Here is a 114522-nt window from a genome sequence, read left to right as displayed (position 1 = left end):
ATTCCCGGCAGCCGGATCTTGAGCACATGCGCATGGTTCCCACGGTTTCCAAGATTACCCGCCTTTGGCAGCGGGCGCGCTCAGACTCGCTCAAGCCGGTCACCTGCCGGCATTCGCGGGACGGCACCGACGGATGAAACAATAGTGTCAACTAAGGAGTACGTTCTTGGAAATCTTCCTCATCATCGCCGCGGTCGTCGTGGTGTGGGCCTTGGCCGTCCTGGTCATCATCAGATTCATGATGGGTGCCCAAAGGAACCGACGGGCCCAGCGGATGGCCGAAGCAGCGCATGAGAGGCGGCGTGCGGCGAAACGCGGCAGGAACGAAGATGCCGCCTAGTGATGCCGGCCAACGACGACGCTGGCCAATGACGCTGGCCACTGACGATGAACGGTTCCGGCCGGTCGATTAATCCCACACCGGAGGCCTAGAGTCGTTATATGCAGTTCAAGTCCAATGACGGCTTCACCATCAACCTTGAGACGTCCTCTGCCGGCGGACCGCAACGACGGGTGCGTGCCTTCCACACACGTCACAGGAACCGCCATGACCGGGGACTACGCGGCGAATTGCTGCTCCCGGCACTGCCGGGCTCGCTCACCCGGGCGGAAAAATTCACCGAGCTTCTGATGGACTCAGCCGAACGGCTCAGCGAACTTTGGGGTGCGGCCCTGGGCTCGGTAGAATTTGCCGTCGAGGACATTCCAGTCTCCCTTGAGCGCCTGGCCGGCACCGGAGAACGCGTGCCGATGGCACTGTTCCGGGGGGCCAGTGCCGAAGCTCCCGCAGTGATCACGCTCTATCGGCGCCCGATTGAACAGCTGGCCGATACTCCCGATGAGCTGGGGGAAATCATTCATGAGGTGGTGATCGAGCAGGTAGCCGGCTTGCTCAACCTGTCCCCGGACGCCGTCGATCCGGCCTACCGTAGGTTTCGCCGGTACTGACGGGATCAGGCCCCGCTGTCAGCACCGTCGGCCAGTAGCCGCCGATCAGTCGTAGCTGTCAGGATTGGCTGTCAGTACCCCAGAATTACCTTGAGGTCCTGCGGACCTGCAACGCCCCGGGGGACGCCAAGGACGGACACAGCCGCTTTGTCCTTGATACCCAGGATCTGTGCGCCGTACACCGCGTCCCCGGTGGCGGAGACAACAAACCCTGCCACGGCCGCACCGGCCAACTGTGCCGAGTCGACCGTCTGCGTGGTTCCGCCGGCGACGTCGACAGTCTTCACGGGCAGGAACCCGCCGCTGAGCGAAACCGGCGTCAGCGACACTTTGGCCCGGCCCGCCGGGACGCCAAAGGCGAGCGTCGAGAGGACCCCCTGCGGTACGGTAATCAGCTGTCCATCCCCCAGTTTGCCCCCGGCCCCGGCCGAACCGAAGTCGATGGGTTCACCGGTCTTGAGCGCGCTTGCTACCCTGGCCGTTGCCGTGAACGCAACGTCCGAGCCGACATCAAGGGTATAAGTTCCCGCTGGCAACCCGGTGAGCGACAGTTCGCTGACGCCACCGGCCTTCGCGGTAAAAACGCCTCCTCCCGGCAACTGCTGCTGGCCGCTGGGACCGTAGACCTTGACCTGGACAAGGGCGTCCGCGCTGCCCGGAACCGTGACCTGCAGTGCGGCGCCAGCGTCGGCGTAGCCCGGTTGTCCTGCCACCGCCGCAGCCAGAGCCGGCTGCTGGATGGCCACACCGGTGATCACCTGCCGAGCGGCCGGCGCGCTGACCGGAGAAATAACTTCCACTCCACCGGGAGTTAGTCCGCGCAAAACCGACTGTTGGATGGTTGCAGCAACCGGACCCCCGGTGCTCTTTAGCCGCATCGAGAGATTTGACTGACCGGCGGCGAGCCCTGCCAGCACCACGGATCTGCTCGTTCCCGGCGGCACCAACAAACCCTTCGCTCCGGGGGCCGGGACTGGTCCCTTGTCCCCGAAGAGGTCAAGATTCACCGTAGCGGCCGTCTGCGACGAGTTCGAAAGCTGCAAAATGGCCGTGCGGCCAACTGTGGTGCTGGCACCAGCCAGCCATAAGTCATTGGCCGGCGGCTGGCACTCGCCCGCAGCCAGACCGGCAAGGTCGCCATCAGGCGCAGCATAGGCCATCACTGCGCCAAGGGAGGCGCGCTTGTCGCCGAGCGAATCCGCCCGCAGCACCGACGCCCCGGCGACAGCCTGGCTTTTGAGTACCGCTGCCTTGCGGTGGTCGGCAATACCAGCCGAGCCGGCGGTGGCTCCCGCCGTGCCGACCGCGCTGGGGCTGACAGATCCGCTTGCAGAGGCTTTGGCCACCAGCGCCAGTGGCTCCCCCGCTCCCAACGGGCTCAGAGCGCTGCCGGGTACCGTGCCGTCAGGGGCGCTGAGTACCAAGGCGGTCACGGTGGAGCTGGAACTGCTGGAGGTGGCGGAAAACTGCGGATCCGTTCCGGCCGCCGAGCCGTCCAGCAGTCGCGCGGGCCCAGGGCAGGCGGCCGTACTCTGCCCGGCGGGCAGCGCCACCGCTGGCGGATCCACCACTGCGGCAGCGGTGAACCCGGGCACGATCGAACCTATGGTCACCACCGCGACGGCGGCCACCGCAACGGAGCCGGCCAATATCGACTCGGCTGCGGCCCGGCGCCGCCGAACAGTCCGATGTCCTTTGCCCGGCAACCCAGACTGCTCAGGCCCCTGCGCCGAGCTCGTCAACCGCCGCTTCGATTCCTTCGATTCCTTCGATGACTCAACCACGGTTACCCACCTTGCCTAACGTGCCCTCATAGTCATCTGCTGCGTTGGTCGAAGCGTCACGCGCTGCCGAGGCAGGCGCAGCGGCTCCGACGGACACTTTCCCATCAGCGGCCGGGCCGCTGGATGGGGAACCCTCCACCGGCGTGCCGGGGTAACCGGCACCAAACCGCCGACGTCGTGCCGGCATTGGAATTGCCATCAGCAGGGTCAGGCTTAGGACAACAATCTGCACAATGCTCCACAGCCCCGCCCATGGGTTTTCGTAGCGGACCTCAAGATGGCCGCCGGATGCCGGAAGCGCGAAGGCCTGGGCCCAGTCCGAGGTCGTGGACGTAAGTTGCCTGCCGTCCAGCCAGGCTGCCCACCCCGCATCGGCCCGTTCCGCCAGCACTACCAGCCGGTCGGCTGACCCCGGTTCAATCTGCGTGTCCACGTTCAGCACGTCGGAAGGCAGGTAGGAAACCGTCACTCCGGACCGGTCCGTAATGCGCACCCGCGAACCGACCTCGGGCGTCTGCCCGGAGACAGCGGCCGGCGTCACCCGCCAGAGCCACCCGACGTCGGTGGGCCCGACGGTGGCCAGTCCTGGGACGGCTTCGATCTGACTGGCCATCAACTCCGCGGCCGTGTCGCCATTGTGCAGCACCACGAAGCCGATCCCAAGCTCTGTCAGCTGCGGTCGGGGGTCAACCCCGGTGCCGGACATGATCGTTGCCACGGCCTTTCGGATGGAGACGACGGCGGGATCGTCCCCCTGCAGGGATTCCGCACCGGGGGATCCGGTTATTTCTCGCGCGGAGGCAATAGTGGACAGTGAATCCATGGTGGTCCCGGCGCCGCGCATCAGGGCGGCGCTGACGCTGGCGTCGGAATTGATGCTCAGGACCAGGGTCCTGGCACGTTCTGGACCGTTGCCACGGTCTGTCGCCGTGGCTGGCAGGGTTCGGGCGGAACCCGGGCGGACCAGGGTGCTGACACCGTATTGTCCATCCGCAGCGCCGTCATTCACACCCAGGTTAGTTATGTCACTTTGCGAGCCCGCATCCTGACCAAGCGGCGCTCGAGCCGGATCAGCCGCCGTCGTTCTCTGACCGGCTCCGGATGCGAGGTTTTGCGCCACCCATAGGCCGAGGCTGGCTGCGGGAGAAATCGCCAGAAGCACCGAAACCAGTACCGCTGCACCACGGTAAGCGCCAGAACTCCGGGCAACGGCAGGAGCTCCCGCGCTGCGGCGGACCCGTTGCAGCCGCGCATCGACCCCGAGCAGCGCGTCAACCCCGAGCAGCGCGGCCGCGAGGAGTGCAAAGGCCGCCAGGGAGACGCTGGGACCGCTAAACGGCGTGACCAGGGCTGTACCACCCAGGGCAACCGCGATGCTTCCGCTGAAGAAACCGCTGAGCAGCGCCAGCACGGCGACCGCCCACAGCGTCCGCACCATACCGGATCGCCGGGTCCTGATCAGCAGGGCGCAGACGGCCAAGAACAGTACCGGCGCACCTACCACGATCATCGCGGCCAGCGCCCACGGAAAGGTTCCGCCCGCGAACCACGTCAAGGAGTTGATACCCGCTCCGGCGCCGATTCTGAGCGGTTGCCCGAGTATTTGCTGCCACAGCGGTGCGTTTGTGTAGGCCAGCGGCACGCCCGGATCGGCGAAGACGGCCCGCGGCTGGTTAAGCGTGGAAATAACGAACGGAACAAACAGCGCAATGCTGGGCAGCAATGCCCAGAACATAGTGCGCCCCCGCCTGCGCAGAAAGATCATCGCCAAGCCAATACCGACGACGGCGCCAGGCAACAATGACGGCGCGGAGGCCGTGATGATGGCCAGTCCCAGACCAGCGGCGGCTGCTGCCGTCCATGAGGGCACGTGGCCGGAACCGGGCCGACCCGCGCCGACGAGGGCGGTTCCCGAAGGATGGGCTGCTGATCGTCGGACCGCCGGCTGTACCGTGGCACCGCGCCGCAGGACGGACCCGCCCGCCGCGCGGATCAAACCCAGCAGGACCCAAGGAATCAGAAGGTGCGCCAGCAGAGCACCAAGACGGCCCTGACCAATTGCTATCTGTAGCGCCGGGGCGGAGGCCCAGATCACAGCAGCGGCAAAACGTGCCCGGCGATGTCTCGTGAGCGCCCCTGCGGCGAACCAGGCCCCGAGTCCAGCCAACGGAAGAGCCAGAATCAACAGCCAGGCAACCGCCGCGGATCCATTTCCCACCCCGGCCAGCGCGAGCAGCCACAGAACGTATCCAAACGGATCACCGTGCCCGGGCAGTCCTGCGCCGATCGCAATCCACCAGGTCGACGCGTTATGCCAGATCTGTCCGAGCCCGGCGGACAGCGGGAGGAGGCCACCACCGGCCACTGCCCCGGCACCGACCAGGCGGTTAAGGCTGATAAGGCCGACGGCGAGCAACAGCGCCACCGCGGCAACGGCTCCCGTCCCTGCCGGCAGCCGATTGGTGGCGTGAAGGGCGGCGAAGTCATCGGCAGCGTCTCCGCTGGGAACGAGCTGGACGGATCCGTCATCCGCGGGGTCGTCCGCATCGGCGGCAGAAAAGGAGTCCAACAACGAACGCCGGTGCGAACGGATTTCACGGTCGCCCGCCTGCAGTCCGCCCATCACCGAACGCGGCAGCACCCGCGTCCGTGCGGCGGCGGCACGACTGCGCCGCAGGGTCAGCGGCCGTGCCAAAGCGGCACAGGTGCCGGCCAACTGGCGAGCGCCGTAGCCGGGCTCCTTGAGCACTATTCCGGCAAGGAGACGGAACACGCCGCCCAACAAGGCACCGACGGCAAGAAAAGGCACCTGCCACCAGGGTGCATGTTTTAGGCGTAAGTGGACTTCGGCCTTGCGGGCCGATTTGGGCGAGGCCGCACTATGTTGCCGGCGGGAGACGTGGCGCATTCTGGCCCCCGGCACCACGACGACCCGGTGTCCGGCGAGCCTGTTCCGCCAGCAGAAATCAATATCATCCCCAATGCCGGGTACCGCCGGGTCAAAGCCGTCTAGTTTTTCCCAAATGTCCCGACGCACCAGCATTCCGGCCGAGTTGACGGCAAAGACATCGCTGCGGCCGTCATGCTGGCCCTGATCGTGTTCATCACGGTCGATCAAAGTGATGCGCTCGGCCCAGCGGCTCGCGGACAGACCGACGTCGATCAGTTTCCGAGGTTCGTCCCAATCGAGCTGCTTACAGCCGGCCACCGTCACCGACGGTGCGCGCTCGAGAGCCAGCAGCAGTTCCGCGAGGGCATCATGGGCGGGTGCCGAATCGTCGTGCACCAGCCAGAGCCATTCGTCGTCCCCGTCCGCTCCCGCCGGAGCAGGCAACCGACCGACTACATCCGCAACGGCGGAACCGAAGCCGCCGCGGGATGACGAGTGAGTGATCACCTTGCCGTTGCCCAGGGCGTCCTCCAACAGCTTCAGGGAGCCATCGCTTGAGCCGGTGTCGGCGCCGAAAACAGCGTCAGCAGGGCGAGTCTGCGCGGAAATGGCCGCGAGTGTCCTGGGAAGGTACCGGCCGCCGTCGTGCGCTATGACGATGGCGGTGACTTTAACTGCAGCAGGAATTAGACCGCTCGCTTCCGAAGCCGGCGACGTTCCCGCTCGGACAGGCCGCCCCAGATGCCAAAGCGCTCGTCATTGGCCAGCGCATACTCCAGGCACTGGGCCTGCACGTTGCAGGAGCCGCAGACCTTTTTCGCGTCCCGTGTGGAACCGCCCTTTTCCGGGAAAAAGGCTTCCGGGTCCGTCTGTGCGCACAGAGCATCGGTCTGCCATCCCAGCTCGCCGTCATCGCTAAAGTCAGTGTCGCCGAACCCGGTCCCGCGGGAGGGAAGCCCAATCCACACCGGCTGGGTTGCGGTTCCGACAGGCTCGACGACGAGCTGGAGCGGGCTGACGGCGGGGTTGGTTGAGGAGCCAGGGCCCGTTTCCTGCGCCTCATGATCGGCCAGGAACGCCGTCGCCTTCTCTTCCAGTGACTCCCATGCACCGCGCTCATAGCGGTCCCCGGCCTGCGGATCCGCCGGATCTAAGTACCAGTCGCTGGGCACACCAAGGGAACGGTACTGCAATGCCGACTGTCCCTGCACAGCTGGCCGGCCATTCGGGTCTGCCGTCCTCACAGAGCCGGCAGCCGAGCGTTGTGCCGGTGAAGGCGCACTGCGTTCCGCTTGTCCCATGGTCGTCCTCCTGTTGCCGTTGCGGCCAATGTCATGCCAGATTAAGGTCCGGTGAGTTTGCCGCCGAACGACGCAGCTGACGCCGCGTTTTTGCCCTGGCAATGATGTCCCGTGGGTCTAATTACATCGTTGTAATACGGCCTCCGTCAAGCCGGCAGGTGATCCTATCCACAACTGCCGTGAAGAGCGCCGCGCCACGCCCGGCAAAGCAGTGAAGAAATCCGGGCGTGGCTCTTTTGACGATGATCACTGCGCGGTCCGCACGCCGGAATCGTTGGAATCCCGGATCAGGAACGAGCGGGACGGAGCGGGCAAACGTGCTGAACATCACAGGTCGGGATGCGCCCGGGTCTCCCCTCGGGAGTGGAGAGAGTCTGACGGGAGGCGGCAGCGCCCTAACCGCGGCCAGTACTGGCAGGATGAAGGCATGCCGTCAAACATTTCCACCGTGCCAGCACTCCTTGCGACCTTGCGCACCGTTCAGGCCACCTCGCCGCGCCTGACCTGGTACGGGCCGGACGGCGAACGGGTGGAACTGTCGGGGAAAGTGCTGGACAACTGGGTGGCTAAGACGGCGAACTATGTGGTCGACGAATTAGACGCCGGTCCCGGCAGCGTCATTGACATCGATATGCCTGCGCACTGGCGTTCGCTGTGCTGGGTACTGGCCGCGTGGCAGGCCGGGACGGCAGTCAGTTACGGTCCCGGCACCGCCATGAACCACGACGTCACGGTGACAACGACACCCCTAACGGCAGCACCGGCAACGGAAGTGCCAGGAACGGAAGTGCCGGCGGCCCGCGGATCCCGGACGCTCACGGTAGCTGTGGCACTAGGAGCGCTGGAGATGAGGTGGGCCGGCGACCTCCCGGCAGGCGTACTGGACTATGCCGCCGAGGTTCGCGCCCAGGGTGATGTCTTCGTGCCGTTTGACCAACCCTCCGGAAGCGACGTCGCCGTCGTCGGCTCTAGAACGGCGGACTCCGCTGCTGCCCTTGAATCTGTTGCCTTCGGATCGCTGTTCTCCGGCTACGCGCACCTGATGGAGCGATCCGAGCGCGTCCTCCTGATGGTTGAGGATGGACTGGAGACAGCCGTCCGTAACGCGCTGGGAATCTTCAGTGCCGGCGGTTCTGTGGTGCTGGTACACCCGTCCGTGGCGGTCACCGACGTGCTGCTTTCGGCGGAACGGATCACGGAACAGCGCTGCACAGGAGGGATCCGCTGAGCGCTACTTGCCGGGACTGTCAGTCCACGGCAGGGCGGGGTTTTCCCGGCTCCACGAGCTCGTGGTCCGTGGCAAATCTGGGGTCCGCATCCAGCTCCTCGGTGAAGACCCAGAAACGGTAGGCGAAGAAGCGGAATACCGTTCCCAGCACAAGGCCGACCACACTGCCGGAGATGAAGTCTGCGAACGGAGTGGTAAAGCCAAGTACCCAGTGCGAGACGTAAACGCAGGCCGCGGCGATGGCAATGCCAACGCCGTTCATGACCGCGAAAAGCACTACCTCGCGCAAAATGTTGGCCCGGCGTCGGTGCCGGAAGGTCCAATACCTGTTCGCTACCCAGGAAAAGATGGTTGCGACTATGGCAGAGATAATTTTGGCCCGCGTAGGGTGGGCGGACAGCGAGCCGTGCAACAGCCACAGATAAATGCCCGTGTCGATAACGAAAGCGATGCCCCCGACGGCGCCAAACTTCGCAACTTCGCGCCAGAATAGCCCAAAAAGACCCCGAACGCGTGTTGCTACTGATTCAAACATGTTCCTCCGCCGTCGCTGCCGCCAAACGAGCGGTCAGTTAAAGGATCTTACGGGAAAAGCCTTGAAGTACGCTTCCAATTTCCCCGACAAACACCCTACCCCGCACGTCGACCCCGGAAATATGGCGGCCGTTCGGTAGTCTGTGGACTGTGACTTTTCCTGTAGTTGGTGTTGTTGGCGGCGGCCAGTTGGCCCGAATGATGGCTCCTGCCGCCGTTGCCCTTGGTTTCGAGCTGCACGTTCTCGCCGAAACGCCGGACGTATGCGCGGTGCCCGTGGTGGCGCACGCGCCGGTCGGCGATTACCGTGATCTGGAGGTTCTACGGCGTTTCGCCGCGGGTGTGGACGTCCTGACCTTTGATCACGAGCATGTGCCCGCCGAACACCTGCGCGCGCTGATGGCCGACGGCGTCAACGTCCAGCCGTGCCCCGACGCCCTGCTGCATGCCCAGGACAAGCTGGTCATGCGTGCCGCCATCGAGCGGCTCGGGCTGCCGAACCCGCGCTGGAGCGCCGCAGCTTCCGTAGCGGACGTCGTTGCGTTCGGAGGCCAGCACGGCTGGCCAGTGGTTCTAAAGATGCCCCGCGGCGGGTACGACGGCAAGGGCGTCAGGGTGCTCGACGACGCCAGTGCTGCCGCGGCTGCGGCGGACTGGTTCACTGCCATGAACCCCCTGCTGGTAGAGGCCAAAGTCGACTTCAGCCGGGAACTTTCCGCTCTGGTGGCCAGGACGCCCAATGGTGAGTCAAGGGCATGGCCGGTGGTCCAGTCCATTCAGGTGGACAGTGTTTGCGATGAAGTGATTGCTCCCGCGCCGTCGTTGCCGGCGGAGGTGGCGGCCGCTGCCGAGGCCGCTGCACTGCAGATCGCCGCGGACCTTGGCGTCACTGGTGTGATGGCAGTGGAGTTATTTGAAACGCCCGGCATCGGACGCGGTTTCTTGGTCAATGAACTCGCCATGCGGCCGCACAATTCAGGCCACTGGACCATGGATGGATGCGTAACCGGCCAGTTTGAGCAGCACTTGCGTGCCGTATTAAACCTTCCGCTCGGGGCCACTGCGGCACTGGCGGACATAGTGGTGATGAAGAACATTCTTGGCGGCGCCAACCCGGACCTGTTCAGCGCTTATCCGCTCGCCTTGTCCGCCCAGCCCCAAGCCAAGGTCCATGTCTACGGGAAGGGCGTGCGGCCAGGACGCAAGGTGGGGCATGTGAATGTGCTCTCAACGCCGACCGATGACGTTAGTACCGTCCGCGGCCGCGCCACCGAGGTCGCCGCACTTATCCGCGATGGAATGGTTTCCGGGGCAGACTCATTCCAAGCAGACGCATTCCAAGCAGACAAGGAGCAGCTCCGATGAGCCAACCAGCAGACAATGTTTCACAGGACAGCTCTTCTCACCCGCTGCCCGCCACGGAAACAGCCCCGGCTCCGGCGGCCAAACCGGCGCTCGTGGGCATTGTTATGGGCTCCGACTCGGATTGGCCTGTCATGGAGGCAGCGGCTGAGGTAATGGTCGAGTTCGACATCCCGTTTGAGGTCGATGTGGTATCAGCCCACAGGATGCCCACCGAAATGATCGCTTATGGTCAGTCTGCCCGGGACCGTGGTCTGCGCATTATCATCGCCGGTGCCGGCGGTGCCGCGCACCTGCCAGGGATGCTCGCTTCCGTCACAACTCTGCCCGTCGTCGGCGTACCGGTGCCGTTGAAAACCCTTGATGGCATGGACTCACTGCTGTCGATCGTCCAGATGCCGGCGGGGGTCCCCGTAGCAACCGTCTCGATCGGGGGCGCCCGCAATGCCGGGCTTCTAGCCATTCGAATGCTGGCCTGCGGGACCGACGGCACTGCGGCGCGGCTGCACGGCGAGTTGGCCGGGTTCGCTAACGATCTTAATCGAACCGCCGCCCTTAAGGGCGATTCTTTGCGTCAAAAAGCCGCACAGGTCTTCCCCGGCCTGGCGCGCTAAGAAGGATTTATGAGCATCAGCAGCCCGAAAGTCAGCCTGGCCTCGCAGAAGCCTCCGGTTATCACCAACCCCGTGCGGTACCCAGAGTCAGCTCCGGCCCACGTGCGCACCAAGCGTGCGTTTGTGCTGCTGCTGCTGACGCTGGTGCTCCCCGGCAGCGCCCAGATCGTTGCCGGCAACCGAAAACTGGGCCGGCTCGCGCTTCGCGTCACGTTCGGTGTGTGGCTCGTCGTCGTACTGGCCTTAGTGGTGTCGGCGCTGAACCGTGCACTGCTTTTCAGCACCTTCACGAATCCCTTCAGTTCCCTGCTGCTGATCGCGGTGCTGGCTCTGCTGGCGTTGGGCTGGGCGTATATGTTCCTGAATACTCTGCGCATTATCCGGCCCGCGCTGCTGGCTCCAGGGATCCGCGGTACCGTCAGCGTGGTCCTGGTCCTGCTCATGGTGCTGACTTCGGGCTCCGTGGGTTACGCCGCGTACCTGATCAATACGGGCCGCAATGCCATTAACAGCATTTTTTCCGCTGGTCCAGACATGGCCCCGGTGGACGGCCGGTACAACTTTCTGGTGATGGGCGGGGACGCCGGTGCGGACCGAGTGGGACGCCGTCCGGACAGCATCATTGTTGTCAGCGTCGACGCCTCCAGTGGACAGGCCGTCACGATCAGCATTCCGCGAAATCTGCAGAACGCCCAGTTCCCGGCCGACTCACCCATGCACAGCGTCTATCCGGACGGCTACAACTGCGGGGATAACTGCATCATCAATTTCCTCTACACCGAGGTCACCGAGAAATACGCCAATCTATATCCGGGCCGGCAGGATCCGGGCGCCGCGGCAATGATGGACGCTGCCAGCGGGACACTGGGACTGAAGATTCAGGGTTACCTGCTCATCGACATGGCCGGCTTTTCCCAGCTGATCGACGCCCTGGGCGGAGTCAAGATCAACGCCGGCGGCTGGGTCCCGATCAGCGGCGCCAGCCTGGATGACAGCGGCTACAGCCATGCTCCGCCGGAGGGCTGGATTGCCCCGGGTGAGCAGACACTCAATGGCCAGCAGGCGCTCTGGTACGCCAGATCACGGCAATGGGTCCTGGAATATGCACGCAGCGAGCGGCAGCAGTGCATCCAGCAGGCCCTGCTCAAGCAAATGGATCCTGCCACCGTGCTTTCGAAGTTCGAGTCGATTCTCCATGCCGGAACGCAGGTGATGGAATCGGATATTCCGGCTGCGCAGCTGGGCAGTTTTGTTGATCTGGCCTTGAAATCTAAAAAGCATCCCCTGAACCGGCTGACTATCGGACCGCCGGACTTTGACATTAACTTCTCCACCTCCCCGGATTTCGCTGTCATTCACGCCCGGGTAAAGGAGCTGATTGCGGGAAACAGCTCCGCTCCCGCCAGCGCACCGGCCCCAGCTGGAGCCGCGCCCGCGCCAGCTGCTTCGGATGCCGGCACGGCCGCGCCAGCTGCACCGGCACCTGCCCCTGCAGCTCCGGCTCCGGCTCCGAAGGTCAGCCAGGCGTACCTCCAGCAGCTGGCAGAACAGGGCGACGACGCCATGCTCGAATCGCTGCTCGCCAACAACGGCAGCTGTACGGCAGGATAGCCACGAGCTCTAGGAGAGACGATGTTCAACCTGACCAACGTGCTGCGCCCCTATGCGTGGGGCTCGCCCACCGCAATTTCGACGCTGCTGGGCCGGACACCCTCCGGTGGCCCGGAAGCCGAACTATGGCTTGGCGCCCACCCCGACTCCCCCTCCTTAGCCACGGCGCCGGACGGCAGCACCAAGTCCTTGGACGCGCTCATTGCCGATGACCCGGACGGTATGCTTGGAGCCGATGCGCGGACGGAATTCGGCGACCGGCTGCCCTTCCTGGCAAAAATCCTAGCCGCCTCGCAGCCGCTGTCATTGCAGGTCCACCCGACCCTGGCCCAGGCGAAGGACGCATTTGCCAGGGAAGAAGCGGCAGGTATTCCCCGTGCCGCCGCAGACCGGAACTATAAGGACGATAACCACAAACCCGAGCTGATCCTGGCGCTGACAAATTTTGACGCGCTGTGCGGTTTCCGCCCGGCCACCCAGTCACGGGCGGTCTTTAAACACCTGTCGGACCTTTTCGAGCAGGTCGAGGAAGCCTTCCCGCAGCTTTTGCGGGACGTCATCTCGGATCTGTCCGCAGCGGAAGGCTCAGAAGCCGACGAGTCTGCAGCGATCCGGGCCGCCTTCCAGCGCCTCATCACCGGCGGCAACGAGGTCACCGATGCCGTGAGCGCCGTCGTCACCGCCCTCAATGCCAGCCGGGCTGCCCAGCCCACGCACACCGCCTACCTGCGCGAACTGTCCACCGTGATCAGCCTGAACGGCATCTATCCGGGGGACCCCGGCGTGCTGTTGTCGCTGCTGCTCAACCGGGTCTCGCTCAAGCCCGGGGAAGCGATCTATCTTCCCGCCGGAAACATCCACGCGTATCTGCAGGGTCTGGGAGTTGAGGTGATGGCGTCCTCGGATAATGTGCTCCGCGGGGGGCTTACGCCCAAGCACGTGGACGTCCCTGAGCTGATGAAGACCGTTGAGTTCCGTGCCCTTCCGGTGCCGCGGATCACCGCGGGCAGCACCGAGTTGGGCCAGGAAATCTGGCAACCGCCGTTCCGGGAATTTCAGCTGCAGCGCGCCATCTTGGAACCTGACCGGCCACCGATCCCGCTGGCCCAGAACGGCCCGCTCCTTGTCCTCGCGGTGACCGGTTCGGTCATCCTGGATTCGCCACGCGGTGACCTGGTCCTCGCGCACGGCGACAGCGCCTTCGTCCCCGCGCGGGAAAGCCCCGTCAACGCCCACCCGGTGAGTGGCGCATCCGGAGCCGCCGTCGTGTACGCCGTCACGGTTCCGGCCCCGGCCCCTAACTAAGTAGCGGCAGCTGCACACATTTCGTGTTTTGCGTGCACCTGCTGCTACTTAGGTGGGGCGGCGCCCACCCTTTTGCGAAGCCCCGCAAGCACAGCCGGCACCCGGGAAACGAGCTTCCCCGACTTCTTCACGGCCTTGCGGGCCAGCGGCAGGGCCCTGGCGTAGACCGGGTAGAGCGGCGAGAGCGGCTTGTCCCAGGTCCCCGCCAACAGATTTTCATGGTCCGCAAACCCGATTTTGAATTTCGAAACGCCGTCGTTCAGGAGCCCGTTGAAGTCATAGCGGGAGACCCCGCGCTGCTTCATCGCCATAATGGCCGTCCACTTGAGTGTGAAGTTGGCCCGCAGATTCTGCCCGACGTCGTTCATCCCGCCGTAGAGCTCGAAGGCGGTCGTCCCGCTGGCGGCGAGCCACAGGAAGGCCACTACTGCGTCGCCGTCGAAGGCAGCAAATACCGCAGACCCCTCCCCCAGATTGTCGAATATATCCAGATAATAGGCATCGGAGTGGATGCCGAATCCGGCGCGATCGGCCGTAAGCCGGTAGACGGCGAGGCACTGCGGCACTTCCTCGCGGCTGACCTGGCGGTAGTGCAGCGCCTCCCTGCCGGATTTACGGATGTACTGCCGGGTTTTCTTCGTCATCCCGGCGAGCAGTTCATCCTCGGAGCGGTGCAGATCCAAGATCAATGTGCGCCCCATCAGAATGGTGCTCTCCGTCCGCCGCCAGCCGCCCGCCAACAGCGCCACAGCACCGGGCGAGTCCAGATCCCAGTCAGGTTCAATGCTTAACACCACTGAACCATGCGTCAGCGCCACATAATCGGCGACGGCGTTCAGTACCTCGGTGCTTGAACCCTCCGTCGACTGCGGGCCGCGCGGGATGTAGGCAAGGGAGCGAAAGGGAAACGGCAGGCGCCGGAACAGCAGCTGGGCGGAGCCGACAAGAGTGCCCCCTTCGTCGTGGACCAGCACCCGGTCAACGGACCAGTTGTGCGCCGCCTTCGTCTGGCCCCAGCCCCACAGCTGCATTGGGTGGCCCCGCCCGGCATTCACCGCGGCATCCCACTCGGTCCTGTCGGTGCACTGTTCAACGCTTAAAGTCATAGCAGCAAGCCTATCCGGCGTGCACGGCCCCACGGAAAACCACCCGAATCCCCGCCGTCCCGCGCCCGCCCGCAAACTGCTACCAACCCCCGCCCTCTCCTGACCCTGGCCCGTTAGGCCATTCTGGCGTAGGACTCCCATTTGTGTGACTGGTGCTCACCGTCAACGAAGCGGATGGTACCGGACTTCGAGCGCATCACGATCGACTGGGTGAGTACCTTGTTCTTGTCGTAGCGCACCCCGCGGAGCAGGTCACCATCGGTGATTCCCGTCGCGGCGAAGTAGCAGTTGTCGCTGCGGACCAAATCATGGGTCGACAGAACGCGATCCAGGTCATGCCCGGCGTCCAGCGCTTTCTGCTTCTCCTCGTCGCTGGTGGGCCACAACCGTCCCTGAATCACGCCGCCCAGGGTCTTGATCGCGCAGGCGGAAACGATGCCTTCGGGGGTGCCGCCGATCCCCATCAGGGCATCCACACCGGTCCCGGTGCGGGCCGCGGCGATGGCGCCGGCGACGTCGCCGTCCATGATCATCTTGGTGCGCGCGCCCGAATCGCGGATTTCCTGCACCAGCGGACGGTGCCTGTCGCGGTCAAGCACCATGACGGTCAGCGCATTGACCTTCACACCCTTGGCCTTGGCGATCAGACGAAGGTTTTCCTTGACCGGCAGCCGAAGGTCGACGACGTCGGCGGCTTCCGGTCCGGTGACCAGCTTCTCCATGTAGAACACGGCAGAAGGATCGAACATGGTGCCTCGCTCGGCCACGGCCAGCACCGCAAGAGCGTTGTTGATGCCCAGTGCGCACAGCCGGGTGCCATCGATGGGGTCGACGGCCACGTCGCACTCGGGGCCGGAGCCGTCCCCGACTTGCTCGCCGTTGAAGAGCATGGGCGCTTCATCCTTCTCGCCCTCCCCGATCACCACAATCCCGTTGAAGTGAACCGTCGACAGCAGCGAGCGCATCGCATCGACGGCGGCGCCGTCGGCCTTGTTCTTGTCTCCGAAACCGACCCAGTGGCCGCCGGCTATTGCGGCGGCTTCCGTGACCCGGACCAGTTCGAGCGCAAGGTTGCGGTCTGGCTCGTCATCTCCCACGGCCAGGGCGGGGGAAAGGGTGGAATACTGAGCATCGTCGTTGTTCTCGGACACGAATGACCTCATCTTTGAGTTGTGCTGACTGTTATGAATGGGCACCGGACTCCGCACTTTTGCGGGGACCGGTCAGTCTTCATCATAGTTGGCCGCCGGGCCCGAGGTGCCAGCCCGCCGCCGGTGAAGATGTGAACCGGCCCCGAATGGTGGATTATGGAACTGTGACGCCTATACAAGACAATGGTTCGCCAGCGGACGTTCTCCCCGCCCAGGAACCGGAAAAACCTGCCCTCGAGGTCAGGCCGGTTATTGGAGCGTCGGCCGCCAAACGTGCCAATGCTTCGATCATGGGCATGGTTCTGGCGCTGTTGGTGACACTCGCCGTCGTGCTTCCCGTCATTTTACTTAACGCGCACCAGAATGCGTCCGTCTACCGCCCCGACGTTGATGTCCCTGTCATAGCCGCCCAAGCCAGGGACGCGGCCGGTTTTGCCCCCGCATCGGCGGCGCTGCCGCAAGGCTGGAGCGTCAACTACGCACGCTGGAAATCAGCCGGAGCGGACGGGGTGGCCTTCTGGGAGGTCGGCTATGTCTCGCCGTCCGGGCAGTTCATCTCGCTCAAGCAAAGCGCGCACGCTAATCCCAGCTGGTTGGCGCAGAACGCCAACAATGCCCCGATCACCGGAGAACGGCAAATCGGAGCGCACAGCTGGGAGCTCCGCGACAAACCCGGATCAGATAAATCGCTGATCCTCCCCTACCGAGGTACAACAATGATCCTGACCGGAAGCGCACCCCTGACAGACTTCGACGTGCTCGGTGCCGCGGCGATTGCCTCCACCGATATACAGCTCGATGCCCCTGCCACCGGCACTCCCACCGGCACGGCCACCGGCACGGCTTTGCCCACTGCGGGGAGCGCCAAGTGAGCGGCCCGGAAGACAGCGGTGAGCGTGCACCGTCCGCTGACCTGCTGACCCCTGCCGAGGCCTGGAAAAAGCTCAGTGACGGTAATCTGCGGTTCGTGAACGGCACGTCCTCGCATCCGAACCAGGATGCCTCGCACCGTGCCACGCTGGTGAACTCGCAGAATCCTTTCGCCGTAATTTTTGGCTGTTCGGATTCCCGGCTGGCAGCGGAAATCATCTTCGATCTGGGTCTGGGCGATGCCTTCGTGGTCCGCACCGCGGGCCATGTGATTGATAACACGGTGCTCGGCTCGCTGGAATACAGCATCGCCTACCTGCGGGTTCCACTGATCGTCATCTTGGGTCATGACAGCTGCGGGGCGGTCACGGCCACCAAGGGTGCGGTGGAGACCGGAGACATGCCGGCCGGGTTTATTCGCGATTTGGTGGAACGAATCACCCCTTCGGTACTGACGTCCCTGCGCCGGGACCAGCACGACGTCAACGACATGGTGGTGGAGCACGTCCGGCAGACGGCCCAGCGGCTGGTGGAGAACTCCCCGATCATTGCCTCCGCCGTCGCAGAGCACCGGACCGCCGTCGTCGGCCTTGCCTACCGGCTGCAGGAGGGGCGAGCGGACCTGGTCTCCAATTTCGGTACCCTCTGACGCGGGCCGCTGCGGCCGCCCGACGTCGCACATCTCACTTCAGCAGCCGCGACAGCCCTCGGTCCGCCAACGGCTTCCCACCGGTCTGGCAGGTGGGGCAGTACTGCAGAGCCGAGTCAGCGAAGATCACTTGGCGAACGGTATCGCCGCATACGGGGCACCTCTGACCTGTTCGGCCGTGCACCTGCATCCCGGATTTCTTTTCCCGCTTGAGCTCGGAGGCGGCAAGCCCCGTTGAGCGCGAGATTGCGGTCAGCAGCGTCGCCTGCATCGCGTCGAACAGCAGCGAACCTTCCTCCGCGCTCATCGAGGCCGGCCGAAAGGGCGACATTTTGGCGGCGTGCAGAATCTCATCGGAGTAGGCGTTGCCAATGCCGGCGATGATCCCCTGGTTGCGCAACACACCCTTAATCTGCGACCGCCCCGCCGCAGTGAGAATGCCAAGGAACGTCCCCTTGGTGAATTCCGCGCTCAGGGGGTCGGGTCCCAACCTGGCGATGCCCGGCACATCTGCGGGTTCACCGACCACGAAGATGGCGAGACTCTTTTTGGTGCCCTCCTCGGTGATGTCGATGCCTGACCCGTCGTCGAGCACCAGTCGGGCGGCAAGCGGGCCCCTGCCCGGGCGAACCGAGGGTACAGGACTCCCCTCGCGCCATCGGATCCAGCCTGCCCGCGCGAGATGCAGCACCAGATGTATCTCACCGATGCTGATGTCCAGATATTTGCCGCGGCGCGTCACAGCGCGCACCACCTGACCGGCCAGTGCCGAGATGGGCGGATCGTAGGTCTTCAGCGCGGCGACCGCCAGGATGTCCAGCCGATTAACGGTGCGCCCGGCGAGATGGGCGTCCAGCTCCGCGGCGAGGGCATGGATCTCGGGGAGCTCGGGCACGTTCCCAGTCTCCATCAGCTTGCAGCATCCGTCGAGGGCCTCGGCGCCGAAGCGGTATTCTTGACGTCATGACTGAGACTTCCGCACTGGCCACCGCATCCGCTGATCAGCAGTTCCGCATCGAACACGACACGATGGGTGAGGTCCGTGTCCCGGTCTACGCCCTGTACGGCGCACAGACGCAGCGGGCGGTGGAGAACTTTCCGATTTCCGGGACCACTCTGGAGCGCGCGCACATCGAGGCGCTGGCCCGCGTGAAGAAGGCTGCCGCCACGGCAAACGCGGAATTGGGAGTGCTTGACGGCGAACTGGCCAGTGCCATTGAATCCGCCGCCGAGGAGGTCATCGCCGGAAGGTACGACGGCGATTTCCCGATCGACATTTTCCAGACCGGTTCCGGCACCTCGTCCAACATGAACGCCAATGAGGTCCTCGCCTCGCTGGCCAACCGGGCACTCAAGGCGGCAGGCAGCGAAAAGTCCGTTCACCCGAACGACCACGTCAATGCATCGCAGTCCTCCAATGACGTCTTCCCGACCTCAGTCCATGTGGCCACGGCGTCCGCCCTGACGAAGGACCTTATTCCGGCATTGGAACACCTGGCAGCGTCGTTGAAGCGCAAGTCGAACGAGTTTGCGACCGTGGTCAAATCCGGCCGTACGCACCTGATGGACGCCACCCCGGTGACGCTGGGACAGGAGTTCGGAGGATATGCCGCCCAGGTGCGCTACGGCGTCGAGCGCATTAACGCCTCCCTCCCCCGGGTCGCCGAGGTCCCGCTGGGCGGCACTGCAGTGGGCACCGGCATCAATACTCCCAAGGGCTTCTCCGAGCGGGTTATTGAACTTTTGGCCCAGGACACCGGCCTGCCGCTGACCGAGGCGCGCGACCATTTCGAGGCACAGGCGAACCGTGACGGCCTGGTGGAAATGTCCGGGCAGCTGCGCACCATCGCCGTGTCGCTGAGCAAGATCAGCAATGACCTGCGCTGGCTTGGATCCGGTCCCAACACGGGCCTGGGCGAGATATCGCTGCCCGATCTGCAGCCCGGGTCCTCGATCATGCCCGGCAAGGTCAACCCGGTGATTTGCGAGGCGGTTTTGCAGGTCTGTGCCCAGGTGGTCGGCAACGATGCCACCGTCGCCTGGTCCGGCACCAACGGAGCCTTTGAGCTCAATGTCGGCATTCCCGTGATCGCGGCCAATCTGCTCGAATCCATCCGCCTGCTGGCCAACTCCACCCGGGTGATGGCGGATAAGATGATCGACGGCATCGAGGCCAATGTGGAGCGGGCGCGTTTCCTGGCTGAAGCCTCACCGTCCATTGTCACCCCGCTAAATAAGTACATCGGCTACGAAAACGCCGCTAAAATTGCCAAGCACGCCATCAAGGAAGGGCAGACCATCCGTGAGGCGGTTGTGGCCCTGGGTTTCGTGGAGCGCGGGGAGCTGACCGAGGAACAGTTGGATATTTCCCTGGACGTACTGTCCATGACACGGCCGCCGCAGTAGCCGTCCCAAATCGGCCGTACCCGTCAGCAGCCGTACCCGTCAGCAGCCGTACCCGTCAGCGCAGGAAGCGTGTCTGCCCTGAGAAGTCCAGGGCCCACTGCAGCCGCTGCAGATGCGTCGCGCGCAACGGGGGCAGTTCGTCGAGTCCAAACCATCCTACGGCCACGGATTCGTCGTCGTTCACCCGGGCCACCCCGGAGACCGAGTGCGCCTTAAAAATCAGGTTCATGAACTGGCACCGGTCTCCGTTGGGAAAGGTGATCGGCTCTTGGCTGTGAACGGCCACTAGTCCTTCCATCCGGGCCACCACGCCGGTTTCCTCCAGCACTTCGCGGGCGGCCCCCACGGCCGGTTCTTCGCCCGGATCAAGCATGCCGGTGATCAGCGTCCAGTCCCCCGTGTCGGCGCGCTGCCCCAGCAGCACCTTACCGGCGTCGTCGAACACCACCGCCGTCACGCCCGGGAGCCACAACAGGTCATGGCCGATTTTCTGGCGCAGGGCCAGAACAAAGCCGGGAGTAGGCATGTTCCAGCCTAACCGCCGGCGGCCAGCATGACAGCCAAGGCGCCGGCCAGCATGAACGGACCAAACGGGATCTGCGTGTTACCGCTGCCACGGTGTGTAACGATCAGCCCCAGGCCGAACAGACCGCCCAAAACGAATCCGGCCATAATGCCGAACAGCACCTGTGACCACCCCAGATACCCCAGATACAGACCGAGCAGCGCGGCAAGTTTGACGTCCCCGCGCCCCATGCCGGCCGGGTAGATCAGCCGCAGCAGCAGATAAAAGCCGCCGAGCACCATCGAACCCAGCACGGTCCGCAGCGCCGACCGCGGGTCCTCCCCGAGCAGACTGCCGGCCAGCAGGAGCACCAAAGCGGCCCCGAAGGATGGAAATATGATCCTATCTGGCAGCCGATGCGTACGAATGTCGACCACGCTCAGACGCACCGCGGACACCAGCAGGTATACGCAGGCCAAAAGCACCAGCCAGCCAGCCAGTGGGTGGTTCGCCCAAAGCCCCGCCAGCCGTGTGATCATAACGCGATAGTACGCGACCGCCCTTACCCTTCGGTGGCGCTGGCGTAAACTGTGGACATGACTGCGGGCGCGGAGCACTTCAGGGATCTGTGCAGATCATCGCCGTGGAAATGGCAGAGCCTTCGCTTCGAATTACGCTTTCGCCGGCCCCCGGAGTCTGTCGGGGCGTTGGACCAACCCCCCAGTCAGGCGGCCCTGGCCGACCCGCCGGACCCAGGGGTCGCTGCCGACGCTGACCCGCGGGATGTAGCCGCCGCCGCGCAGGCCGACCCGCCGGTTAACTGCTGGGTGCGCCGGCCACAGGCCCTCCGAGTGGAAGCACCGGAGGGAACCCTGCTCTACAGCACCACCGGGATTAACGATTCCAAGGACGGCCTGTTCATCAGCGGACGGCGCAAGCCTTGGCTGCTGCCCGCGCATTTAGTCACGCCGGTATACGACGACGACGGCCTGGTCCGCCGCCGACCCGAGGCGGCCTATGGTGAGCCCCGCTTTGGCGATGGCCGGTTCCCGGCGCTGCTGGACCCGGTGGAACTTGCCGGCGACAGACCGGTTCCCCTCGACTACCCCTTCGCCAATGTGGCCGAACCGGGTCCGATTGAACACGTCGAACATGAGGGGCGTCCGGCGCTTGAGAGCATCCTGACGCCCAATCACACGTATCTCCCGACCATCCCGGGCCATCCGCTGCTGTATCCGGGACGCACTGCCATACGCATCGATGCCGGCACCGGGGTCTGTGTGGCCAGCCAGTCGCTGGACGGGCCAACGGCCGGAGCCGGTCACTGGCTGAAGGTCCTCGGAGTCGACGAATACATGCTGGACGATCTGTTCGTGGAGGTCAGCATGGGCTTGACCGACGTCCGCAGCCACATCAGCTGGGACGTCGGCCCCGCCACATAGCTCTCCGCCTCTGTTGGTGGCGCGTCAAGACAGTGCTTGCGTCAAGACCGTGCGTGCGTCAGGACAGTGCGTGCGTCAGGACTCGATGCCCTCGAGCAACTCGGTGACGAGCGCGGCAATTGGTGACCGCTCGGAGCGGGTGAGCGTAATGTGCCCGAACAGCGGATGACCCTTAAGGATCTCGACGACGGCGGCAATCCCGTCGTACCGGCCGACCCTCAGATTATCTCGCTGGGCCACGTCATGGGTCAGCACGATCTTGGAGTTTTGCCCGATCCGGCTCATGACGGTCAGTAGTACATTTTTTTCCAACGACTGCGCCTCATCAACGATCACGAACGAATCGTGCAGGGACCTGCCGCGGATATGGGTCAGCGGCAAAACCTCCAGCATGCCGCGGCCCATGACCTCCTCGACCACTTCCTGCGATACCAAAGCCCCCAGCGTATCGAAGACCGCCTGGGCCCATGGATTCATTTTTTCGCTCTCCGAACCCGGTAGGTAGCCGAGCTCCTGGCCGCCAACGGCGTACAGCGGACGGAATACCACCACTTTTCGGTGTTCCCGCCGCTCCAATACGGCTTCCAGCCCCGCGCACAGCGCCAGCGCGGACTTCCCCGTTCCTGCCCGGCCTCCCAGGGACACGATCCCCACCTCAGGGTCCATCAGCAGATCGATCGCCAGCCGCTGCTCAGCCGAACGCCCGTGCAGCCCGAAGATATCCCGGTCCCCCTTGACCAGCCTTACCTGCTTGTCCGCCCCAACCCGGCCGAGCGCCGATCCGCGATTCGACAGCAGGACCAGACCGGTATTCGTTGGCATTTCCGCTGCTGCGGGGATGAATGCCGGCTCATGGCGGTACAGCGTGCCGATCTCGTCGTCGAGTACATCCAGCTCAACAACGCCCGTCCAGCCCGAATCCTTGACCAGCTCATTGCGGTACTCGTCCGCCTGCAGCCCCATGGCCGAAGCCTTCACACGCATCGGCAAGTCTTTGGATACCACCGTCACGTTGCGGCCTTCGTTGGCCAGGTTTTTGGCCACCGCCAGGATCCTGCTGTCATTGTCGCCGCTGCGGAAGCCGGCAGGGAGCACGTCGGAGGAAACGTGATTCAGTTCCACCCGCAGGGTTCCGCCCTCTTCCCCGAGGGAGATCGCTTTATCCAGACCACCGTGCTTTACGCGCAATTCATCAAGCAATCTAAGGGCTTTTCGGGCAAAGTATCCCAACTCCGGATCATGGCGTTTTCCCTCCAACTCGCTGATCACCACAATTGGAACGATGACCTCGTGTTCGGCGAAACGGAGAACCGCGTGTGGATCGGACAGCAGCACCGAGGTGTCCACTACGAAGCTGTGCTCCGCCGTCGTCCGTTCAATCCGTGCCCGCTCAGAAATTGCCACATCGACTCCAGTCCCGGGCGCACGCACCCGGATTTACTAGGGGTGAGGCGGGCGGGCCGGTAGGCCGCGCACGGCCCCGCGATGTAGTCGGCGCAGATTCGCGCTTCATAGCCGGCCTCCCGATCGAAGGACAGGGAGCCCTCCGATAGCAACTAAGCTACGCCAAAATCCGGCTTTTGGCCGCTCCTGCCGCCGCGGTGTGTCGGTAAATTCCCGGTGAACAGACCGCACTGGCTTTTACTGGCGGAACAGTCCGCTATCCCGGCACCGGAAGGCGCCGGGATATGACGGCCGCCGCGAGAATTCCGGCAGCCGCAAACCACAGCGCGTCCAGGCTCAGGGCATGATAGGTCAGACCGCCCACAACCGAGCCGCAGGTCAGCGCAAACCACAACAGGAAGTACCGCAGCCAGCCAAGCTTCTCACCACCAGCCAGCGCCGACGCAACCCGCTGTCCCATCTTCACGAGCGTGCCGGTCATATAGGTAAGTCCAATGCTGACTTCCCCGTCGCGTTCAAAGACTACGTTCTCGGCACCCATGGCGAACGCCATCATCGGCGGAACCAGTGCAACCCAGAACCCGGCGTCGAACAATACGGCCGCAGCCGCCAGCACCACCGCAATTGACAAAAGGATGACGACACGCTTGTGAACGGGCACCGCACCACGCAGCAGCGAACCGGAAATAACCCCGGCCAGGAATGCCGCCACGAGGCCCCCTGCCAGCAACACGCCGAACCAGGATCCGTCTGCCAGCAGCGCGCCAGCGCGCGTGGAATTCCCGCTCATAAAGGAAACGAAGTAGCCGCCCAAATGGATAAAGCCGATGGCGTCAACAAAGCCGGCGACAGCGGACAGCCCGGCAGCCAGCATGATTTCCGTCCGGTGGTGCCGGTGCATCGTATTCCTCCGGTCCGGTCAGGCGCCGAAGCGGCGATGTCTGCCCGCATAGTCCCGCAATGCCCGCAGAAAATCGATCTTCCGAAAGGCCGGCCAGAGCGCCTCACAAAAATAGAACTCGCTGTAGGCGCTTTGCCACATCAGGAAGCCTGAAAGCCGTTGCTCCCCCGAGGTGCGGATGACCAGATCAGGATCCGGCTGGCCGCGGGTGTACAGATATTTGGAGATGTCCTCCACCGCAAGTTCATCCGCGAGCTCGCCGATGTCGCGGCCCTCGGAAACGGCGTCATGGAGTAGTTCCCGCACCGCATCGACAATTTCACGCCTGCCACCGTAGCCAATCGCCACATTGACGTGAATGCATTCCAGTTCCGGCCGCCGGGCCGCGAGTGTGGAAAGCCTGTCCGAGAGGTAGTCCGGCAGGAGCTCCGGGGCACCCATCGCATGGACGCTGATGTTGGCGTCCGCGTCCAGCAGGTCCAGGGTATTCGCAATGATCCCCATCAGCTCGTCGAGCTCGTCAGCGGAACGCCCCATGTTATCTGTGGAGAGCATGTACAGGGTGACTACTTTGACGCCCAGTTCCTGGCACCAGCCCAGGAATTCCAGAATCTTGTCTGCACCAGCCTGGTGACCGTGCCGAGTAGGTGCATTGAACTGCTTGGCCCAACGCCGGTTTCCATCCACCATCACACCAATATGATTGGGGATTCTGTCCATCTTCAGCGACCGGGCCAGCTGGCGTTCATAGAAGTCATAAACCAGTGCGGGCAGCCTCCGTGGCCACAAGTACGGCTGCAACAATCGTCACCTGGCTTCCAACTTCTGGGGCCTAGCGGCCGCGCTGATGTGCTTCCCCTACGTTACCCCTGCCAGTGCGCTTCGAAGCTCACCGGAGAATCCTGGCCCAGAAGAACCGTTGCCTAGGTCCCGGTGATGATGGTCCGGGCGAAGTTTTGGGCGTCTTTGAGGTCGTCGTGGTAGGTGTTGCGGATCCAGGGATTCTCGGTGTACCCGGCCGCCGGCCCTCCGTCTGGGGTGGTGCCTGTCCTCGTGTTGAGACCGGTGCCGGTGGTGCGGTTGTAGCAGTGCAGGCCCGGGCGTTGACGGGCGTTGGGTCCGTACCGGAGGTAGGGGATCTGGTTGATCATGGTGACTTCCAGGATCCCGGCGTGGACCAGGGAATGACATCCCGGGCACAAAGCACACATGTTGGAGACGGCGGTGGGTCCGCCGCGGGAGTACCAGATGACGTGGTGGATATCGCACCAGGACGCAGGCCGGTTACAACCGGGCCGGACGCACCCGCCGTCCCGGACAGACACGGCCCTGCGCTGCGCGGGGGTCGCGAGCCTGACCGCGGTGCCCAGATCCAGGAGGGCACCGTTGCTCCCCAGGACGGCCCGCTCGAATGCCGCGTCACACACCATTCGGGCCAGGGTGCCGGGGCTGATGCTGCCCAAACCATCACACCAGGACGGCATCGGATCCAACGGCGTCAACCCACCGGCACCGACCAAACCGCTTTCTGGGAGTACCTCCGGCTCCGGCTCCCAGGACCATGAGGACCCGGACCCGGGGCTGGAGGAATCGTTGGTGCTGCCCTCAGTGGTGTCGGTGTCCCAGCCGAAGCTCCGGGTGTCCGGGCCGATCCCTCCCGGCCACCCATCACCGTCCGGTGGTGCGGCTGGGTCTGCCGGCGTTCCTGGCCCCGGCAGAGCCGGTCCGGCTGTCAGGGTCGGTCCGGCTGCCAAAGCCAACGGTGCCGCTGATCCCCGTGATGGCGGTGATCCTGGTGGCGTTGATGGTGCTGGTGATACTGCTGGTAGTAGAGGTGGTGGTGGTTGGATTTCCTGGGCTTGGCGGAGGATCGCGGCTTCCCTGTCCGGGAAGCTGCGGAGCTGATCAAAGGTAGTCGTGATCGTCATACGGGCCGGCCGCCTCCCCGGCCGAAGCCTGCCGGCCCTGCTCGGACCACAACGACTCCCCGACGCACCCGTCCCCGGACCCCTCGTACGCTTCGTCCCCCGGCCAGAATCTGTTCCCCCTTCATTTCCCGTTCCAGCACCCTCTCCAGCGCCGGTTCCAGCGCCCGTTCCGGCTCCGGCACCCTTACCAGCGCCCGTTCCGCCTCCGGCACCGGTTCCAGCGCCAGTTCCAGCGCCCGTTCCGCCTCCGGTGCCGGTGGGGGTGGTGTCGGTGGGGGTGGTGTCGTTGGCGGGAGTGAGGGAGAACAGGTCCTCGGCCTGGGCCGCGGCTGCTTCAGCCCGGGCCCGCGCATCCACCTCCGGATGCACCCACCCACCACTGCAACCACTGCCGCCAGCAAAACCGCCGTCACCGCACTCATCAGCGCTGCTGCCCTCCATAGGACCGGTGCTGCCGCCCTCCTCCGCCCCACCGCTGCCAGTAGCCCCATCGCTGCTGCTGTCACCAGCCTTGTCCCTGTGATCCTGGTCGCTGTGATCCTTATCGTGGGGGCTCTCGTTACGTGGTGGGTGGGTGAGGTTGAGGTAAGCGCCTGCCGCACGGGCCATTTCGGTGAGCGCGTCCGCCCGCCGCTGATCCGCGGTCCGCTGATCAACGGCGACCAGGTCCCCGTCGGGGGTCCGCTGATCCGGGTGCGGAGCCGACAACGGATCCAGGATCGCCATCAACTCCGCCCCCGCCACCGGGTCCAGCTGATACGAACCATGCACCATCCCCGTCACATCCACCCCCATCGTGAACTTACGACGCATCACCGACTCCGGATCATAATGATCCCCCGTATCGGCCTGGCAAAGCCGGATGACCTGCTCAGCGAACCGACGGAAATCATCACTACGCAGCGTCGGAGCCTGCCGGGCCAAATACTCCCCGATCCGCTCCGACGTCTCCTCGGTAATGATCCGGGCCGGGACCTTCTCCAACACCCGCACCCCCGTCCTCACATGCCCGGCCGTCACCTCCCCGGCCGCCAACCGGGCACCCAGCAACGCCAACGGCCCGACCCCCAACTCCACCTCACGCACCAAAAAACCGGGACCATTCCTGCTGCCGGGCCCGGTATGGAGGGCGCGGGCCGCTTCGACCTCGGCCTTCGCCCGCCCCGGCTCCACCCCTACCCCATGAACCAGGAACTGGCACATATTCTTCGTCCCGATCCCCGACAACGCCGCGGCCCCGCACTGATCCGCTGCCGCGATACTGCGCAAATACACCGCATCCAATCGACGCCGGGTCCCCTCAGACCTGCCAATCACCGACAACCACGCCTCCGGCGTCACCGCCTGCGGATCCGTCCCCAACACCTCCGCCAATAACGAATCAATCAATTCCAACCGGGCCACCATCCCCGCCGACGTACCACCAACAGGAAAACCATCAACAGAACAAACGGGACACGCAGGAACAGCAGAACCCGCAGTACCAGATGAGCCGTCAACGGCATCATAGGGAACCTTGGGCGCGGCCGGATTTACAGGATCGGCAGGAGCAGCAGGAGCGGCCGGGTTCGCTGAGCCTGCGCCATCGGGTTGAGCGGTCCCGCACCCGGCAGTACTGCCGTTGTCGCCGAGGCCTGCGCGCTGGACCCGGCGCGGATACTTCGCCGTGATCGCGGCCAGCACCTGAGCCAGATTCTCCCGATCAATCTCCACCGTCACCCACCACCCCTCAACCCATAAACCCGACAACCCATATCCGGCAACCTGCACCGGCAAAAACCGGGAAATCCCGCTGATCTCCAACTACTACAAGGCTACGAGCAGGCACTGACATCATCAGGACAAAAAGACCCCAAAACCGGCCCCTGGGGAAAAAACTTCGAAAAAACTTTTTTGGCCATTCAGCGCGAGCCACAAGCATCACGGATCGGACGCCCACCCCCTTGAAGCGGCCTGATTTTCGTTACAATTTGATCGTGAAAGCAATGGCATCACCTTCTTCCCCCGACGCCGCTGAGCCTGGAATCGGCCGCGATCAGTCGGCATCGGCAACGCGACCCTATGCAGAGCCGGAGCAGCACCCCTTGCGGGCAGCGGCGGACACCATTGCCGAAGCCTTGAACATCAAGCCGAGCTGGCGTGGCTGGATCCACGCTGGAGCCACGCCGTTGGCCGTGATCGCCGGGATCGTCCTGATCTGCGTGGCAGTATCCCCGCTGGCAAGAGTGACCTCCGCGGTGTACGCAGTCACCGGTGTACTGCTTTTTGGCACAAGTGCGCTGTATCACCGCGGGGAGTGGAAACCGAAGACGAAAGCTGTGTTAAAACGGTGGGATCACGCTAATATCATGCTGGTGATCGCCGGCTCCTACACGCCATTGTCGGCGCTGCTCTTGCCTTCTGCGGAGGCGACGCTGCTGCTTTGGGTGATCTGGGTGGGAGCGCTGGCCGGAGTATTATTCCGCGTGCTATGGGTCGGTGCACCGCGGTGGCTTTACGTGCCTATCTACGTTGCACTGGGGATGGCCGCAGTCTTTTTTATGCCGGACTTCTTCTCGGCCAGCGTCCCGGCTGGTGTACTGATTTACCTTGGTGGTGCGTTCTACATTGCCGGAGCGCTGGTTTACGGTATCAAAAAACCTAACTTCAGCGACCGTCATTTCGGCTTCCACGAGCTATTCCACGCCTTGACCGTGGTGGGATTCGCCGCTCACTTCACGGCTATTCTGCTCGCCGTCAGCAGTGCCTGACGTCAGCTATTTCCCAAGTGCATTGCGCAGCTCTTTGGCCGTTGCCGCAGGAAGCCGGCACACCATCTTTCGGCAGACGTATGCTTGAGCCGAATCTCCGCCGTCGCGCCCGGCCAACAGCGGCACGGCGCTGTCCGCGGTGCCGACGGCGATAAGCAGGCCCGGTGATGGGTCCAGGGCCGCGATGCGCACCAGCTCCGCACGCTCTGGCGTGTCGGGACCGCTAACGGCGACTTCGAGCGGACCGGCCAGTAAGGCCTCTACCGTGGCCAGCGCCCAGCCCGCGGCGCGAGGGGCCCTGACGGCAATGTCCGGCAGCCAGCCCAGCAGGCTCTGCGCCAGATTTCGGGGCGCTGCCGAGCCGCTGTAGCCGGCGTAGCTGACCAGAGCTGCGGCGAATGCGGATGTCCCGCTGGCAGTAGCGTTATCGAATGGATCCGCAGAGAGCCGGCGCCCGGCGGCGTTGAAGACCTGCTCGGATTCGGGCGTGGTGTCCGCGACTTTGCCGTCATGGACAAAGCGCTCAGTTGCTGCCACTACCAGCTTCTCCGCCAGCAGGTACCAACGCTCGTTCCCGCTTGCGGCGTACAAGGCGAGCAACCCGTCGGCGCAGAAGGCATAGTCTTCCAGCAGGCCGCCGATCCCCCGGGCGGTTCCGGCGTGGGAGACCCGCCGTAACATCCCGCCGTCCCAATGCACCGTTTCCAGGTAATCCGCAGCTAAGCCGGCTGCCCGGAGGTACGCGGGATCATCCAGTACCAAACCAGCGTCGGCCAGAGCTGCTATGGCCATCCCATTCCAGCCTGCCACCACCTTCTCGTCGCGTCCGGGCTGCGGCCGGGCCAGCCGGCGTTTGAGCAGTTCGGGGGCCACCAACTCCCAAAGTCGGCGGTCCTCATCTAAGAGGCGGCCGCCGGGGTGCAGCGCGGAGCCGTTGGACGCAGCTTCGCCGCCGGTCGGGTCCGCGGAGGCAACGTGCATCATCCGCCCGAGGTGGCCGCCCGTCCCGGGATGTCCCGCGGCCAAGGCAGCGGCCTCCAGCTCTCCCGCCGTCCACAGATACGTCGCGCCCTCCCGATGGACGCCGTCGACTACGGTATCTGCATCCAATGACGACGCAAAGGGACCGCCCTTAAGCCGCAACGCGTCCAGCAACCAATCGGCCGTCATCCGGACCACTCGCTCGGCATCTGCGTGCGGAAAGTCCGGCCCGTCGGAGAGCCGGAGCCAGTGCGTGCAAACCCGCAACAGCGCCGCGTTGTCGTAGAGCATTTTCTCGAAATGCGGCAGCGACCAGTCCGCCGTCACCGAATACCGCGAAAAGCCGCCGGCAAGTTGGTCGAAAAGGGCCGAACCGGTCATGGCTGTCAGCGTCCGGGCCGCCATCGCGCGGGCGTGGCCGGCGGTGGGACTTGTGCCGGCAGCGTGCCGGAGCAGAAATTCCAGGACGGACGACGGCGGAAACTTAGGTGCGCTGCCGAACCCGCCTGCCTCCTGGTCTTCCGAAGTGCCCAGGGCTTCGACTGCCGCCGAAAGGAGCCCGGTGGTCAGCAAACCCGGTCCCCGCAGTTCCTCAGTTGGCGCTACTTCGATTATCTGGTCCGTGGAATTTTGCGCAAGACCGGCGGCAAGCTTCGCCGCGTTGTTCTCAACAGCTCCGCGCCGCTGCTGCCAGGCCTCCGTCACAGCCTCGAGGACCTGCCGGAAGGACGGTCGTCCGATGGTGGGACTCGGTCCAAAGTAGGTTCCGGCATGGAAGGCCAGCCCATCCTGGGTGAGGAAAACGCTCATCGGCCAGCCGCCCTCGCCGCTGATGGCCTGTGTTGCGCTCATGTAGACGGCGTCCACATCTGGGCGCTCTTCACGGTCCACTTTTACCGCAATAAAGTGCGCATTCAGGTACGCCGCCGTGGCAGCGTCCTCGAAGGATTCGTGGGCCATGACGTGACACCAATGGCAGGCCGCGTAGCCGATGGACAGGAATACCGGGACATCCCTGGTGCGGGATTGCGCGAAGGCAGCATCCCCGAACGGCTGCCAGTGCACCGGGTTATCGGCGTGCTGGCGGAGGTAGGCCGACGGTTCGCCGGCCAGCGCATTGGACCCGCCTGAGGAGGGCGTGCGCTCAGCTCCCGTTTGCGGGTCCATCGTCCTGGCTTTTGGACTCAAGGAAGTCCGCGTCGGGGCCGTGTTTGCCGCCGGCACCTCCGTGGTACGTCCGGCGGCCGGTTACCGGGCCGTCGTCGTCGGCTTCGCCGTCCTGTTCGCCGTTCGCTGCCTCGCGGCCCAAGAGTGCGTCTTCCGCGACCTGGGCCCGGTAGCGGACCCGGCGGATTCGCTTGACCATGTCGCGGATCAGGAAGAACATAATGACGACGACGCCGAAGGTAAAGAGGAAACCCAAAAACCCCGGGCTGACCTGATCCGGGTCCAGGCCGGGACGGATGGTCGGGGAATCGCTGGGCGGAGTGGTGGCCAGCACCAAAATCAAATTATGCAAAGTTTGTCTTTCTGTGTTCCCCGCGGCGCTCTACCCGGGGGCCGGCATTTCACCGCTGTCCCCTATCTATCGTAGGCCAGCAAACAAGTCGTTTTCCGGCAGCGGGGTGTAGACCCGGGATTCGATCAGTGAGTAGTCCTCCCACGGCCAGATTTTGCGCTGCATATCCGCCGAAACAGCGAAGAAGAAGCCTTCGGGATCCACTTGCGTAGCGTGGGCGCGAAGGGCGGCTTCGCGGGCCTCGAAGAAGTCCCCGCAGTCAACCTGCGTCGTGGCCGGGTGCCTGCCCATGGGTGACTGGTGCCCTTCCGTGTCTGCCTCCATCCAGGCTGCGATCCGCTCCGCATAGGGCGACTGGATGCCGGCCTCTTCGAGCGCGAAATGCAACGCCTTGAAACGCGCGGGATTGAAGGCCAGATCATAATAAAGCTTCGCAGGTTCCCAAGGATCACCGGTTCCCGGGTAGCGGTCCGGATCCCCCGCGGCATGGAAAGCCTCCACCGTCACCTTGTGCGCCATGATGTGATCCGGGTGCGGGTAACCGCCGTTTTCGTCATAGCTGACCACCACATGCGGACGGAAGCGCCGGACCAGCCGCACCAACGGTGCCGCTGCGCGTTGCAGCGGTTGGCGGGCAAAACAACCGAGCGGCAGTTCCGGTAACGGTTTCCCTTCCGGCAGACCAGAATCAACAAACCCGAGCCACTCGTGACTGATCCCCAGCGCCGCCACTGCCGCCGCCATTTCGAGACGGCGGGCACCGGCCATGTCGCGGGTTGAATGGGGATCCCCCACCATCGCGGGGTTCTGGACGCCGCCCCGCTCGCCGCCGGTGCAGGTGGCGACCATGATGTCGACGCCTTCGGCCACATAGCTTGCCATCATGGCAGCACCCTTACTGGCCTCATCGTCGGGATGGGCGTGGACCGCCAGCAGGCGCAGCCCTTGACCGGAGTTGTCCGTTTCGGCAGCAAACCGCGGGGCCTTGGCAGGTGCAGCGGCTGCACGGCTGGCCCCCGGATGATCGGAACTCATATTAAGCCTTTCCTATGTTATGCGCCGCGTCTGGAAACAACTGGCCTGATCCCCTTTGGCCCTGACAGCATCGGCCGGACGGAATCCGGGCGACGTTGTGCGAACGTGTGCATCAACGTCCGCCCGAAGAACGATAAACTGGACCTCGTGAGCGTTTCTGAAACATCGGCAGCTACCAGCGTAGCCACTCGCTACGGTGCGCCCAAGCGCAGGTGGACGCGGCGGACGAAAGTCATCTTGAGCGCCGTCGTCGCAGTCCTCACGCTGGTCTTTGTCGCGTGGCTGGCCCTGGGCCGGGGTGAGCCCTCCGTCGCCAGCAAAGACGTGGGCTTCTCGGTCCGGGACAGCACACTGACCGAGGTCGATTTTCAGGTCGTCAAGGACCCCGGCGCAACGGCGCAATGCGCCGTCAAGGCCTTGGCTTCGAGCTTCGCCATCGTCGGTTGGGACGTCGTTACGATAGGTCCTAACGGCACCGACTCCGGCATCGATCAGGGGCGGACGACGGCGCAGCGAGCCGCAGTGCGGACCGAGTCGCTGGCCGTTTCCGGCGTCGTCGACAGCTGCTGGATCGTTCCCGCGCCGTAACTGCACGATCCCATCCTGCGGCCACCGGCAGTGTCGGCATCTTGGGTTTATCGGTCTTGTTGCCTACACTGGAGCAATACCCTGCCCCGCTTGAACGGCTACTTCATGTGCTAGTGCACTACGGTGGCAACCTTCGGCGGGGTATTTGCTTGTCAGTGCGAACTCAGTCGCCCTACCCGCCTTACTTGTCAGCCCAAGGAGAAACCCTGTGTCTACCCCTAACAGCGCACCCGCAGCCTGGCTCACCCAGGAAGCCTTCAGCCGCCTTCAGGCTGAGCTCACGGAACTGTCCGGCCCCGGACGGGTTGAAGTGGTCAAAAAGATCGAGCAGGCCCGCTCGGAGGGTGACCTGAAGGAAAACGGCGGATACCACGCAGCCAAGGAAGAGCAAGGCAAGATCGAAGCGCGGATCCGCCAGCTCACCGAACTGCTGCGGGACGCCCATGTTGGCGAGTCCCCCGCCGATGATGGCATTGTGGAGCCGGGAATGCTGGTGGTTGCGAAAATTGCCGGCGACGAGACAACGTTCCTCTTGGGAAGCCGCGAGGTCGGCGGCGGCACGGATCTGGATGTCTTCAGCGAAAAATCGCCTCTTGGCGCCGCAATCCATGGGCACAAGGCGGGCGACTCGCTGAGCTACATCGCACCGAACGGCAGGGAAATTGCCGTCGAAGTCATCTCCGCCACGCCGTTCACCGGTTAAGTCACATGTCGAGTGTGGACATCTGCCCCGCTGCGAGGCGTTCCAATGGGCAGATGTCCACACTCGACATGTTGGTGCACGCGTTTTGAGTGCACTGGCCGTTAGTGCACCACTATGGGTTGGAATCCCTCGGTCCGCAGTGCCGTGAGGACGTGTTCGCAGTGCTCGTGGCCCTTCGTCTCCAGATTCACCGTGATGGAGACATCGCCCATGCTGATGGATCCGCCCACCCTGGTGTGATCGACGCCGGTGACGTTCGCGTCGTTCTCCGCGATGATCCGGGAAATCGTGGCCAGCGAACCCGGGCGGTCATCGAGCATCATCCGCACGGTCATAAAGCGGCCGGCGGCTGCGAGGCCGCGCTGGATCACCTTCAGCATCAGCATCGGATCGATGTTTCCCCCGGTGAGAATCACGGCAGTGGTGCCGGGATTCTCGATTTTGCCCTCCATCAGCGCGGCTACCCCCACAGCTCCAGCCGGCTCCACCACCATCTTTGCGCGTTCCAGCAGGAAAATCAGTGCTCTGGCCAGCGCATCCTCGCTGACCGTGACGACGTCATCCACGAGCTCCCGGATGATCGAGAACGGCAGCTGTCCAGGCCTGCCGACGGCTATACCGTCGGCCATCGTGGAGACTCTCTTCAACGGCACTAGTGCGTCCGCGGCAAGAGAGGGCGGGTAGGCCGCCGCGTTTTCGGCCTGGACGCCGATGATTCTGATTTCCCTGCCTAACTGCTCCGCCCTGGATTTAATCGCGACGGCGACACCGGCCAGCAGGCCGCCCCCGCCGACCCCCATGATCACCGTGTCGACGTTGGGGAGCTGGTCCAGAATTTCCAGGCCAATGGTCCCCTGCCCCGCAACGACGTCAACGTTGTCGAATGGATGAACGAACACAGCCCCGGTTTCTTCTGCAAAACGTTCCGCCTCGGCGAGGGATTCATCCACATTGTGTCCATGCAGTACCACCTCGGCGCCGTGGCCGCGGGTGGCGGCCAGCTTTGGCAACGCCACGCCCAGCGGCATATAGATCCGGGCCTTGATGCCCAGTGCTTTGGCAGCCACAGCCACGCCCTGGGCATGGTTTCCGGCGGAGGCCGCCACGACGCCGCGGGCCTTTTCTTCCGCCGTCAGTTTTGCCATCCGGACATAGGCGCCGCGGACCTTAAAGGACCCTGCCCGCTGGAGATTCTCGCATTTGAAGAACACCTCGGAACCGGTTTGCCGGCCCAGCGCCCGGGAACTTTCAATGGGGGTAAGGGCGATGATGTCCGCCACTAACCGCCGCGCGTCCTCTATATCGGTCAGCGTGACGGGCAGGTCGCTAAGTGCATTCACTGATTGTTCTCTCTGCTGGTTGGCGTTTGGGTGGTGGTGACCGCCGCTAGCTGTGGCGGCTGCTGCGTTCCGCCGCCGGACGAGCCTCCCGGTCCGCCGCCGTCGACCGCTGTTCCCTGGTGCTCCCAGCCACGCGCGGCGATGTAGCGGATCGCGGAATTGAGGACCGCCAGCAGCGGCACCGCGAAGAGCGCCCCGGGTATACCGGCAAGGCCGGCACCGGCAGCTACCGTGAGAATCACCGCGACCGGGTGCAGTGAAACGGCCTTGCCCATCACCAGAGGCTGCAGCAGGTGGCTTTCCGCCTGCTGGACCAGCAACACAATTCCCAGCATGATTAAGGCGTTGACCCAGCCATTGGCCACTAGCGCAAGCAGCACGGCTACGATGCCGGTCACCAGGGCTCCGATCACCGGGATAAAGGATCCGAAGAGGACCAAAACGCCCAACGGTAGCGCCAGCGGTACGCCGATGATGGCCGCTCCCCCGCCAATTCCGATCGCGTCAATCACCGCAACCAACACCTGGATCCGGACGTAGCTGACCATGGATCCCCAGCCGCGCCGGCCCGCCCCGTTGGCAGCAGCCCGCGCCCGCTTGGGCATCAACTTTACTATGAACAACCAGATCTGCTCACCTTCGAGCAGGAAAAATACCAGGATGAAAAGCGTCAGCAGCAGGCCAGCCGCGAAGTGCCCGGCCGAGCTGCCCACCGATAACGCCCCGCTGAGGATGCTGCTGCTGTTATTCTGCAGCGCATTAAGCCCCTCACCGACATATTTGTCCATATCTGCTGCCGAAACCTGCAGGGGGCCGGTGGCAAACCACATCTGGACCTGCCGGATGCCCTCGACAGCCTGACCGCGCAGAGCCGAAAACCCCTCGACCATCTGCCGGCCCACCAGCGTCAGAGCGCCAACAATTACGACCGCCCCGCCGACCATGGTGGCGGCGACGGCCAGCCCCTTGGGCAGCCGGTGGCGGTGCAGGAACCGGACAATCGGACTGAGCAGTGCCGACAGCAATGCCGCCACCATCAGCGGGATGACGAGTAGGGTAACAAAGCTCAGCAACCAGAGAATTGCCCCGCCGACCAAAAGGATGATCCCCACCCGCCAGGCCCACGCCGCGGAGAGCCGCACACCATAGGGAACCCCCGCGGCAAGATCGTTCAGGGTCCCGTCGCCGGTCTGTCCAGGAAGCTTCATAGCTTAATAGTTCCCCACCAGAGATGAATACTGAAACCGTGTCCAGCTGCCAGCGAGCCGACCGCTGGCATTGCGAGGGAGGTGATGTTATATTTTGTTTGAAAGTATTTGAATTTGGTATCAACGCACGCTAAGGAGGTCCGAATGCTCGCACCTCAGCGGCAGTCCCGGATCCTTAAAGAGCTGCAGCTTAATGAGGCCGTCCGCGTCACCGACCTGGCCGAGGCGTTGTCCGTCAGCGAAATGACCGTGCGCCGGGATATCGAGGCGCTTGACGTCAAGGGACTGCTGAGAAAAATCCACGGCGGGGCCACCCGCCTGGCCAGGTTCAGCGCCGTCGAACCGGGTTTCGCAAACAATTCGGATCTGCAGCCGGCAGCCAAGGCAGCCATCGCAGCGGCGGCGTTCGGTCTGGTCGAGCCCGGCATGACCTTGGCCTTGACTGGTGGCACCACGACCCACTGGCTGGCAACGATGCTCAATCGGGTGGAAGGCCTTACCGTCATCACGAACTCGCTGAAGGCTGCGGAGGCGTTATACCAGCTCCAGCCAGCTAACGGGACCAAGGTCATTATTACCGGCGGCGAGCGCACTCCCTCGGAGGCATTGGTGGGGCCTGTGGCCGACGCCGCCATCGCCCGGCTCAACTGCGATATCTGTTTCATGGGCATCCACGGCATTGATGCACGGCGCGGTCTGACCAGCCCCAATGTGGTCGAAGCGCAGACGAATATTGCCTTTAGCGCATCCGCGGAACGCCTGGTGGTGCTTGCCGACCATACGAAATTCAACGTCCGCGCGTTGGCGTCCGTGGTCGCGTTGCGCGAGGTCGACACGCTGATTACCGACGACGGCATAGCACCGGCGACGGCAGCGGAATTCAGGCCGCTGATTCAGACCCTGCGGATCGCAGTGGTCCCACGTTCAGCACAGTCAGCACCGTCAACACAATCAGCACCGTCACTAGCCAGGAGCGAACCATGACGACAGCAACGAGCACCCGGCTGTCGGATGGGCGCGAACTGATCTATTTCGACGACGGCGACGTGGCTAAACCGCACCCGGAGGCAGATCAGCGCCCCTTACTCCCCCGCTCGGAGGCGGAGACCGGGGAGATCCGTTTTGACGCACTGACCGGCGACTGGGTGGCGATAGCCGCCCACCGGCAGACCCGTACCTACCTCCCGCCAGCCAACCAGTGCCCCCTTTGCCCTAGCCGCCAGGACGGGAATCTTTCCGAAATTCCCGCCCCGGACTATGACGTCGTTGTTTTTGAAAACCGTTTCCCTTCCTTAGGCCCCGCCCTGGGCGCTGCGCCTCAGCATCCCCGCTGGGGCACCACAGGTACCGCCTTCGGCCGCTGCGAAGTGGTGGCCTTCACACCGGTCCATAGCGGATCCTTTGCTGCCTTATCCGAGGTGCGGGCCCGCACCGTCATCGATGCCTGGGCGCAGCGGACCGCCGCGCTCAGCGCCTTGCCGGGCATTCGGCAGGTCTTTCCGTTCGAGAACCGCGGGCAGGAGATCGGCGTTACCTTGCATCATCCGCACGGCCAAATCTATGCCTATCCCTACATCACCCCTCGGGCCGCAGTGATGGCGGAGGCCGCCCGGAAATACTACGATGCCGCCGATGGCCGGGACACTCTTACCGGATCCATTCTCGGTTCCGAGCGGCAGGCCGGGGACCGGATGATCCTGGAGGGGACGCATTTGAGCGCCTATGTGCCGTTCGCCGCGAAATGGCCGCTCGAAATCCATCTCACACCGCACCGGCAGGTTCCGGACATCGCCGCACTGACCGGGGCGGAACGCGATGAGCTCACCTGGATGTACTTGGAGCTGCTGACACGTTTGGATAATCTGTACGGCACACCGACGCCCTATATTGCCGCCTGGCACCAGGCCCCGGTGGACGACTTTTTCCGGCCCGCCGGCTACCTGCACCTACAGCTGACCTCGCCGCGCCGGGCTGCGGACAAACTGAAATTCCTTGCCGGATCGGAAGCTGCCATGGGTGCCTTTATCAATGACAGCACCCCCGAGCTGACCGCTGCCGCACTCCGGGCCACGGCCGGACGCGCCGGCGGCCAGAGCAGGGTGGCGGTCCGCGGCCGACTGCTCCGAGAAGCAACTTAGAATGGCTAACGGAAAAAGGGATCAGGCGAAAGTGACGGCAGATGCAGCGGCCAGGTTCGCGGAGGTATTCCGTGCGGCACCGGACGGGGTGTGGCAGGCACCGGGACGGGTCAATCTGATCGGCGAGCATACCGATTACAACGAGGGCTTCGTCCTGCCGTTCGCCATCGGACACACGGCCCGAGTCGCCGTTCGGCTGCGCGAGGACAGCACCGCGCGGCTGATTTCCAGCTATGGCGATGAGGGGCTGGTGACGGTGGACTTGACCCGACTGGCGCCGTCGAACATGCAGGGTTGGACGGCCTATCCTTTGGGCGTGGCCTGGGTACTCGGCCAACAGGGCGTTCGCGTCCCCGGCTTCGATCTCTTTCTGGACTCTTCGGTGCCGACCGGCGCTGGCCTGTCCTCCTCCGCGGCGATCGAATGCGCCGTGGCATTGGCCCTGAACGATTTGGCTGGTGCCGCCCTGAGTCGGGAGGAGCTGGTGCTGGTTGGCCAGCGCGCCGAAAATGAAGTGGTGGGTGCTCCGACGGGAATCCTGGATCAATCGGCGTCTCTGTTGTCCACCGAAGGCCACGCCGTTTTCCTGGATTGCCGCAGCCGGCAGGCGGAGCAAGTGCCGTTCGATCTGGCCGGTTCCCAGCTGGTGGTGCTGGTAGTGGACACGCGGGTCAGCCACGCACACGCCACCGGGGACTACGCTGCCCGGCGAGCGTCCTGCGAACTGGGCGCCGAGGTCCTGGGTGTGCCGGCACTGCGGGATCTGCGCGTCGACGAACTCGCCGAGGCAGCCGGGCTTCTCGATGACGAGACCTTCCGCCGGGTGCGGCATATCGTCACCGAAAACGACCGCGTACTCTGCACTGTCGCAGCACTTGCTGAGCAAGGGCCGACGGCGGTCGGTGAGCTGCTGACCGCCAGCCATTTGTCCATGCGGGACGACTTTGAGATTTCCTGCCCCGAGTTGGATCTGGCGGTGGAGACTGCTCTGGCCAACGGTGCACTGGGCGCCCGGATGACCGGCGGAGGATTCGGCGGCTCCGCCATTGCGCTGATCCCGGCTGCCACCGAAGCCGGTACCCGGCAGGCCATCCTGACGGCATTCCGGCACGCCGGCTTCCGGGAACCGGATATTTTCGCCGTCACACCCGCCGCGGGTGCTGGCCGGATAGGGTAGCCCGCAGTGCTGAGAACGTCCGCGTGCACCGGCAACGTTGAGTGAGCTGCCGATCGCGGCCACAATGGAGCCATGAGTACAGCCAGCACCGGGACAATGCCAGAAGCCGTGATCGTCTCCATTGCCCGCAGTCCCATTGGCCGGGCCTTTAGAGGCTCGCTGAAAGACGAGCGCCCGGACGACCTGGCGGCCGCCATGCTCACCGCGGCGTTGGCCAAGGTTCCCGAGCTTGACCCAACGACCTTGGATGATCTGTATCTGGGCTGTGCCGAACCCAGCGGCGAAGCAGGCTCGAACATGGCGCGGGTGGTCAGCGTGCTGGCCGGGCTGGACACCGTTCCCGCCGCAACGATAAACCGTTTCTGCGCCTCGAGCCTGCAGAGCCTTCGGATGGCCTTCCACGCCATCCGTGCCGGCGAAGGCCACGCTTTTATAGCTGCCGGCGTCGAGTCCGTCTCGCGGTACCAGAGCTGGAAGGGCGCTGGGGAAACCGAAGGTGCCAACCACAATCCGAAGTTCGCCGAGGCAGGCGCGCGGTCCGCCGCAGTGGCCGCTGCCAATGCGCCGTGGACGGATCCCCGGCTGAACGGGGAGATGCCCAACATCTACCTTTCGATGGGGCAGACGGCGGAAAACGTCGCCACCTCCCTGGGTATCGGCCGTGATATTCAGGACCAGTGGGGTGTGCAGAGCCAGAACCGCGCCGAGGCGGCCATCGCGGCCGGCTTCTATGCCCGCGAGATTACACCCTACACCCGCCGTGACGGCATCGTGGTCGACCGCGACGACTCGCCCCGGGCGGGGGTCACGATGGACTCCGTGAGCACTCTACAGCCCGCATTCCGACCCGGTGGCACGGTGACCGCCGGCAATGCCTGCCCCTTGAACGACGGGGCAGCTGCCGCCGTCGTGATGAGCGCCACCCGCGCCCGTGAACTGGGTCTGACTCCGCTGGCACGAATCGTCTCCACGGGCGTCAGTGCCCTCTCCCCGGAGATTATGGGCCTGGGCCCGATCGAGGCCACCCGGCGCGCGCTTGCGTTGGCGTCACTAACGGTCAAGGACATCGACCTGGTCGAACTCAACGAGGCTTTTGCCGTCCAGGTCGTCGCCAGCCGCCGCGCACTGGGCATCGATCCTGCCAAGCTCAATGTCTTCGGCGGCGCCATCGCATTGGGCCACCCTTTCGGAATGACGGGCGTCCGGATGGTCACCACCTTATTGAATGGGCTGACGACGACGGACGGCAGCTTGGGTCTGGCGACCCTGTGCGTCGGTGGCGGGCAGGGCATGGCGCTGATCCTGGAAAGGTTGAACTGACGTGCTCCGCTGAGTTATGCCGGCGGCTGCGGATCGGCCGGTGGCGGCCGGTTGGACTGCGGAGGCTGCTGCTGTCGCCGAGGCGGCTGCTGGCCCGGCCATTGCTGCCCGTGCGGTTCTGCAGGATATCCCGAACCGCGTTGCCGGTGGCCCCAGCGTTCGCCATCGGACTCGCGGTAAAGCCCCCGCCCGGAGCGGGCGGTTTTTCAGGGTCAGGAGGCCCATGCGAAAGTGCCATATAAATGGAGGGATGCCGTGGAATTTCCCAGGGCATCCCTCCATATCCCCGGCAGCCGTCCGTAGGCACGGCATTCGCCAGCCGTGAATAGTCGCCTGACCTACCCGGCGGCTAGTTGTTTCGCATGATCGCCAGCAGGCGCAGGATCTCCACATAAAGCCATACCAGAGTAACGGTGAGTCCGAAGGCGGCCGTCCAGGAGTACTTGGCCGGGACCCCGTTCTGCACGCCGCCCTGGATGGACGTAAAGTCCATCACCAGGGAGAATGCCGCCAGAGCGATGGCGAGCAGGCCCAGCACCAGCCCGAACGGAATGCTGGTCCCCGGAATATGCATGCTCCGGATGCCCCAGGGACTGTCGGTAACGTTGAAGACCATGAGGCCGAAGTTCAGCAAGGAGAAGACCAGATAGCCGCCGATGCCGATCATAAAGATCTTCGTCAACTTCGGCGTCGCCCGGACCTTGCCGCTCTTGAACAGCAGCAGCGTCACGGCGAAGACGGACAACGTGCCGAGCACGGCCTGCACCACGATCCCGGGGAACATACCCTCGAGAAAACCGGAGATCCCGCCCAAGAACACTCCCTCGGCGGCCGCGTAGAGCATCATCAGCGCCGGTGACGGTTCACGCTTGAAGGAGTTGACCAGGCCAAGCACCAGGCCGATGATCATGCCGGGAATGGTCAGCGCCGGGAAGATCCAGCCCACAGCGGCCCCGACCAGCACCAGGGCAAGCATGCCCACGGTCTTGATGATGACGTCGTCGAGCGTCATTCGGCCCGTCTGCGAGGGACCTGCCGACGGCGCGTTGTACAGGTCCTGCAGCTGCTGCGGACTCAGCCCGGCATTTTTCGTCGAGGCTTCAGCGCCGTTGTAGCCCTGGTTTTGCAGCTGGCCCTGGAACGCCGGCCTGGCAGTGAAGTTCTTGTTATTGGCAAATACGGGGTTTCCGCTGACAGCCATGGTGCGGTGTCCTCCATCCGGGGCAGGTGAGAAAATCTAAGCCTACCAAGTCTGACGAACCGCCGCCGGAAATAGTTCCGCTCTGCACGCGTCCCCACTGGCGGCTGCCCGCACTGGTGCCTACACAGTGCGGCCGCAGCTTCGCAGTTTCGCCGCAAAAGTGCCCCAACTGGGACTTGAACCCAGACTGAACAGATTTTAAGTCTGCTGCCTCTGCCGATTGGGCTATTGGGGCCCGCGGTCCAGCGTACTCGATCCGGCGTGCCGGGAAAAACCGGGAAAAAACCGGGCCGACAGCAGCGCCTGCGAAATGGCTAAGTCGCCGCGCCCAAACGCGAACGGCGCCCCATCCGCAATCCGGACCGGGCGCCGTCGGGCATTAAACCCAGCGTCGTTACTTGGCCCCGACCGGGACCCCTTCGTTGGCCGGACTCGACGCAACAACCGGAGCATCGGCAGGCTTCGCCGCCGGCTTCGGCGCAGGTCCGGCCGCGGCCCGGAAGGCCGCCCGGGGGCGATCCAGATCCAGCAGCGCTGTGATGTCGCGGCCGGTAAAGAGGCTGATGAACCAGTCCGATATGACGCGCCATTTACGCTCGAACGTCGGCATCGCCAGGCCATGGTAGCCGCGGTGCGCCAGCCAGGCCGGCCAGCCCCTGAGTCCGACGCCCATGATGTTGGCAACGCCCTTCCACTCACCGAAACCGGCAACAGCGCCAAGGCTCTTGTGCTTGTAATCCGTCAGTGGCTTGTCAAAGCGTGAGGCCCACAGGTTGCTGGCCAGACGCTTTGCCTGGCGGAGCGCGTGTTGGGCGTTCGGGACGCAGAAGCCCGCTACACCGCCGCCGGTCAGATCCGGAACGGCCGCGACGTCGCCGGCCGCCCAGGCGTTCGGGATGGCGCCGAATTCGCCGGTAACCCGAAGATCGGCCCCTACCTGCACCCGGCCGCGCGGGTCGATCGGGAAGTCGGTGGACCGGACCATCGGGTTTGCCTGCACTCCGGCGGTCCAGATCAGCGTATCCGCGTCAAATTCCTGAGCGACGGTCTTCTCCGGCATATTGATCAGGCTCATGTGGTTGTCCACGGCGCTGGCCAGTGAGGTATTGAGCAAAACCTCGATGTTGCGGCTGCGCAGGTGCTCAATGACCCATTCAGACTGTGGCTGTGTGACCTCGGGCATGATCCGACCCATGGCCTCGACCAGCACGAACCGAAGTTCTGCGACGTTAAGCCGCGGGTTCTGCTTCGCCGCGGTGCGGGCCATGTCCTCAAGTTCGGTGATGGTTTCGATACCGGCAAAACCGCCGCCGACGACGACGAACGTCAAGGCGCGCTTGCGCTTGGCAGGATCCGTCTCGGTGGAGGCCGCTTCGATCCGGTCCAGGACCTGGTTGCGGACGGCAACGGCCTCTTCGATGGTTTTCATCCCGATCCCGTTTTCCGCCAGACCCTTGATTGGGAAGGTCCGGGTGATGGAACCGGCTGCCACGACGACGTCGAAGTACGGGAGCTCGAAGTGCTCTCCGCCATCTGCCGGGGCTACCACGGCGGTCCGGTTTTCATGATCGATGCTGGTGACGGAGCCCTGGATGAGCTCGGTCTGCCGCAGGTGCCTGCGGTGTGAGACCACGGCATGGCGGGCCTCGATGGTGCCGGCGGCCACTTCCGGAAGGAAAGGCTGATAGGTCATGTAGGGCAGCGGGTCAACCACGGTGACGATGCCACCGGCGTTGGCGATCTTTTTCTGCAGGCGTAGGGCCACGTAGAGGCCGACGTAGCCGCCGCCGATTACGAGAACGCGCGGACGATCCAGGAATTGGGATGTAGGAGCCATGCCTCTATGGTACAAGACTTTGTGAAAACATTCACTAATCGGTCGGCGGCTGTGCTGTGGGCTGCTTGTCTGGGCTTTGGCCCCTCCGGGCGATGAGCAAATGCACCGTTCCGCCGCCGAGGATCAGCAGGAATAAGATCGAAAATCCGACGACCACGGTGCGCGGAAGGGTACTGTCCAGTGCAGAGGGCGGCAGAGCCGCAGGAACCGTGGGGTCGGCAATGGCCGGCGTCGTAGGGGCCGCGGCCGCGCCCGGCGGCGAAGTCGAGGAGGGCGCTTCGGTGGGGCCTGCCGACGGGGCCTCGGTCCGTCGATGAATTCTGACCCAATCGGCCATGCTGCCCAGCGGGTTGGCCGCCACGAGCGGGACATCGGCGCTCACGGCACCCGCAGCGTCCAGCAGACCGAAGCCGTACAGCGCGTTCGGGACACCCTCGCCCTTCGGTTTGGCCGTGGAGATAATCCGATTGATCACCTGCGCGGCTGACATCTCCGGATATTTGGAACGGATCAGCGCCGCAACTCCGGAGACGATCGGGGCGGCACCGGACGTTCCGCTCCAGTCCGCGTAACCGCCACCTGGCAGGCCCCCGACGAGTTTCTCGGCCGGAGCCGCTACCCCGATACTGATGCCCTGCGACGACGAATCCTGGCTGGCCATGCCGTTGTAGTCCAGCCCCGCCACAGCAAGGACTCCCGGGATGGTGGCGGGCGCTCCTACCTGCACGCTCCCGTTCTTTCGGTTTCCCGCGGCCGCGACCAGTACCACGTCCTTTTGCTCGGCGTACAGGAAGGCATCGTCCCAGCTCTGCGGCCACGCCGTTGAGGTACTGCCCAAAGACATGTTGATGACCTTGGCACCGTTGTCGACCGCCCAGCGCACCGCCGCTGGGACCTGATCGTCGATGCTTTTCCCGGAAGGGTTGGCACTTCCAAGCCAGGCGGAAACGCTGAGCAACTGGGCCTCGGGGGCAACACCGATCACTCCGTCCGGTCCGGCGCCCACGCCAGGCGGCGAGGACGGATCCGAGCTGGCGGAGACGGAGGAGTGGCCACGCCCGGCCAGCAGCGTCCCCACCAAGGTGCCGTGCTCGGGCTCGGCCCCAATCCCCTTTTGACCATCGGCCTGGCCAGAACCGGAGACATCCGTCCCGCCGGCTATGGCGCCGGCCAGGTCTGGGTGGGTTCCGTCCATGCCGCTGTCAATAACGGCAACCTTCACCCCTGCGCCTTGGGAGACCTGCCAGGCCTTGGCGATGCCGTAGTTGTCCAGCCAGTATTCCCGATCGCGGATATCATCCGCGTGGGCGGGAACCGCAGTGAGGAGCCCCGCGACGCACAGGGCCGCAAAAACGGCGAGCGTCAGCAGTGCTGCGACCGCAGGCCGCAGCGTGGTCTGTAGCTGCATCGAATTCCCGTCGTCTGCTTCGGTGGCGATGATTCCCGGGCATCCATGCCGGCTGCACACTTTAGTCCTGCTGGGAGATCCCCAACGCGATGCCATCCAGAATATCGTGTTCGCTCGCAGTTACCGAGTTGAGCCTGCCGGCGGTAAGAACGACCAGGCGGGCGATCACCGTCCGCCAGATGAGTGCACCCGCACCGATCACGTCCACCCGGCCCGGGTGCATAAACGGCAGGGTTTTTCGCTGCTCCCGTGTCATCTCCAGCAGTTCGGTGCAGGCCCGAATTACCGTTTCAGCGGGCAGGACGGCCCCGTGGATCCGCCCGGAGTCATAGCGCGGCAGGCGCAGGGCCTGTGCCGTTATGGTGGTCACCGAGCCGGCAACGCCGAGCAGACTATCCGCCTCCGCCAGCGGTACGGCGCCCAGCACGGTGCTGAGCTGGTCTTCAACGGCCGCCTGCGCCTGGGCAATTTCCGCGGCGCTGGGCGGATCGCTGCGCAGGAAGCGCTCGGTGAAGCGAACGCAGCCCATATTGGTACTGATCCCGGCCTGTACTCCATCATGATTACCGGCAACAAACTCGGTGCTGCCGCCGCCAAGATCCACCACTAGCACCAGCGGGGCACCCAGACCAGGCAGTACGCTGGCAGCTCCGGCGAAGGATAACGCCGCTTCCTCATCTCCGCTGACAACCTCCGGCTCCACGCCCAGGCGTGCCCTGACCCCATCAATGAACATCTGCCGGTTCTGCGCATCGCGGGTCGCTGAGGTGGCGACAAACCGCACCCGCGCTGCACCATGGGAACGGATGAGCGTGGCGTAGTCCTCGGTGGCGCTGAAGGTACGTTCCAGCGCCTGGGCAGAGAACTTGCCGGTCGCGTCCACTCCCTGCCCCAGCCGCACCACGCGCATTTCCCGGTGCACATCAGTCAAAACGCCGCCGTCAACGTCGGCGATCAGCAAACGGATCGAATTGGTTCCACAGTCGATGGCAGCTACACGCATGGGACGGCCTTTCGGAACGGGGTTCATCTGTCAGGACTGAGGAAGCTGCTGGCTGTGCTGATGCCTGACGTGCCGGCTGAGGTCGCGGGATGGAACCGGGCTCTGTGGATCCCAGGCTCCGGCGCAGTAGCAGCGCTCCGGCGTCCACCATTGCGCAATGGCCTCGATTGCCTCGTCGCCCAGCGGGTTCACCCCCGGTCCCGCGGCCAGCGCATGTCCGACCAGCACATGCAGGCATTTCACGCGGGTGGGCATCCCACCGGCGGAAATCCCGTCGATCTCCGGGACGGCACCGGTGCCGGCACGCTCGCCGATGCCGGCCCGCGCACTCAGGTAAGCCCGATGTGCGGCCAAGTAGGCGGCGGCCAACTCGGGCTCGGCCGACAACCGCTCCGTCATCGTGTTCATCAGCCCCGCGGCCTCCAGCCGTGACACGGCGGCGGTGATCACCGGATGTGTCAGATAGAAGGTTGTCGGAAAGGGAATTCCATTGCTGAGCCGCGGCGCGGTGGCGGCCACTAATGGATTCCCGCACACGCAGCGGGCCGGAATTTCGACGACGTCACGGACGGGGCGGTTAAGCTGGCGGCTGAGGGTGTCCAGGTCCGCAGCTGTAGCTGCCCGACCTGACGCTTTGGCTGCGGAGGCTGGCGTGGTCACCGGCGTCCTTCCTGGGACTAGAAGACTGATGGAAAACCGGCATATTCCGCCCGGCCGCTGCTGCGTGCTATTCGGTCGCGGAGCGCTTGATCGATTGGATGAGTCCGTCGACCCACGGCAGCGTTGCCGTGGTCCCGGACGATGCAGGGGAGCTGCCCGACGGCTGAGAGCTGGGTCCCGAGCCGTCCGCACCATACACCCAATAGCCCGTTTCTCCGGGCATCAACATATTAACCCGGTCCCGGGCCTGCTGCTTAACATAGGCCGGATCGCTCCACCTGGCCGCCTCATTCTTCAGCTCGGTCTGCTGCTGCTGCTTGACCGAGATGTCCTGCTCCAGCGCGGAAATCTGCGCCCGCTGTTGCAGGTAGGTATGGATGGAGGGTGCCAGCAAAACCGTGATGGTCAGCAGGACGACGGCGAGAGCCAGCAGACGGCCGGAAAATGCCCGGGCCGGTACGGGCTTGGGCCCCCTTGCCGGCGTTTCAGGAGAATGCCGGTAAACCACTTTCGCTGCAGCGGCTGGTCGCCCGCCGGTTCGGGTGAGCGATTTCCCGGCGGGGCCCGCAGCTGGTCCGGACCCGGCGGCAGGATTAGAATCCGGAAAGCCGGATTTGGGCACCGCTGCCTTGTCCGCACCGGCGTTTGCTGCGCGCGGCACTTTGGGACGACGGGTACTCATGGCTCTCCTGAATCTGCTGTTGTGCGGTCCGGCCGCGGCCCGACTGGCTAAGGCCTGGAGTTAACCTTAGCCAGTCACCGGTGTTTACTTAGCCGTGAAACGCGGGAAGGCAGCAGATCCGGCGTAACGGGCGGCGTCATCGAGCTCTTCTTCGATGCGCAGCAGCTGGTTGTACTTCGCGACCCGCTCCGAGCGGGCCGGAGCACCAGTCTTAATCTGTCCGGCGTTGGTAGCCACACAGATATCGGCAATCGTCGTGTCCTCGGTTTCACCTGAACGGTGGGAGGTAATCGTCGTATAACCCGCGCGCTGGGCCAGCGAGACGGCGTCCAGCGTTTCCGTCAGGGTGCCGATCTGATTGACCTTCACGAGCAGAGAATTGGCCGTCTTCGCATCGATGCCACGCTGCAGGCGCTCCGGATTGGTGACGAAAAGGTCATCCCCGACGATCTGGACCTTCTCGCCGATGGCGTCGGTGAGCGTCTTCCAGCCTTCCCAGTCGTCCTCGTCCAGCGGGTCCTCGATAGAGACCAACGGGTAATCCTGAACCAGTTCTTCGTAGTAGGCGCTCATCTGCGCCGCTGTCTGCGACGTGCCTTCAAACTGGTAGGTGCCGTCCTTGAAGAACTCCGACGACGCGACGTCCAGGGCCAGTGCCACGTCCTTGCCGGGAGTGTAACCGGCCCGCTTGATGGCCTCCAGGATCAAATCCAGGGCGGCCCGGTTGGACGGCAGATTCGGCGCGAAGCCGCCCTCGTCTCCCAGCCCGGTGGAAAGGCCCTTTTCCTGCAGCACGGCCTTGAGATTGTGGTAAACCTCCACGCCCCAGCGCAGCCCCTCGGAAAAGGTCGAGGCCCCGAGCGGGACCACCATGAATTCCTGAATATCAACGTCGGAATCGGCGTGGGATCCGCCGTTGAGAATATTCATCAGCGGCACGGGCAAAACGTGCGCATTCGGTCCACCCAGGTAGCGGTAAAGGGGCAGATCGGAGGAATCGGCGGCGGCATGGGCCACGGCCAGTGAAACGCCCAAAATGGCGTTGGCGCCCAGATTGGATTTGTTCGGCGTGCCGTCCAGTTCCAGCATGGTCTGGTCGATCAGCCGCTGATCCGTTGCATCGAAGCCGATCAGTGCCGGGGCAATGGTGTCTATGACCGCGTCAACCGCCTGGCGGACGCCCTTGCCCTGGTAGCGGCCTTTTTCATTGTCCCGGCGTTCCGCGGCCTCGAAGGCTCCGGTGGACGCGCCGGACGGAACCGCTGCACGGCCTACCGATCCGTCGTCGAGCCCCACCTCGACCTCGACTGTCGGGTTACCCCGGGAATCCAAAATTTCGCGTGCATGAATGGCGTCAATGATGGCCATGTACGGCTCCTAGGATGTGCTGCCTTGCATCGGGGCAGCTGGCGGTTGAATGTCGACCTCGCTGTCCCACCTAGCCTAGCGCCTAAATCCCGCAGCCCGCCGGGAGCCCGGATCTACCGGCCGTGGTGCCGGAAGCAACGTGCGCTGCCGCCTCAGGAGCCACGGCAGGGGCGTCATTTGGCCGCCGGGGTCTCATTTTCGGAGTCGGCGCCGTTTTGGAACCGCCGGACGGCCGTTCGCAGCGCACGTTCGGCGTCCCATCCGTTGCTGTGGGCAGTGCGTACGACGGCGAACAGCAGCTCACCGAGCTCTTCTTCGCTCTGCGGCGGCGCGGATTCAGGCCCGCCATGGAGGGGTTCCGGACCAGGCAGCGCGGCCGTAGTTGGTAGGGCACGATCCAGCGACTTTTGCGCCAGGGCAAGAGCGGGGAGGGCTGCAGGAATGCCGTGGAAGACGGACCCGGCGCCGGCAAGCGCTCGCTCCACGTTCTTCACGCTCCGCCAGGTAGCCTCAATCTCCGCCAGGTCGCCGGGGCCTGCCGAGTTGTCAGGGCCTGCGGAGTAGTCGGGGCCTGCGGAGTTGCCGGGGCCTGTGGGGAAACCGTCCAGTAAGGATCCGTTTGGATCGAACACGTGCGGGCTGCGTCGAATCATTTTCGCGGTCAGCGCCTGCGCCACGTCGGCGATGTCGAAGGCGCCGGTTTCCTGCGCCAGGCGGGCATGCAAAACCACCTGCAGGAGGATGTCGCCGAGCTCTCCCCTGATCTCGTCGCGGGATCCCGTCTCGATAGCCTCGACTAGTTCGTACGACTCCTCGATCAGGTACTGCACCAGCGATTCATGCGTCAGCTCCGCCATCCATGGGCAGTGCTGGCGCAGCTGGGCAATAACCTCAATCAGCCGCCGCAGCTCCACAGCAGGGTCAGGGCCGGCCGGCTCCCGCACGGCAGGCACGTCTGATCCGGCCGGCCCGGCGGCCATCAGCGCGCGCCGCTATAGGCCTCGATCAGGTGATCCGCCAGCGCCTCGCGGTCCTCCAGCGGCAAAAAGGCAGCTTCGGCAGCGTTCAAGGACAGTGCCAGCAGATCATCCAGATCGTAGTCAAAGACCTCCATCAGCAGCTCGAACTCACCCGTCAGGGTGACCCCGCTCATCAAACGATTATCCGTATTGATCGTGACGCGGAATCCGGTCTGGTACAGCAGGTCCAGCGGATGGTCAGCAATACCGCCGCCGAATCCTGCGATCGCCCCGGTCTGCAGGTTTGACGACGGGCAGATTTCCAGCGCTATGCCCCGGTCCCGCACCCAAGAAGCCAATTCCCCCATCGTGACGACGCCGACAGTATCATCTGCACTCAGGCCTTCTGTGTCGAGGTCGGAGGCGCCAACCGCTGCCTCGTCTGCGTCTTGCGCCGCGATGTACTCCACCTCAATGTCTTCAGCGATCCGCACGCCGTGGCCAAGCCGCTGTGCACGTCCGTGCACCAGCGCATCCTGAATGCTCGCCAACCCGGCGGCCTCGCCGGCATGGACCGTCGTCGGGAAATTATGCTCGGCAAGGTAGGTGAAGGCATCCTTGAACCGGGACGGCAGGAAGCCTTCTTCGGCGCCGGCAATATCAAAGCCGACAGCGCCGGAGTTCCGGTGCCGCACTGCGAGCTCGGCGATCTCCTGACCGCGGTCCGCGTGGCGCATGGCCGTGATCAGCTGCCCCACCTGAATATGCCGCCCTGACTCCTCCACCGAGGCCACCCCGGCTTCCAGACCTTCCTGCACGGCGTCAACCGTTTCATCCAGAGTCAGGCCGGCCCGTAGGTGCTGCTCGGGCGCCCAGCGCACTTCGCCGTAGACGACGCCGTCGTCCGCCAGATCTTCAACAAACTCGCGGGCAACCCGGATCAGGCCGTCCCGCGTCTGCATGACCGCGATGGTGTGGTCGAAGGTTTCCAGATAGCGGACCAGCGAACCGGAATCAGCCGATTCGCGGAACCACTGGGCCAGCGCCACCGGGTCCGTGGAGGGCAGCTTGTGCCCGGCGGCGGCTGCCAGCTCAATGATAGTGGCGGGACGGAGACCCCCGTCCAAATGATCGTGCAGGGAAACTTTCGGCAGGCTCTGCAGGTCCAAAGTCTTCTCAGATGCGGTCATGGCGTCTTGCGCGGATTCAGTCACCGTTCAACTCTAGCGCCCTGATCCCTGGCGCTGTCGGTTCGCTGCCGGCCCGGTTCCCGCCGCCCGACCCGCTGCCGCGCTGGATTTGGCCCGTTTGCTGAGCCAGCTGTGGAAGAACTTCATCGCGTTATCGACAATGAATCCCATGATGATGGCAAACACGATGGCGATGCCCACGCCGAGCAGCGGGTTGTGATGCACCCATCGGCCGGCAAAACTGCCGATGCCCACCGAATATCCCGACCAGGTCAGCGCCGCGGCGAAGTCCAGCCAGAAGAATTTTTTCCAGGGGAAGCGCGTTGCGCCGGCGGTGAAGTTGACGGCGATCCGGCCCACCGGAATATACCGGGCGGTGAAAATCAGGATGGCCCCGCGCTTGTCCAGTTCCTTGCGTGCCCAGTCAAAGGCCTTTGCCGTCCGCGGTCTGCGCATCCAGCGGAATCGGCTGACCCCGAGCTTGCGCCCCAGGAAATAAGCGATGTTATCTCCCATGATGGCACCGATGGCGCCGCCGGCCAGCAGCAGCCAGATGTTCGGCTCCCCCAGCCTTGCGGAAATCGCGGCGAGGGCCACAATGGCTGTTTCGCTGGGGAGGAAAAGAAAGAATCCATCGATCAGGCAGAAGAGCATCACCAACGGCACAACCCACCATTGGTTTGCCGAGTGCTCAATCAAACGGTTCAGCTCGCCCATTAGGTGGGGTAAGGCATTCAGCAGGTCCACTGGGGACGATTCCTCTCCGGGGGTGGGGCCATCTATAGTTTCCCACGCCAGGCTCACGCAAACCATCACTCTTTAGGCCTACATTACGCCGTTCTCCTCCGCCTGGAGTATGAGTCTTCCGGTGGCGTCCCTAGTCGATGCGCGCCAGCACGAGCTGCTGCGCCGGGCGCGAGCCTTCCGGCGCTATCAGCACCGCGTCGGTCAATGCCTCGCGGGCCCGGTCGAACTTCTCCGGGGTATCGGTGAGCAGCGTCATCAGCGGCTCGCCGGCCCGCACCAGGGCACCCGGTTTAGCATGCAGCCGCACCCCGGCTCCGGCCTGCACCGCGTCTTCTTTGCGCGCCCGGCCTGCTCCCAGGCGCCACGCGGCGACGCCGACGGCCAGCGCGTCCAATTGCACCAGGACTCCGTCGGCCGGCGCGTAGATCACCTCGGCTTCCTTGGCCTGCGGCAACGCGGCGTCGGGATCACCGCCCTGGGCGGATATCATTTTCCTCCAGACGTCCATGGCCCGGCCGTCCCGCAGGGCGGCGGCCGGATCGGCATCGTGGACGCCGGCGCCGGCCAGCATTTCCTCCGCCAGCCGGAGGGTCAGTTCGACGATGTCTTCCGGGCCGCCGCCGGCAAGTACCTCCACCGATTCCTGCACCTCGATCGCGTTACCTGCCGTCAGTCCCAGCGGTGTGGCCATATTCGTCAATAAGGCAACCGTATGGACGCCGGCATCCTGGCCCAGCGCCACCATAGTTTCCGCCAGTTCCCGTGCCATGGCTTCGGTTTTCATGAACGCGCCAGAGCCAACTTTGACATCCAGCACCAGGGAACCTGTGCCCTCGGCGATTTTTTTACTCATGATGGAGGAGGCAATCAGGGGGATGGCTTCCACCGTGCCGGTGACGTCACGCAGAGCGTATAACTTCTTATCCGCCGGGGCCAAGCCGGCGCCCGCGGCGCAGATAACGGCGCCGACCTCGCTGAGCTGGCGCATCATGGCAGCATTGCTCAGCTCGGCCCGCCAGCCGGGGATGGACTCAAGCTTGTCCAATGTCCCGCCGGTGTGGCCGAGCCCGCGGCCGGAGAGCTGCGGCACAGCAACGCCGAACACGGCAACCAGCGGTGCCAGCGGCAAGGTGATTTTGTCCCCCACCCCACCGGTGGAATGCTTGTCGCTCGTGGGCTTGACGGCACCGGAGGGGCTTCGCAGGCCGGAGAAATCCATCCGTTCTCCGGAAGCGATCATGGCAGCGGTCCAGGCCGAGATTTCCTCCCGGTTCATTCCGTTGAGCAGGATCGCCATGTTCAGGGCCGCCATTTGCTCCTCGGCGATGGTCCCGCGTGTGTACGCATCGATGGTCCAGTCGATCTGCTCGCGGCTGAGCGTCCCGCGGTCCCGTTTGGTGCGGATGATGTCGACGGCGTCAAAAGTTTCGGTCATGAAAGTTCCTCCAGAGGTTGGGGGCCGAACGCATCGGGCAGCACGTCGTGCATGGTCCTGATGCCGGCAGTGGTCATCAGGACCATGCCGGGCGCCCTGAATTCATACAGCAACTGCCGGCAGCGCCCGCATGGCATTAGCAGTGCGCCGGTGGAATCAACACAGTAAAAAGCCGTCAGCCGGCCGCCGCCGGTCATTTGCAGCTGGCCCACCATGGTGCATTCGGCGCAGAGGGTGAGTCCGTAGCTGGCGTTCTCCACATTGGCCCCGCTGACAATCCTGCCGTCCTCCGTCAGCGCGGCTGCGCCCACCGGAAATCTGGAGTACGGCGCGTAGGCATGCAGCATCGCCGCATGCGCGGCGGCCGCCAGCGACTCCCAGTCAATTGCGCCGCCGTCGTCCGCGCCGCCCCTGCGATCCGCCATAGCTTAGCCTTTCAGATACGGAATGCCGCCGGCTGCAGAATGCTCTTCAGATTCCCCGCCACTGATATTTTCGCGGCGCTGCGCTGTGGATGCGGTGATGACAACACCCTATTGCGTGATGCGCTTCACGATCAGCATTTTTGTGCCCTTGACCCGCATTTCCCGAAATTGTTGGACTCCTGTTACCTGGCGCCGGCCCCTGCACCAAAAGCCATTTCCGGAACCATCACGGTCCTGGCCTGGTTGGGCGACAACAGCGGGACTACCCGTAGCCACTTCTTGGGACTGTGCATATGATGTGCAAAAAGTTGTACGAGTGGATGAAGGGACGAGTGGTTGACGGCACGAGTGATTGAAGGTAGGCACGTTTACTGATTCGTCGCGGAGTTGATGGGCAAACAGAAGTGGGACGCAATGGTTGATCTGCAGAAGTTCGAGGATGCGCACTATCTCACGGTGGCCGAGGTCGCGCTGGCCATGCGTGTGTCAAAAATGACCGTTTATCGGCTCGTTCATGCCGGCGAGCTGCCGGCCGTCCGCTTCGGCAAGTCCTACCGGGTTCCCGAACAGGCGGTGGAAGAGTACCTAAGTGCCGAGCAGCACGCGGCAGCGACACCAGACCCGCTTCCGCAGTCACCTCAACGGACGGGTCGCACTCAGTGAGTTCCCAATAGTCCACAATTACGTTTAGTCCAGCACAACCACCATCTTCCCTGTGTTGGCCCCGCGCAGCAGGTCGATGAACGCCTGCGGTGCATTTTCCAGCCCGTGAACGAAAGTCTCATCGAAACGAATAGTTCCTTCTGAGAGCCAGCTTGCCATCTGTGCCGCGAATTCGCCGGCGAGGTGCTGGTAACTGCCGACAATGAACCCTTTCAAGGTCAGTTGTTTTCCGATGGCGAGGGCAAGGTTCGCCGGCCCGGGGACGGGCGCTGTGCTGTTGTACTGCGAGATGGCACCGCACATGGCTACCCTGCCAAAGCGGTTCAGGACCGAAATTGCCGCTTCCAGGTGTTCGCCGCCCACATTGTCAAAATAAACATCGATGCCGGAACCTTCACCAAGCGCTGCCTTGAGCTGATCCTTGACGGGACCATCATGGTAATTGAAGGCTGCGTCGAAGCCCAGTTCCAGCAGCCGCGCCACTTTTTCCGCGGAGCCTGCGCTGCCAATCACTCGTGCGGCCCCAAGGTTTTTGGCGATCTGACCTACCAAGGATCCCACCGCGCCTGCGGCGCCGGAGACAAATACTGTCTCGCCCGGTTTGAAGGCGGCCACGTCCGTCAGCCCGGCATAGGCGGTGAGGCCCGTCATGCCGAGGGCTCCCAGGAAGGCCGTGGGATGCGCCAGCGCCGGATCCACGGTACGTGCCGCCCCCTCCGCGAGGACCGCATAGTCCCGCCAGCCCAGCGAATGCAGGACAACATCACCCACCCTGTGTTCGCTGCTGCGCGAGGCAATCACCTCACCGACGGCGCCGCCGTCGAGCGCCACATCCAGCGCAAAGGGCGGACTATACGACTTCACGTCGTTCATTCGGCCGCGCATGTACGGATCGACGCTCATGGCCGTGTTGCGGACCAGGATCTGTCCCGCCAGCAAATCAGGAAGCTCGGCTTCGCTGAGCCGGAAGTTTTCCGGTACCGGCGCCCCCTGCGGACGCGACGCGAGCTGCACCTCGCGGGTAGTACCGGGAAGTGCCGATTGGCCGACGGCGGGAGTGTCGTTGCTGTGCGCTTGATGGGTCATCTGAATGCCTCCATTAGGGGTGGGATTTCTCTGCTGCTGGCTGGACTAGCTGCTGGCTGGACTAGCTGTCGGCTGAACTGCCGACCATAGATTCTGTGGTCGCGCCCGTGAGCTCAAGGATGCTCAGTTCGACGCTGATATTGCCACGCGTGGCATTGGAATAGGGGCAAATCAGATGGGCTGACTCCGCCAGCTCCTGGGCGGCGGTTCGTTCCAGATGCGGCAAACCAATCTCCATCCGCACCCCGATCCCGTAGGCACCGCCAGCGACCGCGCCGAAGTCCACGCTGGCGTTCACCGTGGAGCCCGAGACATCCACCTTGTGGCGCCGCCCTGCCAGCCGCAGAGCGGAGTGGAAGCAAGCGGCATAGCCGGCAGCAAACAACTGCTCGGGATTGGTGCCGTGTCCGTCCCCGCCCAGTTCCACCGGCGCGGCCAGTGTCACCTCAAGCTGACCGTCGGAGCTTCGGGCCTGTCCGTTGCGCCCGTCGCCGGTGGCGCGGGCCTGTGCCGTGTAAAGAACTTTCATAGTCATCCTTAGTTAGGAAATCCAGGAACCCTTAAGCTGCCGTTAGAGTGCCGCAGCATGCAAGGCTGCGGTAAGCCGGGATAGCGTGCCGCGAAGCTGATCCAACTCGCCGGGCTTCAGCCCCGCGGCCGCTGCGAGCTGCTGCGGAACCGCAGCCGCCCGCTCCCGCAAGGCGTCGCCGTCGCCGGTCAGGTGAACCTGCACCCGCCGCTCATCATCGGCGCTCCGCTGACGCTGCACCAGTCCGGCAGCCTCCAGCCGCTTCAACAGCGGAGACAAGGTACCCGAATCCAGCGACAGCTCCTCACCCAGTTCCCGCACTGACGCACCGTCCCGCTCCCAGAGCAGGAGCAGCACAAGATACTGCGGATAGGTCAGCCCAAGCTCCTGGAGCATCGGCCGGTAGACCGCAGTGGCAGCGCGGGAGGCAGAGTATAGGGCGAAACAAACCTGCCGCTGGAGCAGCTGATGCTCGGAGATCCGCGGCGCGCCCTGGGTTGGGGCATCTATAGCCGCCGCCTGGCGGATCATTGAATTCCCTTTCATTCCTCTAAGATAGCGCGCAATTCAATTGTGCACAACCGAACAGGGGACATCTCCGTTCACCTCGGCTGCCCCGGCCGGCTAGGTGAGATCCCGGATGGCCCGCAGCGCCGCCGCGCCCAGCACCCTAATCCCCAGCCCCAGCGCCCGTTCGTCGACAATGTAGTCACCGCGGTGCAGGTCATACTGCTCGCCGCCTGGTACGTGGGTCCCCAGCCGCATTAGCGCACCCGGGGTGTCCTGCAGGAACCAGGCAAAATCCTCGCCGCCCATGGACTGCGGAGCCAGAACGACGGCGTTCTCGCCAAGTTCCGCTCGGGCAGCTGCCTCGATCAACGCCGTCTCATGCTCCGAATTCACCACCGGCGGGACACCGCGGGTGTGCTCCAGCCGGACGTCGACGCCATAAGGAGCGGCGACCTGCTGGACCACCTGATCCAACAGCTCCCCAGCGGAGTGCCATGCTTCACGGTCCAGGCAGCGCATGGTGCCCGCCATGAAGCCAGTGCCGGGAATGGCGTTCGGAGCAGAACCAGCCCCGATCTGTCCCCAAACCACCGACACCCCGCTGCGCACGTCGACGCGGCGGGAAAGAACAGCAGGGACATTGACTGCGATTTGCGCCAACGCAAAGACCAGATCCTCGGTCAGATGAGGCCGCGAGGTGTGGCCACCGCGGCCGGAGAGCTCAATCTTGATGGTGTCCGAGGCACTCGTAATGGAGCCAATGCGCGTCCCAATATGGCCCACCTCGATCCTCGGGTCGCAATGCAGCGCCAAAATCCGCGGCACACCCTCGAGCGCACCCTCCGCGATGCAATCCAACGAGCCTCCGGGCATGATCTCCTCGGCGGGCTGGAAAATAATTCGTATGCTCGCGCCAAGCGGACGCTGGGCATGCATGTCGGCCAACAGCAAGGCGATTCCCAGCATCGCCGTGGTGTGAATGTCGTGGCCGCAGGCGTGCGTGACGCCGTGGTTGCGCGATGCAAACGACAGCCCGGTTTCTTCCAGGACCGGCAAAGCATCAATGTCACCGCGGAGCGCGGTGGCGATCGGGCCCTCGCCCACGTCAACGAAAAGCCCGGTGCCCTTGAACGGGTGCGGATTCAGCCCGGCCTCTTTGAGCCGTTGCACCAGTTTTTCGGTGGTGCGGTATTCCTGCCGGGAAAGTTCCGGATGTGCGTGCAGATCGCGCCGGAAGGCCTGCAGCTCTGCGAGTTTCGGCTCCAGCCAAGGGGCGATCAGGGCGGTCGGTTCGATCTCTGCAGAGTAATTGCGCACACAGAAACTCTAGCGACCCCTGATCGCATCACGGGTATTGACGGCGCACCGTTACGGTCCGGCGGCTCTGGCGGGCCGCTCCAGCAGGAGTCCGGCAGCGTCCGACGGCGCCCTGTCTAGAGAACGTCCGTGTCGCCGCTGGCCTTCAGATGGTCCACCGCGCTCTTCACCTGCTGCGCGTGCGCCGTCGTCGTCACCAACAGCGCGTCCGGCGTGTCCACGATGACGACGTCCTTGATCCCAATCAGCGCGATGACACGCTTGGTGTCGGTGACGACCACGCCGGAAGCACCCTCGGTGAAAACCCGGGCACCTTCCCCGACCACGGTCACATCGTCCACTTCTTTGGCGCTGTTGAGCCGGCCAATCGCGGCGAAGTCCCCCACATCGTCCCAGCTGAACGTCCCGGGGATCACGGCAACGTCGCCGGCGTCGGCCGCGGGTTCGGCTACCGCGTAGTCAATGGCCGTCTTCGGCAGCGTCGGCCAGATCCGCGCGGTAACTTCCTGCTGCCGGTCAGTTTCCCACGCGTCGGCGATTTGGCTCAGGCCGGCAAAGAGCTCCGGCTGGTTCTGCTCCAGGTGCTTGAGCATGAGGGCCACAGGGGCAACAAACATCCCCGCGTTCCAGTTGTAATCTCCGCTGGCCAGATATTCGGCCGCCACCGACTCGCTCGGCTTTTCCACAAATTCGACGACGGCGTGGGCGCTGGGAGCACCGGCAACGTCCAGGGCGGCGCCGGTCCTGATGTAGCCGAAACCGGTGGAAGGATGCGTGGGCTTGATGCCGATCGTCACGATCTTGCCCGTCGCTGCAGTGAAAATCGCCTCCCGGACCGCAGCTTGGAATTCCACGTCGGGGCTGATCACCTGGTCCGCGGCAAAGGAACCCATGATGATGTCCGGATCCCGCCGGTACAAAATCGCGGCCGCCAGTCCGATCGCAGCCGCAGAATCCTTGGGCTCGCTCTCCAGCACAAAGTCGGCATCCTTGATCTCCGGCAGTTGACGGCAAACGGCCTCGCGGTGGGCAGTGCCGGTGACGACGACGATACGGTCGCCGGCCAGCGGCGCAAGCCTGTCATAGGTGGCACGCAGCAGCGTGCTGCCCGAATTCGTCAGATCGTGGAGGAACTTCGGCGCAGCGGCACGGGACAGTGGCCACAGCCTTGTACCCACTCCGCCTGCGGGAATGACTGCATAAAACCTGTCCAAAGGCTGCGCGGAAAGGGCCTCGGCGGATCCGGCGTCCGGGGTATATTGCATTTGCGTATTCATCACCGGCCAGTCTAATGGACTTCAGTCCGCACCCTCTGGCGGCGGTCTGTGATCAGGGCCATAGAGCAAAACGCGCCTAATTTGAATAAGCTGTATGCGAAGCCTACATTTAGGCCTGAGCTACGAGTGCTCTCGCAACGAGCGTAACCCCGCGTGGAACCACGCTAGCGCCGCTGTGATGCAGAGAGGATTATTGCGTGCCGACAAAACCAGCTGGCACTCTGTACCGCGGCCGAGAAGGCATGTGGTCCTGGGTGGGACACCGAATTACGGGTGTCGTCATTTTCTTTTTCCTGTTGGTTCACGTTCTGGACACCTCGCTGGTGCGCGTATCCCCGGAGGCGTACACCGCCGTCATCGGCGCGTATAAGAACCCGGTCATGGGCTTGGGCGAGGCCGGCCTGGTCGCCGCCATCGTTTTCCACGCGTTCAATGGTCTGCGGATCGTTGCCATCGACTTTTGGAAGAAGGGCAACAAGTACCAGGCCCGGCTACTCTGGTCCGTCCTGATCCTCTGGGTCGTCGTAATGGTGCCGTTCCTGATCCGTCACCTTTCCATCGTTTTCGGGGGGCACTAATCATGGCCACACCTACAATCGACGCCCCGCGCAGCGGCAAAATCGATGTCAAGTACAACCGCAGGAGGGGCGGCAAGGGCAACTTTGAAATGGTTGCCTGGCTCTTCATGCGCCTCTCCGGCGTCGTTCTGGTGGTATTGATCTTCGGACACCTGTTTGTGAACCTCATGGTCGGCGATGGCATCCACGCCATCGACTTCGGCTTCGTGGCCGGCAAATGGGCCAGCCCGTTCTGGCAGATCTGGGACCTGCTGATGCTCTGGCTCGCCATGCTCCATGGCACCAATGGCGTGCGGACCATCATCAACGACTACGCCGAGCGCAACGCTACGCGGATGACGCTCAAGACGGTGCTTTACATAGCAACCGTCGTCATCATCGTCCTCGGCACGCTGGTCATTTTCACGTTCGACCCGTGCCCGGCCGGCGCTGTGACGGACCTCCCGTCCTTCTGCACCGCCAAATGACAGGCATCTGAGCGACAAATCAGCGCAGGTTCGGGCCACCAACGGTAGACGCACGTGGCCATCAGGAAGCACCCACACGCTTTAAACGAAGTAAAGAGAGAAAGAGCATCCAGTATGCAGGTCCATAAGTACGACGTCGTTATCGTCGGGGCCGGTGGCGCCGGCATGCGTGCCGCCATCGAATCAGGCCAGCGCGCACGCACCGCTGTACTGACCAAGCTCTACCCCACCCGATCCCACACGGGTGCGGCCCAAGGCGGCATGTGCGCGGCACTGGCCAATGTCGAGGAAGACAATTGGGAGTGGCACACCTTTGACACGGTCAAGGGCGGGGACTACCTGGTTGACCAGGACGCCGCGGAGATCATGGCCAAAGAAGCCATTAACGCAGTCCTCGACCTGGAAAAGATGGGGCTGCCGTTCAACCGCACGCCGGAGGGCCGGATCGATCAGCGCCGCTTTGGCGGGCATACCCGCGACCACGGCAAGGCCCCTGTCCGCCGCGCCTGCTATGCCGCGGACCGTACCGGACACATGATCCTGCAGACGCTCTACCAAAACTGCGTCAAGCACAACGTTGAGTTTTACAACGAGTACTACGTTCTGGACCTGTTGATGGTGGATGAAGAAGTCACCGTCGACGGTGTCACTCGTATCCAGAAGCGCGTGGCCGGCGTGGTCTCCTATGACCTGGCCTCCGGTGAGCTCCACGTCTTCCAGGCCAAGAGCGTTATTTTCGCCACCGGCGGCGCGGGCAAGGTCTTTAAGACGACCTCCAATGCGCACACACTGACCGGCGATGGCATGGGCATTGCGTTCCGCCGCGGCATTCCGCTGGAGGACATGGAGTTCTTCCAGTTCCACCCGACCGGACTGGCCGGCCTGGGCATCCTGCTCTCCGAAGCCGCCCGCGGCGAGGGCGCGATCCTGCGCAACTCCGAGGGTGAGCGCTTCATGGAGCGTTACGCCCCGACCATTAAGGACCTTGCCCCCCGCGACATTGTGGCCCGGTCGATGGCCAACGAGGTCCGGGAGGGACGCGGCTGCGGACCCAACAAGGACTATGTGCTCCTTGATTTGACCCACCTGGAGCCGGCGCACATCGATGCGAAGCTGCCGGACATCACCGAGTTCGCCCGCACCTACCTCGGTGTTGAGCCCTACACGGAGCCGGTTCCGGTTTTCCCGACAGCGCACTACGCCATGGGCGGTGTGCCCACGAACGTCAAAGCCGAGGTTCTGCAGGACAATGACACCGTGATTCCCGGCCTGTATGCCGCCGGTGAGGTGGCATGCGTGTCCGTGCACGGTTCCAACCGGCTGGGCACCAACTCGCTGCTGGACATCAATGTCTTCGGCAAACGCGCCGGAATCGCCGCCGCCGAGTATTCCCTGACCGCAGATTTCGTGGACCTGCCAGAGGATCCGGAGGCCTACACCGTGGAGCTGCTCAACCACGTCAGGACGTCCGACGGCGGCGAAAAAGTCGCGCTGATCCGCAAGGAACTGCAGGACACCATGGACGCCAATATGCAGGTGTTCCGGACCGCCGAGTCGCTGAACAAGGTTTTGGGCGACATCGCGTCTTTCGAGGAGCGGTACCAGCGCATCACCGTTCAGGACAAGGGCAAGCGGTTCAACCTGGATCTGCTCGAGGCCGTGGAACTGGGCTTCCTGCTGGAACTGGCGAAGGTCATGACGGTTGCCGCACTGCATCGCCAGGAGTCCCGCGGCGGGCACTTCCGCGAGGACTTCCCCGAGCGCGACGATGAAAACTTCATGAAGCACTCGATGGCCTACAAGGTTGCCGAGGGAGCCAACGCCGAACACACAGCGGGCATCCGGCTGGGAACCAAACCGGTTGTCTTCACGCGCTACGAGCCGATGGTGAGGAAGTACTAATGAGCCCGATTGAAACTGCCGAAACGGCACCCGAACCGGCATCAAAGATCGAACTGCCCGCACACGTTGGAGGCGGCGGCGAGATCCCCACTTTCGACGTCACCTTGCGCGTGCGCCGGTACAACCCGGAGGTGTCCGAGGACTTCGTTTGGGAAGACTATGAACTGACCATGTATGGCACGGACCGTGTCCTGGACGCCTTGCACAAGATCAAATGGGAGCACGACGGCTCGCTCTCCTTCCGCCGCTCCTGCGCCCACGGCGTCTGCGGGTCCGACGCTATGCGCATCAACGGGCGCAACCGGCTGGCCTGCAAGACTCTGCTGAAGGACCTGGACACGAAAAAGCCCATTACCGTGGAAGCCATTAAGGGCCTGCCAGTGGAAAAGGACCTGATCGTGGACATGGAACCGTTCTTCCAGTCCTACCGCGAAATCATGCCGTTCCTGATCAACAAGGGCCATGAGCCAACCCGGGAGCGTCTGCAGTCCGCCGAGGAGCGCGCCCGCTTCGATGACACCACAAAGTGCATCCTCTGCGCCGCATGCACGTCATCGTGTCCGGTCTTCTGGACGGACGGCCAGTACTTCGGCCCCGCGGCCATCGTTAATGCGCACCGCTTCATCTTCGACTCGCGCGATGATGCCGGCGATATGCGCCTGGAGATCCTCAACGACAAGGAAGGCGTGTGGCGTTGCCGCACCACCTTCAACTGCACCGAAGCATGCCCGCGCGGCATCCAGGTCACCCAGGCGATCTCCGAGGTCAAGCAGGCCATCCTCAGCCGGCAGGTCTGACCCGCGAGCACTGGTTTTAGCAACTGAGCCGGAGCTGTCCTGGAGAACGTACCCAAGGACAGCTCCGGCTCGGTCGTTTAATCAGCACAGCCGTTCGATAGCAGGTGGTCAGGCGCGCCGCAGGGACCGCGCCCGGCCCCGCTGATCCGCCGTTACAACTGCTGCCACGACATCGGCCTGCCCGACGGCGGACCACGCAGCAGAGATCAGAAAAACCTGGCTGACGAAGTTAAACCAGATCAAAAGACCGATAATGACCGCGAACGAGGCCAGCAGCGGGTTTGCCCCGGCCCGGGCCAGCAGGAGCCCGCTGAGCAACTGGAGAACGGTGGCCCCAACTCCGGCAAGCAGGGTGGACTGCCAGAAGATACCGCGTTCCGGTTTAAGCCCCGCCGCCAGCCGGAACAAAATGGTAGCCGTGAGCCAGTTCAGTAAAACGGCGACTAACACGCCGACGCCGAAACCGGCGGGGTTCGCCACTGCCGGATCCAATCTGAGGGCCCCGGTGATAGCGTCCAGCGCGCCGCCGAAAATCACCGTGACCCCGGCGGACAGGATCAGGGCAACGCCCAGCAGCACCAGCGTCCCCGCGTCCTTTAGCTTCATGAGCAGGAAATTGGCAGTCAGTGCCGGTAGGCCTGCCACGCCCCGCATGCCGATCCGCAAGGATGAAATCCAGTTCAGCGCGACAAAGATGGTCACCAGCGCAGCGACGATGGCCGTCCAGCCGAGCCCTGCGGGATTCAACAGGGCCTGCGGATCGACAAGACCGTCGCCGCCGTCGACCTTCAGTAGTCCGGGAGCGCTCGTGGCGACGCTGGAAACCAGGGCATCCAGCAGCACCTTGTCCGATTTCAATACCAGCGCCGCGATCGAAAACCCGGTGGTCAGCAGACCGGTGATGGAAAAGAACATTGCGAAGCCGATGCCGGCGGCCATCACGGGCCCGTGCTGGAGGTTGTACTGCGCCATCACCCGCAACGGACGTACCGTATTGAGCTTGGCCAACTGAAGATTCAGCCAAGCAACGAACACCCCCACTCGCCCGGCGCCCTCCCGCTTGCTGCGCCCGAACGCGGTCTGTTTGCGGATTACCTCAAGCCGGAGCCTCGCCAACTCGGTCGGCAGTGGCTTCGCGCTCTCGGTTGCTTTGCTTCTCAGACGTCCCGCCAAAATTCAGCTCTTCCTTTAGTAGCCACACTCCAGAATCATCGTGGACATAGAGTCCCATTCCGGTCACCGGGAATGTTGCCTCAAAGTCTGCCAGAGTCCGCGCGGCCTCATCGAGCCCTGCAGTGCTAATGTCATGGGCGACCGTGAGGTGCGGATGGAAATCGAAGGCGAGAGCCCGAGCCAACGGACCACTCTGCAGCTTTTCGTGCAACTGGACGCATTCATCGAAGCCGGACTGAAGCTGCAGATAGACCACCTCGGACACCGGCCGGAAGGAGCCGGTACCGCTGACGCTGACCCGAAAAGGAAGCTGGCGGGCGGCGACGTGGCGCACATGCCGGACGGTTTCGGCCCAGTCTCCAATCGGCGTGGTGGTCACTAGGGTGATGTGCGCAGGAATCGAGGCCGCCAGGCTGTCCCCGAAGGAACGTCTATAAGCGGTGATTTCGGCGGAGAGCGGTTCCGGCAACGCCACGATGATCCCCACCCACCGGTACCCGCCCTCCGATGCCAGGGCGACCTCCGATGCAACACGGCTTCCGGTTGGCTCGGTCATGGCCTTAGCGGCCGCCCTGCAGCGGGAGAAAGCCCATCTTGTCGTAGACGCGGCCCAGCGTCACGGACGCAATTTCACGGGCCCGCCGCGCGCCGCCGGCCAGCAGCCGGTCCAGCTCGGCCGGATCAGCCAACAATTCGTTCGTGCGGTCCCGCAGCGGCGTGAGGAATTCCACCATCACGGAGGCCAAGTCGGACTTCAGATGTCCGTACATTTTGCCCGCGTAGGCATTCTCCAGCTCCGCCACCGTCGTACCCGTCAATGTCGAGTAAATGGTCAGCAGATTGGAGATGCCGGGCTTAGCCTGAAGATCAAAACGGACCTCGGTGCCATCATCCGTAACAGCTGATTTGATCCGTTTGGCGGCAATCTTTGGATCCTCCAGCAGCTGAATGGAGCCGCTGGCGGATTCGCCTGTTTTGGACATTTTGGCCGTGGGATTCTGCAGATCGTAAACCTTCGCGGATTCCTTGAGGATCTTCGCATCCGGAACAGTAAACGTTTCGCCAAAGCGGGTATTGAAGCGTTGGGCCAAATTCCGGGTCAGTTCCAAATGTTGGCGCTGGTCTTCTCCAACAGGCACCAGGTCGGTCTGGTAGAGCAGAATATCCGCAGCCATCAGCGTGGGGTACGCGAACAGCCCCAGCGTAGCCGCGTCGGTTCCGCCCTTCTGTGTCTTGTCCTTGAACTGCGTCATCCGGGCTGCCTCGCCGTAGCCGGTGATGCAGTTCAGCGCCCAGGCCAGCTCGGCATGCTCGGGCACATGGGATTGGACGAAGAAAATGGACTTTTCCGGATCGATTCCCGCAGCAATGTACTGGGCGGCAACGGTCCGGGTCCGCCTCGCCAGGTCCCCGGGGTCGAAATCGACTGTCACGGCGTGCAGATCGGGAATGAAGAAGACTGCGTCGTATTCGGCTTGCATCGAAACCCAATTGCGCACTGCACCTATGTAATTACCCAGGTGCAGCGAATCGGCGGTGGGCTTCGCGCCGGACAGAATGCGTTGACGTGCTGCGCTCATAAAATCACTGCTCTCAGAAATCTGGTGCGTTCCCTCATCCGTCGTCATCGGCGGCTAGGAGAGTACGTCAAGCTGGTAGTCGACCACGAGGGGTGCATGGTCAGAAAATCGGGTATCCCAGGAGGGCGCCCGGTCGACGACGGCGGCGGCGGCGGCCGCCGCTAGGTCCGGGGTTGCCATCTGGTAGTCAATGCGCCAGCCCGTGTCATTGTCGAACGCCTGTCCGCGCCACGACCACCAGGTATAGGGACCTTCGACGTCGCCGGCAAGGCCCCGATGGACGTCTTTCCAACCGATTTCCTCGCCAAAAAACCGGTCGAAGTAGGCACGTTCCTCGGGCAGGAAGCCGGCCCGTTTGACGTTGCCCTTCCAGTTCTTAATATCCAAGGTGGTATGGCCGACGTTGAGGTCGCCGACCACCAGCGCGTGGTCGCTTTCATCCTTCAGCTGCGGGAGGCGGGCAGCCATCACGTCCAGGAAACGGTACTTATCCGCCTGTTTGGGCGTGTCCACTGCGCCGGAATGCACGTAGGCGCTGACCACCGTGAGCTTCACCGGCTGCCCCGCGGCGTCCTGGAGCTGATAGTCCGCTTCCACCCAGCGCCCGGTGGTTGCGAAGTAGTCATCGCCAATGCCGATCCGGGTCTGCAGTGGCCGTACGCGGTCTTTGCGGGAGGCGATTGCGACCCCGGCACGTCCTTTAGCCTCGGCTTCGGCATGCAGAATATGCCAGTCGTCTCCGAGTAGTTCGTGCACTATCGCATCGGGCGCCCGGACTTCCTGCAGGCACAGGATGTCCACGTCGCGCGCTGCCAGCCACTGGGCCATTCCGCGCTTATAGGCGGCCCGGATTCCATTGACATTCACGGACGCGATCCGCAGACCGTTTTTGCCGCCCACCGGCCACACGTGGTCCTTTGGGGATTTTGGATCGAGGTCCGCCAGGGGGTCGATAAAGGTCTGCGCTGCCGCCACTGTACTCGTTGCCATGCTCACTCGGTCCACTTTACCGTTTCCGTCCGGCGCGCGGACCGCACGCGTTAGTCGACAACGACGCCGCTGACCGTTCCGCCGTCGTCGGAGACGTCCTTGCCGCGGCCCGGCACGGATCCGTCCACACCGCCGTCGGCCCGCAGCATGCCCTGGCCGTTGTGCGCCGTAATGGCGATGGTTTCCAGCGCACGGGCCATGGCGGCAGTATCGGCTTCGGAGCCATGACGCAACTGTTCCTCGAGCAGGCCCGACTGGACCGCTATGATCTTGAAGCTGTGCTCGAGTTTTCGGTCGCGGATCCCGGCGGACCCGTCGTCAATCAGCGTGGTGCCACGGGCCCGGTTACCGGCCGCGGTGGCCGAACCGCGGCCGGTCCCCGCCAGGGTACTTTGGGCCCGGCGGACCTGCTCGGCGCCGAAGCTTGCAGCCTTGTGCACCCCGATGTAGACGAACGTGGACAGGATGAGCCAGCCCAACGCGACGGCGGCAATGAACCAGCCCAGTACGTCGTTTTGGTTGGCGGCGAAGACCAGCGCCACCAAAAAAACGAGCGCGAGCACCACGGTGCCCAGGCCGGTCCATTTCCCGGGCCGCGGCCGGTTTGCGCGATTGTCGTTGCCAAGAGAATACATCAGACTAGTATCTCAAATGCCCCGCCAACAGGCGAAAAAGGGCTGCCAGGCGAATCGGGTGCCGGCTCAGTCCGCGATGATGCCCCCCTGGCGTTCGGCGGCCTCGACCACGTTAGCCAACAGCATGGCGCGCGTCATTGGCCCGACGCCGCCCGGGTTGGGCGAGAGCCAGCTCGCTACGTCGGCGACGTCAGGATCGACGTCGCCGACAATTCTGGACTTGCCCGTTTCCTCATCCACTGCACGGCTCACGCCCACGTCCAGCACGATAGCGCCTTCCTTAAGCTCGGCGGCCTTGATCATGGCAGGCATTCCGGCCGCGGCCACCACCACGTCGGCCATGGACAGCAGCTCCGGCAGATCCAGGGTCCCCGTGTGGGCCAGCAGCACCGTGGCATTGATGGACCGACGGGTCAGCAGCAGGCCCAGCGGACGCCCGACCGTGACGCCGCGGCCGATCACCAGCACCTTCTTGCCATTGAGCGGGATCTTGTGCCGCAGCAGCAGCTCCACGATCCCATGCGGCGTGCACGGCAAGGGTGCGTTAACCGGCGAACTGACGTTCAGCACCAGTCGTCCAAGGTTGGTCGGGTGCAGCCCATCGGCATCCTTCGCCGGGTCTATGCGTTCCAGGATGGCGTTGGTATCGATGTGATCCGGCAGCGGAAGCTGGACAATGTAGCCTGTGGTTCCCGGGTCAGCATTGAGCTCATCGAGCACGGCCTCCAGCTCCTGCTGGCCGATATCCGCCGGCAGATCCCGGCGCACCGAGTTGATCCCAATCTCGGCGCAGTCGCGGTGTTTTCCCCGGACGTACCATTGGCTGCCGGGATCCTCCCCCACCAAAACCGTGCCAAGGCCCGGAGTGATTCCGCGGGACTTAAGCACCTGCACGCGGACAGCCAACTCACTTTTGATGGTTGCCGCCGTCACCTTTCCGTCCAGGATCTGGGCCGCCACGGGCGTACCAAAGGGCGTTCTTGCCCGCTCGGGGCGAATGCTGTTCGTCATCCGTTCACCATTCTTCCTGGCCCGGGTACAGCGGAAAGTCTGCCGTCAGCTTCGCCACCCGTGCGCGCAGGGTCTGGACATCGGACGCCGCGCCGTTCTTCAGCGCGGTGGCAATGATATCCGCCACCTCAGTGAACTCCGCCGCACCGAAGCCACGGGTGGCCAGTGCGGGAGTACCGATGCGCAGGCCGGACGTCACCATCGGCGGGCGCGGATCGAACGGCACCGCATTGCGGTTCACCGTGATGCCCACGCCGTGCAGGAGATCCTCGGCCTGCTGGCCGTCCAGTTCCGAATGCCGCAGATCAACCAGCACCAGGTGCACGTCAGTGCCCCCGGTCAGGACCGACACGCCTGCCTGTGCAACGTCGTCGGCGTTCAACCGCTCGGCAAGGATCTTGGCGCCCTCCAGCACCCGTTCCTGGCGTTCCTTGAACTCGGCACCGCCGGCAACCTTGAAGGCTACGGCCTTGGCGGCGATCACGTGCATCAGCGGGCCGCCCTGCTGGCCGGGGAAAACGGCGGAATTGATCTTCTTGGCCCACTCCTGCTTGGCCAAAATGACGCCGGAGCGCGGGCCGGCCAGAGTTTTGTGCACCGTGGAGGTGACGACGTCGGAGTACGGGACCGGGGAAGGGTGCAGTCCGGCGGCCACCAGACCGGCGAAGTGCGCCATGTCCGTCCACAGCAGCGCGCCGACCTCATCGGCGATGGAGCGGAAGGCGGCGAAGTCCAGATGCCGCGGATAGGCTGACCAGCCGGCGATGATCACCTGCGGCTTCTCCGCGATGGCCTGCTCGCGGAGCTTGTCCATATCCACCCGGAACGTTTCCGGATCAACCTGGTAGGCCGCAACCTGGTAGAGCTTGCCGGAGAAATTCAGCTTCATGCCGTGCGTCAGGTGGCCGCCGTGCGCCAAGGACAGACCCAGGATCTTCTCTCCTGGAGTGATCATGGCCGCGAGCGCTGCAGCGTTCGCCTGAGCACCCGAGTGCGGCTGGACGTTGGCGTACTCCGCTCCGAACAACGCCTTAACGCGCTCGATCGCCAGGTTCTCGGCCACGTCGACGTATTCACAACCGCCGTAATAGCGCCGGCCCGGATATCCTTCGGCATATTTGTTCGTCAACACCGAGCCCTGGGCTTCAAGGACCGCCCGTGGGGCGAAGTTTTCCGAGGCGATCATTTCGAGGGTGTCGCGCTGGCGTCCTAGTTCATCTTTAAGGACTGCGGCGATTTCGGGATCCAGCTGGGCAAGCGGAAGATTGGTCACTGATTGGGCGGGCTGAGTAGGCACTATGACTCCTGGTGGGCGTAGAGAAACTGCTACAGGTCAGGTTACCGGTTGAGGCGCCGTTGCCGGGGGCAGCCGGGCACGTTTCAGGCGCGCTCCGAGCGGCATCCGGGTACGCTCCAAGGGCGCTTCAACAGGAAAAAACTCGACCCTGGGCCCAGGCGTACGATCCATGGTCATCCATCTTGCTGCTCCCTGGTGGTGCCCCACCTGACGCCAGTCACAACACGGGCCAGTCTAGTACAAAGGCTTGAGCGCGCTGGCGGTATTACAGGTCCGGGCACCGCACAGGTAACGTTGACCGGGTGAGCGAAACAGGAACTTCCGCAATGCGAACCGGCTTCATCCTCACCTTGTCCTGTGCAGACAAGCCCGGGATTGTGCACGCCGTCTCAGGGTCGCTGCTGGACGCCGGATGTAACATCACCGATTCCCAGCAGTATGGAAACCCAGTGACCGGCACTTTTTTCATGCGCGTCGCCGTCCAGACGGACACCGCGTTCTCTTTGCTGCACAGTCGGCTGGAGTCGGTAGCGGAAAGATTTTCGCTGACCTGGGAATTGCACCGCGCCGGCGCCCCCGTCCGGACGCTGATTCTGGCTTCCAAGGCCGCGCACTGCCTGAACGATCTGCTCTTCCTGCAGCGCTCGGGAACCCTGCCGATACAGATCCCGGCCATCGTGTCCAACCACCGTGAGCTGGCGGATCTGGCTGAATTCTACGGCATACCGTTCCACCACATTCCGGTGACCGCCGGGACAAAAGCAGACGCCGAGGACGCCCTCCGCGCGCTGATGGCCGCCCACGACGTGGAGCTCGTGGTGCTGGCCCGCTATATGCAGGTCCTTTCCGACGGGCTGTGCACGGAGCTGGCGGGGAAAGCCATCAACATCCACCATTCCTTCCTGCCGTCCTTTAAGGGCGCACGACCCTACCATCAGGCACATGCCCGGGGCGTAAAGATCATCGGCGCCACCGCCCACTACGTCACCGGCGCGTTGGATGAAGGACCCATCATCGAACAGGAAGTTATTCGCGTCGATCATGCCCACTCCACTGGCGAATTCGTGGCGATGGGACGTGATGTGGAGGCACGGACCCTGGCCAAGGCGGTCCAGTGGCATGCCGAACACCGCGTACTGCTGGACGGAACACGGACGGTCGTCTTTAACTGATTAGTTTCAACTGATAAGTCTTCAACTGACCTGCTTGAACTAGGCTCGTGGCATGAAACAACTGATTGCGTTCAACGGTGTCTCTCCAGTGGTCCACTCCTCCGCCTTCGTCGCGCCGTCGGCCACCCTGATCGGCGACCTGGAGCTGGGTGCCGACTCCAGCGCCTTCTACGGCGTGGTAGTCCGGGCCGATACGTCCGCCATCCGGATCGGCTCGGGGACCAATCTGCAGGACAACGTCGTCCTGCACTCAGACCCGGGATTTCCCACGACGGTGGGCAACGGCGTGAGCATCGGCCACGGTGCAGTGGTGCACGGGTGCACGGTGGAGGACGACTGCCTGATTGGTATGGGAGCAACTGTCCTCAATGGTGCGGTGATCGGAGCCGGATCGCTGGTGGCCGGCGGCGCCGTCGTCCTCGAGGGTACCGTGATCGCGCCGCGGTCGCTGGTGGCCGGAGTGCCGGCGAAGGTGCGACGGGAGCTCAGCGATGAAGAACTCGACGGTGTCAAGGAGAACGCGCGCCACTATGTCGAGTTGGGTCGGGCGCACAAGGAGATTCACCCCACGTAGTGTTGCGTTCAATTCTTGACTACAAGCGAGGATTGATGCAATCTACTACGTATGGCCGACGACGACCGCAGCACCGAGACGAAGAGACGCTCCCGTAACCCTGGGTCCCAGCCTGCGCTGCGCCAGCTGAACCGGCAGCGCGTTATTAACACCCTGCTGGGGTCGGGGCCCTCAACCCAGGCGGAAATCTCCCGCTCCACCGGACTCTCCACGGCCACCGTCTCCAACATTGTCAAAAGCATGGCCGCCAAGGGCCTGGTGTTCACCTCCCCCACTACCAGTTCCGGCCGCCGCGCCGTGTCCGTATCCTTTAATGGCAACGGTGCCATCGCCGTCGGCATTGATTTCGGTCGAAGCCACGTCCGGGTGGTGCTGGCAAACCTCAGTTACCAGGTCGTCGCTGAGCGCGCGGTGCCCCTGCCGCTGGGACACCAAGCCAGCGAAAGCATTAGGGCCGCGGCAGACCTCCTAACCCAACTGCTGGCCGAAGCGGACCTGCCGCGAAGCGTGATTGTGGGCGCAGGAGCAGGCATACCCGGGCCAATCGACCGCCGCACGGGCACCGTCGTGCAGGGAGCTATTTTGCCCGAGTGGGTGGGTATCCACCTGCGGGACCGGCTGGAAAAGACCTTGGAATTTCCGGTTTTTACGGATAATGATGCAAACCTCGGTGCCTTGGCGGAAATGACCTGGGGCCCCTACGGTTCCGTTAGTAATTTGATGTTCCTGAAAATCGGCAGCGGAATCGGCGCGGGCCTTATTCTCAACGGAGCCCCGTACTATGGGCATGTCGGCGTGACGGGCGAGATCGGCCACGCGACGATTAATGAACACGGGCCGATCTGCCGGTGCGGCAACCGTGGCTGCCTGGAAACTGTCGCCTCCACTGCCACCATGATCGAACTCCTGGGCCAGCGGTCCAGCCAACCATTGACCGTCGGGGATATTGTGCGCCGGGCGCTCGCAAAAGACTCGGCGACGCTGCGGGTCATTGACGATGCCGGGCTCGCGGTAGGCAGGGCGATCGGCAACGTCGCCAATCTGATAAACCCCGAAATCATTGTGCTCGGGGGGCCCCTGGCCGGGCTCGGGGCCATCCTGCTGGATCCGATCCGGCGCGGTCTCCTGCGTCATGCCGTGCCCGTTGTGGGCGAGAGCACCACCTTGGCCATGTCCTCCCTGGGCGATCGGGCGGAAGCCCTCGGAGCCGCGTCACTGGTGTTCGCGCAGCAGGGCGTCAGCCACCCCTAAAATCCATCGTTACCGAGTCGTTGGGTTAAAGGCTTGACGACAAGCCCCGTGACCGAGTTTACTTTTCTTCAGGCCGCAAGCAGCTGCCGCCGCACGACGTTCGCAAGAATATGCACGGCAAGTGCTACACAAGAGCAAGACAATGAAGTCGCTTTGGAGGCGCAGATCATCATGGTGTCCAACAGCCCGGTAATTTTGCAGATGCACTCCATTACCAAAGAGTTCCCGGGCGTCAAGGCGCTCTCCGATGTCTCCATCAGCGTGCGCGCGAATGAGATCCACGCCATCTGCGGCGAGAACGGCGCGGGGAAATCGACGCTGATGAAGGTGCTGTCCGGCGTCTATCCCTACGGCAGCTATGACGGCGACATCGTCTTCCAGGGCCAGGCCTGCGAATTCAAGGACATTCGAGCCAGCGAAGCCGCCGGAATTGTGATCATCCACCAGGAACTGGCGCTCATCCCCGAGCTTTCCATCCTGGAGAACATCTTCCTGGGTAATGAGCCGACAAAATTCGGTGCCATCGACTGGAACCAGGCCCGGCGGCGCTCGCTGGACCTGCTGGCCCGGGTTGGGCTGCGCGATGACCCGGACACCCCCGTCAAGGAGATCGGAGTGGGCAAGCAGCAGCTGGTGGAGATCGCTAAGGCGCTGAACAAATCCGTTAAACTGCTGATTCTGGATGAGCCAACCGCTGCCCTCAACGAATCCGATTCCCAGCATCTCCTGGATCTGATCCGTGGACTCAAAGGCAAGGGCATCAGCTCCATCATGATCTCGCACAAGCTCAATGAGATTGAACAGGTGGCCGATTCCATCACCATCATCCGCGACGGCAGGACCATCGAAACCCTTGATGTCAAGGACGACGGCGTGGACGAAGACCGCATCATTAAGGGCATGGTGGGGCGGACACTTGAATCGCGCTTTCCGGACCACATCCCGAAGATCGGTGAGGTTTTCTTCGAGGTCAAGAACTGGACCGTGCGGCACCCTCAGGTGCCTGACAGATTGGTCTGCAAGAACTCCAGTTTCAACGTCCGCCGCGGAGAAATTGTGGGCTTCGCAGGGCTGATGGGTGCCGGCCGCACGGAGCTGGCACGGTCCGTCTTCGGCCGCTCCTACGGAAACTATGTTTCCGGTCAGATCATCAAGGACGGTAAGGAGATCACTCTGCGCACTGTTCCGCAGGCCATCCGGCACGGCATCGGCTACGTCACCGAGGACCGGAAGACTCTGGGCCTGAATCTGCTCGATGACATCAAGGAAACAACCGTCTCGGCGGCGCTACAGAAGGTCTCCACATATTCCGTTGTGGATGAGAACCGGGAATACGCCGTTGCCGAGTCATACCGCAAACAGCTGCGCACCAAAGCTCCCAGCGTGGATGAAGGCGTCGCCAAGCTCTCCGGCGGTAACCAGCAGAAGGTGGTGTTGGCCAAGTGGATGTTCACCGACCCCGACCTGCTGATCCTGGATGAACCGACCCGTGGCATCGACGTCGGCGCCAAGTACGAGATCTACGGCATCATTCAGCAGCTCGCCAACCAGGGCAAGGGAGTAATCGTGATTTCCTCGGAACTTCCAGAGCTCTTGGGTATCTCCGACCGGATCTACACCATCTTCGAAGGCGCCATCACCGGCGTCGTCAGCAAAGAAGACGCCAGCCAGGAATCCTTGATGAAACTTATGACCGCAGCCAAGAAATCCGCCTGACCCACGGAAGAAGCAGGATCCATATCATGAATGCCATAAAACAGCTTTTCGGCGGCAATACCCGCCAGTTCGGGATGATCTTCGCTCTGTTATTCCTGATTGTCTTCTTTCAGGTATTCACCGGCGGTCTCACCCTGACACCTGACAATGTCATCAACCTCTTCAATGGCAATGCCTACATCCTCATCCTCGCCATCGGCATGGTCCTGGTGATCATCGCCGGCCACATTGACCTGTCGGTCGGTTCCATCGCCGCGTTCGTGGGCATCGTCGTCGCCATCACGATGCGTGACTGGCATCTGCCCTGGTATATGGGCATCCTGATCGGTTTGATTTTGGGTGCCATCATAGGCGCATGGCAGGGTTTCTGGGTCGCCTACGTCGGTATCCCGGCCTTCATTGTGACCTTGGCAGGAATGTTGCTTTTCCGTGGCGCCAACCAGTTCGTTGGTAAATCCAATACCGTCCCTGTGCCCAAGGACTTCCAGTACATCGGCGCCGGCTACCTCCCCGAGATCGGACCCAACACCGGGTATAACAACCTCACGGTGCTGATTGGATTGATCGCCGTCGCCGCGATCATTTGGGGCGAGATCCATACCCGGAGGAACGCCGAGTCCATTGGCGCCGAGGTATCCCCACTGTGGGTATCCATCATCAAGCTCGTGCTTCTATCGGCAGCGGTCATCTACGCCACCTATCTTTTCGCCACCGGTCGTCCCGGCACTTCGTTCCCCATCCCGGGCGTCATTCTCGGCGTCCTGGTGCTGATCTACGGGTTTATTTCGTCTCGGACCATCACCGGCCGGCACATCTATGCCGTCGGTGGTAACCGTCATGCTGCCGCGCTCTCCGGTGTGCAAAGCAAAAGAGTGGATTTCCTGGTCATGATGAATATGGCCGTCCTGGCCGGCCTGGCCGGAATGATCTTCGTCGGGCGCTCCAATGCGTCGGGTCCGTTCGACGGCGTCGGCTGGGAACTGGATGCGATCGCCGCGGTCTTCATCGGCGGCGCCGCGGTCACCGGCGGTGTGGGGACCGTCGTTGGTTCCGTCATCGGGGGTCTGGTGATGGCAGTTTTGAACAACGGTCTCCAGCTGCTGGGCGCCGGAGCGGACATCACGCAGATTATCAAGGGCCTGGTACTGCTGGCCGCCGTCGCCTTCGACGTCTACAACAAAAAGCAGGGCAAAAAATCCCTCATTGGAATGATGATGAAGAACTTCGGCAATAGGGCTCAAGCGGAGACGACCGAAACGAAAGACATCATTTCCACCACTGCTGGCGTCTAGCGAAGCACCGATAACACGAACTTTTTCTGTGTACCCTCTATCCCTTCAAAGAAAGCGAAACCCAATGTTGAAATTCAACAAATCGGCGAAGACTGTTGCGGTCCTTGCCGTCGCATCGGCACTCGCACTGACCGGCTGCGGCCGCGCGGACACCGGTTCCTCCTCCAGCGGCACGTCTGGTTCGGCCGGCTTCGCCAAGGATGCGCAGATCGGGGTCGCGCTACCGCAGAAAACCTCGGAAAACTGGGTCCAGGCCGAAGGCCTGTTTAACGATGGCCTAAAAACTGCCGGGTTCAAGGGCGATGTCCAGTTTGCCAATGGCGGCGTTTCTGAGCAGCAGAACCAGATCAGCTCCATGATCACCAAGGGGGCCAAGGTCATCATTGTCGGGGCCATCGACGGCGCCCAGTTGGGCACCCAGCTTCAGCAGGCCAAGGATTCCGGCGCCACCATCATCGCCTACGACCGCATCCTGCTGAACACAAACAACGTGGACTACTACGTGGCCTACGACAACTACAAGGTTGGCCAGCTGCAAGGCCAGGCACTGCTGGATGGCATGAAGGCCAAAAAGCCGTCGGGCCCCTACAACATTGAGCTTTTTGCCGGCTCACCCGATGACGCCAACGCAAAGGTATTCTTCGACGGCGCGATGAATGTGCTGCAGCCCAAGATTGATGACGGAACCTTGAAGGTTGTTTCGGGCCAAAAGTCATTCCCCCAGGCCGTGACGCAGGGATGGAAAGCCGAAAATGCCCAGAAGCGGATGGATACCCTCTTGGCAGGGAGCTACACCTCCACAACGCTTGATGGTGTGCTTTCGCCTAATGACACCTTGGCCCGCGCCATCCTCACGTCGGTAAAGGCCGCCGGCAAGCCGCTGCCGGTCGTCACCGGTCAGGACTCCGAGGTTGAATCCGTCAAGTCCATCATGGCCGGCGAGCAGTATTCCACCATCTACAAGGACACCACCGCGCTGGTGAACCACGCCATCGACATGGTTAAGGAGCTCCAGGCCGGCAAGACTCCCGCGTCCACCACCGAGACCGACAACGGCACTAAGAAGGTCCCCACCTTCTATCTCAAGCCCGTCATCGTCACCAAGGCCAACGCAGCCGAGGTCTACGCCAACGACAAGCTGCTGGGCCCGCTGACCAAGTAGCCGCAGCCGGCGCAGTAGGTTTGACAGATAGCTCAAAGGTCCCCGACCCGGTGTTCCGGTCCGGGGACCTTTCTGCGTTTCCCCCCAGCCCCGCCGGTGCTCTGGCATGATGGCAGCATGACCACCTCGCAGCGCCACATCGCCAGACCGGACTGGTACACCTCCGGTTCCCCGCAGCCCCTCAACGCCACCGGAGAACCGCTGCGCTGGGGCGTAGTGGCCACCGGGAGCATCGCCCACACGGTGGCCTCGGAGCTTGCGCTGCTGGAGGACGCGGTCCTACAGGCCGTCAGCTCACGGAACCAGGAGAAAGCCGCTGGCTTCGCGGCGCACTTCGGCTTTCAGCGGCACTATTACGACGGCGGTACCATCGAAGGCCCTGCCGGCGACGGCGGGAGCGCCCGCACGACGGGGCCGGGTTATCTGCAGCTGGTGCAGGACCCCGAGGTGGACGTGGTGTACGTCGCCACTCCGCACGCCCAGCATCATGCGGTGGCGAAGGCTGCCCTGGAAGCGGGGAAACACGTTCTCTGCGAAAAGGCCCTGACCATCAACGCCCGCGAGGCAGCGGAACTGATTGACCTGGCCCGGGATCGGGGTCTGTTCCTCATGGAAGCGGTGTGGGCACGGTTCGTCCCGGGCATGCAGCGGGCTTTTGAAATTGCCGGATCGGGGGAGATCGGTGACGTGCAGTGGGTTCAGGCCGACTTGGGGTTCCCCGCGGGGACGGACCGCGCTGCACGCATCTGGGCTCCCGAAGCCGGCGGCGGAGCCCTGCTGGACCTGACCGTCTACCCTCTGCTCTGGGCCTGGGGAACACTCGGCGCTCCCGCGTCGGTTACAGCATCGGGCACCCTGACTGACTGGGGCGTCGACAGCCAAAACGCCATTACACTGGCGTATTCCTCCGGCTCCCTTGCCCAACTCACCTCCTCGCTGACCGCATTCGGGCCACGCACCGCCGTCGTCGCCGGTTCCAAGGGTTTCCTGCGGAGCACCGGTTCCATTAACAACCCCACGTCGCTGGAGATTCAGATCGGATCCGACGCACCGCGGGTGGAGAGTTTCGATTTTCCCGGCAGGGGCTACACGTACCAGCTCCGCGAGGTGACGCGGTGCATCCAGCAGGGGCTCACCGAAAGTCCCACCATGCCGCTGCACGATTCGCTGGCGATCATGGCGTTGTTCGACGGAGTCCGGGGCCAACTCGGAATCACCTATCCGGCGGATGCCCTAACGCCCTGATGACAGAGCACAACCAGGTATTAACAGAATCAGCAGCGGACGGCGTCGATCTCCTTCACGCAGAACGGGGCTCCCCTTCACCGCAGCACTATCGTCCGTCCCGCGGTCCGGGCGCCGCGGCGTTGAAAGTTGCCCAGTTTCCGCCCCCAAAAATGTCCGAATGACGGCGCGCTGTCACGATGCGCCGTCATCCAGGCCGGGAAACTGGGCAAAGCCTGGCGCCGGGGCCAAAGGGCTGGTGCGAGGGCTAACCGACGCCCAGGTACGCCTCCTTGATCGCGGGGTTGGCGAGCAATTCCTTGCCCGTCCCGCTGTGCGTGATTTCACCGGTCTCAAGGACAAAGGCCCGGTGCGCCCGGGCCAAGGCCTGGTTGGCGTTCTGCTCCACCAGCAACACCGTGGTGCCCTGGCTATTAATCTCCGTGATGATCTTGAAGATCTGCCGGATGAACTGCGGCGCCAGCCCCATGGATGGCTCGTCCAGCAGCAACAGCTTGGGGTTGGACATCAGTGCCCGCCCGATGGCCAGCATCTGCTGCTCACCGCCGGACATAGTCCCGCCGAGTTGCTTCTGACGTTCCTCCAGCCTCGGGAAAAGAGCAAAAACGCGGGCAATGTCCGCGGCCATGCCGCTGCGGTCCTTGCGCCCGAAGGCCCCCATATCCAGGTTCTCCAACACGGTCATGCCGGGGAATACGCCGCGACCTTCGGGCGCCTGCGAGATCCCCTGCACCACCCGGATGTGCGCCTTCATCTTGGTGATGTCTTTCCCGGCAAACCTAATGGACCCGGCGGACGGGTTCAGTAGACCGGAAATGGTTTTCATCGTCGTCGTTTTGCCGGCCCCATTGGCGCCGATCAGCGAGACGATCTCCCCCTCCTCGACGGTGAAGGACATGTCCTTGATCGCTTGGATCCGCCCGTAGTGGACGCTTACATTGTCCAGCTCAAGCAACGTCATCTTCGGGCTCTCCTAGGTATGCGGAAATCACGCGGGGGTCTTCGCGGATCGCACGGGGCTCGCCGTCGGCAATCTTCTTGCCGAACTCCAGCACCACGATCCGGTCCGTCACCCCCATCACCAGTTTCATATCGTGCTCGATCAACAGCACGGTGTAGCCGTCATCCCGAATGGTGCGGATGAGCGTCATCAGCTCTTCCTTTTCCGCCGGGTTGAAGCCGGCGGCGGGCTCGTCCAGGCACAGGACTTTCGGGTCTGTGGCCAGCGCACGGGCAATTTCGAGCCTGCGCTGGTGCCCGTACGGCAGGTGCCGGGACAGGACATCCCAATGATCGGCAATGCCGACAAAGTCCAGCAGGGCCATGCCTCGCTCGATAGCCGACTTCTCCTCACGGATATGCGTCGGCAGGCGCAACAGCGCGCGTCCTACGCTGGTTTTGTGGCGAGCGTCAAGGCCGACGACGACGTTCTCCAGCGCCGTCATCTCCGCGAACAACCTGATGTTCTGGAAGGTCCGGGCCAGGCCCATCCGGGTGATTTTGTGCTGTTTCACCCCTCCGATGGACTGCCCTTCCAACAACACCTTGCCGCTGCTGGGCTTGTATACCCCGGTCATGGCATTGAAGCAGGTGGTCTTGCCGGCCCCATTGGGACCGATCAGGCCCAGTATCTCACCGCGCTTGATGTCAAAAGAAACATTGTCCAACGCCAGCAGGCCGCCGAACTTCACCGTCAGATTCTGCACCTGGACCAGGCTGTCCCCAACCTTGACGCCGATTTCCCGCTCCGGCGCCACCGTTTCGGCCACGTTTAGGTCAATGCCCTGTGCGGCCAGGGCCGCTTGGTCAATGCCTGCCGGTTCCGCCGCCGCTGCGGGCTCATGGCCGCTCTCTGCCGCGACATGGTGTCCCGGTTCGCCGGGGTGCCCGCCGTATTCGACCCGGTCACCGGCGTGTTGCGCAGCTGGATGGCCATCTTTGTGCTGCCCCTGGCCGTCAGTGTCGACCGGTTCACCCACCGGCCAGTCAGCCGTGTGCCGCGGCAGGTCCTCGTTGTGATCCCTGCTCATGCCTGCGCCCCCTTCTCCTGCGCCGTGCCGGCGGTTCGATTCGTGCCCGCGCCGGTGCCGCCGTCGTCCCTCTTGAGCATCCAATTGACAGCATCACGGCCATACGCCAGCAGCTTTTGCCGCGCCGGGAAGAGCCCCTGCGAGCGGAAAATCATGATGAGCACCAGAAGGATACCGAAGATCAGGTATTTGTATTCGGCAATGGCGGTGAAACGCAGCGGAATATAGCTGACCAGCGCACCGCCGACAATGGCACCCACCTTGTTGCCGGCCCCACCGAGAACGACGGCGGCGACGAACAGGATGGAGGTGTAGACGTCGAAACGCTGGTTACTGATAAAGCCAACCTGACCGGAAAAAAGTGCGCCGGAAAGCCCGCCGATGGAGGCGCCGATAGCGAAGGCCCAGACCTTGTATTTGAAGGTCGGAACGCCCATGATCTCGGCGGCGTCCTCGTCCTCGCGGATGGCCACCCAGGCCCGCCCAACGCGGCTGCGTTCCAGGTTGCCCACCAGCAGCAGCACGATAATGATGATGGTCAGGATCAGCCAATACCAGGGGACTCCATTGGAGTTGGTGAAGATCGGATTCCCGTCGGCGGCGGTGCCCGGCGGGTGACCGACCGACTGGAAGCCGACCTGTCCCTTCATTGCCGGGATGATAGTTGCCAGGATTCTGACGATTTCGCCAAATCCCAGCGTCACGATGGCAAGGTAGTCACCGCGCAATCTCAAAGTGGGTATGCCGAGCAATACGCCAAAGAACATGGTCACGGCCATCGCCACTGGGATGGTCCAAAGATAAGGAATTTTCAGGAACGCCGAATCCGGGCTGGTCAGCATGGCCGACACATACGCACCAACGGCGAAGAACGCCACGTAGCCAAGATCCAGCAGGCCCGCGTAGCCGATCACGACGTTCAGGCCAACGGCGATCAGCGCGAAGCGGGCCATATCAAAGCATGCCAGACCAAAGTTGTTGCCAGGTTCGGTAGTGAGGATGGGTGGGTTGATGACCGGGAGCAGGTACGCGAGCACCACCACGATAATCAGGAAGGACCATTGCTGCTGGCGGCTGAGCGCATTCCAGCGCTGTCCCAGCGAGCCCGGCTTTTTACCTTTCCGGCCGGCAATACTGGCGCCCGGTGCGGTGCTGAGTCCCTCCCGGTTCGCGGCAGACTGCGCCGCTTTTGCTGAGGACAAGGGTGTGGGGCCATCTGTCATACTCATGCTTTGCTCCTTCCAAGGGACGTACCCAGGATGCCCTCGGGCCGGACCAGCAGCACCAGCACCAGCACCACAAAGGCGACGACATCGGTCCACTGCGAATTACCGAGCAGTATCTGGCCGTAGTTGCCGATCAGGCCCAGCAGCAGACCGCCGAGCAGGGCACCGCGGACGTTGCCGATGCCGCCCAGCACCGCGGCGGCGAAGGCCTTGATGCCCAAGACGAACCCTCCGGTATACTGCACGCCGGAGGGAATCTTCATCACGTAGAACAGCGCTGCTGCCCCGGCAAGGATGCCGCCGATCACGAACGTGATGATGATGATGCGTTCCTTATTCACCCCCATCAGGGTGGCGGTATCCGGATCCTGGGCCACGGCGCGGATGCCGCGCCCCGTGCGTGACTTGCTGATGAATCGTTCGGTGGCGATCATCATGATGACGGCAGCGACCACGATGACCAGCTGTTGTGAATCCACGATCGTGCCGAACACGTCGAAGATCGGCGTGGGCTTGAACATGGTGACAGCCGGTTCGGCGTTGGGGCCGCGGATAAGACGAATGATGTACTGGATGGTGAAGGAAACGCCGATGGCGGTAATCAGGAAGACCAACCGCGGTGCGTTGCGCTTGCGCAGCGGCTTATAGGCGACCCGCTCCACCAGGAACGCCGTCAGTGCGGAGGCGATCATGGCGATGATCAGGGCCAGGAGCAGATTCAGCACAATCGACGCCAGCGACAGATGTGGAGCGTTGGGTCCGAACCCAAGGCCGCTGAGGGTAAAGAAGACTGCGTAGCAGCCGATGATAAAAACTTCCGAGTGGGCAAAGTTGATCAGGTTCAGCACTCCGTAGACGAGGGTGTACCCCAGGGCCACGAGCGCATAGATGGACCCGAAGGTCAGGCCGTCAAAGGTGGCGCTCCAGAAATTCTGGCCCAGGGCAACGACATCGAAACTGATCCAATCGTTATCCATCGGCATGGACGTCAGTAGTGAAGAGAGCATTGGCACATCCTGGTTGAGTCCGGCACGGGAATCGGCACTGATCCGCTCGGACGATCGGCAACTTGGGGTTTTTGGTGCGGCCAAGACAATGCTGCGGGACCCTGTCTACCGGCCCCGCAGCATCGTCCTAGTACCGCGTGTTACTCGCCGATCGCGCCAACGGGCACAATCTTGCCGTTTTCCACTTTGTACCCGTACACGGTCGGGGCCTGCAGCTCGCCCTTGTCGTTCCACTTGTAGTGCTTGCTCAGGCCGTCCTTGTCATAGGACTTGACCCAGGAGAGCAGGTCCGCCCGGGACTGCTTTCCGGCGTCAATGCCGGCCAGAAGTACCGTCGCGGCGTCATAGCCCTCAATGGAGTAGGTTCCCGGCTCGGCATTGGCCAAGGACTTGTAGGCAGTCTCGAAGGAAGGAATCAGCTCGCCCGGAATGCAGGGGCAGGTGAAGTAGGCGTTATTGGAGGAGTCTCCGGCCTGCTTGATGAACTGATCATCCTTCAGGCCATCGGGGCCAACGAAGGTTCCGGTGAAGCCCTTGCTGACCAGCTGCTGGTCGAACGGTGCGCCCTCGGCGTAGTAGCCGGAGTAGAACACCGCGTCGGCCTTGGCATTGATGATCTTGGAGATCACAGCGGAGAAGTCCTTCTGCCCGGTAGTGACCTTGTCGGTTCCGATCAGTGCACTGCCGAGGGCGTCCGATGTCGTCTTACCCAGACCGATTCCGTAATCGGAATCATCTTGGACAAGGTAGACCTTCTTGGCGCCGAGCTTGCCGGTCATGAACTTGGCCGCCGCCGGACCCTGCACGGCGTCATTGCCCAGGCCGCGGAAGAAGGTCGTCCAGCCGTTCTCCGTCAGGGTCGGATTCGTGGCCGCAGGAGTGATGTGGACCAGCTTTGCCTGCTCGAAAATGTTACCCGTTGCCTTGGACTCACCGGAGAACGGAAGGCCGACGACGCCAATAATGCTGGCCTCGGTAGTTACCTGGGTGACCGGTCCGGTTGCCTTGCTCGGATCCCCCTCGGTGTCGAACTTTTTGAACTGCACCTGGCAGCCGGCATTTGCGGCGTTGTGCTCGTTGATCGCCAGCTGAATCCCGTTAAAAATGTTGATGCCGAGCTGGGCATTCGGTCCGGTCTCCGCGCCCGCATAGGCCAGTGTCGTGGTGGCCGGGCAAGTGGCCTTCCCGTCACCCTTGGGCAGCACCGCGTCGGCCGGGGTGTCGATCTTGGTCAGTGCCGGAATGTTCACCTTGCCGCTGGCAGCACCGGTATCGGAGGATGTGGCGGTGCCTGCCTGGTTCGCGCACGACGACATGAGCATGCCGAGCGTGGCGGCAACCGCCAGGGTTGTAACGACTTTCTTGCGGTACATAGATTTGCCTTTCGAGCCGCATCCGATGCGCAGGCGACCGTAACATCTCGGGCGTCACGCTCGGTTCGAGGGTGTGTTCCCTGACACTACAACGAAATGTGGCGGACGCCACACCAGAAACAGTAAAAATCAGATAACGGGTCCACAACAAAAACTGCCCGCCCTCCCGTGCGGGAAAGCGGGCAGCCCGGGTAGCGGGAGCCGGAAGCTGCGCAACGGCAGCTAAACGCGCAAGCCGGCCAACACCTCATTGAGCTTCGCAGAAGGCCGCATAACCGCGGCAACCCTTGCTACATCGGGGCGGTAGTAGCCGGCAAGGTCCACCGGGGATCCCTGCACGGCAAGCAGCTGCGCGACAATGGTTTCCTCATTGGAGGTGAGGGCCTCGGCAACCGCGGCGAAGGCGGCTGCCAGCTCGGCGTCGTCGTCCTGCCGCGCGAGTTCCTGCGCCCAGTACTGCGCCAGATAGAAGTGGCTGCCACGATTATCCAGTTCCCCGACCCTCCGGCCCGGAGACTTATTCTCCAGCAAAAAGGTTCCGGTGGCGCGGTCCAGCGTGTCCGCCAAAATCTGGGCACGGGCATTGCCGGTGGAGGTGGCGAGGTGCTCGAAGCTGACGGCGAGTGCCAGGAATTCGCCAAGGCTGTCCCAGCGCAGATGGTTTTCCTTCAGCAGCTGCTGGACGTGCTTAGGCGCCGATCCCCCGGCGCCGGTTTCGAACAGGCCGCCGCCATTGATCAGCGGAACGATGGAAAGCATCTTGGCACTGGTGCCCAGTTCAAGAATCGGGAACAGATCGGTCAGATAGTCGCGCAGCACGTTGCCGGAGACCGAAATCGTGTCCTCGCCCCTGCGGATCCGCCCCAACGTGAAGGTAGTGGCATCCTCCGGTGTCATGATCTCGATCTGCAGGCCCTCGGTGTCATGGTCGTGCAGATACTCCGTGACCTTGGCGATCAGCTGTGCATCATGGGCCCGGCCCTCGTCCAGCCAGAAAACCGCGGGAGTCTGCGAGGCACGTGCACGGGTGACCGCCAGCTTGACCCAGTCGCGGATCGGCAGGTCCTTGGTCTGGCAGGCGCGCCAGATGTCGCCACGGGAAACCTGATGCTCGATCAGTACGGCGCCGGAGGCATCGACGATCTGCACGGTACCGGCGGCCTGGATCTCAAAGGTCTTGTCGTGACTGCCGTATTCCTCGGCCGCCTGGGCCATCAAACCGACGTTCGGGACGGTGCCCATGGTGGTCGGATCGAAGGCCCCGTGGGCACGGCAATCGTCAATAACCGCCTGGTATACGCCCGCATAGCAGCTGTCCGGGATCACGGCAAGGGTATCCGCAGCGTTGCCATCGGGTCCCCACATCTTTCCCGAGGTACGGATCATGGCGGGCATGGAGGCGTCAACAATGACATCGCTGGGCGCATGCAGATTTGTGATGCCCTTGTCCGAATCAACCATTGCCAGCGCCGGTCCGTCCGCCAATGACGACGTAATGGCTGCCTTGACACCTTCGCGCACGTCCGCCGGGAGTGCGTCAAGGCCGTTGAGGATGGAGGCCAGGCCGTTGTTGGGGCTCAGCCCGGCCGCTGCCAGCTGGTCGCCAAAGCGGGCAAACAGGGCGGGCAGGAAGGCCTTCACGACGTGCCCGAAGATGATCGGGTCGGAGACCTTCATCATGGTCGCCTTCAGATGGACCGAGAACAGCACACCCTCCTCCTGGGCACGGGCAATCTGTGCGGTGAGAAACTCCTCGAGGGCAGCCGCGCGCATCACGGTACCGTCAACTACCTCGCCGGCGAGGACGGGAAAGAAGTCCTTCAGCACGGTGGCAGTGCCATCGTCGGCAACAAACTGGATTTTGATGCTGCTCTTTGCCGGGATCACCACGGACTTCTCATTCGAGCGGAAGTCGTCCGCAGCCATGTGGGCAACGTTTGTCTTCGAATCCGCGGACCATGCCCCCATGCTGTGCGGGTGCTGGCGCGCATAGTTCTTCACCGACAGCGGCGCGCGCCGGTCGGAGTTTCCTTCACGCAGTACCGGGTTAACCGCTGAGCCCTTGATCCTGTCGTAGCGGGCCCGGACGTCCTTTTCCACATCGGTGGAGGGATCATCGGGGTAGTCCGGCAGATCATATCCTTGGCCCTGAAGCTCGGCCACCGCGGCTTTCAACTGCGGGACGGAGGCACTGATGTTGGGCAGCTTAATGATGTTCGCGTCCGGGCTCTTTGCGAGCTGGCCCAATTCGGCCAGCGCGTCGGGGGTCCGCTGATCCTCGGTGAGGTAGTCTCCGAAGACGGAGATGATACGCCCGGAGAGCGAAATATCGCGCGTCTCGATTTCCACACCGGCCGTCGCTGCATAGGCCTCGACAATCGGCAGGAACGAATAGGTGGCCAGCATCGGCGCTTCGTCGGTGTGGGTATAGATAATCTTGGCCATTTGTGCGTACGTCTCCTACGGGTAAGGTCGACAAAAGGCTTTAACTGTCGACGAAACTTGCCTTGTTTCTTAGCTCCAACTTACCCGAGGGCTAGTGGAAGAAGTGCCGGGAACCGGTCAGGTACATCGTGACACCGGCGGCCTCGGCGGCTGCGATAACTTCCTCGTCGCGCACCGAACCGCCGGGCTGGACGACGGCGCGTACGCCTGCATCAAGCAAAATCTGCAGCCCGTCGGCGAAGGGGAAAAACGCGTCCGACGCGGCCACGGCGCCGCGCGCCCGCTCAATGGCCGTTCCGTCGGCAGCAGCGGCCAGCGTGTTGGCCCGCTGCACGGCGAGCCTGCAGGAATCCACCCGGTTCACCTGGCCCATCCCCACACCCACCGAGGCGCCATCGTTGGCCAGTAGAATCCCGTTGGACTTCACTCCGCGCAGGGCCTTCCAGGCGAACGACAGGTCAGCGAGTGTTCCGGCGTCTGCTGCAGCACCCGATACCAGCGTCCAGCTCCGCGGGTCATCCCCCAGGGCATCCATTCGGTCCGTGGCCTGGATCAGCATGCCGCCGGAGACCTGGCGGAATTCCACCGCGGCGCGGGCGTATCCCTCCGGCAGGGTCAGCAGGCGGATATCAGCGCGCTTCTGCAGCCGTTCCAGCGCCTCCGGCTCGAAGGACGGCGCAATAATAACCTCCGTAAACACACCCTTCAGTCCGGCAGCCATCGCGTGCGTAATGGGCCGGTTGGAGGCAATAACGCCGCCGTAGGCCGAGCTTGGATCGCAGGCGTGGGCTTTGGCATGCGCCTGTGCCACCGGGTCCGCGGCATCGGCATCGGCCACTGCCACGCCACAGGGGTTGGCGTGCTTGACCACGGCCACCGCGGGTTCCTCGAATTCAAAGGCGGTCCGCAGCGCGGCATCCGCATCCACATAGTTGTTGTAGCTCATCGGCTTGCCGTGCAGCTGGTCCGCCTGCGCGATCCCCGGCGTCGCGGCTTTATCCACGTACAACGCCGCGGCCTGATGCGGGTTCTCCCCGTAGCGCAGCACCTCGGATCGCTCCAAAGCGACGCCGGCGTACGCGGGCCAGTGTTCGCCGTCGTCGTTAAGTTCCTTGGCTGTCCACGCGGCAACCGCATTGTCATAGGCCGCGGTATGCGCGAAGGCCAGCGAGGCGAGCCGACGGCGGCCGGCGAGATCGAAGCCACCCTGCTGCGCCGCGGCGATGACGTCGGCGTAGCTCTTCGGATCCACCACGACGGCCACCGAGGCATGGTTCTTCGCCGCGGCTCGAACCATGGACGGGCCGCCAATGTCGATCTGCTCGACGACCTCATCATTGGCCGCACCGGACGCGACAGTGTCGGCAAACGGATAAAGATTGACGACGACGAGATCGAAGGTGTCGATGTCCAGGTCCGCGAGCTGTTGAACATGGTCCGGCAGCCGGCGATCGGCGAGGATTCCGGCGTGGATCCGCGGATGGAGCGTCTTGACGCGGCCGTCGAGCATCTCCGGTGAACCGGTCACCTCTTCCACGCCCTGCACCGGGATGTCCGCAGCGGCAATCCGCGCCGCCGTTGAACCGGTGGAAACAATACGCACGCCCGCCGCATGCAAGCCGGCTGCAAGTTCCTCCAGCCCCGTCTTGTCATACACCGAAATCAGCGCCCGGCGGAGGGGTACCCGGTCAAGCTGTACAGGGTCAAGGGGGCTACTCACGGATTCTTCTCCAGTACATGGTCGATGACGCTGCGGCGCGTCCAGGAAGGGGATACCTCAAGTTTAGGCCCCCACGATCTGTAGCCTTGCAGTATGACCGAGACCACAGACCTTTCCGCCGCTGCGCCATCCGCTGACGTGGCCTCCCTTCGCCGCCTGGTCAACGGGGTAATCTGGCCCGGGTTCATCGGGACCACGGTGCCTGCCTGGCTCCGGCAGGCGCTGACCGAAGGGCTGGCAGGGGTGGTCTATTTCAGCCATAATTTCCTTCCCGGCGCCGCCGGACAGCCGGCCGGGCTTTCGGCCGCGATCCGGGCCGTCAATCCGCTGGCCGTGATCGGCTCCGACGAGGAGGGCGGTAACGTCACGCGGCTGCAGTTCCGGACCGGCTCGGACCTACCCGGCGCCGCGGTGCTCGGCCAGCTCGACGACGTTGCCCTCACCGAGGCGGCCGGCACCGCGATCGGGACACTCTGCAAGGCTGCGGGCGTCAACCTGGTGATCGGGCCGGTGGCGGACGTGAACACCAACCCGCTAAATCCGGTCATTGGGGTGCGCTCGTTTGGCGCCGACACCGATTTGGTCAGTAGGCACACCGCGGCCATGGTCCGGGGCATCCAATCCACCGGAATCGGTGCCTGCGCCAAGCATTTCCCAGGGCATGGCGACACCGTTGGCGACTCGCACACGTCGTTGCCGAGGCTGGAGATGACCCTCGACGACGTCACCCGGGTCCACCTGCCGCCGTTTATTGCCGCTGCACAGGCCGGTGCCGTGGCCATGATGAGCGCGCATATTGTGCTTGCGGAGCTTGGCGAAGCTCCCGCCACGCTGAACCCTGCGGCCGGGGACTTGTTGCGACGGCAGGGCTTTGCCGGCCTGCTGGTCACCGACGCGTTGGACATGGCCGCCATCAAAAACACCGTTGGGATGGGCCGGGGCGCCGTACTGTCCCTGCTGGCGGGAGCGGACCTGCTCTGCGTCGGCAACCCTGCCAATCCGTACAGCAGCAGCTCCGCCAACGATGCCGCCAGGGGTGTCGGCAGGGGCGCCGGAGCTGAGGGCGCAGGATTTGGGGCGGCCAGGGAAGACTATGCAGAAGTCTTCGATGCCCTCTTGGCCGCCGCGGTTGACGGCACCCTCCCCGTCCCGGTGCTGGAACGTGCGGCGGGTCGGGTTGCGGCGTTTGCGGCCCGTTCGGCAAAGGTCCAAGCAGAGCCAGTAAGCGCGGCACCTACGGCCGGGGAGTGGCTGGACGCCGCCATGCGTGCGTGCACCTGGGCCGGACCCGGCCCCGCACCCCGGCTGCCGGCAGGCACCACCGCCGTCGACGTCGTCGACCTGCGCACCGGTCACAATATGGCCGCCGGAGCCGGCGAAAACCTCTTTGCCGTGGCCCTGGCCGACGGTCTCTCTGTGCGTGCGGTTCCCGCGGACCAGCTTCGCGAGGAGACTATGCGCACCGGTCCCCCGACCGGGCCCGGTGAGCCGTGCATAGTCTTCGTGGATGCGCTGCTGGACCCCGCGCAGAGCGGCCCGCTGGCCGACCTGGCCCGGCTGGTACCGGATGCCATCTGCATCAATGCCGGACTTGCGGACAGCCGTCAGGCGGCCGGCGCCGAAACCCCTTCTCCGTTGCCCACTATCAACTGCTTTGGCTCATCCCGGGTCAGTGCACGCGCGGTGGCACGGCTACTGATGGGGTAATTTCCGGCAGCTACCCGCAAACGGACTCCTAGGTGGAATAGACATGACCGATCCGCATAAGTCAGCCGCACTCCGTGCCGAGCTGGAGTGCCTGGTGACGGAAGCATCCAATGACCAGCACGACGATCTGGCGGCCATGAGCACCGCCGAGCTGGTGAGAGCCATGAACGGCGAGGATGCAAAGGTGGTGCCGGCCATTGCGGGTTCGACGGCGGCGATTGCCCGCTCCATCGATGCCATCGCCGCCCGAATGGCCCGCGGCGGCCGGCTCATTTACCTCGGCGCCGGGACGCCGGGCCGGATCGGCATTCTGGACGCGAGCGAATGCCCTCCGACGTTCGGCACCGACCCGTCGCAGGTAGTGGGCATCATCGCGGGTGGAAGCCGTGCCATCCGGGCAGCGGTGGAGGATGCCGAGGACGACACCGCAGCCGGGGCCGCGGACATCGCCGCACTGGAAATCTGCGGTCTTGACTGCGTCATAGGCATCTCCGCCTCGGGACGTACGCCCTACGTGATCGCGGCAGTGCAGGCCGCTGCAGCCGCCGGAGCCTTCACCGTCGGTCTGGCCTGCAATGCCGGGTCCCCGTTGGGACGCGCAGCCGAAATAGCGCTGGAAATAGAGGTGGGGCCGGAATTCCTCACCGGTTCCACCCGGCTCAAAGCGGGCACGGTTCAGAAACTGGTGCTCAATATGATCAGCACCATCACCATGATCCGGCTGGGCAAGACGTACCGCAACCTCATGGTTGACCTGCGCGCCACCAACGAGAAACTGCGCGCCCGCAGTGAACGGACCGTCGTCCGAGCCACCGGCACGGATCCGGTGACCGCGGCGGCCGTGCTGGAATCCGTGGCCGGATCGGTCAAGGCTGCCATTTTGGTGATCATGACCGGGCTGCCGCCCGAACAGGCCAGCGGATTACTGGCAAAGCACGCCGGGCATCTGCAGCAGGCCATCGATGCTCCGTGATCCGGGCACTTTGCCGTCAGCGGTGCCGCTGAACTTCGGGGCTCACCGGCTTACTGGTGGTTGCCGCCGTCGTCCTGCTTGTTGCCGCACCAAAGACCAGGGGCGGCCGCGAGGTCGGCGAGCACCCGGATGAGCAGCGAGCGTTCGGCCAGCTTGATCCGCTCGTGCAGTGATTCTTCGGTGTCCTCCGGCAGTACGGCCACGGCAGTCTGCGCGATGATCGGGCCGGTATCCACTCCGGCATCGGCAAAATGCACCGTGCAGCCCGTGACCTTCACACCATAAGCGAGCGCATCGCGGACGCCGTGCGCGCCGGGAAACGCCGGCAGCAGTGCCGGATGCGTGTTCACATAGCGGCCGGGAAACGCGTCGATGAAGTCCGCGGCCACAATCCGCATAAAACCGGACGAAACGACGTAATCCGGTGCATAGCGGGCGACGGCGGCAAGCAGCGCCGCGTCCCACTCACCGCGGGTGGAAAAAGTTTTGAAGTCGATGACAAAGGTTTCAAGGCCCGCGGCCGCCGAGCGCTCCACACCCAACGTACCGGGCCGGTCCGCGCCGACCGCGGCGATTTCGACCGGCAGCCGGCCCGCACCGATGGCGTCAATGACGGCCTGGAGGTTGGAGCCGGTGCCGGAAACGAGGACTACGATGCGCATCCTACAACCTTAGGGGACGGATTCGTCAGCGCTGGGGCCCGGCCCGCGCTCCAGCCCGGGTTCGCGCTCCAGCCTCAGTTCGCGCTCCGGCCTTGGCCCGCGCTCCGGCCTTGGTTCGCGCTCCAGCCTTGGTTCGCGCTCCAGCCACGGCCCGGCAGCGTAGCCGACGACGACGCCGATGGCCACTTCCACCGCCACCGCGACCGCCGTTGCGAGGAAGCCGGGACCGATGTCGGTCAGCCGGCCAATCCCTGCGGATCCGTGCGCCAGCAGCGCCGCAGCCCCTGCCAGAATGCCCGCGACTATACCGATCACAGCTGCGAGCGTGAGGGTGGAGACCGTTGCCGTGAACCAGCGGGTTTTGAGCTTAATGGAGAGCCATTCGTCGAAGTGGTTCTCCCCTTCGCGCAGAAACCACCAACCAGACAGCGCACCCGCCAGGACCGGAAGCACCATGGCTACGACGCCCCAGGACAGCTGTCCGGTCGGGAGCGCACCGAAAATCGGGATGGCAGGCACCGGGGCGACCGCGGTGCCCAGCGCTGAAACGGAGGAACCGACGCCTATGGCAAAGCCCGAGCCAGAGGCCCAGGCCAGGGCCCAGACGGCCAGGTTGGGCAGGAATCCGAGCTGGAGGATCGTCAGCACTGACCCTCCCACCACGCCGGGTTTGAGTCCTTCATAGACCGTCACGATGTCAGACCAGTGCCAGACGATATTGACCACCAACAGCACAGTGGAGAGAACAAGTGCGCCCAGCAGCGCCACGAATCCTGCGCGTAGCGCAGCCCAGACATAGGATCCCGCCCAGCGCGAGTGCTGGCTGGTAGCGGCAATCCAGTCGGCCGCGTCGACCCCGATCAACCGCCCCCAGGCCCGGGCCTCCCGCCGTGCCCCGATAATCAGTCCCAGACCAACCGGAATCAGCGGAATCAACGTTCCCGGGACCAGATCGGCGGCCACCTCGGGCGTCCGGCAGACAAAAGCCGTTCCCAGGCCCGCTGCGCCATAGATGACAAGCGCGCCCAAGACCGCCTGCCAGAGCTGGTCGGTGTAGGACGCCCGCGCCAGCCGCCTGCCCGCCCGCCAGGAAAGCAATAGGGGGATCGCCGTCAGGCCCAGCGGAATCAGCGTCAAAGTGCCGGTCTGCAGGGATGCGGAACTCGGCCCGTCATTGAAGGACAGGTTCAGTGGGACGGCGTGCACCACCAGCCAGATCTGGCCGGCGAGCCGGGCCAGTGCATCGGCTGACTTATCCCCAAAACCGCCGGCCCACCAGACTCCGCCCAACGGCAGCAGGACCAGCAACGCGGAAAACACGATTACCTGTGCAGATTCCAACACCCCCTGCAGCCACAACGGCATCGGAAGTCCCCGTTGGCCGCCACGGCCCGTCGTCAGTCTCATCGCTTCCTATCGTCCCATGCGGCCGCGCCTGACAGCTACGGGCAACGCCGGGAGCAGAGACTTAGGTGCCCGCAGGTGACTATGCTGTGCTCATAAGTCATTCCGGGTGAACATCGCTGCCAAAGGAGTCATCAGATGAAATCGGTAAAAAATACCAGGGTGGGAGCCGCTGCGGTGGCCGGACTGCTCATACTGGGGCTGGTGGGATGCAGCCCCGAGGCCCCCGGGACGCCGGCTGCCAGCAGTTCGGGTGCCGGCTACGACGACGTTATCGGCGCCGGTGCGACGGCAAGCGACGCAACCGTGTCGGGCAACCAATGGGCGAGCCAAATCAAGAAGAACGGCGTCCTGCATGTCGGCGGCACCGAGACGTCACAGCTGTTCAGCCTGCTCAATCCCACTACCGGGAAGGCTGTGGGTTTTGACGCAGGGCTCTCACAGCTGCTGGCCAAATACATCATCGGTGAACCTAAGACGAAGCTTGACCAGGTCACGGTTGATACGCGCGAGGACCTCTTGGTGAACAAGTCGGTGGACACGGTCATCGCCACCTATTCGATCACGGACAAACGGGCCGCACGGGTTGACTTCGCCGGGCCCTATTATTCGTCCCAGGCCGGCATTCTGGTTAAATCGACAACCACGGACATCAAATCGGTGGCCGATCTCGCCGGCAAAACGGTCGCCACCCAGGCTGCCTCCACCGGCGTGACACTGCTGGCCAATCAGGCCCCGGACGCGAAGGTGCTGGCACTGCCGGACAATGCGCAGTGCCTGGCTGCCGTGCAGCAGGGCCGTGCGGATGCGTACGTTATCGACCAATCCCTGCTGCTGAACGCCCTGGTCGGCAATAAAGATGTGAAAATCGTCGGGGATCCCTTCGGGCCGAAGGATAACTACGGCATTGGTCTGACCAAGGGGACCGACGCCAAGGCGTTTGTGAACGATTGGCTCAAAAAGATCATTGCGGACGGAACGTGGCTCAAGCTCTGGAAGGCAACCATCGGGGCGCAAACGGGGACCACCGCTGCACCCACCCCGCCGACCGTGGGCTAGCATCCGGCATGGACATTCTGCTCAGTAAATACCTGGGGACATTCGGCGAGGGGCTGTGGGTAACGGCCCAGTTCACCGTGGCAGGATTCCTCGGCTCCATGATTCTGGGCGTCGTGCTCGCCACCTTCCGGATCAGCCCGGTGGCATACCTGCGCGCCGTTGGGCTGATCTTCGTGGAAATATTCCGTAACGTTCCGCTGGTGTCCCTGCTGATCCTGGTCGTTTACGGGCTGCCGGAAATCGGTATCACCATTGACTACCTTCCGTCGGTCATGATTGCCATGATTCTGGTCGGTGCCTCTTTCGCCTGCGAGGTCTTCCGCACCGGCATTAATGCCATTCCGGCCGGTCAGGTGGAGGCAGGGCGCGCCATTGGGCTGGGCTTCTTCGGGGTCCTCCGGGAGATTGTTTTCCCACAGGCCACCCGAGCCATGGTGCAACCCATCGTGACTTTGTTCATCGGGATCCTGCTCTCATCTTCCTTGGCCGGGGTCGTCGGCGTAATGGACCTGACGGCGCAGGTGAGCTACATCAATAACAGGGAGGCACTTGGCCTGGTGACCTTCCTCGTCGCTGCCGTCATCTACGCCGTCATTGCGCTGGGCGCCGGCGCCATTGGCGCCAGGCTGGAAACAAAGCTGCGGGTCCTGCGATGACCACCGATCAGGTCCTTTTCGATGCTGTGGGGCCCAAAGCGCAGCGCCGGGTTACCCTCCTGACCATCGCCAGCATTCTCCTGACGCTGGGTCTGTTGGCTTTGGCCTATTCGCAGTTTTACCAAAGCGGCCAGCTCGCGCCGTCCAAATGGGCAGAATTTCGGCAGTCGAGCACCTGGTTGTATCTGTTAAAGGCCTTTGGGAACACCGCACTGGCCGCATTGGGAGCCGGCGCCATTGCCCTGCCCATGGGACTGGTTCTCGCGGTGGGGAGGCTGTCCCAGACCAAGCTGGTGCGCTGGCCCTGCACCGCGGTGATCGAGCTGCTCCGCTCGGTCCCCCTGCTGCTGATCATTTACATCTTCGTCTCCGCGCTGCCGCCCTACGGAATCAACCCAGACGTTTTCTGGAAACTGGTGATCCCCATCGGTATCTGCTCGGGCGCAACCATCGCCGAGGTCTTCCGCGCCGGGATACTCGCGCTCCCCAGGGGCCAGACTGAGGCGGCCCTCAGCCTCGGCCTTACCCCGGTGCAGGCCTTCCGCCTGGTGGTTTTTCCACAGGCTGTGAGGATTGTCCTCCCGGCCCTCGTTGCGCAGATCGTGATTCTACTCAAGGACACCACCTTGGGCTATGTGGTCTCCTATGGTGAGCTGCAGCAATCCGGCAAGGTCCTGGTTGCCTCGACAGGTCACCTGGTGCAGACCTATCTGATCATCACCGTGGTCTACATCGGAATGAATATTGTCATTTCCAACGCTGCCTCTGCCATCGACAACAGGATGGCCCGTCGCCGGGCCGGGGTGGCCGACCCTACCCAACAGGACGCCACCGAGCGCCAGCTCAGCACCATCGCCTAGCGCCCGCTTGATCCGCTGAGTGGGTACTTCTGCCCCTTCAGCGGCCCTTTGAAGGGGCAGAAGTACCCACTCAGCGGGGGGGAGGGGTTAAAGAAGAGCAGGGCGGGTGTTACCCGCCCTGCTCTTTCGTGCTTTTAGAAGACTAGACAGACTGGATGTTGGTCGCCTGCGGACCCTTGGGGCCCTGCTCTACTTCGAAGGAAACCTTCTGGTTCTCTTCGAGGGAGCGGTATCCACCGGAGTTGATGGCGGAGTAGTGTGCGAAGACGTCCTGGCTGCCATCATCCGGAGAGATGAAGCCAAAGCCTTTTTCGGAGTTGAACCACTTGACGGTACCTGTTGCCATTTTATTTATTCCTTTAGAAGATGGAGTATCCGCCCGACTTTCGGGCCCCCCGGTTACTTGTTCTTTGCCACTTCTTCGAAAAAAGCATCGGCCCAAAGGCCGTTGCTAGAACTACAAAAATGCGCAACACAACAACAACTAGCATAAGTATACACAATAACCCGGTCCACACCAGCGGATTCGACCCAAAACGACTCGCCCGGTACCCCTTTCCGGCTCTCGTGAAACCCTCTCTGACCGTACCTGCCTGAGAGATCCATCACTGCCGCTGCAAGATATTCGCCAGGTTAGAGCCCGCCGGAAGCACCAGCGGCACCCAGCGAAGGGCCACGGCTCGACGGCGGCGTGGGACATCGAGATCGGTCAGGTGTGGCCCGGTCTCAGTTGGGCAAAAATCATCATTGTCGTTGCCCGGTGGGCGCCTGCTCTGCGGCGCCGGAGTGCCCATTCACGCCCTCATCGTACGCCACGCGGAATTTCCGGCACCGGCGTTGTGGCAGAATCTAGGTGATCCCTCATGGCAAAGTACCCGGCAAAATCGACCCCCAAACCCGGGCAGACGAGGGGCATTCAGCCGCACCAGCTGGCCGGGCTCCGCCGCCGTTCGGTATTGATGGCCCTGGCGGGCGCCGCGGCGGTCACCGCTTTCCGTACCAATATCGCAGCCAATTACCTGATAACTGACAACCTTTCCTTCAAGGTCGTCACGCCGCAAAATCCCGCCAACGCCAATGCGGCCAGCCAATTCCCCGGCGCGGTGTGGTACCTGCTGGGCGGTTTTGAAGTCTCCAACGGTACGGCCCGGCGCAAATTGGAGGCCCTACAACCTGCCATGAACGAGCGGGCTCAGGCATCCTATATCGGCTATTCGAACCGCGGGATTGATGTCGCTCAGCTCTTTATTGCGATCACCAGGGACGCTTACGTGCGCAATATCAATACCGTATATCTATACGGTGACAGCTTTGGCGGGATGGTCGCCGTCGCCCTTGCACCACTGCTGGAGCAAAACGGGCTGCACGTCAAGCTCATTGTGTTCGGTTCCAGCCCGAGCAGCGTCGCGGACGTCAAGGATCCAGGGAAGCAGTACATCTCGCTGGCCGGAGCAGTGGTGCCGTACCTGGGCCTGGTAGGCAGGCTGGCCTGGGGGGTCTGGAGCGGGCTGAGTAATCCCAATGGACAAGACATGTACGCGGCTGCCAAATCAGGAGTCCAAACGTCTTTTGACGGCGAGCAGAACAGCCTGATTCTGAACACCTCCCAAGCGACATTTTTGAAGGCTTTTCCGGCACAATACGACGGCGGCATCCCCGCTTCGACGGGAATCGGTCTACTATATGACCCGCATGATTTTATTGTGAACGCGTCCGCTGCAATCCGCGGTTGGCACCGGCTGCTGCCGGCCAACAACTTCTTCCGCTATGACATTGCCGATACCGGTCATGCGAGTCCGGAAATCCACCCGGACACCTATCAGACGGCGTTACGCGTCCTGCAGGATGTGCTGGCCCCGCTGCCGTCGGTGCCGCGGGCCAGGACCAGATACTTCTAGGCCAACTACTGACAGGACATGAACGCACCAGCCGCATCAGGGGAAAGACCGGCGCTAACGTGGCGAAATTTGCGCCAGCAGCTGCTCAAACGGCAACGACTCGGTCAATTCCGCCGCGCGCCGCGCCCGCTGAACGTTCCGGCTGGACGCGGGGCCAACAGGTTCGTCGCCGTGCGCTGTGACAGTTGAGGCCGGGCTTGTGAAGCCTTCGGCCATCGCGGCGGCGAGTTCCTTGGCCGCCCGGTTCACTCGGACGTCCAGTCCACCCGCGGCCATGTCACCCGCCAGAAGCGGATCCCCGGCGCCCCAGTCATCCGGCGCCGCGTAGACGGCGGTGGGCATGGTCCGGGCACGGAAGTAGCTGAACAACGGACGAATTGCGAAATCCAGCACCAGGGAATGCCGCGTGCTGCCGCCGGTCGCGCCGATGATCACCGGCATCCCTGCCAAGGCTTCTAAATCCAGTAGGTCGAAGAACGATTTAAAGAGGCCGCTGTACGAGGCACTGAACACCGGTGTGACGGCAATCAAACCGTCCGCATCCGTGACCTGCGCGAGCGCGGCAGCCAGCGCGGGCGGGGCGAAGCCGGTGACGAAATTCTGCGCAATATCGACGGCGAGATCACGGAGCTCAACAACGATGATCTCAGCATTTCCAACGAGTTCCGCCAGCTGGCGGGCGGTAGCATGGGACAATTGATCGGCGAGCATCCGGGTCGAGGACGGTACCGATAGCCCGGCAGAGATGACGACCAACTTATGCTGCATTGCATTGCTCCTCACGGTCCCGCAGACCATATACGTTTGCATCTACGAAACTCAACCGGTGGGGTCCCGGTCTTATTCCCCCAGGGCGGTAGCGTCGAAGGGTGTAGTAAGCCAGTATTCCAGTCGCCAAGGGCAGGTGAGGATGGGCATGGCGGAGCGCATCAGTAAGGCGCAGCGCAGTGCGAATATGTCGAGGATCAAGGGGAAGGACACCAAGCCGGAACTGCTGGTCCGCCGCATGCGCCCCAAAGCAACATGGAATTCTGGGCGGACAAGCGCCGCCGCACGGTGGAACGCGATGCCCGCCAGCTAGAGACACTTCGAGCCACTCACTGGCAGGTATTGGTGCTTTGGGAATGCGAGCTGAAGGACGCTTCCGGGCTGGAGTCCCGGCTAATTGCCTTCCTTGAGACCGCTCCTTAGATCCCCAGGTGCGTTGGACCGAACATTTTCAGCAGGGTGTCAACGACGACGACGTTAGGCCCGTCGCCGGCCAAGGCCGCCTTCAGCGCGTCCCCGACATCCTCCGGCGCGACGCGCCGGGCCGGCACACCAAACGATTCCGCCAACTTCACGAAATCCGGCCGGGCCAGTTCAGTGTGCGTGGCCTTGCCAAATGCGTCGACCATGTATTCGCGCAGAATACCGTAGCCGCCGTCGTCGACAATCAACCACGTCACTGGCGCATTGTGCTGCCGGGCCGTGGCCAGCTCGGCAATCGAGTACATCGACGAGCCGTCACCGGACACCGCCAGCACACGATCCCTCTTGCCCTGAAACTGCAGGCCCAGCGCACCGCCAATCGCCGCCGGATAGCCATAGCCCAGTCCCCCGGCCCCCTGCGCGGAGTGGAATTCACCTTCCCGCGCATCCCAGCAGCTCCAGCCCCAGTAGGCCGCGATGGTCATATCCCAAAACGTCTGCATATCATCGGGGACCACCGAACGAATGTCCGCCAGGAAGGTCCGCTCCAACCCCAGATCTTGCTCGTCCAGGCGCGATTTGACCTTGGCCAGCGTCTCCTTCACCAGCTCCTGCGGCGTCTTGCCGTGCCAGTTCGCAGCACTGCCCCCTGCGCTGTCCAGGGCATCATCCAGGGCGCTGTCAAGAGCCCGCAGGGCCTGTCCGGCGTCGGCCCTGATGCCCAGCGCCGGACGGTTGGATTCCAGCACGCGCGGCTCGGCGTCGATCTGGATGATCCGGCCCCGCGGCGTCAGCGTGAAGTAGTTGGACGTGACTTCGCCGAGCGAGGATCCCACCACGATCAGCACGTCAGCGTCCTCGAGGACCTCGGTGACATGGCGGTCCTCCACCCAGGCCTGGAGGGACAGCTCGTGGTTCCAGGGGAAAGCCCCGTTGCCCCCTGGTGAGCAGACCACCGGGGCGTTCAATTTTTCCGCGATGGAGAGCAACCACGGCTCTGCCCTCCCACGGCGTGTGCCGCCGCCCGCCACGATCACGGGACGTTGTGCCACGGAAAGCCAGCTGACAGCCTCTCGAATGAGTTCAACGCGGGGCGGATTATCGAACGGCTCGGCGAGCGCGTCCTCCACTTTCGGCACCATGATCTTATCCAGCAGCACGTTTTGCGGGATTTCCAGCCAAACAGGTCCCTGCGGCGAGGACACCGCCTCCGTCCAGGCATCCTGGATCGCGGAAGGAATCCCGGAGGCATGCTGAATCAGCCGCTGGCTCTTGGTCACGTTCGCGGCGGAGGCCTTCTGGTCATCGAGCTGATGCAGCATCCCCTTGCGTCGCGCGCCCAGGCCCTCCAGCGGGATTTGGCTCGCGACGACGATCATCGGCACACCGGTCGCGTTGGCTTCCTGCAGGCCGGCCAGGGCGGTCAACGCCCCGGGACCGGTGGAAAGGAACAGCACGCCCACCTCCCCAGTGGCCCGCGAATAGCCATCCGCAGCAAAGGCCGCGTTGTTTTCCACTCGGGAGGAGACAAAATGCAGCGGGGAACGACTCAACGCATCAAACAGACCCAACGCGTGCTGGCCGGGAATGCCGAAGACAGTTCTGGCGCCCAGCGCGGCCAACGTCTCAACGACCAGGTCCCCGCCATTGCGCAGCGCCATTGCCGTCGCATGCTCTGCGTTCTGATGCGTCATTTGGCTGCCTGTCCTACTGGTGCTGACGCGCTGTTATTGGTTCCGCGTTGGGCCGTCAGCTTCTCACCGGCGAGCTTGTCACCGGCTAGGTTGTCACTCATCAGGGAAATCAAATCGTACGCGACGTGGCTGGCGGCTACCGCGGTGATTTCCGCATGATCATAAGCCGGCGCCACCTCCACAACGTCGGCGCCGATCAGATCAAGGCCACGCAGCCCGCGCAGTATTTCCAACAGTTCCCGGCTGGTCAGACCCCCCGCTTCCGGCGTCCCGGTCCCCGGCGCATGGGCTGGATCCAGAACGTCGATATCGACCGAGACGTACAGCGGCCGTGTGCCGATCCGGTCGCGGAGTTTATGGATGACCTCATCCAGGCCCTGACGCATTACGTCGGCTGAGGTAAGGATTCCAAAGCCAAACCGCCGGTCGTCCTCGAGATCCTTCTTGCCGTACAACGGTCCGCGGGTCCCGACATGGCTGATTGCGTCGGTGTCCAACAGGCCCTCCTCCACCGCACGGCGAAACGGCGTCCCATGCGTGTACTCCGCGCCGAAATACGTATCCCAGGTGTCCAAATGGGCATCGAAGTGCAGCAGCGCCACCGGCTGCCCCGCCCGCTCGGCGGCCGCGCGCAACAACGGCAAGGCCACGGTGTGGTCACCGCCTAGCGTAACCAGCCTGGCGCCGTCGGACGTCAGATCCAGCGCGTCCTGCTGGATGGTGTCAATAGCCTCGTTGATATTGAAGGGGTTTACGGCCATGTCCCCGGCATCGGCGACCTGAATATTCTCGAAGGGTGAGATGTCCATGGCCGGGTTGTAGGGGCGCAGCAGCCGGGAAGCCTCCCGGACCGCGGTTGCACCGAAGCGCGCACCCGGACGGTAGGAAACGCCCGAGTCGAACGGGATGCCGACGACGGCGACGCTCGCTGCCCCGACCTGATCCAGTCTGGGCAGCCGGGCAAAGGTGGCGGCGCCGGCGTACCGGGGAATACGGGACGAGTCGATGGGCCCGATATTGCCGTTGGCCGCAATGCGCAGTTCTTCCATGGATGCCTCATCTTCGAAACTCGGGGACACACTGCTGTGCCGGAAATAATCGGCAGCGATACCGCCTGCCGTGCACCATGCTACATCGAAAGTTGCCTGATACGCATCGAACGTTACTTCTGAGGCAATTCAGTCCCGCCCCTGCCCAACTGAGTAGCACTTACGGCACCCATATCGCGTTTTGCGTGCAGTTGCCGCTTTATCAGTTGCCGGACGCGGCGGGGGCGAGGACGAAGAGCGCAGTGACCGGCAGGTCTGTGTGATTGACCCAGCTGTGCGGTTCGCGACCGGAAAAAGACAAGGTATCCCCCTCCTCGAGGTCATAGCTGGTACTGGTCATGATCAATGTCAGACTGCCACGGATGATGTGCAGCACGTCAACGTCGCAGTCGACCGCATACAGCTCAGACTCACCGCTGCCGTGCGGTTCAATTTCCGCATGCAGGATCTGCACCCTTCGCTCGGAGCGGGCAGTCAGCAGCCGCTCCACGATTCCTTCCCCGCCGAGCGAAATCCGGGGACCCTCGTCACGCCTGACCAGATGCGTCAGGGGAACGGCAAACAGGTCCCCGATCGAGACGGACAAGACCTGGCACAGTGTCAGCAGAGAAGAGACGCTCGGCGACGTCAAATCCCGTTCCACCCTGCTGAGGAATCCCTTGGTCAGACCCGTCGCCTTGGCAACGTGGTCGATCGTCATCCGCTGGCCTTGCCGCGCGGCGCGGATCCGTGACCCGATGGCCAAGGGGGCGGCACTGGGTTCTACCGGGAGAGCTTTCATGACTGACCTTTAGTGCCTAGGGGTGGACTGTAACGGTTACCAGAGTTTAGCGTGCACGGCAACAGATGTTGCGCGTCGGAAACCTTTTTTAAGCACCTATTCACTAAGGTTCCGTTGCCGGGGCGATCACGTGAGCCTCAGGGACTGGTGAGGTGCTGCCGGGACTTCGGGTCAGGCCGGCGTTGCGGGCCACCTAAACTTTTGGCTCAGGGTAACCGGCCGGAATTCGCCTGCGGGTTTCGCTAAAGTTGGGTGACCCAAGGAGAGATTTGCCGTGCCGGAACGCACCCCTACGCCCCAGGACATCAAACGCTGGCGCCAGTATTTAGCGGACGAACGCGCCGAGTCCACCGTGTACCGCGATCTGGCACGCCGCCGGACGGGCGAGGAGCGAGAGATCCTGCTGGCCCTGGCAGAAGCCGAGGGCCGTCACGAAAAGCACTGGCTGAAGCTCCTCGGCGAGCACGCGGGAGCACCGCGCCGACCATCGCGGAGGAACCGGCTGGTGGGGCTGCTGGCCCGCCGCTTCGGGTCAGTTTTCGTCTTGGCTTTGGCCCAGCGTGCCGAATCGCGCTCTCCTTACGGCACGGATGCTGACGCCACCGCCAATATGGCCGCCGATGAGCAGATCCATGAAGAAGTCGTTCGGGGCTTGGCGACGCGTGGCCGCAATCGGCTCTCCGGCTCGTTCCGCGCCGCCGTCTTCGGCGCCAATGACGGGCTGGTCAGCAACCTCTCCCTGGTGATGGGCATGGCGGCGTCGGGAGTCGGCAGCCCTGTGGTCCTGTTCACCGGGGTGGCCGGCCTGCTGGCGGGGGCGCTGTCCATGGGCGCCGGGGAATTTATCTCCGTGCAGTCCCAGCGTGAGCTTCTCAGCGCATCCCGTCCCACCCAAATCACGCTTTCCGCGGCAGCGTCCTTGGACATCGAGCACAACGAACTTCTTCTGGTCTACCTGGCGCGCGGCATGTCGCGGGAGGCAGCAGAACACCGCGTCGCGGAACGAATGGGACTGGCCGACTGCGATTGTGATCCCAGCCTCTCCCTGCAGCCGGAGACCGTCGCGGAAACAGACGAACATGAAAGCGTCGGCACCGCCTGGAACGCGGCCGTTTCGAGTTTCTGTTTCTTCGCCTCCGGAGCCATCGTGCCGATCCTGCCGTTCCTGTTCGGCATGACCGGCGTTTCTGCGCTTGCGTTGGCCTGCGTACTGGTGGCGTTGGTGCTGATGGGCACCGGCGCCGTCGTCGGTCTGCTCTCCGGGACATCCCCGCTCAGCCGAGGGCTGCGGCAGTTGGCCATCGGTTTAGGTGCCGCTGGCGCGACCTATCTGCTCGGACTGCTCTTCGGCAGCCTCCTGGGATAGGCGGCGCTAAAGGTCAGTCGCCGCGATCGGTTACGCCGCATGCCCGGTTGAACGACTGCCACTTACCGCAAAACCACGGTGCGGTTGCCCTGCAGGATGACGCGTCCCTCGCAGTGCCACTTGACGGCATTGCTCAGCGCCTTGCATTCGGTGTCGCGGCCGGCGGCGACCAGCTCAGCAGGCCCGTAAGTGTGGTCCACCTCGACCACCTGCTGGGCGATGATCGGACCCTCATCCAGCTCGCTGTTGACATAATGCGCCGTCGCACCCACAGTCTTTACACCGCGTGCGTACGCCTGGTGATACGGCTTGGCCCCCTTGAAGCTGGGCAGAAAAGAATGATGGATGTTGATAGCGCGGCCATCGAGCTGGCGGGTCAATGAATCGCTGAGCACCTGCATGTAGCGGGCCAGTACCACCAGTTCCGCCTCGTGCGCATCGATCAGCTCCAGCAACCGGGCTTCCGCCGCCGGCTTGGTCTGAGCCGTCACCGGAACATGGTGGAACGGGATGCCGTGCCACTCCACCAGCCCCTGATGGTCCGTATGGTTGGAGACCACCGCGACAATGTCCACCGGCAGTTCTCCGCTGCGCGCACGGAAGAGCAGGTCATTGAGGCAATGCCCGAATTTGGACACCATGATCAGCACCTTGCGTTTGGCCCCGTGCTCGCGCAGTTGCCAGTCCATCTCCCATTGACGGGCCAGTGGCGCAAAGGCCTCACGCAGCAGCCCTTCGGTGCAGGCATCCCCGACGGAGCTGAAGTGCACGCGCATAAAGAAGTGCCCCTCGGTGCGCTCGCCGAACTGGTGGTTATCGAGAATGTCGCAGCCGTGCTCGAGCAGGAAACCTGAAACGGCGTGGACAATACCGGGCGACTCTGCGCAATCAAGGGTGAGCACGTGTTCCACCCTGCCGGCTTCCTTGCCGTCCCGGGCCGCCCTCTGGTGGTCAATTTCCGTCATGTCCATCGCCTAACACTCGATCACGTTTACGGCGAGGCCGCCGCGGGAGGTTTCCTTATATTTGGTCATCATGTCCGCACCGGTGTCCCGCATGGTCTTAATCGCCTTGTCCAACGAAACCTTTTGGCTGCCGTCACCGTGCAGCGCCAGCCTGGCGGCGTTGATGGCCTTGACACTGGCGATGGCATTGCGCTCGATGCACGGAATCTGCACCAGGCCGCCGACCGGATCGCAGGTCAGGCCGAGGTTATGCTCAATACCGATCTCAGCGGCGTTCTCCGCCTGGACCGGCGTCCCGCCGAGCAGTTCGCACAGAGCGCCGGCCGCCATCGAGCAGGCCGAACCAACCTCGCCTTGGCACCCCACCTCCGCGCCGGAAATGGAGGCGTTGATCTTGAACAGGATTCCGACGGCGGCGGCCGTCAGCAGGAACCGCACCACGCCGTCGTCGTTGGCACCGGGAACGAACTTCATGTAATAGTGCAGAACTGCCGGAATGATGCCCGCGGCACCGTTCGTAGGTGCGGTGACAATGCGGCCTCCCGCGGCGTTTTCTTCGTTGACCGCCAGCGCAAAAAGGTTCACCCATTCCATCGCCCGCAACGGATCCTCAGCATTCTCCGGCGCCTGCAGCGTGCTGAACAGCCCCGGAGCCCGGCGGGTCACCTTCAACCCGCCGGGGAGAATTCCTTCGCTGGCGCAGCCGTTGTCCACGCATTCGCGCATGACCGCCCAGATGTTCAGCAGTTCCGTGCGTAGTTCGGCCTCAGTGCGCCAGGTCAGTTCGTTCGCCAGCATTACGTCGCTGATGGACATATTGTTCCCGGCGCACAGCGCCAGCAGTTGGGCTCCTGTGGTGAAGGGGTAAGGCAGCACTGTGCTGTCCGTGACAATGCGGTCCGCGCCTGCCGCTTCCTCATCCACCACGAACCCGCCGCCCACAGAGTAATACGTCCGCTCGCGCAGCACCTCGCCGTCATGATCCATGGCCCGGAAGGTCATCCCGTTGGGATGGGCCGGCAGTGATTTGCGCCGGTGCAGCAGCACATCCTTGTCAAAATCAAAGTCCACCGCATGGGCGCCGGCCACCAGGAGCCGTGCGTCCAATGCCGCCGCGGCCACCTGGTCATCGGCCGTCGCGGTATCAACGGTTTCGGGGTCCTGTCCCTGCAGCCCCAGCACCACGGCTTTGTCCGAACCGTGGCCGCGGCCGGTGGCGCCCAGGGAACCGAAAAGTTCCGCCTGGACGCGCACCGTCCGCTCCAGTTCCGCACCGGACGCAAGGCCGTCCGCAAACCGTTTGGCCGCCCGCATCGGGCCGACCGTGTGGGAGGAGGAAGGCCCGATGCCAATAGAAAACAGGTCCAGTACGCTCAGCGCCATCAGGGTACCTCGACGGCGGCATACTCGCGCATGCCGTCCAGCAGCCAACGGCCCAGGAAATCGGCGAAGGAAGCCCTCGGGAAGATCCGGAAGGCGGCCTCGTCCACCTTCCACAGGACGGCCGGAATGAGGCCAATCTGAGTATTGACGGCGGTCCCAACCGTGAATTCACGCGGGTGCAGATCCAGCGCACAACTCTTTTCGAGTACGGCGCGGGCGCTGGGTCCGGCGAGTTCGAAGGTGGTCCGGTTAGCTGAGAGATCAACCACCTGGCCCGGGTCACCGGCCAGCGCGTCCAACAGCCCGCCGAGCAGCGAAGCACCAGCTGCACCGCCGCCGAGCGCGTTCGGCCCATCAGCGGCGATGACCAGGAACTCCTGTGGACCCAACCACAACACGCTTACCCCTTGCTCAGTCCCGGGCCCATCCCCAGCGCCGGATCCGGTGACCTGGCCATAACGCTCGGGCAGGCCCCCCATCACGGCGCCAAGCCGGTCCCACACCGCAGAGCCAGGCGCCGCCCGGACGCCAATCATGGTCAGAAACGGCACTTCACGCAAGGTCACACCCTGCTCGCCGCTGACCGACCCTTGGCTGAAGGCATCTGCTAAATGCCCTGCCGGACTGCGGCGCAGTCCCCGAATTACGTCGTTCTCCCGCTCAGCTGTCTGTGCCATCTTTGCGCTTCCCTTCTGGATCAAAAAGTACTGTTTCCGCAACCACGACGTCCACCAAGGTGTCTCCCACCGAGGCCACCATTTCCTCGCCGATCCGGTTGCGTCCGTTCTTGATCAGCGCCAGGCCGAACGACCTGCCCAGCGCCGCACTGTGGTAGCTGGAGGTAACGAAGCCCTGCATTGGAACCGGCCCGTAAGCCGGCGTCATCGGCACCCCCTTCTCCACCAGTTGCGTCCCTTCCGGAAGCCGGATCGACCCGTCCACGGGCAGCACGCTGACCAGGTGCTTGCGGTCCGCTCGAGTTGATTCCGCGCGGGCGTACGAGCGCTTGCCAATGAAGTCCTTGACCTTGGACACCACCCAGTCCATGCCCGCGTCCTGCGGGCTGACCGTGCCGTCGGTATCCTGACCAACAATCGGGAAGCCCTTTTCCGCGCGCAGGACGTGCATCGTCTCCGTCCCGTAGGGCGTGATGTTGAATTCCGCGCCGGCCGCCGTCACCGCCTCCCAGGTATTGAGGCCGTACCAGGCCGGCACATTGATCTCGTACGCCAGCTCCCCGGAGAACGAAATCCGGCAGACCCGTGCAGGCACCCCGGTGGACAGCGTGGTTTCACGGAACGCCATGAACGGGAACGCCTCGGAGTTTTCGGCGGTGCCCAGCTCCAGTTCCGGAGCCAGCTTGGCCAGCACGGCCCGCGATTTAGGCCCGACGACGGCGATGGTCGTCCACTGCTCCGTCACGGAGGTGCAGTACACGTCCAGTTCGGGCCATTCGGTCTGCAGCCACTCCTCCAGCCAGTCCAGAATTTTTGCCGCCCCACCGGTAGTGGTGGTCATGAAGTAGCGGTCCTCGTCGAGGCGAAGGGTCACGCCATCGTCCAGGATCATGCCGTCCGCCATGCACATCACTCCGTAGCGGGCCAGGCCCGGCTTGAGCTTTTTAAAGGCGTTGGTGTAGATGCGGTTCAGGAACTCACCGGCGTCCTTGCCCCGGATCTCGATCTTGCCCAGCGTGGTGGCGTCCATGTAGCCCACGGAATCGCGCGTCGCCGCGCATTCGCGCAGCACCGCGGCGTCCATGTCCTCACCGGCCTGCGGATAGTACCAGGGGCGTTTCCACTGGCCAACGTCTTCAAATTCCGCCCCGTGTGCCACATGCCAAGGATGAACCGACGTGACGCGCGCGGGGTCAAATAGCTCCCCGCGCTGCCGGCCGGCGAGCGCCGCGAACGCGACCGGGGTAAACGGGGCCCGGTACGTAGTGGTCCCGATCTCGCCAATACCAGCAGCCGCGCCGCTGCCCAGGCCCAGGGCTGCCGCGATGACGCCGATGGCGTTGACGCCGGAGGTTTTGCCCTGATCGTTGGCGGTGCTGATGGAGGTGTAGCGCTTAATGTGTTCCACGGAGCGCATGCCCGCGCCAGTGGAGCGCAGCACGTCGGCGACGGTCTGGTCCCGCTGAAGGTCAACGAAATGGTGGTGCCAGTCCGACGGCGTACCCTGCAGTCCGCCGACCAGCCAGAGCGCGCGGGTGGTGCCCTGCGCAACGGCCGGTTGCGCAGGCCGGGCGGAGGCCGCGGTTGCGGCATCGACAGCGGCACGGGTGGCGAATCCGGCGGCGACGGCAGCCACCGCACCTGCAGTGATTCCTTCCGCGACGCAGTCCGCCAGGACGTAGCTTCCGCGGCCGGCGCCCACCACCTGCTGGTTCGCCACTACGGACGAGGGCACAAAGCCAACGAGCTCATCGTCCCAGCGCAGCTTGCCCTGCCGCTGGCTGTGCAAGTGCACCACCGGCGACCAGCCACCGGACACCGCCAGCACATCGGCGCCGATCCGCTCTGCCTCCCCGATCGGCGTGCCGTCCTGGTCGATCGCACTGACAGTGACGCCGCTGAGCCGGCCGCTGCCGTCGCCCTCCGTATTGACCACGGCCGCAGAACTGATGATGCGCACTTTCGCGCTGTTGGCGATCTCCAGAGCCCGTGCGGAAGGTTCCGGCCGGGCATCCACGACCGCTGCCACGGCAATCCCTGCTGCGTGCAGGTCGGCCACCAGATCGTAGGCGGAATCGTTGGTCGTGGAGACCACGACCTGCGAACCTGCCGCGACGGCGTAGCGGTTCAGATAGCTGCGCACGGCGGAGGCGAGCATAATGCCCGGGCGGTCATTGTTTTCGAACACGAGCGGACGCTCATGGGCCCCTGTTGCCAGGATGACCTGACGGGCACGAATGTGCCAGATGCGCTGCCGGGACACGCCGTCGGCGGCCGGTGTGCTCAGGTGGTCGGTGCGGTTCTGCACCGCCAGCACGTAGTTACTGTCATAGGATCCAAAGGCCGTCGTGCGGTTGAGCACGGTGCACTCCGGGGCGGAAATCAGTTCGGTTTCCACATCCTGGACCCAGCCCATGGCCGGCTCACCCTGCACCGTCTCGGCGCGGCCGGACAGCAGGCTGCCGCCCGCCTCGGCCTGGTCATCGAGCAAAATCACCCGCGCTCCCGTGCGCACAGCCTCCCGTGCCGCCGCCAGACCCGCGGGGCCGGCCCCGACAACAAGCACGTCGGCGTGCACGTATTTTTTATCGTAGAGCGCCTCGTCCTCGGCCGGATCAAGCTGCCCGCGGCCCTGCAGGTATTGGGCCTTCAGACCATCCACCAAGGACACGATTGTGGCCGGAAGCATGGATTCAGCGGCGTGGCCCGGAAAGCGGCCGGAGACCTTGACCAGTGCATTGGCCTCCTCCACGCCGGCGGACATGATGCCGCGGGGCCGGTCCTCATAGAGGGAGTTGCCGGCCGAAAGCTGCCCGTTGGCAATCAGCGCTGAGGCCAAGGTGTCCCCGGGATGTCCGGTGAACTCGGTACCGTCAACGGTGAAGCGCCAGGTGATGCTGCGGTCGACACGGCCGCCGTGGCCGATCCGGAAAGGCTGGCGGGGGGTCTGGGTAGTCATGACTGCTGTCCTTTCTGCTGGGTCTGCGCGGCCGTGGCCGGCGGCTGATCGGGGCGGCTGCCACCCATCGGGTAGACGGCCTTAATTTCGTAGCTGACGGTGTCCCGCAGCATGTTGAACCACTGCCGGCAGCCGGTGCTGTGGACCCAGCGCTCGGCAAAGTCGCCGCGGGTGTTGTCACGGTAGAACAAGAACTCAGACCATTCCTTATCGGTCAGCGCATCCGCGTCCTTTGGATAGGGCACGTGCGCCTGGCCGCCATAATGGAACTCGGTCTCGTCCCGCGGCCCGCAGTTGGGGCATGAAAACAGCAACATTCTTCTGGCTCCTTACTTCCTCTAGTGGGCCACGGCGGCGGCGCCGTGTTCGTCGATCAGGGCGCCGGTCTCGAAACGTTCGAGCGAAAACGGCTTATTCAAAGCATGCGGAGCGCCGGTGGCGATGGTGTGCGCAAAAGTCAGTCCAGCCCCAGGTGTTCCTTTGAATCCGCCGGTCCCCCAACCACAGTTGACGTACATGTTCTCCACCGGGGAAAGACCGACAATGGGCGAGGCATCCAAGGTGGTGTCGACGATGCCGCCCCAGGTGCGCAGTACGTGTGCACGGGCAAAAATCGGGAACAGCTCGACGGCGGCAGCCATCTGTTCCTCGATCACGTGGAAGGAACCGCGCTGGCCGTAACCGTTGTACGAATCCACCCCGGCCCCCATCACCAGCTCCCCCTTATGCGCCTGGGAAACATAGACATGGACATGGTTGGACATGACCACCGTGGGATGGACCTGCTCATGAAGTTCCGAGACCAGCGCCTGCAGAGGGTGCGATTGGATCGGCAGCCGGAAGCCCGCCATTTCCGCCAGCACCGAGCTGTGCCCAGCCGCGCACAGCCCGACTTTTTCGGTGTTGATCGTGCCGCGGTTGGTCTTCACGCCGACCACCTTGTTGCCATCTTTAAGGAAGCCGGTAACCTCGCAGTTCTGGATGATATCGACCCCCATTTCGTCGCACTTGCGGGCAAACGCCCAGGCCACGTGGTCGTGCTTGGCGATGCCCGCCCTCGGCTGGTAGGTCGCCCCCATAACCGGGTAGCGGATGTTGTCGCTGATGTTCAGGATCGGACACAGTTCCTTGACCTGCTGCGGGTCCAGCCATTCCGCGTCGACGCCGTTAAGCTTATTGGCCCCGACCCGGCGCATGCTTTCGCGCACATCACCGAGAGTATGGGCCAGGTTCATCACACCGCGCTGGCTAAAGAGGAAGTCGTAGTCCAGCTCCTCCGGCAGGATTTCCCACAGTTTCAGCGAGTGCTCGTAGATCGCGGCGCTTTCATCCCACAGATAATTCGACCTGATGATCGTGGTGTTGCGGGCCATGTTCCCGCCGGCCAGCCAGCCCTTTTCCAGCACGGCGATATTCGTCATGCCGTGGTTTTTGGCCAGAAAGTACGCGGTGGCCAGGCCATGGCCGCCACCGCCGACGATGACGGCGTCATAGGACTTTTTGGGGTCCGGGTTGCGCCAGAGGAACTCCGGGTGTTCGGGGAGATGTTCAGTTGTCATGCTCCGGCTCCGATCAGATCTGCTGTGGATTCAGCGGCGGAGGAGGCACCGCCGTTTTGAAGATGGGGGTAAAGCGGGTGCTTCTCAGCGAGTGCGCCAACTCGGGCGCTCAGGGCGGCTTCGTCGTCGGCACCGAAGTCCGGCCGCAGCGCCGCGGCAATGATGTCCGCCACCTCGGTGAAGTCTGCAGCGCCGAACCCGCGGGTTGCCAGTGCGGGGGTGCCGATCCGCAGCCCGGAGGAAATCATCGGCGGCCGCGGGTCGAAGGGGACGGCGTTGCGGTTGACCGTGATGCCAATCCGATGCAGGCGGTCTTCACCCTGCTGCCCGTCCAGCTCGGAGTGCCGCAGATCCACCAGGACCAAATGGACATCCGTGCCTCCGGTGACCACGGAGATCCCGGCGGCCGCGACGTCGTCGGCCAGTAAACGCTCGGCCAGAATCGCAGCGCCTTCCAGCGTGCGCCGCTGGCGGTCCGCGAATTCCGCGCCCGCAGCGATCTTGAAGGCCACCGCTTTGGCTGCAATTACATGTTCCAGGGGTCCGCCCTGCTGACCGGGGAAAACGGCGCTGTTGATCTTCTTGGCCAGTGCCTGCTTACTGAGGATCACGCCTCCCCGGGGGCCCCCCAGGGTTTTGTGCGTCGTCGTGGTGACTACGTCAGCGTAGGGCACCGGATTCGGGTGCAGACCCGCGGCCACCAGTCCGGCGAAATGTGCCATGTCCACCATCAGGTAGGCGCCGACCAGATCGGCAATCCTGCGGAATTCGGCAAAATCCAGCTGGCGGGAGTAGGCGGACCAGCCGGCCACAATCAGCTGCGGACGGTGCTCGAGCGCCAGGGCCTCCACCTCCGCCATGTCCACCAACAGGTCCGTCTTGCGCACGTGGTACGGAACCACGTTGTAGAGCTTTCCGGAGAAATTGAGCCGCATCCCATGCGTGAGGTGGCCGCCGTGGGCCAGATCCAGGCCCATGATAGTGTCCCCCGGAGTCAGCAGCGCGGACATCGCCGCCGCATTGGCCTGCGCGCCGGAATGCGGCTGGACATTCGCCGCCTCCGCACCAAAGAGGGACTTGACCCGATCAATAGCCAGCTGCTCGATGACGTCCACGTGCTCGCAGCCGCCGTAGTAGCGCTTGCCGGGGTACCCTTCGGCGTACTTGTTCGTCAGGACCGATCCCTGCGCGGCCATAACCGACGCCGGAGCGAAATTTTCGGAGGCAATCATTTCCAGCGTGGACTCCTGGCGGAGCAGCTCGAGGGAAATGGCCCGGTCGACCTCGGCATCAACTTCGGGCAATGGATCGGTGAGCAGGTCTGCCATCGGTTTCTCCTTGAGATAAAGCCATGGGGTGAAATATTAGATTCGCGGTTACTGATATATCAGTGTGGGTTCAATGCTATGATCAACATCACAGATAGTCAAGAGCGCCGACCCGAAACCTTTCTGGACGTCAACGCGAACCCACAGCACAGTCAGGAGCGCCCGTGAACGCCTTACCGGAAATGCCTCCAGCCGAAGACGAAGAACTCTCCTTGGCAGAATCCGCCTACCGGAGGATCCGGGACAAACTCATCATGCTGGAGGTCAGACCGGGCGAACCGCTCAATGACGGGCAACTGGCCACGGAACTCCAGGTGGGCCGCACGCCCGTCCGCGAGGCGCTGAAAAAACTGGAAATCGACCACCTCGTGGTCTCCTACCCGCGACGCGGAACGTTTGCGACCGTCGTGGATATCACCGAACTCGCCGACGTCTCCGAAATCCGGCAGCTGCTCGAGCCCCTCGCAGCCCGCCGCGCCGCACTGCGCGCCACCCCGGCGCTGCGTGCCGAATTGCGCGCCGTGGCTGCGACCATCGGCACCTTGCACACCCAACCGCCGGATCAGCGTGAGCTGATGCGGTACGACCTCACGGTGCACCGGCTGATCTACAAGGCGGCCGCCAACCCGCACCTGGAGGACGCCCTGATCAGATACGACAATTTGGCCACCCGCATCTGGTGCCTGGTACTGGACAAGGTGCCCTCGGTCGGCGCTCACATCACCGAACACGTCCGGCTGCTGGAATCCATAGCCGACGGCGACGCCGCCTTGGCCGCCGAACTGGCGCTGGAGCACGTGACAAGTTTTGAAAAGACCATCCGCAGCGTTCTCTAGGCCCAGCCAAGCGACGGCCTGGAGGATCACCTACAGCGTCTTCGGCTGACCGGAATGTGTTATCCCGGCACCACTTCTGGGAGCATGATCCTATGGTTGTCGACAGATCCCCCGCTGCAGTACCCGAAGGCGTGACCGATCCGGACGGTTCCTCCCGGGGCGGGGTGCAGTCCGTGGACCGGGCCATCACCGTTCTGGAAATCCTGGCACGCACCGGCGGCGCCGGCGTCAGTGAAATCGCGGAAGAAATGGGGGTGCACAAATCGACGGCCTCCCGTCTGCTGAGCGCCCTGGACGCGAGGGACATGGCGCAGCAGGACCATGAACGCGGTAAATATCAACTGGGCTTCGGCATCCTTCGCCTGGCCAGCTCCATCCCCGGACGCCTAAACGTGGGCGCCGAAGCCCGCCCCTTCCTGCACGCGCTGGCCGAAAAATTCCAGGAAACTGTAAATCTGGCCGTGCTGCGTTCGAATTTTGCCGTCAATGTGGATCAGGCCATGGGCCCGTCCACGCTGGCCACGTCCGACTGGGTGGGCAGCCTGACGCCGGTGCACGCGACCTCCAGCGGAAAGATGCTGCTGGCCTGCCTGGACACGGCCGAACGTGGACGCATCCTGAAGGAAACCGGGCTCCCTGCCCTGACGGCCTGTACTGTCACGTCCCGTCCGGCGTTGGAAAAGGAGCTCATAGCGGCTGCCGCGGACGGGTACGCCACCGCGTATTCCGAGCTGGAGATCGGACTGAACGCCGTCGCCGTGCCGGTGCGGGACCACCGCGGCATCGCCATCGCCGCAGTGAGTATCTCCGGACCAGCATTCCGGTTTGACCCCAAAAAAGCCCCCGGTCTCCTTGCTGAGCTCAAGGAGACCGGGCAGTTGATCAGCGAGAAGATGGGACATCCTCGCCGCTGATCCTGCTGGTGACCCAGTCGTGGAAAGCGGCGATGTGATGTTCGCTCGGTACCAGAACACCGCCTTTGGCATAGATGCGCGATCCCATGGACGGCTGGCAGCGCTCGCAGGCGTCAAAGTCCTGCCGGTTGACCCGGTCGAACAGCTCGACGGAAGCGGTGAGGTCTTTGCCGCTTTCCACCACGCTGGGCAGGTACAGCCAGTCACACTCGACAATTGTGTGATCGGCAGCCAACGGGAACATTCGGTGGATGATGACATGATCCGGCACCAGGTTAACAAAAACCGTGGGCTTGATCGTGATGGCGTAATAGCGGCGGTCCTGGTCGTCGTCGATCCCGGTAATCCGCTCCAGGCCTTCGGAACCGTCCACGGTAAAGCCCTTGATGTCTGCACCGAACTCCGCGCCGTGCCCGACAAAGTACTGCGCCGCGAGTCCGTCGGCGAACTCGGGCAGGACTTCGGTCAGCTCGGGGTGGATGGTGGCACAGTGGTAGCACTCCATAAAGTTCTCTATGATGAGCTTCCAGTTGGCCTTTACGTCATAACGGATCCGCCGGCCCAGGCTCAGATGGGCAATGTCATACCCTTCGATCGCTTTCAAATCACCGAGGCGTTCCTCGATGGCGCCCATGACGTCATGTTCGAAGGACGGCGGTTCGTCCGCGAGGCAGACCCAGACATACCCCATGAATTCCCGCACCGCGATCTTCGCCAACCCGTACTCCTGGCGGTTGATGTCCGGCATCTTTGTCAGGTTCGGCGCGGCAATGAGCTTGCCCTCGAAGTCGTACGTCCAGGCGTGGTAGGGGCATTGGAAGGACCGGCCTGCAACACCTGTTTCCTCCATGCACAGCTTCACGCCGCGGTGCCGGCAGATATTAAAAAATGCACGCACCTCGCCCTTGCGGGTGCGGTTGATAAGCACGCTTTCGCGGCCGACCTGCACCGTCTTGTAGGATC

105 protein-coding genes, 1 tRNA gene and 1 riboswitch (2 of these 107 running past the window's edge) are annotated in these 114522 nt (G+C 63.6%); of the genes, 40 read left to right on the top strand and 66 right to left on the bottom strand.

Annotated features, from left to right (window positions below; translation table 11 throughout):
- Positions 1–43, bottom strand: the beginning of a protein-coding gene (locus OS914_RS08505; protein ID WP_267545665.1) for a DUF3499 domain-containing protein. The gene continues 350 nt to the left of window position 1, outside the view; only the first 43 of its 393 coding nucleotides appear in the window; it begins with the start codon at positions 41–43; its stop codon lies beyond the left edge, outside the window.
- Positions 44–166: 123 nt separating this feature from the next.
- Between OS914_RS08505 and OS914_RS08500 the strand changes: the two genes are divergently transcribed.
- Positions 167–340 carry a hypothetical protein gene (locus OS914_RS08500; protein ID WP_267545618.1) on the top strand — a complete coding sequence of 58 codons (174 nt, stop codon included), beginning with the start codon at positions 167–169 and terminating at the stop codon, positions 338–340.
- Between the two features lie 101 nt (positions 341–441).
- Complete coding sequence (locus OS914_RS08495) at positions 442–948, top strand: metallopeptidase family protein (RefSeq protein WP_267545617.1); 507 nt, start codon at positions 442–444, stop codon at positions 946–948.
- A gap of 71 nt (positions 949–1019) precedes the next feature.
- Here OS914_RS08495 and OS914_RS08490 read toward each other — a convergent pair whose 3' ends face one another.
- Genes OS914_RS08490 through OS914_RS08480 form a run of 3 tightly spaced genes read right to left on the bottom strand, consistent with a single transcriptional unit; the run spans position 1020 to position 6923 of the window.
- Positions 1020–2732, bottom strand: a complete 1713-nt coding sequence (locus tag OS914_RS08490) for a DUF5719 family protein (RefSeq protein WP_267545616.1) — start codon at positions 2730–2732, stop codon at positions 1020–1022.
- Positions 2725–6309, bottom strand: a complete 3585-nt coding sequence (locus OS914_RS08485; RefSeq protein ID WP_267545664.1) for a glycosyltransferase family 2 protein — start codon at positions 6307–6309, stop codon at positions 2725–2727. Before OS914_RS08485 ends, OS914_RS08490 begins: the two co-directional genes overlap by 8 nt.
- Entirely contained in the window at positions 6309–6923 is a 615-nt protein-coding gene (locus OS914_RS08480; RefSeq protein WP_267545615.1) for a WhiB family transcriptional regulator, read from the bottom strand. Before OS914_RS08480 ends, OS914_RS08485 begins: the two co-directional genes overlap by 1 nt.
- A gap of 427 nt (positions 6924–7350) precedes the next feature.
- On the opposite strand from OS914_RS08480, the gene OS914_RS08475 reads away from it, so the two are divergent.
- Complete coding sequence (locus OS914_RS08475) at positions 7351–8151, top strand: TIGR03089 family protein (protein ID WP_267545614.1); 801 nt, start codon at positions 7351–7353, stop codon at positions 8149–8151.
- A gap of 19 nt (positions 8152–8170) precedes the next feature.
- Here the strand turns inward: OS914_RS08475 and OS914_RS08470 are convergent, their stop codons facing one another.
- A complete protein-coding gene (locus OS914_RS08470; RefSeq protein WP_267545613.1) occupies positions 8171–8686 on the bottom strand; it encodes a GtrA family protein in 516 nt (171 codons plus the stop codon).
- Positions 8687–8835: 149 nt separating this feature from the next.
- Between OS914_RS08470 and OS914_RS08465 the strand changes: the two genes are divergently transcribed.
- From OS914_RS08465 to manA, 4 genes are all read left to right on the top strand, one after another.
- A complete protein-coding gene (locus OS914_RS08465; RefSeq protein WP_267545612.1) occupies positions 8836–10050 on the top strand; it encodes a 5-(carboxyamino)imidazole ribonucleotide synthase in 1215 nt (404 codons plus the stop codon).
- A gap of 104 nt (positions 10051–10154) precedes the next feature.
- Entirely contained in the window at positions 10155–10661 is a 507-nt protein-coding gene (gene purE / locus OS914_RS08460) for a 5-(carboxyamino)imidazole ribonucleotide mutase (protein WP_267545663.1), read from the top strand.
- A 9-nt stretch (positions 10662–10670) separates the two neighbouring features.
- Entirely contained in the window at positions 10671–12272 is a 1602-nt protein-coding gene (locus tag OS914_RS08455; RefSeq protein WP_267545611.1) for an LCP family protein, read from the top strand.
- 21 nt (positions 12273–12293) lie between these two features.
- Positions 12294–13577, top strand: a complete 1284-nt coding sequence (manA, locus tag OS914_RS08450) for a mannose-6-phosphate isomerase, class I (protein ID WP_267545610.1) — start codon at positions 12294–12296, stop codon at positions 13575–13577.
- 44 nt (positions 13578–13621) lie between these two features.
- Here the strand turns inward: manA and OS914_RS08445 are convergent, their stop codons facing one another.
- Positions 13622–14683: a lipid II:glycine glycyltransferase FemX gene (locus tag OS914_RS08445; protein ID WP_267545609.1), complete on the bottom strand. Its 1062-nt coding sequence runs from the start codon at positions 14681–14683 to the stop codon at positions 13622–13624.
- A gap of 113 nt (positions 14684–14796) precedes the next feature.
- Positions 14797–15846 carry a class II fructose-bisphosphatase gene (gene glpX / locus OS914_RS08440; protein ID WP_267545608.1) on the bottom strand — a complete coding sequence of 350 codons (1050 nt, stop codon included), beginning with the start codon at positions 15844–15846 and terminating at the stop codon, positions 14797–14799.
- Between the two features lie 152 nt (positions 15847–15998).
- Between glpX and OS914_RS08435 the strand changes: the two genes are divergently transcribed.
- Entirely contained in the window at positions 15999–16706 is a 708-nt protein-coding gene (locus OS914_RS08435) for a DUF4245 domain-containing protein (protein WP_267545607.1), read from the top strand.
- Positions 16703–17353: a carbonic anhydrase gene (locus OS914_RS08430; RefSeq protein ID WP_324290635.1), complete on the top strand. Its 651-nt coding sequence runs from the start codon at positions 16703–16705 to the stop codon at positions 17351–17353. The genes OS914_RS08435 and OS914_RS08430 overlap by 4 nt, the downstream gene beginning before the upstream one ends.
- Positions 17354–17387: 34 nt before the next feature.
- Here OS914_RS08430 and OS914_RS08425 read toward each other — a convergent pair whose 3' ends face one another.
- Entirely contained in the window at positions 17388–18248 is an 861-nt protein-coding gene (locus OS914_RS08425; RefSeq protein WP_267545606.1) for an Fpg/Nei family DNA glycosylase, read from the bottom strand.
- Positions 18249–18316: 68 nt separating this feature from the next.
- Between OS914_RS08425 and OS914_RS08420 the strand changes: the two genes are divergently transcribed.
- A complete protein-coding gene (locus OS914_RS08420; RefSeq protein WP_267545605.1) occupies positions 18317–19759 on the top strand; it encodes a class II fumarate hydratase in 1443 nt (480 codons plus the stop codon).
- Positions 19760–19814: 55 nt separating this feature from the next.
- Here OS914_RS08420 and OS914_RS08415 read toward each other — a convergent pair whose 3' ends face one another.
- Both OS914_RS08415 and OS914_RS08410 read right to left on the bottom strand, forming a co-directional pair.
- Positions 19815–20285, bottom strand: a complete 471-nt coding sequence (locus OS914_RS08415) for an NUDIX hydrolase (RefSeq protein WP_267545604.1) — start codon at positions 20283–20285, stop codon at positions 19815–19817.
- An 8-nt stretch (positions 20286–20293) separates the two neighbouring features.
- Positions 20294–20803 (bottom strand): prepilin peptidase, encoded by a 510-nt coding sequence (locus tag OS914_RS08410; protein ID WP_267545603.1) that lies wholly within the window; start codon positions 20801–20803, stop codon positions 20294–20296.
- A gap of 57 nt (positions 20804–20860) precedes the next feature.
- Between OS914_RS08410 and OS914_RS08405 the strand changes: the two genes are divergently transcribed.
- Positions 20861–21706, top strand: a complete 846-nt coding sequence (locus OS914_RS08405) for a hypothetical protein (RefSeq protein WP_267545602.1) — start codon at positions 20861–20863, stop codon at positions 21704–21706.
- 75 nt (positions 21707–21781) lie between these two features.
- Here OS914_RS08405 and OS914_RS08400 read toward each other — a convergent pair whose 3' ends face one another.
- The 4 genes from OS914_RS08400 to OS914_RS08385 form a co-directional block, all read right to left on the bottom strand.
- Positions 21782–23110 carry a PhoH family protein gene (locus OS914_RS08400; RefSeq protein WP_267545601.1) on the bottom strand — a complete coding sequence of 443 codons (1329 nt, stop codon included), beginning with the start codon at positions 23108–23110 and terminating at the stop codon, positions 21782–21784.
- Between the two features lie 256 nt (positions 23111–23366).
- On the bottom strand, positions 23367–24011 hold the full coding sequence (locus tag OS914_RS08395) for a YoaK family protein (protein WP_267545600.1): 645 nt from the start codon (positions 24009–24011) through the stop codon (positions 23367–23369).
- An 18-nt stretch (positions 24012–24029) separates the two neighbouring features.
- Complete coding sequence (locus tag OS914_RS08390; protein WP_267545599.1) at positions 24030–24812, bottom strand: isoprenyl transferase; 783 nt, start codon at positions 24810–24812, stop codon at positions 24030–24032.
- 122 nt (positions 24813–24934) lie between these two features.
- A complete protein-coding gene (locus OS914_RS08385; RefSeq protein WP_267545598.1) occupies positions 24935–27658 on the bottom strand; it encodes an HNH endonuclease signature motif containing protein in 2724 nt (907 codons plus the stop codon).
- Positions 27659–28044: 386 nt separating this feature from the next.
- On the opposite strand from OS914_RS08385, the gene trhA reads away from it, so the two are divergent.
- Positions 28045–28689 carry a PAQR family membrane homeostasis protein TrhA gene (gene trhA, locus OS914_RS08380; protein WP_324290639.1) on the top strand — a complete coding sequence of 215 codons (645 nt, stop codon included), beginning with the start codon at positions 28045–28047 and terminating at the stop codon, positions 28687–28689.
- 6 nt (positions 28690–28695) lie between these two features.
- Here trhA and OS914_RS08375 read toward each other — a convergent pair whose 3' ends face one another.
- From OS914_RS08375 to mca, 3 genes are all read right to left on the bottom strand, one after another.
- The gene (locus OS914_RS08375; protein ID WP_267545597.1) at positions 28696–30837 is read right to left on the bottom strand and encodes a thioredoxin domain-containing protein; all 2142 of its coding nucleotides are present in this window, start codon (positions 30835–30837) and stop codon (positions 28696–28698) included.
- The gene (locus tag OS914_RS08370; protein ID WP_267545596.1) at positions 30815–31189 is read right to left on the bottom strand and encodes a hypothetical protein; all 375 of its coding nucleotides are present in this window, start codon (positions 31187–31189) and stop codon (positions 30815–30817) included. Before OS914_RS08370 ends, OS914_RS08375 begins: the two co-directional genes overlap by 23 nt.
- Before the next feature lie 66 nt (positions 31190–31255).
- A complete protein-coding gene (gene mca, locus OS914_RS08365; protein WP_267545595.1) occupies positions 31256–32224 on the bottom strand; it encodes a mycothiol conjugate amidase Mca in 969 nt (322 codons plus the stop codon).
- A gap of 147 nt (positions 32225–32371) precedes the next feature.
- Here mca and OS914_RS08360 point away from each other — a divergent pair, with 147 nt between their 5' ends.
- The gene (locus OS914_RS08360; protein ID WP_267545594.1) at positions 32372–32812 is read left to right on the top strand and encodes a DUF4307 domain-containing protein; all 441 of its coding nucleotides are present in this window, start codon (positions 32372–32374) and stop codon (positions 32810–32812) included.
- Between the two features lie 208 nt (positions 32813–33020).
- Entirely contained in the window at positions 33021–33515 is a 495-nt protein-coding gene (gene greA / locus OS914_RS08355) for a transcription elongation factor GreA (protein WP_267545593.1), read from the top strand.
- Positions 33516–33616: 101 nt separating this feature from the next.
- On the opposite strand, the gene ilvA is transcribed toward greA, so the two are convergent.
- Together ilvA and OS914_RS08345 are read right to left on the bottom strand one after the other, a co-directional pair.
- Entirely contained in the window at positions 33617–34855 is a 1239-nt protein-coding gene (ilvA, locus tag OS914_RS08350) for a threonine ammonia-lyase (RefSeq protein ID WP_267545592.1), read from the bottom strand.
- Positions 34852–36063 carry an AI-2E family transporter gene (locus tag OS914_RS08345; RefSeq protein ID WP_267545591.1) on the bottom strand — a complete coding sequence of 404 codons (1212 nt, stop codon included), beginning with the start codon at positions 36061–36063 and terminating at the stop codon, positions 34852–34854. Before OS914_RS08345 ends, ilvA begins: the two co-directional genes overlap by 4 nt.
- 144 nt (positions 36064–36207) lie before the next feature.
- Here OS914_RS08345 and OS914_RS08340 point away from each other — a divergent pair, with 144 nt between their 5' ends.
- The 4 genes from OS914_RS08340 to OS914_RS08325 all read left to right on the top strand — a co-directional run bounded on the left by OS914_RS08340 (position 36208) and on the right by OS914_RS08325 (position 40698).
- Entirely contained in the window at positions 36208–37047 is an 840-nt protein-coding gene (locus OS914_RS08340; RefSeq protein WP_267545590.1) for a DeoR/GlpR family DNA-binding transcription regulator, read from the top strand.
- Positions 37044–38201: a galactose-1-phosphate uridylyltransferase gene (galT, locus tag OS914_RS08335; protein ID WP_267545589.1), complete on the top strand. Its 1158-nt coding sequence runs from the start codon at positions 37044–37046 to the stop codon at positions 38199–38201. Before OS914_RS08340 ends, galT begins: the two co-directional genes overlap by 4 nt.
- Position 38202: 1 nt before the next feature.
- The gene (gene galK / locus OS914_RS08330; RefSeq protein ID WP_267545588.1) at positions 38203–39378 is read left to right on the top strand and encodes a galactokinase; all 1176 of its coding nucleotides are present in this window, start codon (positions 38203–38205) and stop codon (positions 39376–39378) included.
- 96 nt (positions 39379–39474) lie between these two features.
- On the top strand, positions 39475–40698 hold the full coding sequence (locus OS914_RS08325) for an acetyl-CoA C-acetyltransferase (RefSeq protein WP_267545660.1): 1224 nt from the start codon (positions 39475–39477) through the stop codon (positions 40696–40698).
- A 349-nt stretch (positions 40699–41047) separates the two neighbouring features.
- On the opposite strand, the gene OS914_RS08320 is transcribed toward OS914_RS08325, so the two are convergent.
- The 13 genes from OS914_RS08320 to OS914_RS08260 form a co-directional block, all read right to left on the bottom strand.
- Positions 41048–41899, bottom strand: a complete 852-nt coding sequence (locus OS914_RS08320; RefSeq protein WP_267545587.1) for a Bax inhibitor-1/YccA family protein — start codon at positions 41897–41899, stop codon at positions 41048–41050.
- Between the two features lie 161 nt (positions 41900–42060).
- Positions 42061–42134 (bottom strand) — tRNA-Leu (locus OS914_RS08315).
- A 159-nt stretch (positions 42135–42293) separates the two neighbouring features.
- Positions 42294–43736 (bottom strand): NAD(P)/FAD-dependent oxidoreductase, encoded by a 1443-nt coding sequence (locus OS914_RS08310; protein WP_267545586.1) that lies wholly within the window; start codon positions 43734–43736, stop codon positions 42294–42296.
- Between the two features lie 34 nt (positions 43737–43770).
- Positions 43771–45144, bottom strand: a complete 1374-nt coding sequence (locus tag OS914_RS08305) for a S8 family serine peptidase (protein WP_267545585.1) — start codon at positions 45142–45144, stop codon at positions 43771–43773.
- 61 nt (positions 45145–45205) lie between these two features.
- The gene (locus OS914_RS08300; RefSeq protein WP_267545584.1) at positions 45206–46147 is read right to left on the bottom strand and encodes a Ppx/GppA phosphatase family protein; all 942 of its coding nucleotides are present in this window, start codon (positions 46145–46147) and stop codon (positions 45206–45208) included.
- A gap of 30 nt (positions 46148–46177) precedes the next feature.
- Complete coding sequence (locus tag OS914_RS08295) at positions 46178–46807, bottom strand: DUF501 domain-containing protein (protein WP_267545583.1); 630 nt, start codon at positions 46805–46807, stop codon at positions 46178–46180.
- Between the two features lie 67 nt (positions 46808–46874).
- Entirely contained in the window at positions 46875–47489 is a 615-nt protein-coding gene (locus tag OS914_RS08290) for an FtsB family cell division protein (protein WP_267545582.1), read from the bottom strand.
- A gap of 84 nt (positions 47490–47573) precedes the next feature.
- Positions 47574–48857, bottom strand: coding sequence for a phosphopyruvate hydratase (gene eno / locus OS914_RS08285; protein ID WP_267545581.1), 1284 nt, complete (start codon positions 48855–48857; stop codon positions 47574–47576).
- A gap of 173 nt (positions 48858–49030) precedes the next feature.
- Positions 49031–49801, bottom strand: a complete 771-nt coding sequence (locus OS914_RS08280) for a MazG nucleotide pyrophosphohydrolase domain-containing protein (RefSeq protein ID WP_420713905.1) — start codon at positions 49799–49801, stop codon at positions 49031–49033.
- Between the two features lie 35 nt (positions 49802–49836).
- A complete protein-coding gene (locus tag OS914_RS08275; protein ID WP_420713899.1) occupies positions 49837–51030 on the bottom strand; it encodes an adenosine deaminase in 1194 nt (397 codons plus the stop codon).
- A 9-nt stretch (positions 51031–51039) separates the two neighbouring features.
- Entirely contained in the window at positions 51040–51753 is a 714-nt protein-coding gene (locus OS914_RS08270; protein ID WP_267545580.1) for a DedA family protein, read from the bottom strand.
- Positions 51754–51883: 130 nt separating this feature from the next.
- The gene (locus OS914_RS08265; RefSeq protein WP_267545579.1) at positions 51884–53188 is read right to left on the bottom strand and encodes a thymidine phosphorylase; all 1305 of its coding nucleotides are present in this window, start codon (positions 53186–53188) and stop codon (positions 51884–51886) included.
- Entirely contained in the window at positions 53185–53613 is a 429-nt protein-coding gene (locus OS914_RS08260) for a cytidine deaminase (protein ID WP_267545578.1), read from the bottom strand. Before OS914_RS08260 ends, OS914_RS08265 begins: the two co-directional genes overlap by 4 nt.
- A 414-nt stretch (positions 53614–54027) precedes the next feature.
- On the opposite strand from OS914_RS08260, the gene OS914_RS08255 reads away from it, so the two are divergent.
- Positions 54028–54276 carry a helix-turn-helix domain-containing protein gene (locus tag OS914_RS08255; protein WP_324290638.1) on the top strand — a complete coding sequence of 83 codons (249 nt, stop codon included), beginning with the start codon at positions 54028–54030 and terminating at the stop codon, positions 54274–54276.
- Between the two features lie 24 nt (positions 54277–54300).
- Here the strand turns inward: OS914_RS08255 and OS914_RS08250 are convergent, their stop codons facing one another.
- The 5 genes from OS914_RS08250 to OS914_RS08230 all read right to left on the bottom strand — a co-directional run bounded on the left by OS914_RS08250 (position 54301) and on the right by OS914_RS08230 (position 58983).
- Positions 54301–55362, bottom strand: coding sequence for an NADP-dependent oxidoreductase (locus OS914_RS08250; protein ID WP_267545576.1), 1062 nt, complete (start codon positions 55360–55362; stop codon positions 54301–54303).
- A 61-nt stretch (positions 55363–55423) separates the two neighbouring features.
- Positions 55424–55891, bottom strand: a complete 468-nt coding sequence (locus OS914_RS08245) for an organic hydroperoxide resistance protein (RefSeq protein ID WP_267545575.1) — start codon at positions 55889–55891, stop codon at positions 55424–55426.
- Between the two features lie 42 nt (positions 55892–55933).
- Positions 55934–56437: a MarR family winged helix-turn-helix transcriptional regulator gene (locus OS914_RS08240; RefSeq protein WP_420713898.1), complete on the bottom strand. Its 504-nt coding sequence runs from the start codon at positions 56435–56437 to the stop codon at positions 55934–55936.
- Between the two features lie 78 nt (positions 56438–56515).
- Positions 56516–57718 (bottom strand): amidohydrolase, encoded by a 1203-nt coding sequence (locus tag OS914_RS08235; RefSeq protein ID WP_267545574.1) that lies wholly within the window; start codon positions 57716–57718, stop codon positions 56516–56518.
- A gap of 116 nt (positions 57719–57834) precedes the next feature.
- Positions 57835–58983: a mannose-1-phosphate guanylyltransferase gene (locus tag OS914_RS08230; protein WP_420713904.1), complete on the bottom strand. Its 1149-nt coding sequence runs from the start codon at positions 58981–58983 to the stop codon at positions 57835–57837.
- 209 nt (positions 58984–59192) lie between these two features.
- On the opposite strand from OS914_RS08230, the gene sdhC reads away from it, so the two are divergent.
- The 4 genes from sdhC (at position 59193) to OS914_RS08210 (ending at position 62739) form a co-directional block, all read left to right on the top strand.
- On the top strand, positions 59193–59573 hold the full coding sequence (sdhC, locus tag OS914_RS08225; RefSeq protein WP_267545572.1) for a succinate dehydrogenase, cytochrome b556 subunit: 381 nt from the start codon (positions 59193–59195) through the stop codon (positions 59571–59573).
- Between the two features lie 2 nt (positions 59574–59575).
- On the top strand, positions 59576–60040 hold the full coding sequence (locus OS914_RS08220) for a succinate dehydrogenase hydrophobic membrane anchor subunit (RefSeq protein WP_267545571.1): 465 nt from the start codon (positions 59576–59578) through the stop codon (positions 60038–60040).
- Positions 60041–60154: 114 nt separating this feature from the next.
- Complete coding sequence (gene sdhA, locus OS914_RS08215) at positions 60155–61942, top strand: succinate dehydrogenase flavoprotein subunit (RefSeq protein WP_267545570.1); 1788 nt, start codon at positions 60155–60157, stop codon at positions 61940–61942.
- Positions 61942–62739 (top strand): succinate dehydrogenase iron-sulfur subunit, encoded by a 798-nt coding sequence (locus OS914_RS08210; RefSeq protein ID WP_267545569.1) that lies wholly within the window; start codon positions 61942–61944, stop codon positions 62737–62739. The genes sdhA and OS914_RS08210 overlap by 1 nt, the downstream gene beginning before the upstream one ends.
- A 108-nt stretch (positions 62740–62847) precedes the next feature.
- Here OS914_RS08210 and OS914_RS08205 read toward each other — a convergent pair whose 3' ends face one another.
- From OS914_RS08205 to glyA (OS914_RS08175), 7 genes are all read right to left on the bottom strand, one after another.
- Complete coding sequence (locus OS914_RS08205) at positions 62848–63747, bottom strand: YihY/virulence factor BrkB family protein (protein WP_267545568.1); 900 nt, start codon at positions 63745–63747, stop codon at positions 62848–62850.
- A gap of 88 nt (positions 63748–63835) precedes the next feature.
- Positions 63836–64468: a 2'-5' RNA ligase family protein gene (locus OS914_RS08200; protein ID WP_267545567.1), complete on the bottom strand. Its 633-nt coding sequence runs from the start codon at positions 64466–64468 to the stop codon at positions 63836–63838.
- 4 nt (positions 64469–64472) lie between these two features.
- Entirely contained in the window at positions 64473–65492 is a 1020-nt protein-coding gene (gene trpS / locus OS914_RS08195) for a tryptophan--tRNA ligase (protein ID WP_267545566.1), read from the bottom strand.
- Positions 65493–65546: 54 nt separating this feature from the next.
- Positions 65547–66482 carry an exodeoxyribonuclease III gene (locus OS914_RS08190; RefSeq protein WP_267545565.1) on the bottom strand — a complete coding sequence of 312 codons (936 nt, stop codon included), beginning with the start codon at positions 66480–66482 and terminating at the stop codon, positions 65547–65549.
- Between the two features lie 50 nt (positions 66483–66532).
- Positions 66533–67117 (bottom strand): hypothetical protein, encoded by a 585-nt coding sequence (locus OS914_RS08185; protein WP_267545564.1) that lies wholly within the window; start codon positions 67115–67117, stop codon positions 66533–66535.
- 66 nt (positions 67118–67183) lie between these two features.
- Positions 67184–68077, bottom strand: a complete 894-nt coding sequence (locus tag OS914_RS08180) for a bifunctional methylenetetrahydrofolate dehydrogenase/methenyltetrahydrofolate cyclohydrolase (RefSeq protein WP_267545656.1) — start codon at positions 68075–68077, stop codon at positions 67184–67186.
- A gap of 55 nt (positions 68078–68132) precedes the next feature.
- Positions 68133–69425, bottom strand: a complete 1293-nt coding sequence (gene glyA / locus OS914_RS08175; RefSeq protein ID WP_324290634.1) for a serine hydroxymethyltransferase — start codon at positions 69423–69425, stop codon at positions 68133–68135.
- Between the two features lie 145 nt (positions 69426–69570).
- Positions 69571–69656, bottom strand: a riboswitch (ZMP/ZTP riboswitch).
- Positions 69657–69751: 95 nt separating this feature from the next.
- Here glyA (OS914_RS08175) and purU (OS914_RS08170) point away from each other — a divergent pair.
- From purU (OS914_RS08170) to OS914_RS08140, 7 genes are all read left to right on the top strand, one after another.
- Positions 69752–70597 carry a formyltetrahydrofolate deformylase gene (purU, locus tag OS914_RS08170; RefSeq protein WP_267545654.1) on the top strand — a complete coding sequence of 282 codons (846 nt, stop codon included), beginning with the start codon at positions 69752–69754 and terminating at the stop codon, positions 70595–70597.
- A gap of 52 nt (positions 70598–70649) precedes the next feature.
- Positions 70650–71171 (top strand): gamma carbonic anhydrase family protein, encoded by a 522-nt coding sequence (locus OS914_RS08165; protein WP_267545563.1) that lies wholly within the window; start codon positions 70650–70652, stop codon positions 71169–71171.
- Between the two features lie 51 nt (positions 71172–71222).
- Complete coding sequence (locus OS914_RS08160) at positions 71223–72422, top strand: ROK family transcriptional regulator (RefSeq protein ID WP_267545562.1); 1200 nt, start codon at positions 71223–71225, stop codon at positions 72420–72422.
- Between the two features lie 171 nt (positions 72423–72593).
- Positions 72594–74138: a multiple monosaccharide ABC transporter ATP-binding protein gene (mmsA, locus tag OS914_RS08155; RefSeq protein WP_267545561.1), complete on the top strand. Its 1545-nt coding sequence runs from the start codon at positions 72594–72596 to the stop codon at positions 74136–74138.
- 26 nt (positions 74139–74164) lie between these two features.
- Positions 74165–75430: a multiple monosaccharide ABC transporter permease gene (gene mmsB / locus OS914_RS08150; RefSeq protein ID WP_267545560.1), complete on the top strand. Its 1266-nt coding sequence runs from the start codon at positions 74165–74167 to the stop codon at positions 75428–75430.
- A 64-nt stretch (positions 75431–75494) separates the two neighbouring features.
- Positions 75495–76592: a substrate-binding domain-containing protein gene (locus tag OS914_RS08145; RefSeq protein WP_267545559.1), complete on the top strand. Its 1098-nt coding sequence runs from the start codon at positions 75495–75497 to the stop codon at positions 76590–76592.
- Positions 76593–76709: 117 nt separating this feature from the next.
- On the top strand, positions 76710–77837 hold the full coding sequence (locus OS914_RS08140) for a Gfo/Idh/MocA family protein (protein WP_267545558.1): 1128 nt from the start codon (positions 76710–76712) through the stop codon (positions 77835–77837).
- A 247-nt stretch (positions 77838–78084) separates the two neighbouring features.
- On the opposite strand, the gene OS914_RS08135 is transcribed toward OS914_RS08140, so the two are convergent.
- From OS914_RS08135 to purH, 7 genes are all read right to left on the bottom strand, one after another.
- Entirely contained in the window at positions 78085–78798 is a 714-nt protein-coding gene (locus OS914_RS08135) for an ABC transporter ATP-binding protein (RefSeq protein ID WP_267545557.1), read from the bottom strand.
- Entirely contained in the window at positions 78785–79618 is an 834-nt protein-coding gene (locus tag OS914_RS08130) for an ABC transporter ATP-binding protein (protein ID WP_324290637.1), read from the bottom strand. The genes OS914_RS08135 and OS914_RS08130 overlap by 14 nt, the downstream gene beginning before the upstream one ends.
- Positions 79619–79863: 245 nt before the next feature.
- Complete coding sequence (locus OS914_RS08125; protein WP_267545556.1) at positions 79864–81096, bottom strand: branched-chain amino acid ABC transporter permease; 1233 nt, start codon at positions 81094–81096, stop codon at positions 79864–79866.
- On the bottom strand, positions 81093–82100 hold the full coding sequence (locus tag OS914_RS08120; protein ID WP_267545555.1) for a branched-chain amino acid ABC transporter permease: 1008 nt from the start codon (positions 82098–82100) through the stop codon (positions 81093–81095). The genes OS914_RS08125 and OS914_RS08120 overlap by 4 nt, the downstream gene beginning before the upstream one ends.
- Positions 82101–82240: 140 nt before the next feature.
- Entirely contained in the window at positions 82241–83473 is a 1233-nt protein-coding gene (locus tag OS914_RS08115) for a branched-chain amino acid ABC transporter substrate-binding protein (protein ID WP_267545554.1), read from the bottom strand.
- A 222-nt stretch (positions 83474–83695) separates the two neighbouring features.
- Entirely contained in the window at positions 83696–85918 is a 2223-nt protein-coding gene (locus tag OS914_RS08110) for an NADP-dependent isocitrate dehydrogenase (protein ID WP_267545553.1), read from the bottom strand.
- Between the two features lie 91 nt (positions 85919–86009).
- Positions 86010–87638: a bifunctional phosphoribosylaminoimidazolecarboxamide formyltransferase/IMP cyclohydrolase gene (gene purH / locus OS914_RS08105; protein ID WP_267545552.1), complete on the bottom strand. Its 1629-nt coding sequence runs from the start codon at positions 87636–87638 to the stop codon at positions 86010–86012.
- A 93-nt stretch (positions 87639–87731) separates the two neighbouring features.
- On the opposite strand from purH, the gene OS914_RS08100 reads away from it, so the two are divergent.
- Positions 87732–89345 (top strand): glycoside hydrolase family 3 N-terminal domain-containing protein, encoded by a 1614-nt coding sequence (locus OS914_RS08100; protein WP_267545551.1) that lies wholly within the window; start codon positions 87732–87734, stop codon positions 89343–89345.
- Between the two features lie 43 nt (positions 89346–89388).
- Positions 89389–90318: an N-acetylmuramic acid 6-phosphate etherase gene (murQ, locus tag OS914_RS08095; protein WP_267545550.1), complete on the top strand. Its 930-nt coding sequence runs from the start codon at positions 89389–89391 to the stop codon at positions 90316–90318.
- A 50-nt stretch (positions 90319–90368) separates the two neighbouring features.
- Here the strand turns inward: murQ and purN are convergent, their stop codons facing one another.
- Both purN and OS914_RS08085 read right to left on the bottom strand, forming a co-directional pair.
- On the bottom strand, positions 90369–90980 hold the full coding sequence (purN, locus tag OS914_RS08090) for a phosphoribosylglycinamide formyltransferase (protein ID WP_267545549.1): 612 nt from the start codon (positions 90978–90980) through the stop codon (positions 90369–90371).
- A 9-nt stretch (positions 90981–90989) separates the two neighbouring features.
- Positions 90990–92387 carry a cell division protein PerM gene (locus OS914_RS08085; protein ID WP_267545548.1) on the bottom strand — a complete coding sequence of 466 codons (1398 nt, stop codon included), beginning with the start codon at positions 92385–92387 and terminating at the stop codon, positions 90990–90992.
- Between the two features lie 135 nt (positions 92388–92522).
- Here OS914_RS08085 and OS914_RS08080 point away from each other — a divergent pair, with 135 nt between their 5' ends.
- Genes OS914_RS08080 through OS914_RS08070 form a run of 3 tightly spaced genes read left to right on the top strand, consistent with a single transcriptional unit; the run spans position 92523 to position 94959 of the window.
- Positions 92523–93443 carry a glutamate ABC transporter substrate-binding protein gene (locus tag OS914_RS08080; RefSeq protein ID WP_267545547.1) on the top strand — a complete coding sequence of 307 codons (921 nt, stop codon included), beginning with the start codon at positions 92523–92525 and terminating at the stop codon, positions 93441–93443.
- Between the two features lie 8 nt (positions 93444–93451).
- Positions 93452–94099, top strand: a complete 648-nt coding sequence (locus tag OS914_RS08075) for an amino acid ABC transporter permease (RefSeq protein WP_267545546.1) — start codon at positions 93452–93454, stop codon at positions 94097–94099.
- Positions 94096–94959, top strand: a complete 864-nt coding sequence (locus OS914_RS08070) for an amino acid ABC transporter permease (protein ID WP_267545545.1) — start codon at positions 94096–94098, stop codon at positions 94957–94959. The genes OS914_RS08075 and OS914_RS08070 overlap by 4 nt, the downstream gene beginning before the upstream one ends.
- 142 nt (positions 94960–95101) lie before the next feature.
- Here OS914_RS08070 and cspE read toward each other — a convergent pair whose 3' ends face one another.
- Positions 95102–95305 (bottom strand): transcription antiterminator/RNA stability regulator CspE, encoded by a 204-nt coding sequence (gene cspE / locus OS914_RS08065; RefSeq protein ID WP_196396675.1) that lies wholly within the window; start codon positions 95303–95305, stop codon positions 95102–95104.
- 517 nt (positions 95306–95822) lie between these two features.
- On the opposite strand from cspE, the gene OS914_RS08060 reads away from it, so the two are divergent.
- Positions 95823–96857 (top strand): hypothetical protein, encoded by a 1035-nt coding sequence (locus tag OS914_RS08060; RefSeq protein WP_267545544.1) that lies wholly within the window; start codon positions 95823–95825, stop codon positions 96855–96857.
- A gap of 54 nt (positions 96858–96911) precedes the next feature.
- On the opposite strand, the gene OS914_RS08055 is transcribed toward OS914_RS08060, so the two are convergent.
- Positions 96912–97625, bottom strand: coding sequence for a CE1759 family FMN reductase (locus OS914_RS08055; RefSeq protein WP_267545543.1), 714 nt, complete (start codon positions 97623–97625; stop codon positions 96912–96914).
- Between the two features lie 148 nt (positions 97626–97773).
- Between OS914_RS08055 and OS914_RS18075 the strand changes: the two genes are divergently transcribed.
- Complete coding sequence (locus OS914_RS18075) at positions 97774–97938, top strand: hypothetical protein (RefSeq protein ID WP_324290633.1); 165 nt, start codon at positions 97774–97776, stop codon at positions 97936–97938.
- Positions 97939–98044: 106 nt separating this feature from the next.
- Here the strand turns inward: OS914_RS18075 and OS914_RS08045 are convergent, their stop codons facing one another.
- The 3 genes from OS914_RS08045 to OS914_RS08035 all read right to left on the bottom strand — a co-directional run bounded on the left by OS914_RS08045 (position 98045) and on the right by OS914_RS08035 (position 101572).
- Positions 98045–99742: a thiamine pyrophosphate-binding protein gene (locus OS914_RS08045; protein WP_267545542.1), complete on the bottom strand. Its 1698-nt coding sequence runs from the start codon at positions 99740–99742 to the stop codon at positions 98045–98047.
- A complete protein-coding gene (gene speB, locus OS914_RS08040) occupies positions 99739–100791 on the bottom strand; it encodes an agmatinase (RefSeq protein ID WP_267545541.1) in 1053 nt (350 codons plus the stop codon). The genes OS914_RS08045 and speB overlap by 4 nt, the downstream gene beginning before the upstream one ends.
- Before the next feature lie 202 nt (positions 100792–100993).
- Positions 100994–101572 (bottom strand): helix-turn-helix domain-containing protein, encoded by a 579-nt coding sequence (locus OS914_RS08035; RefSeq protein WP_267545540.1) that lies wholly within the window; start codon positions 101570–101572, stop codon positions 100994–100996.
- A 274-nt stretch (positions 101573–101846) separates the two neighbouring features.
- Here OS914_RS08035 and OS914_RS08030 point away from each other — a divergent pair, with 274 nt between their 5' ends.
- Positions 101847–102938 carry a VIT1/CCC1 transporter family protein gene (locus OS914_RS08030; RefSeq protein WP_267545539.1) on the top strand — a complete coding sequence of 364 codons (1092 nt, stop codon included), beginning with the start codon at positions 101847–101849 and terminating at the stop codon, positions 102936–102938.
- 62 nt (positions 102939–103000) lie between these two features.
- On the opposite strand, the gene purU (OS914_RS08025) is transcribed toward OS914_RS08030, so the two are convergent.
- The 7 genes from purU (OS914_RS08025) to glyA (OS914_RS07995) are packed head-to-tail and all read right to left on the bottom strand — an operon-like array spanning position 103001 to position 111809.
- Complete coding sequence (gene purU / locus OS914_RS08025) at positions 103001–103903, bottom strand: formyltetrahydrofolate deformylase (RefSeq protein ID WP_267545538.1); 903 nt, start codon at positions 103901–103903, stop codon at positions 103001–103003.
- 9 nt (positions 103904–103912) lie between these two features.
- Positions 103913–105286, bottom strand: coding sequence for an L-serine ammonia-lyase (locus OS914_RS08020; protein ID WP_267545537.1), 1374 nt, complete (start codon positions 105284–105286; stop codon positions 103913–103915).
- Positions 105286–105963, bottom strand: a complete 678-nt coding sequence (locus tag OS914_RS08015; RefSeq protein WP_267545536.1) for a sarcosine oxidase subunit gamma — start codon at positions 105961–105963, stop codon at positions 105286–105288. Before OS914_RS08015 ends, OS914_RS08020 begins: the two co-directional genes overlap by 1 nt.
- On the bottom strand, positions 105947–108922 hold the full coding sequence (locus OS914_RS08010; RefSeq protein WP_420713896.1) for a 2Fe-2S iron-sulfur cluster-binding protein: 2976 nt from the start codon (positions 108920–108922) through the stop codon (positions 105947–105949). The genes OS914_RS08015 and OS914_RS08010 overlap by 17 nt, the downstream gene beginning before the upstream one ends.
- On the bottom strand, positions 108919–109239 hold the full coding sequence (locus tag OS914_RS08005; RefSeq protein WP_420713895.1) for a sarcosine oxidase subunit delta: 321 nt from the start codon (positions 109237–109239) through the stop codon (positions 108919–108921). Before OS914_RS08005 ends, OS914_RS08010 begins: the two co-directional genes overlap by 4 nt.
- A gap of 21 nt (positions 109240–109260) precedes the next feature.
- On the bottom strand, positions 109261–110481 hold the full coding sequence (locus OS914_RS08000) for a sarcosine oxidase subunit beta family protein (RefSeq protein ID WP_267545535.1): 1221 nt from the start codon (positions 110479–110481) through the stop codon (positions 109261–109263).
- Complete coding sequence (gene glyA, locus OS914_RS07995) at positions 110478–111809, bottom strand: serine hydroxymethyltransferase (RefSeq protein WP_267545534.1); 1332 nt, start codon at positions 111807–111809, stop codon at positions 110478–110480. The genes OS914_RS08000 and glyA (OS914_RS07995) overlap by 4 nt, the downstream gene beginning before the upstream one ends.
- Positions 111810–111991: 182 nt before the next feature.
- Here glyA (OS914_RS07995) and OS914_RS07990 point away from each other — a divergent pair, with 182 nt between their 5' ends.
- Entirely contained in the window at positions 111992–112645 is a 654-nt protein-coding gene (locus tag OS914_RS07990; protein WP_267545651.1) for a GntR family transcriptional regulator, read from the top strand.
- Between the two features lie 92 nt (positions 112646–112737).
- Positions 112738–113559, top strand: coding sequence for an IclR family transcriptional regulator (locus OS914_RS07985; RefSeq protein ID WP_267545533.1), 822 nt, complete (start codon positions 112738–112740; stop codon positions 113557–113559).
- Here the strand turns inward: OS914_RS07985 and OS914_RS07980 are convergent.
- Positions 113528–114522, bottom strand: the 3' portion of a protein-coding gene (locus OS914_RS07980; protein ID WP_267545532.1) for an aromatic ring-hydroxylating oxygenase subunit alpha. It continues 148 nt past the right edge of the window; 995 of the gene's 1143 nt are visible here — the last part of the coding sequence; the start codon falls outside the window, past its right edge; the stop codon is at positions 113528–113530. The two genes, OS914_RS07985 and OS914_RS07980, sit on opposite strands and share 32 nt — an antisense overlap.

This window comes from Arthrobacter endolithicus, assembly GCF_026627425.1.
Taxonomy (GTDB): Bacteria; Actinomycetota; Actinomycetes; order Actinomycetales; family Micrococcaceae; genus Arthrobacter_M.
Note: the sequence above shows the minus strand (reverse complement) of the source record. Positions and strands in the feature narration are given on the sequence as shown.

What these genes read in the sequence shown, in the direction of transcription:
- OS914_RS08495 (WP_267545617.1), top strand. Translation starts at nt 442, where the DNA reads ATGCAGTTCAAGTCCAATGACGGCTTCACCATCAACCTTGAGACGTCC.
- OS914_RS08480 (WP_267545615.1), bottom strand. Translation starts at nt 6,923, where the DNA reads ATGGGACAAGCGGAACGCAGTGCGCCTTCACCGGCACAACGCTCGGCT.
- OS914_RS08475 (WP_267545614.1), top strand. Translation starts at nt 7,351, where the DNA reads ATGCCGTCAAACATTTCCACCGTGCCAGCACTCCTTGCGACCTTGCGC.
- OS914_RS08470 (WP_267545613.1), bottom strand. Translation starts at nt 8,686, where the DNA reads ATGTTTGAATCAGTAGCAACACGCGTTCGGGGTCTTTTTGGGCTATTC.
- purE (WP_267545663.1), top strand. Translation starts at nt 10,155, where the DNA reads ATGGGCTCCGACTCGGATTGGCCTGTCATGGAGGCAGCGGCTGAGGTA.
- OS914_RS08455 (WP_267545611.1), top strand. Translation starts at nt 10,671, where the DNA reads ATGAGCATCAGCAGCCCGAAAGTCAGCCTGGCCTCGCAGAAGCCTCCG.
- manA (WP_267545610.1), top strand. Translation starts at nt 12,294, where the DNA reads ATGTTCAACCTGACCAACGTGCTGCGCCCCTATGCGTGGGGCTCGCCC.
- OS914_RS08445 (WP_267545609.1), bottom strand. Translation starts at nt 14,683, where the DNA reads ATGACTTTAAGCGTTGAACAGTGCACCGACAGGACCGAGTGGGATGCC.
- glpX (WP_267545608.1), bottom strand. Translation starts at nt 15,846, where the DNA reads ATGAGGTCATTCGTGTCCGAGAACAACGACGATGCTCAGTATTCCACC.
- OS914_RS08420 (WP_267545605.1), top strand. Translation starts at nt 18,317, where the DNA reads ATGACTGAGACTTCCGCACTGGCCACCGCATCCGCTGATCAGCAGTTC.
- OS914_RS08415 (WP_267545604.1), bottom strand. Translation starts at nt 20,285, where the DNA reads ATGCCTACTCCCGGCTTTGTTCTGGCCCTGCGCCAGAAAATCGGCCAT.
- OS914_RS08410 (WP_267545603.1), bottom strand. Translation starts at nt 20,803, where the DNA reads ATGATCACACGGCTGGCGGGGCTTTGGGCGAACCACCCACTGGCTGGC.
- OS914_RS08405 (WP_267545602.1), top strand. Translation starts at nt 20,861, where the DNA reads ATGACTGCGGGCGCGGAGCACTTCAGGGATCTGTGCAGATCATCGCCG.
- OS914_RS08395 (WP_267545600.1), bottom strand. Translation starts at nt 24,011, where the DNA reads ATGCACCGGCACCACCGGACGGAAATCATGCTGGCTGCCGGGCTGTCC.
- OS914_RS08375 (WP_267545597.1), bottom strand. Translation starts at nt 30,837, where the DNA reads ATGGACCCGCAAACGGGAGCTGAGCGCACGCCCTCCTCAGGCGGGTCC.
- mca (WP_267545595.1), bottom strand. Translation starts at nt 32,224, where the DNA reads ATGAGTTCCGATCATCCGGGGGCCAGCCGTGCAGCCGCTGCACCTGCC.
- OS914_RS08345 (WP_267545591.1), bottom strand. Translation starts at nt 36,063, where the DNA reads ATGAAGCTTCCTGGACAGACCGGCGACGGGACCCTGAACGATCTTGCC.
- OS914_RS08340 (WP_267545590.1), top strand. Translation starts at nt 36,208, where the DNA reads ATGCTCGCACCTCAGCGGCAGTCCCGGATCCTTAAAGAGCTGCAGCTT.
- galT (WP_267545589.1), top strand. Translation starts at nt 37,044, where the DNA reads ATGACGACAGCAACGAGCACCCGGCTGTCGGATGGGCGCGAACTGATC.
- galK (WP_267545588.1), top strand. Translation starts at nt 38,203, where the DNA reads ATGGCTAACGGAAAAAGGGATCAGGCGAAAGTGACGGCAGATGCAGCG.
- OS914_RS08325 (WP_267545660.1), top strand. Translation starts at nt 39,475, where the DNA reads ATGCCAGAAGCCGTGATCGTCTCCATTGCCCGCAGTCCCATTGGCCGG.
- OS914_RS08320 (WP_267545587.1), bottom strand. Translation starts at nt 41,899, where the DNA reads ATGGCTGTCAGCGGAAACCCCGTATTTGCCAATAACAAGAACTTCACT.
- OS914_RS08310 (WP_267545586.1), bottom strand. Translation starts at nt 43,736, where the DNA reads ATGGCTCCTACATCCCAATTCCTGGATCGTCCGCGCGTTCTCGTAATC.
- OS914_RS08305 (WP_267545585.1), bottom strand. Translation starts at nt 45,144, where the DNA reads ATGCAGCTACAGACCACGCTGCGGCCTGCGGTCGCAGCACTGCTGACG.
- OS914_RS08300 (WP_267545584.1), bottom strand. Translation starts at nt 46,147, where the DNA reads ATGCGTGTAGCTGCCATCGACTGTGGAACCAATTCGATCCGTTTGCTG.
- OS914_RS08290 (WP_267545582.1), bottom strand. Translation starts at nt 47,489, where the DNA reads ATGAGTACCCGTCGTCCCAAAGTGCCGCGCGCAGCAAACGCCGGTGCG.
- eno (WP_267545581.1), bottom strand. Translation starts at nt 48,857, where the DNA reads ATGGCCATCATTGACGCCATTCATGCACGCGAAATTTTGGATTCCCGG.
- OS914_RS08265 (WP_267545579.1), bottom strand. Translation starts at nt 53,188, where the DNA reads ATGACCGAAACTTTTGACGCCGTCGACATCATCCGCACCAAACGGGAC.
- OS914_RS08260 (WP_267545578.1), bottom strand. Translation starts at nt 53,613, where the DNA reads ATGGCGGATCGCAGGGGCGGCGCGGACGACGGCGGCGCAATTGACTGG.
- OS914_RS08255 (WP_324290638.1), top strand. Translation starts at nt 54,028, where the DNA reads ATGGTTGATCTGCAGAAGTTCGAGGATGCGCACTATCTCACGGTGGCC.
- OS914_RS08250 (WP_267545576.1), bottom strand. Translation starts at nt 55,362, where the DNA reads ATGACCCATCAAGCGCACAGCAACGACACTCCCGCCGTCGGCCAATCG.
- OS914_RS08245 (WP_267545575.1), bottom strand. Translation starts at nt 55,891, where the DNA reads ATGAAAGTTCTTTACACGGCACAGGCCCGCGCCACCGGCGACGGGCGC.
- OS914_RS08240 (WP_420713898.1), bottom strand. Translation starts at nt 56,437, where the DNA reads ATGAAAGGGAATTCAATGATCCGCCAGGCGGCGGCTATAGATGCCCCA.
- OS914_RS08230 (WP_420713904.1), bottom strand. Translation starts at nt 58,983, where the DNA reads ATGCAATATACCCCGGACGCCGGATCCGCCGAGGCCCTTTCCGCGCAG.
- OS914_RS08220 (WP_267545571.1), top strand. Translation starts at nt 59,576, where the DNA reads ATGGCCACACCTACAATCGACGCCCCGCGCAGCGGCAAAATCGATGTC.
- sdhA (WP_267545570.1), top strand. Translation starts at nt 60,155, where the DNA reads ATGCAGGTCCATAAGTACGACGTCGTTATCGTCGGGGCCGGTGGCGCC.
- OS914_RS08210 (WP_267545569.1), top strand. Translation starts at nt 61,942, where the DNA reads ATGAGCCCGATTGAAACTGCCGAAACGGCACCCGAACCGGCATCAAAG.
- OS914_RS08200 (WP_267545567.1), bottom strand. Translation starts at nt 64,468, where the DNA reads ATGACCGAGCCAACCGGAAGCCGTGTTGCATCGGAGGTCGCCCTGGCA.
- trpS (WP_267545566.1), bottom strand. Translation starts at nt 65,492, where the DNA reads ATGAGCGCAGCACGTCAACGCATTCTGTCCGGCGCGAAGCCCACCGCC.
- OS914_RS08190 (WP_267545565.1), bottom strand. Translation starts at nt 66,482, where the DNA reads ATGGCAACGAGTACAGTGGCGGCAGCGCAGACCTTTATCGACCCCCTG.
- OS914_RS08185 (WP_267545564.1), bottom strand. Translation starts at nt 67,117, where the DNA reads ATGTATTCTCTTGGCAACGACAATCGCGCAAACCGGCCGCGGCCCGGG.
- purU (WP_267545654.1), top strand. Translation starts at nt 69,752, where the DNA reads ATGCGAACCGGCTTCATCCTCACCTTGTCCTGTGCAGACAAGCCCGGG.
- OS914_RS08165 (WP_267545563.1), top strand. Translation starts at nt 70,650, where the DNA reads ATGAAACAACTGATTGCGTTCAACGGTGTCTCTCCAGTGGTCCACTCC.
- OS914_RS08160 (WP_267545562.1), top strand. Translation starts at nt 71,223, where the DNA reads ATGGCCGACGACGACCGCAGCACCGAGACGAAGAGACGCTCCCGTAAC.
- mmsA (WP_267545561.1), top strand. Translation starts at nt 72,594, where the DNA reads ATGGTGTCCAACAGCCCGGTAATTTTGCAGATGCACTCCATTACCAAA.
- mmsB (WP_267545560.1), top strand. Translation starts at nt 74,165, where the DNA reads ATGAATGCCATAAAACAGCTTTTCGGCGGCAATACCCGCCAGTTCGGG.
- OS914_RS08145 (WP_267545559.1), top strand. Translation starts at nt 75,495, where the DNA reads ATGTTGAAATTCAACAAATCGGCGAAGACTGTTGCGGTCCTTGCCGTC.
- OS914_RS08140 (WP_267545558.1), top strand. Translation starts at nt 76,710, where the DNA reads ATGACCACCTCGCAGCGCCACATCGCCAGACCGGACTGGTACACCTCC.
- OS914_RS08135 (WP_267545557.1), bottom strand. Translation starts at nt 78,798, where the DNA reads ATGACGTTGCTTGAGCTGGACAATGTAAGCGTCCACTACGGGCGGATC.
- OS914_RS08125 (WP_267545556.1), bottom strand. Translation starts at nt 81,096, where the DNA reads ATGAGTATGACAGATGGCCCCACACCCTTGTCCTCAGCAAAAGCGGCG.
- OS914_RS08120 (WP_267545555.1), bottom strand. Translation starts at nt 82,100, where the DNA reads ATGCTCTCTTCACTACTGACGTCCATGCCGATGGATAACGATTGGATC.
- OS914_RS08115 (WP_267545554.1), bottom strand. Translation starts at nt 83,473, where the DNA reads ATGTACCGCAAGAAAGTCGTTACAACCCTGGCGGTTGCCGCCACGCTC.
- OS914_RS08110 (WP_267545553.1), bottom strand. Translation starts at nt 85,918, where the DNA reads ATGGCCAAGATTATCTATACCCACACCGACGAAGCGCCGATGCTGGCC.
- OS914_RS08100 (WP_267545551.1), top strand. Translation starts at nt 87,732, where the DNA reads ATGACCGAGACCACAGACCTTTCCGCCGCTGCGCCATCCGCTGACGTG.
- murQ (WP_267545550.1), top strand. Translation starts at nt 89,389, where the DNA reads ATGACCGATCCGCATAAGTCAGCCGCACTCCGTGCCGAGCTGGAGTGC.
- purN (WP_267545549.1), bottom strand. Translation starts at nt 90,980, where the DNA reads ATGCGCATCGTAGTCCTCGTTTCCGGCACCGGCTCCAACCTCCAGGCC.
- OS914_RS08085 (WP_267545548.1), bottom strand. Translation starts at nt 92,387, where the DNA reads ATGAGACTGACGACGGGCCGTGGCGGCCAACGGGGACTTCCGATGCCG.
- OS914_RS08080 (WP_267545547.1), top strand. Translation starts at nt 92,523, where the DNA reads ATGAAATCGGTAAAAAATACCAGGGTGGGAGCCGCTGCGGTGGCCGGA.
- OS914_RS08075 (WP_267545546.1), top strand. Translation starts at nt 93,452, where the DNA reads ATGGACATTCTGCTCAGTAAATACCTGGGGACATTCGGCGAGGGGCTG.
- OS914_RS08070 (WP_267545545.1), top strand. Translation starts at nt 94,096, where the DNA reads ATGACCACCGATCAGGTCCTTTTCGATGCTGTGGGGCCCAAAGCGCAG.
- cspE (WP_196396675.1), bottom strand. Translation starts at nt 95,305, where the DNA reads ATGGCAACAGGTACCGTCAAGTGGTTCAACTCCGAAAAAGGCTTTGGC.
- OS914_RS08060 (WP_267545544.1), top strand. Translation starts at nt 95,823, where the DNA reads ATGGCAAAGTACCCGGCAAAATCGACCCCCAAACCCGGGCAGACGAGG.
- OS914_RS08055 (WP_267545543.1), bottom strand. Translation starts at nt 97,625, where the DNA reads ATGCAGCATAAGTTGGTCGTCATCTCTGCCGGGCTATCGGTACCGTCC.
- OS914_RS18075 (WP_324290633.1), top strand. Translation starts at nt 97,774, where the DNA reads ATGGCGGAGCGCATCAGTAAGGCGCAGCGCAGTGCGAATATGTCGAGG.
- OS914_RS08045 (WP_267545542.1), bottom strand. Translation starts at nt 99,742, where the DNA reads ATGACGCATCAGAACGCAGAGCATGCGACGGCAATGGCGCTGCGCAAT.
- speB (WP_267545541.1), bottom strand. Translation starts at nt 100,791, where the DNA reads ATGGAAGAACTGCGCATTGCGGCCAACGGCAATATCGGGCCCATCGAC.
- OS914_RS08035 (WP_267545540.1), bottom strand. Translation starts at nt 101,572, where the DNA reads ATGAAAGCTCTCCCGGTAGAACCCAGTGCCGCCCCCTTGGCCATCGGG.
- purU (WP_267545538.1), bottom strand. Translation starts at nt 103,903, where the DNA reads ATGACGGAAATTGACCACCAGAGGGCGGCCCGGGACGGCAAGGAAGCC.
- OS914_RS08020 (WP_267545537.1), bottom strand. Translation starts at nt 105,286, where the DNA reads ATGGCGCTGAGCGTACTGGACCTGTTTTCTATTGGCATCGGGCCTTCC.
- OS914_RS08015 (WP_267545536.1), bottom strand. Translation starts at nt 105,963, where the DNA reads ATGGCACAGACAGCTGAGCGGGAGAACGACGTAATTCGGGGACTGCGC.
- OS914_RS08010 (WP_420713896.1), bottom strand. Translation starts at nt 108,922, where the DNA reads ATGACTACCCAGACCCCCCGCCAGCCTTTCCGGATCGGCCACGGCGGC.
- OS914_RS08005 (WP_420713895.1), bottom strand. Translation starts at nt 109,239, where the DNA reads ATGTTGCTGTTTTCATGCCCCAACTGCGGGCCGCGGGACGAGACCGAG.
- OS914_RS08000 (WP_267545535.1), bottom strand. Translation starts at nt 110,481, where the DNA reads ATGACAACTGAACATCTCCCCGAACACCCGGAGTTCCTCTGGCGCAAC.
- glyA (WP_267545534.1), bottom strand. Translation starts at nt 111,809, where the DNA reads ATGGCAGACCTGCTCACCGATCCATTGCCCGAAGTTGATGCCGAGGTC.
- OS914_RS07990 (WP_267545651.1), top strand. Translation starts at nt 111,992, where the DNA reads ATGCCTCCAGCCGAAGACGAAGAACTCTCCTTGGCAGAATCCGCCTAC.
- OS914_RS07985 (WP_267545533.1), top strand. Translation starts at nt 112,738, where the DNA reads ATGGTTGTCGACAGATCCCCCGCTGCAGTACCCGAAGGCGTGACCGAT.